The 106,982-nt window shown below is 65.4% G+C and carries 100 protein-coding genes and 2 pseudogenes; 43 read left to right on the top strand and 59 right to left on the bottom strand.

Going from position 1 to position 106,982, the window contains the following annotated elements; genetic code table 11:
- The 6 genes and pseudogenes from JNL31_RS15010 to iolG form a co-directional block, all read left to right on the top strand.
- Nucleotides 1-226 (top strand): annotated as a pseudogene (locus JNL31_RS15010) (hypothetical protein); the annotation flags it as partial.
- 98 nt (nt 227-324) lie between these two features.
- Complete coding sequence (locus JNL31_RS15005; protein ID WP_294974833.1) at nt 325-633, top strand: MocE family 2Fe-2S type ferredoxin; 309 nt, start codon at nt 325-327, stop codon at nt 631-633.
- 1 nt (nt 634) lies between these two features.
- A complete protein-coding gene (locus JNL31_RS15000) occupies nt 635-1,408 on the top strand; it encodes a TIM barrel protein (RefSeq protein ID WP_294974831.1) in 774 nt (257 codons plus the stop codon).
- Nucleotides 1,409-1,418: 10 nt separating this feature from the next.
- On the top strand, nt 1,419-2,243 hold the full coding sequence (locus JNL31_RS14995) for a 3-methyl-2-oxobutanoate hydroxymethyltransferase (RefSeq protein WP_294974828.1): 825 nt from the start codon (nt 1,419-1,421) through the stop codon (nt 2,241-2,243).
- A 3-nt stretch (nt 2,244-2,246) separates the two neighbouring features.
- On the top strand, nt 2,247-3,275 hold the full coding sequence (locus tag JNL31_RS14990; protein ID WP_294974825.1) for a Gfo/Idh/MocA family oxidoreductase: 1,029 nt from the start codon (nt 2,247-2,249) through the stop codon (nt 3,273-3,275).
- A 15-nt stretch (nt 3,276-3,290) separates the two neighbouring features.
- Nucleotides 3,291-4,292 (top strand): inositol 2-dehydrogenase, encoded by a 1,002-nt coding sequence (gene iolG, locus JNL31_RS14985; protein ID WP_294974823.1) that lies wholly within the window; start codon nt 3,291-3,293, stop codon nt 4,290-4,292.
- A gap of 16 nt (nt 4,293-4,308) precedes the next feature.
- Here iolG and JNL31_RS14980 read toward each other — a convergent pair whose 3' ends face one another.
- Entirely contained in the window at nt 4,309-5,205 is an 897-nt protein-coding gene (locus JNL31_RS14980) for a LysR family transcriptional regulator (protein ID WP_294974820.1), read from the bottom strand.
- A gap of 132 nt (nt 5,206-5,337) precedes the next feature.
- On the opposite strand from JNL31_RS14980, the gene JNL31_RS14975 reads away from it, so the two are divergent.
- From JNL31_RS14975 to JNL31_RS14965, 3 genes are all read left to right on the top strand, one after another.
- Nucleotides 5,338-5,745 (top strand): DoxX family protein, encoded by a 408-nt coding sequence (locus JNL31_RS14975; RefSeq protein WP_294974817.1) that lies wholly within the window; start codon nt 5,338-5,340, stop codon nt 5,743-5,745.
- Nucleotides 5,746-5,807: 62 nt separating this feature from the next.
- Nucleotides 5,808-6,635: a 4,5-DOPA dioxygenase extradiol gene (gene ygiD, locus JNL31_RS14970; RefSeq protein WP_294974814.1), complete on the top strand. Its 828-nt coding sequence runs from the start codon at nt 5,808-5,810 to the stop codon at nt 6,633-6,635.
- Between the two features lies 1 nt (nt 6,636).
- Complete coding sequence (locus JNL31_RS14965; protein ID WP_294974811.1) at nt 6,637-7,599, top strand: glutathione S-transferase family protein; 963 nt, start codon at nt 6,637-6,639, stop codon at nt 7,597-7,599.
- On the opposite strand, the gene JNL31_RS14960 is transcribed toward JNL31_RS14965, so the two are convergent.
- From JNL31_RS14960 to JNL31_RS14950, 3 genes are all read right to left on the bottom strand, one after another.
- Nucleotides 7,596-9,152, bottom strand: a complete 1,557-nt coding sequence (locus JNL31_RS14960; RefSeq protein WP_294974836.1) for a cisplatin damage response ATP-dependent DNA ligase — start codon at nt 9,150-9,152, stop codon at nt 7,596-7,598. The genes JNL31_RS14965 and JNL31_RS14960 overlap by 4 nt on opposite strands.
- A 2-nt stretch (nt 9,153-9,154) precedes the next feature.
- Nucleotides 9,155-10,153 carry a ligase-associated DNA damage response exonuclease gene (locus JNL31_RS14955; RefSeq protein WP_294974808.1) on the bottom strand — a complete coding sequence of 333 codons (999 nt, stop codon included), beginning with the start codon at nt 10,151-10,153 and terminating at the stop codon, nt 9,155-9,157.
- 86 nt (nt 10,154-10,239) lie between these two features.
- Nucleotides 10,240-11,352: a LacI family DNA-binding transcriptional regulator gene (locus tag JNL31_RS14950; RefSeq protein ID WP_294974805.1), complete on the bottom strand. Its 1,113-nt coding sequence runs from the start codon at nt 11,350-11,352 to the stop codon at nt 10,240-10,242.
- A 262-nt stretch (nt 11,353-11,614) separates the two neighbouring features.
- On the opposite strand from JNL31_RS14950, the gene JNL31_RS14945 reads away from it, so the two are divergent.
- From JNL31_RS14945 to JNL31_RS14905, 10 genes and pseudogenes are all read left to right on the top strand, one after another.
- Entirely contained in the window at nt 11,615-12,544 is a 930-nt protein-coding gene (locus tag JNL31_RS14945; RefSeq protein WP_294974803.1) for a substrate-binding domain-containing protein, read from the top strand.
- A 90-nt stretch (nt 12,545-12,634) separates the two neighbouring features.
- Nucleotides 12,635-13,654: an ABC transporter permease gene (locus JNL31_RS14940; RefSeq protein WP_294974801.1), complete on the top strand. Its 1,020-nt coding sequence runs from the start codon at nt 12,635-12,637 to the stop codon at nt 13,652-13,654.
- A gap of 3 nt (nt 13,655-13,657) precedes the next feature.
- Nucleotides 13,658-14,422, top strand: coding sequence for an ATP-binding cassette domain-containing protein (locus JNL31_RS14935; RefSeq protein ID WP_294974798.1), 765 nt, complete (start codon nt 13,658-13,660; stop codon nt 14,420-14,422).
- Nucleotides 14,423-14,472: 50 nt separating this feature from the next.
- A complete protein-coding gene (locus JNL31_RS14930) occupies nt 14,473-15,501 on the top strand; it encodes a hydroxyacid dehydrogenase (protein ID WP_294974795.1) in 1,029 nt (342 codons plus the stop codon).
- A gap of 10 nt (nt 15,502-15,511) precedes the next feature.
- Nucleotides 15,512-16,696, top strand: a complete 1,185-nt coding sequence (locus JNL31_RS14925; protein ID WP_294974793.1) for an aldose 1-epimerase family protein — start codon at nt 15,512-15,514, stop codon at nt 16,694-16,696.
- A 13-nt stretch (nt 16,697-16,709) separates the two neighbouring features.
- Nucleotides 16,710-17,816, top strand: a complete 1,107-nt coding sequence (locus JNL31_RS14920) for a fatty acid desaturase family protein (RefSeq protein ID WP_294974790.1) — start codon at nt 16,710-16,712, stop codon at nt 17,814-17,816.
- 5 nt (nt 17,817-17,821) lie between these two features.
- Nucleotides 17,822-18,136 carry a MocE family 2Fe-2S type ferredoxin gene (locus tag JNL31_RS14915; protein WP_294974788.1) on the top strand — a complete coding sequence of 105 codons (315 nt, stop codon included), beginning with the start codon at nt 17,822-17,824 and terminating at the stop codon, nt 18,134-18,136.
- A gap of 109 nt (nt 18,137-18,245) precedes the next feature.
- Complete coding sequence (locus JNL31_RS19175) at nt 18,246-18,404, top strand: hypothetical protein (protein WP_366928948.1); 159 nt, start codon at nt 18,246-18,248, stop codon at nt 18,402-18,404.
- A gap of 66 nt (nt 18,405-18,470) precedes the next feature.
- Nucleotides 18,471-18,776: a hypothetical protein gene (locus JNL31_RS19170; RefSeq protein WP_366928949.1), complete on the top strand. Its 306-nt coding sequence runs from the start codon at nt 18,471-18,473 to the stop codon at nt 18,774-18,776.
- Nucleotides 18,700-18,891: pseudogene (locus JNL31_RS14905) on the top strand (SelB C-terminal domain-containing protein); the annotation flags it as partial. The gene JNL31_RS19170 and the pseudogene JNL31_RS14905, both read left to right, overlap by 77 nt.
- Before the next feature lie 151 nt (nt 18,892-19,042).
- On the opposite strand, the gene selD reads toward JNL31_RS14905, so the two are convergent.
- The 6 genes from selD to JNL31_RS14875 all read right to left on the bottom strand — a co-directional run bounded on the left by selD (nt 19,043) and on the right by JNL31_RS14875 (nt 25,947).
- Nucleotides 19,043-20,086 (bottom strand): selenide, water dikinase SelD, encoded by a 1,044-nt coding sequence (selD, locus tag JNL31_RS14900; protein ID WP_294974785.1) that lies wholly within the window; start codon nt 20,084-20,086, stop codon nt 19,043-19,045.
- Nucleotides 20,083-20,685 carry a family 1 encapsulin nanocompartment shell protein gene (locus JNL31_RS14895; protein WP_294974783.1) on the bottom strand — a complete coding sequence of 201 codons (603 nt, stop codon included), beginning with the start codon at nt 20,683-20,685 and terminating at the stop codon, nt 20,083-20,085. The genes selD and JNL31_RS14895 overlap by 4 nt, the downstream gene beginning before the upstream one ends.
- A 313-nt stretch (nt 20,686-20,998) precedes the next feature.
- Nucleotides 20,999-22,102 (bottom strand): ABC transporter permease, encoded by a 1,104-nt coding sequence (locus JNL31_RS14890; RefSeq protein WP_294974782.1) that lies wholly within the window; start codon nt 22,100-22,102, stop codon nt 20,999-21,001.
- 4 nt (nt 22,103-22,106) lie between these two features.
- A complete protein-coding gene (locus JNL31_RS14885) occupies nt 22,107-23,225 on the bottom strand; it encodes an ABC transporter permease (RefSeq protein ID WP_294974780.1) in 1,119 nt (372 codons plus the stop codon).
- Entirely contained in the window at nt 23,222-24,958 is a 1,737-nt protein-coding gene (locus tag JNL31_RS14880) for an ATP-binding cassette domain-containing protein (protein ID WP_294974778.1), read from the bottom strand. Before JNL31_RS14880 ends, JNL31_RS14885 begins: the two co-directional genes overlap by 4 nt.
- Nucleotides 24,955-25,947 (bottom strand): HlyD family efflux transporter periplasmic adaptor subunit, encoded by a 993-nt coding sequence (locus JNL31_RS14875; protein WP_294974776.1) that lies wholly within the window; start codon nt 25,945-25,947, stop codon nt 24,955-24,957. Before JNL31_RS14875 ends, JNL31_RS14880 begins: the two co-directional genes overlap by 4 nt.
- Before the next feature lie 150 nt (nt 25,948-26,097).
- Here JNL31_RS14875 and JNL31_RS14870 point away from each other — a divergent pair, with 150 nt between their 5' ends.
- On the top strand, nt 26,098-26,715 hold the full coding sequence (locus tag JNL31_RS14870; protein ID WP_294974774.1) for a TetR/AcrR family transcriptional regulator: 618 nt from the start codon (nt 26,098-26,100) through the stop codon (nt 26,713-26,715).
- A 40-nt stretch (nt 26,716-26,755) separates the two neighbouring features.
- Here the strand turns inward: JNL31_RS14870 and JNL31_RS14865 are convergent, their stop codons facing one another.
- The 3 genes from JNL31_RS14865 to JNL31_RS14855 form a co-directional block, all read right to left on the bottom strand.
- The gene (locus JNL31_RS14865; protein ID WP_294974771.1) at nt 26,756-29,209 is read right to left on the bottom strand and encodes a caspase family protein; all 2,454 of its coding nucleotides are present in this window, start codon (nt 29,207-29,209) and stop codon (nt 26,756-26,758) included.
- Nucleotides 29,209-29,430: a hypothetical protein gene (locus JNL31_RS14860; RefSeq protein ID WP_294974769.1), complete on the bottom strand. Its 222-nt coding sequence runs from the start codon at nt 29,428-29,430 to the stop codon at nt 29,209-29,211. The genes JNL31_RS14865 and JNL31_RS14860 overlap by 1 nt, the downstream gene beginning before the upstream one ends.
- Before the next feature lie 140 nt (nt 29,431-29,570).
- Entirely contained in the window at nt 29,571-30,263 is a 693-nt protein-coding gene (locus JNL31_RS14855; protein ID WP_294974767.1) for an OmpA family protein, read from the bottom strand.
- Between the two features lie 153 nt (nt 30,264-30,416).
- On the opposite strand from JNL31_RS14855, the gene JNL31_RS14850 reads away from it, so the two are divergent.
- The 4 genes from JNL31_RS14850 (at nt 30,417) to tssI (ending at nt 36,948) form a co-directional block, all read left to right on the top strand.
- Nucleotides 30,417-31,178 carry a protein phosphatase 2C domain-containing protein gene (locus JNL31_RS14850; protein WP_294974766.1) on the top strand — a complete coding sequence of 254 codons (762 nt, stop codon included), beginning with the start codon at nt 30,417-30,419 and terminating at the stop codon, nt 31,176-31,178.
- 3 nt (nt 31,179-31,181) lie between these two features.
- Complete coding sequence (locus tag JNL31_RS14845; protein WP_294974763.1) at nt 31,182-32,072, top strand: M15 family metallopeptidase; 891 nt, start codon at nt 31,182-31,184, stop codon at nt 32,070-32,072.
- Entirely contained in the window at nt 32,069-34,546 is a 2,478-nt protein-coding gene (locus tag JNL31_RS14840; protein ID WP_294974759.1) for an ImcF-related family protein, read from the top strand. The genes JNL31_RS14845 and JNL31_RS14840 overlap by 4 nt, the downstream gene beginning before the upstream one ends.
- Before the next feature lie 98 nt (nt 34,547-34,644).
- A complete protein-coding gene (gene tssI, locus JNL31_RS14835) occupies nt 34,645-36,948 on the top strand; it encodes a type VI secretion system Vgr family protein (RefSeq protein WP_294974757.1) in 2,304 nt (767 codons plus the stop codon).
- A gap of 12 nt (nt 36,949-36,960) precedes the next feature.
- Here the strand turns inward: tssI and tagF are convergent, their stop codons facing one another.
- The 14 genes from tagF to JNL31_RS14765 all read right to left on the bottom strand — a co-directional run bounded on the left by tagF (nt 36,961) and on the right by JNL31_RS14765 (nt 55,340).
- The gene (tagF, locus tag JNL31_RS14830) at nt 36,961-37,485 is read right to left on the bottom strand and encodes a type VI secretion system-associated protein TagF (protein WP_294974755.1); all 525 of its coding nucleotides are present in this window, start codon (nt 37,483-37,485) and stop codon (nt 36,961-36,963) included.
- On the bottom strand, nt 37,467-41,003 hold the full coding sequence (gene tssM, locus JNL31_RS14825; protein ID WP_294974752.1) for a type VI secretion system membrane subunit TssM: 3,537 nt from the start codon (nt 41,001-41,003) through the stop codon (nt 37,467-37,469). Before tssM ends, tagF begins: the two co-directional genes overlap by 19 nt.
- Before the next feature lies 1 nt (nt 41,004).
- Nucleotides 41,005-42,465 (bottom strand): type IVB secretion system protein IcmH/DotU, encoded by a 1,461-nt coding sequence (icmH, locus tag JNL31_RS14820; RefSeq protein WP_294974750.1) that lies wholly within the window; start codon nt 42,463-42,465, stop codon nt 41,005-41,007.
- A gap of 7 nt (nt 42,466-42,472) precedes the next feature.
- Nucleotides 42,473-43,804: a type VI secretion system baseplate subunit TssK gene (gene tssK / locus JNL31_RS14815; RefSeq protein ID WP_294974748.1), complete on the bottom strand. Its 1,332-nt coding sequence runs from the start codon at nt 43,802-43,804 to the stop codon at nt 42,473-42,475.
- A 36-nt stretch (nt 43,805-43,840) separates the two neighbouring features.
- Nucleotides 43,841-44,305: a type VI secretion system lipoprotein TssJ gene (gene tssJ, locus JNL31_RS14810; RefSeq protein ID WP_294974746.1), complete on the bottom strand. Its 465-nt coding sequence runs from the start codon at nt 44,303-44,305 to the stop codon at nt 43,841-43,843.
- Entirely contained in the window at nt 44,295-45,803 is a 1,509-nt protein-coding gene (gene tagH, locus JNL31_RS14805; RefSeq protein WP_294974744.1) for a type VI secretion system-associated FHA domain protein TagH, read from the bottom strand. The genes tssJ and tagH overlap by 11 nt, the downstream gene beginning before the upstream one ends.
- Nucleotides 45,800-46,840: a type VI secretion system baseplate subunit TssG gene (tssG, locus tag JNL31_RS14800; protein ID WP_294974743.1), complete on the bottom strand. Its 1,041-nt coding sequence runs from the start codon at nt 46,838-46,840 to the stop codon at nt 45,800-45,802. The genes tagH and tssG overlap by 4 nt, the downstream gene beginning before the upstream one ends.
- Nucleotides 46,804-48,669 carry a type VI secretion system baseplate subunit TssF gene (tssF, locus tag JNL31_RS14795; protein WP_294974741.1) on the bottom strand — a complete coding sequence of 622 codons (1,866 nt, stop codon included), beginning with the start codon at nt 48,667-48,669 and terminating at the stop codon, nt 46,804-46,806. Before tssF ends, tssG begins: the two co-directional genes overlap by 37 nt.
- Nucleotides 48,669-49,379, bottom strand: a complete 711-nt coding sequence (gene tssE, locus JNL31_RS14790; protein WP_294974740.1) for a type VI secretion system baseplate subunit TssE — start codon at nt 49,377-49,379, stop codon at nt 48,669-48,671. The genes tssF and tssE overlap by 1 nt, the downstream gene beginning before the upstream one ends.
- A gap of 38 nt (nt 49,380-49,417) precedes the next feature.
- Nucleotides 49,418-49,900: a type VI secretion system tube protein Hcp gene (locus JNL31_RS14785; RefSeq protein ID WP_294974738.1), complete on the bottom strand. Its 483-nt coding sequence runs from the start codon at nt 49,898-49,900 to the stop codon at nt 49,418-49,420.
- Nucleotides 49,901-49,943: 43 nt separating this feature from the next.
- The gene (gene tssC, locus JNL31_RS14780) at nt 49,944-51,452 is read right to left on the bottom strand and encodes a type VI secretion system contractile sheath large subunit (protein ID WP_294974737.1); all 1,509 of its coding nucleotides are present in this window, start codon (nt 51,450-51,452) and stop codon (nt 49,944-49,946) included.
- Nucleotides 51,453-51,455: 3 nt separating this feature from the next.
- Nucleotides 51,456-51,980 (bottom strand): type VI secretion system contractile sheath small subunit, encoded by a 525-nt coding sequence (gene tssB / locus JNL31_RS14775; protein ID WP_294974735.1) that lies wholly within the window; start codon nt 51,978-51,980, stop codon nt 51,456-51,458.
- Between the two features lie 30 nt (nt 51,981-52,010).
- Nucleotides 52,011-53,156, bottom strand: coding sequence for a type VI secretion system ImpA family N-terminal domain-containing protein (locus JNL31_RS14770; protein ID WP_294974733.1), 1,146 nt, complete (start codon nt 53,154-53,156; stop codon nt 52,011-52,013).
- A 72-nt stretch (nt 53,157-53,228) separates the two neighbouring features.
- Nucleotides 53,229-55,340, bottom strand: coding sequence for a serine/threonine-protein kinase (locus JNL31_RS14765; protein ID WP_294974731.1), 2,112 nt, complete (start codon nt 55,338-55,340; stop codon nt 53,229-53,231).
- A 154-nt stretch (nt 55,341-55,494) separates the two neighbouring features.
- Between JNL31_RS14765 and tssH the strand changes: the two genes are divergently transcribed.
- From tssH to JNL31_RS14730, 7 genes are read left to right on the top strand one after another with little or no spacing between them, the layout of a single operon-like run.
- Nucleotides 55,495-58,203: a type VI secretion system ATPase TssH gene (gene tssH / locus JNL31_RS14760; RefSeq protein ID WP_294974729.1), complete on the top strand. Its 2,709-nt coding sequence runs from the start codon at nt 55,495-55,497 to the stop codon at nt 58,201-58,203.
- A gap of 11 nt (nt 58,204-58,214) precedes the next feature.
- Complete coding sequence (locus JNL31_RS14755) at nt 58,215-58,622, top strand: hypothetical protein (protein WP_294974726.1); 408 nt, start codon at nt 58,215-58,217, stop codon at nt 58,620-58,622.
- An 18-nt stretch (nt 58,623-58,640) separates the two neighbouring features.
- A complete protein-coding gene (locus tag JNL31_RS14750; RefSeq protein ID WP_294974723.1) occupies nt 58,641-59,690 on the top strand; it encodes a DUF2169 domain-containing protein in 1,050 nt (349 codons plus the stop codon).
- Between the two features lie 9 nt (nt 59,691-59,699).
- Nucleotides 59,700-60,731, top strand: a complete 1,032-nt coding sequence (locus JNL31_RS14745; RefSeq protein ID WP_294974720.1) for a beta-ketoacyl synthase N-terminal-like domain-containing protein — start codon at nt 59,700-59,702, stop codon at nt 60,729-60,731.
- A 9-nt stretch (nt 60,732-60,740) separates the two neighbouring features.
- Complete coding sequence (locus JNL31_RS14740; protein ID WP_294974717.1) at nt 60,741-61,700, top strand: DUF4150 domain-containing protein; 960 nt, start codon at nt 60,741-60,743, stop codon at nt 61,698-61,700.
- The gene (locus JNL31_RS14735) at nt 61,700-62,248 is read left to right on the top strand and encodes an SMI1/KNR4 family protein (RefSeq protein WP_294974714.1); all 549 of its coding nucleotides are present in this window, start codon (nt 61,700-61,702) and stop codon (nt 62,246-62,248) included. Before JNL31_RS14740 ends, JNL31_RS14735 begins: the two co-directional genes overlap by 1 nt.
- Nucleotides 62,238-63,242, top strand: a complete 1,005-nt coding sequence (locus JNL31_RS14730; protein WP_294974711.1) for a type VI immunity family protein — start codon at nt 62,238-62,240, stop codon at nt 63,240-63,242. The genes JNL31_RS14735 and JNL31_RS14730 overlap by 11 nt, the downstream gene beginning before the upstream one ends.
- Here the strand turns inward: JNL31_RS14730 and JNL31_RS14725 are convergent.
- The 17 genes from JNL31_RS14725 to JNL31_RS14645 form a co-directional block, all read right to left on the bottom strand.
- Entirely contained in the window at nt 63,235-64,293 is a 1,059-nt protein-coding gene (locus JNL31_RS14725; protein ID WP_294974708.1) for a HEAT repeat domain-containing protein, read from the bottom strand. The genes JNL31_RS14730 and JNL31_RS14725 overlap by 8 nt on opposite strands.
- 116 nt (nt 64,294-64,409) lie before the next feature.
- Nucleotides 64,410-65,246, bottom strand: a complete 837-nt coding sequence (locus tag JNL31_RS14720; RefSeq protein WP_294974706.1) for an amidohydrolase — start codon at nt 65,244-65,246, stop codon at nt 64,410-64,412.
- 10 nt (nt 65,247-65,256) lie between these two features.
- Nucleotides 65,257-66,102, bottom strand: a complete 846-nt coding sequence (locus JNL31_RS14715; RefSeq protein WP_294974704.1) for a fumarylacetoacetate hydrolase family protein — start codon at nt 66,100-66,102, stop codon at nt 65,257-65,259.
- Nucleotides 66,103-66,113: 11 nt separating this feature from the next.
- The gene (locus JNL31_RS14710; RefSeq protein ID WP_294974700.1) at nt 66,114-66,857 is read right to left on the bottom strand and encodes an SDR family oxidoreductase; all 744 of its coding nucleotides are present in this window, start codon (nt 66,855-66,857) and stop codon (nt 66,114-66,116) included.
- A gap of 26 nt (nt 66,858-66,883) precedes the next feature.
- Nucleotides 66,884-68,077 (bottom strand): UxaA family hydrolase, encoded by a 1,194-nt coding sequence (locus JNL31_RS14705; protein ID WP_294974697.1) that lies wholly within the window; start codon nt 68,075-68,077, stop codon nt 66,884-66,886.
- Nucleotides 68,074-68,409 carry a UxaA family hydrolase gene (locus JNL31_RS14700; RefSeq protein WP_294974695.1) on the bottom strand — a complete coding sequence of 112 codons (336 nt, stop codon included), beginning with the start codon at nt 68,407-68,409 and terminating at the stop codon, nt 68,074-68,076. The genes JNL31_RS14705 and JNL31_RS14700 overlap by 4 nt, the downstream gene beginning before the upstream one ends.
- Nucleotides 68,406-69,518, bottom strand: coding sequence for an enolase C-terminal domain-like protein (locus tag JNL31_RS14695; protein ID WP_294974692.1), 1,113 nt, complete (start codon nt 69,516-69,518; stop codon nt 68,406-68,408). Before JNL31_RS14695 ends, JNL31_RS14700 begins: the two co-directional genes overlap by 4 nt.
- A gap of 3 nt (nt 69,519-69,521) precedes the next feature.
- On the bottom strand, nt 69,522-70,172 hold the full coding sequence (locus JNL31_RS14690) for an RraA family protein (RefSeq protein WP_294974691.1): 651 nt from the start codon (nt 70,170-70,172) through the stop codon (nt 69,522-69,524).
- Entirely contained in the window at nt 70,165-70,494 is a 330-nt protein-coding gene (locus JNL31_RS14685; RefSeq protein WP_294974688.1) for an L-rhamnose mutarotase, read from the bottom strand. Before JNL31_RS14685 ends, JNL31_RS14690 begins: the two co-directional genes overlap by 8 nt.
- A gap of 9 nt (nt 70,495-70,503) precedes the next feature.
- On the bottom strand, nt 70,504-71,616 hold the full coding sequence (locus JNL31_RS14680) for a mandelate racemase/muconate lactonizing enzyme family protein (protein ID WP_294974686.1): 1,113 nt from the start codon (nt 71,614-71,616) through the stop codon (nt 70,504-70,506).
- Entirely contained in the window at nt 71,616-72,710 is a 1,095-nt protein-coding gene (ugpC, locus tag JNL31_RS14675; protein WP_294974683.1) for a sn-glycerol-3-phosphate ABC transporter ATP-binding protein UgpC, read from the bottom strand. Before ugpC ends, JNL31_RS14680 begins: the two co-directional genes overlap by 1 nt.
- A 3-nt stretch (nt 72,711-72,713) precedes the next feature.
- Entirely contained in the window at nt 72,714-73,583 is an 870-nt protein-coding gene (locus JNL31_RS14670) for a carbohydrate ABC transporter permease (protein ID WP_294974680.1), read from the bottom strand.
- Complete coding sequence (locus tag JNL31_RS14665) at nt 73,580-74,482, bottom strand: carbohydrate ABC transporter permease (protein WP_294974678.1); 903 nt, start codon at nt 74,480-74,482, stop codon at nt 73,580-73,582. Before JNL31_RS14665 ends, JNL31_RS14670 begins: the two co-directional genes overlap by 4 nt.
- A gap of 69 nt (nt 74,483-74,551) precedes the next feature.
- Nucleotides 74,552-75,874 carry a sugar ABC transporter substrate-binding protein gene (locus JNL31_RS14660; RefSeq protein ID WP_294974676.1) on the bottom strand — a complete coding sequence of 441 codons (1,323 nt, stop codon included), beginning with the start codon at nt 75,872-75,874 and terminating at the stop codon, nt 74,552-74,554.
- A gap of 38 nt (nt 75,875-75,912) precedes the next feature.
- Nucleotides 75,913-77,106, bottom strand: coding sequence for a CaiB/BaiF CoA-transferase family protein (locus tag JNL31_RS14655; protein WP_294974674.1), 1,194 nt, complete (start codon nt 77,104-77,106; stop codon nt 75,913-75,915).
- Complete coding sequence (locus JNL31_RS14650; RefSeq protein ID WP_294974671.1) at nt 77,103-78,236, bottom strand: extracellular solute-binding protein; 1,134 nt, start codon at nt 78,234-78,236, stop codon at nt 77,103-77,105. Before JNL31_RS14650 ends, JNL31_RS14655 begins: the two co-directional genes overlap by 4 nt.
- The gene (locus JNL31_RS14645; protein ID WP_294974669.1) at nt 78,229-78,798 is read right to left on the bottom strand and encodes a MaoC family dehydratase; all 570 of its coding nucleotides are present in this window, start codon (nt 78,796-78,798) and stop codon (nt 78,229-78,231) included. The genes JNL31_RS14650 and JNL31_RS14645 overlap by 8 nt, the downstream gene beginning before the upstream one ends.
- Before the next feature lie 84 nt (nt 78,799-78,882).
- On the opposite strand from JNL31_RS14645, the gene JNL31_RS14640 reads away from it, so the two are divergent.
- A complete protein-coding gene (locus tag JNL31_RS14640; protein WP_294974666.1) occupies nt 78,883-79,365 on the top strand; it encodes a MaoC family dehydratase in 483 nt (160 codons plus the stop codon).
- Nucleotides 79,362-80,426 carry a Gfo/Idh/MocA family oxidoreductase gene (locus JNL31_RS14635; protein WP_294974663.1) on the top strand — a complete coding sequence of 355 codons (1,065 nt, stop codon included), beginning with the start codon at nt 79,362-79,364 and terminating at the stop codon, nt 80,424-80,426. The genes JNL31_RS14640 and JNL31_RS14635 overlap by 4 nt, the downstream gene beginning before the upstream one ends.
- Here the strand turns inward: JNL31_RS14635 and JNL31_RS14630 are convergent.
- The 12 genes from JNL31_RS14630 to JNL31_RS14575 all read right to left on the bottom strand — a co-directional run bounded on the left by JNL31_RS14630 (nt 80,351) and on the right by JNL31_RS14575 (nt 93,495).
- The gene (locus JNL31_RS14630) at nt 80,351-81,199 is read right to left on the bottom strand and encodes an IclR family transcriptional regulator (protein ID WP_294974660.1); all 849 of its coding nucleotides are present in this window, start codon (nt 81,197-81,199) and stop codon (nt 80,351-80,353) included. The two genes, JNL31_RS14635 and JNL31_RS14630, sit on opposite strands and share 76 nt — an antisense overlap.
- Before the next feature lie 176 nt (nt 81,200-81,375).
- Complete coding sequence (locus JNL31_RS14625) at nt 81,376-82,272, bottom strand: FAD:protein FMN transferase (RefSeq protein ID WP_294974659.1); 897 nt, start codon at nt 82,270-82,272, stop codon at nt 81,376-81,378.
- Nucleotides 82,273-82,274: 2 nt separating this feature from the next.
- Entirely contained in the window at nt 82,275-82,829 is a 555-nt protein-coding gene (locus JNL31_RS14620; protein ID WP_294974657.1) for a nitrous oxide reductase accessory protein NosL, read from the bottom strand.
- Complete coding sequence (locus JNL31_RS14615; RefSeq protein ID WP_294974655.1) at nt 82,826-83,647, bottom strand: ABC transporter permease subunit; 822 nt, start codon at nt 83,645-83,647, stop codon at nt 82,826-82,828. The genes JNL31_RS14620 and JNL31_RS14615 overlap by 4 nt, the downstream gene beginning before the upstream one ends.
- Nucleotides 83,644-84,540 (bottom strand): ABC transporter ATP-binding protein, encoded by an 897-nt coding sequence (locus JNL31_RS14610; protein ID WP_294974652.1) that lies wholly within the window; start codon nt 84,538-84,540, stop codon nt 83,644-83,646. The genes JNL31_RS14615 and JNL31_RS14610 overlap by 4 nt, the downstream gene beginning before the upstream one ends.
- Complete coding sequence (locus JNL31_RS14605; protein ID WP_294974650.1) at nt 84,506-85,834, bottom strand: nitrous oxide reductase family maturation protein NosD; 1,329 nt, start codon at nt 85,832-85,834, stop codon at nt 84,506-84,508. The genes JNL31_RS14610 and JNL31_RS14605 overlap by 35 nt, the downstream gene beginning before the upstream one ends.
- 1 nt (nt 85,835) lies before the next feature.
- Nucleotides 85,836-87,788, bottom strand: coding sequence for a TAT-dependent nitrous-oxide reductase (nosZ, locus tag JNL31_RS14600; protein WP_294974648.1), 1,953 nt, complete (start codon nt 87,786-87,788; stop codon nt 85,836-85,838).
- Between the two features lie 12 nt (nt 87,789-87,800).
- A complete protein-coding gene (locus JNL31_RS14595) occupies nt 87,801-89,984 on the bottom strand; it encodes a NosR/NirI family protein (protein ID WP_294974645.1) in 2,184 nt (727 codons plus the stop codon).
- Nucleotides 89,985-90,479: 495 nt separating this feature from the next.
- Nucleotides 90,480-90,758, bottom strand: coding sequence for a hypothetical protein (locus tag JNL31_RS14590; protein ID WP_294974642.1), 279 nt, complete (start codon nt 90,756-90,758; stop codon nt 90,480-90,482).
- Nucleotides 90,748-91,104: a hypothetical protein gene (locus tag JNL31_RS14585; protein WP_294974639.1), complete on the bottom strand. Its 357-nt coding sequence runs from the start codon at nt 91,102-91,104 to the stop codon at nt 90,748-90,750. The genes JNL31_RS14590 and JNL31_RS14585 overlap by 11 nt, the downstream gene beginning before the upstream one ends.
- A gap of 298 nt (nt 91,105-91,402) precedes the next feature.
- Entirely contained in the window at nt 91,403-91,891 is a 489-nt protein-coding gene (locus JNL31_RS14580; protein ID WP_294974637.1) for a MarR family transcriptional regulator, read from the bottom strand.
- Nucleotides 91,888-93,495: an NAD(P)/FAD-dependent oxidoreductase gene (locus JNL31_RS14575; protein ID WP_294974634.1), complete on the bottom strand. Its 1,608-nt coding sequence runs from the start codon at nt 93,493-93,495 to the stop codon at nt 91,888-91,890. Before JNL31_RS14575 ends, JNL31_RS14580 begins: the two co-directional genes overlap by 4 nt.
- Before the next feature lie 107 nt (nt 93,496-93,602).
- Here JNL31_RS14575 and JNL31_RS14570 point away from each other — a divergent pair, with 107 nt between their 5' ends.
- The 6 genes from JNL31_RS14570 to JNL31_RS14545 all read left to right on the top strand — a co-directional run bounded on the left by JNL31_RS14570 (nt 93,603) and on the right by JNL31_RS14545 (nt 100,361).
- Nucleotides 93,603-95,171, top strand: a complete 1,569-nt coding sequence (locus JNL31_RS14570; RefSeq protein ID WP_294974631.1) for an NAD(P)/FAD-dependent oxidoreductase — start codon at nt 93,603-93,605, stop codon at nt 95,169-95,171.
- Nucleotides 95,172-95,208: 37 nt separating this feature from the next.
- A complete protein-coding gene (locus JNL31_RS14565) occupies nt 95,209-96,732 on the top strand; it encodes an ABC transporter substrate-binding protein (RefSeq protein WP_294974628.1) in 1,524 nt (507 codons plus the stop codon).
- A 100-nt stretch (nt 96,733-96,832) separates the two neighbouring features.
- A complete protein-coding gene (locus JNL31_RS14560; protein WP_294974625.1) occupies nt 96,833-97,843 on the top strand; it encodes an ABC transporter permease in 1,011 nt (336 codons plus the stop codon).
- On the top strand, nt 97,836-98,702 hold the full coding sequence (locus JNL31_RS14555) for an ABC transporter permease (protein ID WP_294974622.1): 867 nt from the start codon (nt 97,836-97,838) through the stop codon (nt 98,700-98,702). The genes JNL31_RS14560 and JNL31_RS14555 overlap by 8 nt, the downstream gene beginning before the upstream one ends.
- A complete protein-coding gene (locus JNL31_RS14550) occupies nt 98,699-99,568 on the top strand; it encodes an ABC transporter ATP-binding protein (RefSeq protein ID WP_294974620.1) in 870 nt (289 codons plus the stop codon). Before JNL31_RS14555 ends, JNL31_RS14550 begins: the two co-directional genes overlap by 4 nt.
- Nucleotides 99,561-100,361, top strand: a complete 801-nt coding sequence (locus JNL31_RS14545) for an ATP-binding cassette domain-containing protein (protein ID WP_294974617.1) — start codon at nt 99,561-99,563, stop codon at nt 100,359-100,361. Before JNL31_RS14550 ends, JNL31_RS14545 begins: the two co-directional genes overlap by 8 nt.
- Nucleotides 100,362-100,523: 162 nt before the next feature.
- Here JNL31_RS14545 and JNL31_RS14540 read toward each other — a convergent pair whose 3' ends face one another.
- The 3 genes from JNL31_RS14540 to JNL31_RS14530 all read right to left on the bottom strand — a co-directional run bounded on the left by JNL31_RS14540 (nt 100,524) and on the right by JNL31_RS14530 (nt 103,358).
- Nucleotides 100,524-101,210 (bottom strand): creatininase family protein, encoded by a 687-nt coding sequence (locus JNL31_RS14540; RefSeq protein WP_294974614.1) that lies wholly within the window; start codon nt 101,208-101,210, stop codon nt 100,524-100,526.
- Entirely contained in the window at nt 101,207-102,181 is a 975-nt protein-coding gene (locus tag JNL31_RS14535) for an aldo/keto reductase (protein WP_294974611.1), read from the bottom strand. Before JNL31_RS14535 ends, JNL31_RS14540 begins: the two co-directional genes overlap by 4 nt.
- Before the next feature lie 73 nt (nt 102,182-102,254).
- The gene (locus tag JNL31_RS14530) at nt 102,255-103,358 is read right to left on the bottom strand and encodes a LacI family DNA-binding transcriptional regulator (RefSeq protein WP_294974608.1); all 1,104 of its coding nucleotides are present in this window, start codon (nt 103,356-103,358) and stop codon (nt 102,255-102,257) included.
- 211 nt (nt 103,359-103,569) lie between these two features.
- Between JNL31_RS14530 and JNL31_RS14525 the strand changes: the two genes are divergently transcribed.
- The 4 genes from JNL31_RS14525 to JNL31_RS14510 form a co-directional block, all read left to right on the top strand.
- Nucleotides 103,570-104,589, top strand: a complete 1,020-nt coding sequence (locus tag JNL31_RS14525) for a sterol desaturase family protein (protein ID WP_294974605.1) — start codon at nt 103,570-103,572, stop codon at nt 104,587-104,589.
- Nucleotides 104,590-104,692: 103 nt separating this feature from the next.
- Nucleotides 104,693-105,658: a substrate-binding domain-containing protein gene (locus JNL31_RS14520; protein WP_294974602.1), complete on the top strand. Its 966-nt coding sequence runs from the start codon at nt 104,693-104,695 to the stop codon at nt 105,656-105,658.
- Nucleotides 105,659-105,728: 70 nt separating this feature from the next.
- On the top strand, nt 105,729-106,739 hold the full coding sequence (locus JNL31_RS14515) for an ABC transporter permease (RefSeq protein ID WP_294974599.1): 1,011 nt from the start codon (nt 105,729-105,731) through the stop codon (nt 106,737-106,739).
- A partial coding sequence (locus JNL31_RS14510; protein ID WP_294974596.1) for an ATP-binding cassette domain-containing protein occupies nt 106,736-106,982 on the top strand: 247 nt, incomplete at its 3' end. The genes JNL31_RS14515 and JNL31_RS14510, both read left to right, overlap by 4 nt.

The raw sequence follows: 106,982 nt of genomic DNA, 5'->3' as shown, positions 1-106,982 counted from the left end.
GGCGGTGGTGTTCATCACCCATCAGGTGATGCATGCGATGGCGGTGGGCGACCATTTCGCCGTGCTGATCCGGGGCGCCGTCGCCGCGGACTTCAAGAAGGGCGAGAAGACCCGCGAAGAGATCACCGACCTGATGGCCGGGGGCGCCTCGATGGCAAGCCTCGAAGCCGAGATCGAGGGCTACATGGCTACCCATGACGGCCACCCGCCACCGCCCGCCGAATAGTCTCCCTGTCGGGCCACCCGGGTTCCTCCCCGGTCCCGACATCCCGCCCCGGTCCGGGATTGTCCCCGGGCCGGGGCGCCCTAGCAATGGAAGCCAAGATGCCCTGGATCAACGCCTGCGCCACCTCCGACATCGACGCCGAGGATGTGATCAGATTCGATCACAATTCCCGGACCTTCATCATTGTCCGCGACCATCAGGACGGCTACTTCTGCGCCGACGGCCTGTGCACGCATGAGGACATCCACCTTTGCGACGGGCTTGTGGTGGAAGGCACGATCGAATGCCCCAAGCACTCCTCGATCTTCAACGTGACGACGGGCGAGGTCGAGACCCCGCCCGCCTGCAACAACCTGCGCACCTACCCGACCAGGGTCGAGGACGGGCGCGTCTTCGTGGACCTTTGACATGAGCTTCCAACTTGCCGCCTGCGCCGAGATGCTGTGGCGCGACCGCCCCATCGCCTGGCGCGCCTCGCGTCTGAAGGAGATGGGCTTCGGCGTCGGCCTCTGGAACTGGCCGAACTGGGAGCTGGCGGCGCTGGAAAAGACCGGCGCGACCTTCACCATCATGAACGGCTACCTGCAAGGCCGCCTGACCGACCCGGACGGCTGCGCGATGCTGCTGGCTTCCGCAAAGGAAACCGCGAAGGTCGGCAAGCGCCTGGGCGTCCATCGCCTGAACCTGCACGGCACCGGACTTGGCGACATGGGGATACCGATACCCCAGATCGGGGCCTTCGCGCCAGGCATGGAACAGCGTGCCCGCGACACCCTTCACCGCATCTGCGATCTGGCGGAAGCCGAGGGCCAGGTCTTCACGCTGGAGAACCTGAACCCCATCGACCACCCCGGCTGCCCCTTCGGAAGCACGGCAGCCGTGCTGGGCCTGGTCAGCGCGGTCAACCGCCCGCAGCTTCGCATCAACCTCGACCTCTACCACACCCAGATCGGCGAGGGCGACCTGATCCGCTGGTGTCAGGCCTGCCTGCCCTGGATCGGCGAGGTCCAGGTCGCCGACAACCCCGGCCGCTGCGAGCCGGGGACGGGCGAGATCAATTATCATGGCGTTGCCAAGGCCTTGAAGGACATGGGCTATTCCGGCCCCGTCGGCATGGAGGCCAATGCCAAGGGCGATGAGGAGGCTGCCCTCGAAGCCTTCCGATCAGCCTTTACCCTGTAAGGACCAATCCATGGGAATGTATCACAACCGCCCCCTCGTCCAGGATCTTCGCACCATGAAGGCGCGGGGCGAGAAGATTTCGATGCTCTATGTCCAGACGAAGGAGGAAGCCGCCGCCGCCGCTGCTGCGGGCATCCATATGCTGTCGATCGAGGGACGATTCTTCGACGCCGAGATGCGCGAGGCCGCGGGAGATTGCTTCGTGCAGGTTGGCCTACCCTACGGCGGCTGGGGCGCCCTGAACGGGGTCTTCCTGACCACGGCGGAGGATTACCTGCGCACCGCCTTCCGGTTCTCGTCCATCGGCGGGGATGCGTTCTACTGTTCGGCCTCCTACGACATCCAGAAGGCGCTGGCCGACAACCACCTTGCTGTCGTGGGGCACATCGGGCTGATCCCCAGTTACATCACCTGGACCGGCTGGCGGGCCGTCGGCAAGACCGCGACCGAGGCCGAGGCGCTGTGGAAACACACGCAGATGCTGGAAAGGATCGGCGTCTTCGCGGCGGAGCTTGAGGTGGTGCCGGACCGGGTGGCGAAGTTCCTGACGGAAAACTCCAGCCTCGTCATGCTGGGCATGGGGGCGGGCAAACATGCCGATGCGCAGTACCTGTTCACCGAGGATGTCTGCGGCTACGGCGTCAATCACAAGCCCCGGCACGGCAAGATCTATGTCGAGCTTGGGCCGAAGCTGAAAGCGATCCAGGAGGACCGCATTGCCGCTTTCAGGGCCTTCCGGGCCGATGTCGATGCAGGTGGCTACCCGGCGACGGAGCATACGGTTGCGATCAAGGACGAGGAGTTCGACGCGTTCCTGAAATCGGTGAAAGGCTAGACCATGCTTCGGATCGGGGTTGTCGGCTATGGCATGGGCGGGCGGTGCTTCCACACGCCCTTCATCGCGGCGGCGCAGGGCTGCACCCTGACCGGCATCGTTGCCCGCGCCCCGGGAACGGTGGCCGCCGCGCGCGAGGACTGGCCCGATGTTCCGGTCTTCGCCAGCCTTTCCGAGATGATCGCGGCTGGCACCTGCGATGCCGTCACCATCACCACCCCGCCGCAGACCCGCCGCGACCTGGTGCTGGAGGCCATCGCCGCGGGCCTGCATGTCATCGCCGACAAGCCCTTCGCCCCCGATGCTGCCAGCGCCCGGTCCCTGGGCGCAGCGGCTGAGGCGAAGGGCGTCACCCTCGGCGTCTACCTGAACCGGCGCTACGACAGCGACATGCAGACGCTGGCGAAGCTTGTCCGAGACGGGCGCCTCGGGAAAATCTGGCGCGTCCATTCCCGCATGGACCAGGACGGGGCGCATACGCTGGAGGCTGGGCCCACCGGCGGGCTCCTGCGCGACCTTGGCAGCCATGTCGTCGACCAGATGATCTGGCTTCTGGGGCCGGTCGCCAGCGTCGATGCCCAGATGGATTTCGTCGAATTGGCCCAAGGCCGCACCGATGCGGGTTTCACCATCCGCCTGACCCACGAGAGCGGCGCCACGAGCCATGTCGAGGCGTCGAAGCTGAACCACGTCGACTCGCGTGAGTTTCGGGCCTACGGCGATCTTGGCTTCTACGGCTCGTCGACGACCGATGTTCAGGCGCAGGCGATCTTCGCGGGGAAACGCCCGACCGACGACCTCGCCGCCTGGGGCTACGAGCCAAAGGCCAACTGGGGCACCCTGCACACCGCAAGGGGCGCCGAGGTTATCCCCGCCGAACAGGGCCGTTACCACGATTACTACGAGGCCTTCGCCAAGGCCGTCCGCGACGGCACCCTGCCCCCCGTTACCGCCGAACAAGGCGCACGCACGCTTGCCGTGCTGGACGCCGCCCGCCAAAGCGCCCTTGAGGGCCGCTCCATCACTCTCTGACCACGAGGAATACCCATGCTGAACGTAGGACTTCTGGGCGCCGGCCGCATTGCGGGCGTCCATGCCACCGCCATCACCACCCATCCCGGCTCGCGCCTTGTCGCGGTGTCGGACATCAACGCCGAGGCCGCTGCCAAGCTCGCGAAGCAATACGGTGCCGAGGCGCGGACCACCGACGCGATCCTGAACGATCCCGCGATCAACGCGGTCCTCATAGCCACCTCGACCGACACCCATTCCGACCTGATCGAACGCGCCACCGCCGCCGGAAAGGCCGTCCTTTGCGAAAAGCCGGTGGACCTGTCGCTGGCGCGCGCGCTCGCCTGCCAGAAGACCGTCGCCCCAAGCGGGAAGCCCGTCATGATCGGCTTCAACCGCCGCTTCGATCCGAACTTCGCCGCGCTGAAGGCCGCGCTCGACAAGGGCGAGATCGGCAAGGCGGAGCTTCTGTCGATCACCTCCTTCGACCCTGCCCCGCCGCCGGTGGCCTATATCAAGGTCTCGGGCGGGCTGTTCCGCGACATGATGATCCATGACTTCGACATGGCGAACTTCATCATGGGCGCGGCCCCCGTCACGGTCAGCGCGGTTGGCACCTCGATCGTCGATCCTGCCATCGGCGAGGCTGGCGACGTGGATACCGCCGTCGTCACCCTCACCTACGCTGACGGCCGCATCGCAGTGATCAAGAACTCGCGCCGGGCGGTCTATGGCTATGACCAGCGGGTCGAGCTTCTGGGCTCGGAAGGCCTGTTGCAGGCGCAGAACATGCTGGAAAACACCCTGGTCAAGTCGACGACCGCGGGAGTGACCGGAGCAAAGCCGACCTATTTCTTCCTTGAACGCTACATGCCCGCCTACAAGGCGGAGTGGGCGGCCTTTGTCGAGGCGGTGGCAAACGGTGCCGCATTGCCCGTCACCCTCGCCGACGGCATCAACGCCCTGGCGATGGCGGAGGCCGCGACGCAATCGGCCAAGACCGGACAGCCGGTCACGCTGGCCAGTGTGACCGGTTGAGGCGGGCCGTGCCGTGTCAAAGGATGTCGGCGGTGCGGATGTCCTCGGCGGCGAAGTCGATCAGGGCGCGGACCTTGCGGGGCAGGACGCGGCCCTCCAGGTAGACCGCGTTGAGGAGCCCCATCTCTGCGGCATGGTCGGGAAGGACCGGGACGACAAGGCCCTGCGCGAGCGCTTCGCGCAGGGTGAAGCGGGGGGCATAGGCGAGGCCGTGGCCCTTGCCCGCAAGTTCCACGGCTGCGCGGGCGGAGTTCACCTGGAACCGGCCCTGCACGGCAACGGTGGTTTCGCTGGCGCCGGTGCCGAAGCTCCAGCGGCGGGGACTGCGACGGTTGGTATCGATGATGCAGTCGTGCCGGACAAGATCGGCGGGGGCCTGCGGGGTGCCCTTGCGGGCCAGATATGCGGGACTGGCGACGAGGAGCGAGGCGAAGCCGCCGAGCTTCAAGGCCTTCAGCGACTGGGTGTCGGTTCGGCCCATGCGGAAGGCCACGTCGATGCCTTCGCTGGCGAGGTCGACGTGCCGGTCGGAGAGGCGCAGGTCGAAGGACAGCGCCGGATTCTTCAGGCCGAAGCGATCCAGCATCCCGGTGACATAGGTTTCGCCGAAGGTGACGGAAGCAGAGATGCGGATCACCCCGGAAAACCCGCGCGAGCCTTCTGACACCTCGCCGATCAGGTCGTCGAGATCGTCGAGGAGCGCGGGCGCGCGGGCAAGGAGGTCCTCGCCCGCCGGGGTGAGGCCGACCTTGCGGGTGGTGCGTTGCAGAAGCCGGACGCCAAGCCGGGACTCAAGCTCGGCCACGTATTTCGAGGTCAGCCGGTTAGACACGCCAAGCTGTTCGGCGGCGGCGGTAAAGGAGCCGGTCTGCGCGGTCGCGACAAAGGCCTTGAGTTCGTCGATCAGGTCCATCGAAGCCCAATTTGGAACGGAACATGGATAGTCATTCCGGAAGCTTGCCATTTCATGCCGAGTGGTCAAGCGCTATCTAGGCGGCATCGGATCACTCGCCGCAGCTGCGGCTTTCAGAAAAGGATGCATTCCATGTCCACCAACTCCGACTACGCCGCCCTTGCCCTTCGCGTCTCGAGCGGGGCGCTGTTCATTGCCCACGGCCTGATGAAGGTCTTTGTCTTCACGATTCCCGGCACCGTCGGCTATTTCGAAAGCCTTGGCCTGCCGGGCTTCTTCGCCTACCTGACCATCTTTGCCGAAGTTGCGGGTGGCCTGGCGCTGATCCTTGGTGTGGCGACCCGCGCGGTGGCGCTTGCGCTGGTCCCGGTGCTTCTGGGTGCGACCTGGGTGCATTCGGGCAATGGCTGGGTCTTCTCCAGCGAAGGCGGTGGCTGGGAATTCCCGTTGTTCTGGGCGGTGATCCAGGGCGCCATCGCGCTCTTGGGCAGCGGGGCCTATGCGCTGAAACCTTCGTCTCCGGTGGCCGTCGCGGCCTGATCGCACTCTGAAACAGATGGACCGTCCCGCCGGGGCGGCCCTTTTCCCGATAGGACAGCGAAATGAGCGCGATCACCGACCTGCACGCCCTGCGCGACCGGCTGAAGCCTTCGGCCCGGATGCCGGTGGTGTTCCTGGGCCACGGCAGCCCGATGAACGCGCTTGAGGATACCGAGTACAGCCGCGCCTGGACGGAACTCGGGAAAAGCCTGCCGGAACCGGCGGCGATCCTGGTCGTCTCGGCGCACTGGATGACGCGGGGGACCACGCTGGTCGATGTCTCATCCCTGCCGAAGACGATCCACGATTTCTACGGCTTCCCGGATGCACTTTATGCGATGGACTATCCGGCCCCGGGCAACCCGGTGCTGGCGCGGGAAGTGGTGAGCCTCTTGGCCAGCCACCATGCCGCCGAGGATGACACCTGGGGTCTGGATCACGGCGCCTGGACGGTGCTGAAGTTCCTGTATCCGCAGGCGCAGGTGCCGGTCTTCCAGGTCTCCATCGACATGGGCCGGGGGCTTGAGCATCAGCTTGAGGTCGGCCGCACCCTGGCGCAGCTTCGCGACCGGGGAGTGCTGATCCTGGGGTCGGGCAACGTGGTGCATAACCTGCGGGCGATGCGCTTCGGGGGCCAGCCACAGGACTTTGCGCTGGAGTTCGACCGGCTCTTCGCCAACCGGCTGGAGGCACGCGACCTGAAGCCGCTGGCCGATGCGGCGGGGCTGGGGACGCTGTTGCGCATGGCGCATCCGACGGTGGACCACTACATGCCCGCACTGACCATCGCCGGGGCCTCGGACGGGCGGGACCAGCTGACCTTCATGACCGATGCGATCGACCTGGGATCGGTGTCGATGCGGTCCTTCGTGTTCCATCAGGTGGCCTGAGATGCTGGTCGACGGCAAATGGGTGGCGAACTGGCAGCCGGTGCAGAAGGCCGACGAGAAGGGTCGTTTTGTCCGGCAGGTGTCGAGCTTCCGCAACTGGATCACGGCCGATGGCAGTGCCGGCCCGACGGGCGAGGGTGGCTTCAAGGCCGAGGCCGGGCGCTATCGGCTGTATGTCGCGTTGATCTGCCCCTGGGCCTCGCGCACGCTCATCGGGCGGGCGTTGAAGGGGCTGGAGGCGTTGGTCCCGGTGACGGTTGTCAACCCGGTGCTGACGGATCAGGGCTGGGCTTTCGGCGGTTATCCGGGGGCGGATGCCGATCCCTTGTTCGGGGCCAGCTATATGCACGAGATCTATACCCGCGCCGATCCGCATTTCACCGGGCGGGCGACGGTGCCGGTTCTGTGGGACATGGAGCGCGGGGTGATGGTGTCGAACGAAAGCGCCGACATCCTGCGCATGTTCGACTCGGCCTTCGAGGCGCTGGCGCCGTCCGACCTGCGGCTTTATCCCGCCGACCTGGCGGATGAGATCGACGCGCTGAACCCGCGCATCTATGATGGGTTGAACAACGGGGTCTACAAGGCGGGCTTCGCGGGGACGCAGGCGGCCTATGACGAGGCGGTGGAGGGCGTCTTCGCCACGCTGGCCGAACTGGAGGCGCGGCTGACGGGCGGTTACCTGTTCGGCGAGCGGCTGACGGAGACCGATATCCGCACGTTTGTCACCCTGATCCGCTTCGATGCGGCATATCACGGCATCTTCAAGGTGAACCGCCGCCAGATCGCCGACTACCCGCGCCTCTCGGCCTACATGGAACGGATCCTGCGGCTGCCGGGCGTGGCGGGGACGGTGAACCTGGACCATATCAAGGCCGGATACTATTCGATCAAGGCGCTGAACCCCTCGGGCATCGTGCCTGCCGGGCCGGATCATGTGGCGCGGCTTCTCGCCTCGGTCTAGTTGGTCAGCATCGCCTGCAGGGTCGACAGGTGGTCGGCCTCGACGGCGGGCTTGTCGTCGCGGATGCGGTTGATCCGGGGGAAGCGCATGGCGACGCCGGACTTGTGGCGGGAGGATCGGTTGAGGCCTTCGAACGCGACCTCGACGACCTTGGTCCGGGCGACGGAGCGGACCACGCCGAAGCGTTCGATGGTGTTCGTGCGGACGAAGCGGTCCAGATCCTTCAGTTCGGCATCGGTGAAGCCGAAATAGGCCTTGCCGACCGGGACGAGGTCGTCACCGTTCCAGACGCCGAAGGTGAAGTCGGAATAGTAGCCCGAGCGCTTGCCGTGGCCACGCTGGGCATACATCAGGACGGCGTCGATCAGGTGCGGGTCGCGCTTCCACTTGAACCAGGGGCCTTTCATGCGGCCTGCAAGATAGGGGCTGTCGCGGCGCTTGATCATCACACCTTCGATGACAGCGGCGGGCGGGTTCAGCCGCAGGGCGGCCAGGTCGTCCCATGTGGCGAACGGTAGGTCCGGCGACAGGTCGATGCGGGGGTTGAGGGTGGCGACGGCTTGGGCCAGCACGGCGCGGCGGGCGTCGTAGGGCTCGTCGCGAAGGTCCTGGCCGTTCCAGATCAGAACGTCATACAGGCGCAATCCGGCAGGGTGGGAGCGCAGCATCGCAGGCGTCACGGTCTTGCGGTTCAGCCGCTGTTGCAGGTCGGCGAAGCTGGCGATTTCATCGTCGCGCCGGACGAGAAGTTCGCCGTCCAGCGTGCCATCGAAGGCCATCAGATCAACGACATCGGGAAAGGCGGTGCTGATGTCCTCTCCCGTTCGGGAGTAGAGGCGACGGGTGCCGCCATCGCTGACTGCCTGGATGCGGATGCCATCCCATTTCCACTCGGCGGCGAAGTCTGCCGGGTCGAGGGCGGAAAGCTGGTCAAGATCGGTCGGGGTGGAGAGCATCACCGGGCGGAATGGGGCACGGGCGGCGGCTTCGGGGCGGGGGCTGCCGGAGGCCCAGGCGAAGAGGTCGAGGTAGGGCGGCTGAAGGGCGTGCCAGATTTCCTCGACCTGCGGGAGGGGCAGGTTCGCCCAGGCGGCGAAGGCCGTGCGGGCGAGGCGGGCAGAGACGCCGACTCGAAGGGCGCCGGTGGCAAGTTTCAGGTAGGCGTAACGTTCGGAGGGCCCGAGGCTGTCGAGCCTTGCGGTGATGAGGGCCGGAAGGCGGGTCTTTGGTGCGGTGGCGAGTTCGTGGACGACCTCGGACAAGGGCGGATCCGTGCGGGTGCCCTCGGGCCAGATGAGGGCGATGGTTTCGGCGAGATCGCCAACGAAATCATAGCTATAGGAAAAAAGCTGAGCATCTGCTCGCATTTCCGTCAGGCCCCGCAGCAGGCTGGGCGTGACTTGCCGCAGCTTCAGGTCGCCGGTCAGGGCGGCGAGCATCAGCCCGCGTTCGGGGTCCGGCATCCGGGTGAAGGCGTCGGCCAGGAGCCGTTCCTTGCCCAGCCGCTGCGGCGTGAAGGCGAGCCGTTCGAGGAGCGTGGCGAAGGCGGTCAGGCTCATTCGGCGTCGTCCTCGTAGCCGACCAGATGCAGGGGGCGGGCCGCGCGCTGGGTCATCTCGCACCAGCGCATCAGGGCGTCTTCGCGGCCATGGGTGATCCAGACCTCGGCCGGGTCCAGTTCGGTGATCGTGGCGGTCAGCGCGGGCCAGTCGACATGATCGGAGAGGATGAGGGGCAGCTCGACGCCCCGTTGCCGGGCGCGGGCGCGGACCTGCATCCAGCCAGAGGCGAAGCCGATGACCGGGTCGGGGAAGCGCTGCGCCCAGGCGGTGGCGAAGGCCGAGGGCGGCGCGATGACGATGGTACCGGCGAAGTCGGCCTTCTTGCCTTCGGTGGCGGGACGGAGGTCGCCGAGATTGATGCCTTGGGCGACGTGATAGTCACAGAGCTGGTGCAACGCGCCGTGGATGTAGATCGGCGCATCCCAGCCCGCCTGCCGCAGGGCTGCGATCAGGCGTTGGGCCTTGCCAAGCGCATAGGCGCCGATCAGGTGCGACCGGTCCGGGAAGGCGGCGACGCTGGCGAGAAGGCGGGCGATCTCGGTCTCTGGTGGAGGGTGGCGGAAGACGGGCAGGGCAAAGGTCGCCTCGGTCACGAAGATGTCGCAGGGGACTGGCTCGAACCGGGCGCAGGTCGGGGTGGGAACGCGGGCATAGTCGCCGGAGACCACGATGCGGCACCCCCCGCCCGTCACGGCGATCTGGGCCGACCCGAGGATATGCCCCGCCGGGTGGAATGAAACGGTGACGCCGCCGATTGTGATGGCCCCATCGGCGATATGGCGGCTGCGGGTGAAATCCTCGCCGTAACGGATCGCCATGATGTCGAGCGTTTCCCGCGTTGCCATGACCGCGCCATGGCCGGGGCGGGCATGGTCGGAATGGCCATGGGTAATGAGCGCGCGGGCGACGGGGCGCGCAGGGTCGATGAAGAAATCGCCGCCCGGGCAGTACAGTCCCTCCGGGCGTGGGATCAGGAGCGGGGGCCGGGCCATGTGCCAAACCTAGCATTCGGGGAGCGTCCGACAAGGCGGGAGCGCGGGGACCGATCGAATGTGGTCTGGTGCGCGGCGCCTGACCGTCACCGGCGCGGAATGTTCTCGCGCAGGATGATCCGCGGCTCGATGTCTGTCAGCTGGAGCTGCGGGGCGGAGGTGGCAATGGCACCCAGGAGACGGATGACCGCCTGCTCGCCGACAAGCTGCACGTTCTGGTCGATGATCACGTCGATGAGGCCATCTGCCAACCAGGCATGGGTCCGGTCGGTGAGGTCATGCATGAAGACCAGCGGGCGGCGGGATGGATGGAACTCTTCCAGAGCCGCGACGATGCCGGTGCGGCCGGCGCCAACGCAGTAGACGCCGGCCAGGTGCGGGTTCCCGCGCAGAAGCTGCGTCATCGCGGCGCGTGTCCTGTCGCTGCTTTCGCCGGTCTCGATCGGTGGAAGCAACGACAATGACGGAAAATCCCGGTGCAGGACGGCGCGAAATCCGGCTTCGCGGCCCTGGTGGCCATCATAGGTGCGTGATCCCATGAACAGGCCGATGGAGCCACTGCCGCCGCCTGCCATGCGCCCCATCAGAAGGCCCGCGGTGCGTCCGGCGACCATGTTGTCGACGCCGACATAGGCGGATCGACCCGAGTCTGGAACGTCGGACGCGATGGTGATCACACGCAGTCCGGCTTCGCAGACGCGCCGGATTGCCTCGCGCGACCTTGGGTGATCGGCAGCAACAAGACCGATTCCGCTGGTGCGGAGCGAGATCGTTTCAAGGGCGGGTAGCAGCGTCTCGGGTCCGAAACCGTCAAGCGCGCGTATGTTGCAGGAGGCGACGAGCGGCACTGTTGCCGCAAAGCGGCGGATGCTGGCGACCAGCTCGCCCATGAAGCCGTTCTGAACCATCGGAATGAAGAATTCGAGATGGACAGGTCGGGATGGGAGCGCGACGACGCCTTCGATCGGCAGATAACCCAGCTCTTTCGCTGCGTGGAGAACGCGGTGACGGTTGGCGGCGGAAACTCCGGCGCGACCGTTGAGCACACGGTCGACCGTGGCGGTCGAGACACCGGCCTTCCGGGCAACATCGACGATCGTGGTCTTTCCCATGGTTCGACGACCTTGTCCGGGCATCGAGCCGCTATCGATGCGCTGATGTAATCTGATGTGAAAGCAAGTTGTGGCATTCTGTCGCATCCCGCAAGCTGGTCCTGTCCGGAGCTGCCCAAGCGACGATGTGCGACGGGGAGAAACGGCTGCGTAAGGAGGGATGCAGCCCGACTGCCGGACAGGAATGAAGAACTTCACATCATGCAGACACCCGTATCGGCCTTCGCCGCACCGGGTCTGGTTCGGGTGACTTGCTGAAAGCGGCCCGGGAGAGCGTCTGCATGGAACGGTCGGCCAAGACCGCAAACCGGATCGCAGGATCAAAGGGTTATCAAGGAGGAAACTCGCTATGTTGAAGACGTTGCTTGGTGCAACCGCTGCGCTTGCCCTGACCGCCGGCTTTGCTGCCGCCGAAGGCAAGACGTTCTACTGGGTCTCGCACGGCGGCCCGGCCGATCCGGTCTGGACCTATTTCCTGCAGGGAGCAGAGGCCTTTGCCAAAACGACCGGCAATACCGTCAACACCTCGTTCCACTCGGGCGACGTGCCGAGCCAGCAGGAAGCGGTGCGTGCGGCCATCGCGGCGGGCGCGGATGGCATCTGTTCGACCAGCCCGGACCCGGGATCGATGGTCGATGTGGTGGCCGAGGCGCGGGCTGCGGGGATTCCGATCATCAACTTCAACACTTCAGACAGCGCGCCCAACTGGAATGCCTACGTCGGCGGCGATCTGCACGCGGTCGGCAAGGCGTGGGCGCAGTATCTGGTGGACCATGAGCTGGTGAAAGCCGGGGATTTCGTCTGGATGCCGGTCGAAGTTCCCGGCGCCTCCTACGGTGTCGAGGAAGAGGCCGGGATCAAGGAAGTGTTCGAGCCGCTGGGCATCACCTGGGAAGTCACTGACGCGACGCTGGACCAGGCCGAAGTCATCACGCGGATGACCGACTATGTCACCGCCAACCGCGACAAGATCAAGGCGATGATCGGTCTGGGCGACATGGTCACAGGCTCGGTGAAGCGGGTCTGGGATCAGGCCGGAGTGCAGCCCGGCGAGATTCCGGTTGTCGGTTGGGGCAACTCTCTCGACACCACGCAGGAAGTTCTGGACGGCTATGTCAACGCCGGGATGTGGCAGGACCCGCAGGCCACGTCCTACCTGTGCCTGTCTTCGCTGCTGATGGAGGGCGACGGTATCCCGCTTGGCTTCAACATCATCACCGGCGCCTTGTACGAGAAGGACACTGCCCCGGTGTATCACAAGATCATGGGCGGCAACTGAGGCGCCTGCGCGCTTTTGGTCCGTGACCAGGACAATGCCGCCCGCAGGTGTTGCGGGCGGCGGGTCTTTCCCTATTCCACAGGAAGCAGAATGTCCGATCCGTCGAGTCTTTCCGCAGCGCACCCCCCCGAGCAGGGGGTGCTGAGGCGCCTTGTCGCCAAGCCGGAGTTCGGACCGCTGGTGCTGCTGGTGGCGATGATCCTCGTCTTTACGGTGATCAACCCGACCTTCCTGTCGCTGAACAACATCGGCAACGCCCTGACCTTCACGGTCGAGCTGGGCCTGATTGCGCTGGCGATGACGCTTCTGATGACGGCTGGAGAGTTCGACCTGTCCGTGGGTTCGGTCTTCGGATTTGCGCCTGTGGTGATGTGGGCCTTCTTCAACGCCGGGCTCATGCCACTTCCGGCGGCCTTCGTCGTGGCCATGCTGATCGCGCTGGCCATCGGGCTTTTCTCAGGCCTGTTCGTTACGCGGCTGGGCATTCCGTCCTTCCTCGTCACGCTGGGAATGCTGCTGGTGGTGCGCGGCACGGCATTGTGGCTGACCTCGGGCTTTCCGCAGCGCACCTGGGACGCGGGCGAGCAGTGGCTCGCCGAGCTTCTGGTGGGGGATTTCTACGTCGGCGGCCTGCGCGTCTACATGAGCCTGATCTGGTTCGTCATTCTGGCGGTGATCTTCCACCAGTTTCTGACCCGGACGCGATTCGGGAACTGGATACAGGCCACGGGGGGCAATCCGGGTGCGGCGCGCAACCGCGGGGTACCCATTCAGCGCGTCAAGGTGATCCTGTTCATGCTGTCCGCAGCGATGGCCGCCTTGGCCGGGATCATCTCGTCGATCCGGGTGTCGGCAGCGAACCCGAACTCCGGCACCGGTTACGAGCTGGAGGTCATCGCCATGGTGGTGATCGGCGGCACCGTCCTGACCGGCGGGCGCGGCACGATCATCGGCACGGTGATCGGCGTCCTGATCCTGCGGCTGATGCGCAATGGCATCGTGCTGATCGGGGTGCCGGGGCTGGCCTACAACATCTTCATCGGCGCGATCATCCTGGGAATGATGGCGCTTCATGCGGCGCTTGAGCGTCGGCACAACGCGGGGACCTGAGCCATGAGCGACCATTCCCCCGTGGAGACGCTTGTCGAGATGCGGCATATCGAGAAGTCCTATGGCCGCGTCCATGCCCTGCGCGACGTGAACCTGACCATCCGGAAAGGCGAGATCGTCGGCCTTCTGGGCGACAATGGCGCCGGCAAGTCCACGCTGATCAAGGTGCTGTCGGGGGCGGTGCCCTACAGCTCGGGCGAGATCCGCATCAAGGGCAGGCCGGTTGCGATGACCTCGACCAACGATGCCATCGCCGCCGGGATCGAGACGATCTATCAGGACTCGGCGCTGGTGCCACAATTGTCCATTGCACGGAACTTGTTCCTTGGCCGAGAACTGACGACCGGCAGGCTGGGACGACTGGACCTCGACCGGATGAACGAGGTCGCGGCAGAGTTGCTGAAGCGGGTGGGCATTTCCAAGAACATCCCGCCCACTACGCCCATCGGGTCGCTTTCGGGCGGGGAGCGGCAGGCGGTGGCCATCGCGCGGGCGATGTATTTCGACAGCGACCTGATCATCCTGGACGAGCCGACCAACAACCTGGGCGTGGCCGAAACCCAGGGTGTGCTGCGTTTCGTCCGCGAGGCGAGGGATACCGGGCATTCCTGCATCTTCATCGCGCATAACATCCACCATGTCTTCCAGGTGGTGGACCGGATGGTGGTGATGCGCCGGGGCACGGTGGTGGCGGACGACCTCAGCCCGAAGACATCCTCGATCCAGGACGTGGAGGACGTCATCACCGGCGACCATATCCATGTCTGACGCGGGTCAGGGCGGCTTTGGGGCAGGACCGCATTTCGATAGGTGAGACCATGCGCGTGCTTTACGACCCGGACCCGCGGGCAACGGAGGAAATCTTCTCACTGGAGAAGCTTGCGGAGCTTCGGTCCCGCTATGAGTTGACCGAATGGCAGGGTCAGGACCGTGCCGGTTTCTATGCAGAGCATCTGCCCCGAACGGACATCCTGATCTCGCAGCAGCCGATGGGGGCGGACCGGCTGGCGATGGCCCCGAAGCTGCGGGCGATCTTCAACGTCGAGACGAACTTCCTGCCGAACGTGGACTATGCCGAATGCTTCCGGCGCGGCATCCATGTCCTTGCCCCCGGCGGGGTCTTTGCCGCCCCGGTGGCCGAGATGGCGCTTGGCATGGCGCTGTCGCTGGCGCGGAACATCCACGGCGAGCATGCGGCCTTCCTGAGGGGACAGGAAAAGTGGCTCTTCGAGGGAAACCGTCAGTCCGAACTTCTCGCCGGGTCGACGGTCGGGATCATCGGGTTCGGCGATCTCGGGCGGTCGCTTCACCGTCTGCTTGCTCCGTTCGGCTGCCGGGTGCAGGTCTTCGACCCCTGGCTGCCGCCGGGCCATCTGAAGCGGCTGGGGGTGGAGCCGGTGGATTTCGACCAGCTCATGTCTGGCAATCGCTTCGTCTTCGTCATGGCGTCGATCACCACCGAAAACGCCGGGATGATCGACGCCCGCGCTCTCGGCCTGATGCAGCCCGGCGCGATGCTTCTGCTCATGTCGCGCGCGGCGGCGGCCGATTTCGCGGCGCTGACGAAAGCTGCGGGTTCGGGGCGCATCCGGGTGGCGACGGATGTCTTTCCAGTGGAGCCGCTGCCCAGGGACGACCCCATCCGAGCCATGCCGAACATGCTCTTCTCACCCCACCGCGCCGGGGCATTGACCTTTGCCCTGCGCGAGATCGGCACGCGGGTGCTGGAGGACATGGACCTGATCGCGCGCCGCCTGCCGCCGGTGGCCTGCCGCCGGGCCGAGCCCGAGACAGTGGCGCAGATGCGGTCGATGCCGGTGGCCGCCACTCCGGACGGGAAGGGCTGAGGGGCCTGGCATGGCGGAGCTTTTCGGCGAGAGCCTGACACGGGAGGAGCTTCGGAGGCGGTCGGGCCAGCTTGCAGCCTATGGCGGCGTGCGGCTGATGGAACTGGCCGACGGCACCGAGCGCGGCATCCGGATGCTTGAGTTCCGCACCGGATCGGGCCTGCGCTTCACCGTGGTGGTCGACCGGGCGATGGACGTCGCCGAGGTGGAGTGGAAGGGCGCTTCTCTGGGCTGGCATGGGCCGTCCGGCCTGCGCGCACCCGCCCTGCACGAACCGGAAGGTGAAAATGGCTTTGGCTGGGCGCGCAGCTTCACTGGCTTTCTGGTTACATGCGGGCTGGACCATATCCTTGGCCCGGAAGAGGTCGACGCCAGCCATTACAGCTATCCCGGAATCAGGACCAAACGGCACGGGCTACATGGCCGCGTCGCCAACATTCCGGCCCGCCTGACAGGCTACGGCGAGCATTGGGATGGCGACCGTTGCATTCTATGGGCCGAGGGCGTCGTGCGGCAGGCGACGACTTTCGGCGAACATCTAGTTATGACACGGCGGATCGAGGCGGATCTGGGCGGCATCGAGATCCGCCTTTCGGACCGGGTGGTGAACGAGGGCTTCGCGCCCACGCCGCACATGTTCTTCTACCACGTCAACCTCGGCGCGCCGCTGCTGGACGTGGGCGCCCGTTACGTTGCGCCGATTGCCGATGTGGTCTGGGCGGCCCATGCCGCACGCTACCGCGATCAGGGAACCGGCTATGCCCTGGTGCCCGCGCCGCAGGATGGCTTTTCCGAACAGGTCTGGCAGCACGAAACCGCCGCGGATGCCGAGGGCGAGGTCCCGGTGGCACTGCTGAATGACCGGCTGGGGCTCGGCCTCCAGGTGACAACACGCAAGGATCAACTGCCCTGTCTTTTTGAATGGCAGCATTTCCAGGCCGGAGCCTATGCGCTTGGCATCGAGCCTTCGACCCATCATGTCCTTGGCGACACCGCAGCCCGCGAGCGGGGCGAGATGATCTGGCTGAGTTCGGGCGAAGAGCGCCACTACGATGCCCGCTTCACCGTGCTGGAGGGGGCGGCCGCGCTGGAGGAAGCCGAAGCCCGCGTCCGCGCCGTCGCCATGCAACCCGACGATCCCTATCCGGTGCCGTCCGGCAACTTCCGCCCGCTGATCGGGCGCGCGCAGATCTGACCCGGAGAGTCCGATGGCCTACGATGCTCCCCTTGTCGAGAAACGCGACTATTCGCTGACCGGGCCAAGCTCCGCCCTTGCAATCGAGCGCGGGCTTGCCTCGGCCGAATGGTATCATTCCGAAGTGCCGCGCAAGGTGATGAAAGATCTGATGCAGCGCCGTGATGGCCCGGCTATCCGGGACACGGTGATCTGGCTTGGCCTGCTGGGCCTGTCGGCCTGGGGCGGCATTCACTTCTGGGGCAGCTGGTGGTGCGTGCCGTTCTGGGCCGTCTATGGCGTCCTCTACGGCTCGGCCTGCGACAGCCGCTGGCACGAATGCGGCCATGGCACGGCCTTCCGGACGGCCTGGATGAACGACGTGGTCTATCAGATCGCCAGCTTCATGGTGATGCGCAACCCGGTGTCCTGGCGCTGGAGCCACGCGCGGCACCATACCGACACGATCATCGTCGGCCGCGATGCCGAGATCGCCTTCATGCACCCGGCCTCGATCGTGTTGAATATCCTGCATTTCATCGGCGTCGTGGACATCTGGCAGTGGATGAAGGTGCTGGTCCGCAATGCCGCGGGCAGCCTGTCGCCGGATGAGCGGAACTATATCCCCGAGGCCGAGGCCGGGAAGGCGGTCTTCTGGGCCCGGGTCCATCTGGCGATCTATGCCGTGACGCTGGCGGCGGCACTCTGGTGGCAGAGCATCCTGCCCTTCATGCTGATCGGCGGCCCGCGCATCTATGGCGCCTGGCACATGTTCATGACCGGGATGATCCAGCACGGGGGCCTCGCCGAGGACGTGCTGGACCACCGGTTGAACAGCCGGACCTGCCTGATGAACCCGGTCAGCCGGTGGGTCTACTGGAACATGAACTACCACGTCGAGCATCACATGTTCCCGATGGTGCCCTACCATGCGCTGCCGCGCCTGCATGCACTGATCCGGGATGATCTGCCTGCGCCATGTCGCTCGATCCCGGCCGCCTTCGCCGAGATGGTGCCTGCGATCCTGCGGCAGCGGCGTGAGGCGGGGTATTTCCTTAGGAAGACGTTGCCGCCGACCGCGCGCCCCTACCGCGAGGAGCTGCACCGGGTGGTTCCGGACCGGGATGGAATGAAGGAGTGACCGTGATGCCCTGGATTCTTGCCTGTGCGCTGGAAGACATCGACCCCGAAGATCTTGTCCGCTTCGATCACGGCGGCAGGACCTTTGCCATCTACCGCGATCCGGATAGTGCCGTCTTCGCCACGGACGGGCTTTGCACGCATGAACAGGTGCATCTGTGCGGCGGGCTGGTGATGGGTGATGAAATTGAATGCCCGAAGCACAACGGCCGCTTCAACTACAAGACGGGCGAGGCCGAGCGGCTGCCCTGCGTGATGGCCCTGAAGACCTATGCAACCCGCGTCGTTGGCGACCGGATCGAGATTGAGCTGGATGACTGACGGCGGTTCACGAGCACCCCGTCGTGCAGGCCCGGAAAACCTGACCTTGGGGTGGGATGGACAACAATCGGCCGCCCCACTTCGCAAGACAGGCAAAACGGAGCGTCCGGTGACCATCGACCTTCCGCGCCACAGTTTCCTGCGCGTGGCAGGCGCCGGGGTGGCCGCCACGTCGCTCGGGGCCATGGGCTTCGGGGCAGCGGAGGCGGCGCATGTGCGTGCCTTCAAGCTGACCAGCACCACGGAAGCCTGCGACATATGCACCTGATGCTCGGTCGCCCGCGGAATAGTGATGTACTCCAAAGGTGATCTGGAAGCTGGTGAACAGGCCTAAATGATCCAGATCGAAGACGATGCACACCACCCGACCAACCGCGGCAGACCGAGGGAGCGCTGCCTGAATATCTGCGAGACGATCGGCGAATACTCGACACCCGACAGGGCGATGACCTCGCGTTCCGCGCTTGGCTGGACGCAGCATTCCAAGGGACGAAAGCGCAAGGGTGAACTCGGGCCGCTGGCTGCAATGGCGCAGGGCCGATGCATCGCCGCAGGGGCAGACGATGCACGACACCGCCATCCGGGCCAATTTGCTCCGGCGCCACGAGGACCTGGCGAAAGAGATGAACGTCGCCGCTGAAACATCCGATGGCTGGTTTGCCGCCCCCGCCTTCCGCGACGGGATGGACAATGGCCGCAAGGTGGCAATCCAGATCCTCGGCTTCTCCGACCGGCATGGTGTGACCTTGCGCAGGGGCGATCTGCGTCCGATCGAGCCGCATCGCGCCGACCTTTTCAGCGCGTCCGGGGAAGGGAAGCGTTCCCGGTGGGGAGGCCGGCCTTCAAGACCGGATCGGGCAGCGCGCTTGTCCCGGGCGGGTGCGGCTGGCGTTCCCCTTTGCCGGTTCAACGGACGTCCAGCGTTCCGGGTCCTTCGGCCACCGTGCCTACAATGGCAGCCTCGGCATGGCCGTGGCGATGGAAACAGTCGATCACCGTCTCCGCTGCCTCGGGTGCGCAGGCGATCAGAAGGCCTCCGCTGGTCTGCGGATCGGTCAGCAGGACCCGATCATCCGGCCGGTCAATGGCAAGTGAAACCTTGTCGCCATAACTTGCCCAGTTCCGCGCCGATGCGCCCGTGACATGGCCTGTGCCGATCAACCGACGCGCATCCGGAAGCAGCGGAACCGACCCAAGCTCGATACGGATTGTGCAGCCGCTGCCCCGCGCCATTTCCAGCGCATGTCCGGCAAGGCCAAAGCCTGTCACGTCGGTCATCGCACGAACGCCGGGCAGGCGGGCCAGTTCGGCACCGGGGGTATTGAGCCGGGTCGTCGTGGCGATCATGTCGGCATAGCCCTTGGCCGAAAGCGCGCCCTTCTTCAGCGCCGCCGAATAGACCCCGACGCCAATGGGCTTGCCCAGGATCAACCGGTCGCCGGGTTGCGCGCCGGAGTTGCGCTTGAGGTCGGCGGGATCGACCAGTCCGATCGCGACAAGACCATAGATGGCTTCGACCGAATCGATGGTGTGCCCGCCCGCGACAGGAATACCGGCTGCCTTGCAGGCCTGCGCACCACCATCAAGGATCTGCCCGATGGTGGCGGTGGAAATCCGGTTGATCGGCATCCCGACGAGGGCGAGTGCGAACAGCGGCGTTCCCCCCATCGCATAGACATCGCTGATGGCGTTGGTTGCAGCGATCCGGCCGAAATCGCCGGGGTCATCGACGATCGGCATGAAGAAATCGGTGGTTGCCACCACCGCCTGACGGTCGTTCAACCGATAGACCGCAGCGTCATCCGCGGTCTCGGTTCCCACCAGCAGGGCCGCCGGAACTGGCATGGCGGGCATGCTGCGCAGGATGCCTTCCAGTACGCCGGGCGCGATCTTGCAGCCGCAGCCGCCGCCATGCGAAAGCGACGTCAACCGGGGTTCGGGTTCGATCATTGCCGTTTCCTCGCCTGATTTGCCCCTGGCTCAAGAGACACCGCTGCCTCGGCCGACAGGAGGCGGAACGTGAAGCTTTCCTGAATGTAGAGCGTTGCGGCGCTGTCGGTATGGCTTTCATAGCAGATCGAGAAGTCCTGCCCGATCTCCCGTTCGAAATCCCCCTCTCCCGTGGACAGGACCAGCCCGCCGACGATACCGGGTGTCCCGATGATCCTGCCATCAACAAGTCGTTCCAGATGTTCGTAGACGGGATAGCCTTCCTCGTTGCCGCTGCTGGCCGCAGTATAGGCATCCTGGCCCAGGACCAGGGCGTTGGTACCCTCGACCCCGGCTGGCCGCAGTCGGCTGACCGCGCGGGCCACGGCCTCGGGGCAATCCGTCACGGGCATCGGCAGTTTGACTGCAGCATTGTCGACCGCTTCGCGGATCCCCGCGCTAGCGCCCGCGGCATACCCGTCAAAGCTTGCCCCATCCGCGGCAAAGGCGATGTGGCGGGCGGCCTCTTGCTCGATCTCGGCCTTGGCCGCGTCTGAGGCCGTGGCCAGGTTCCATGCGTCAGAGCCGATGCGGACGATGCAGGGGAATTTGCCAGTCACGCTGCGGAACCCGGTCGCCCCGTCCGCAGTGGACAAGGTGACGACAGGGAAGATGGCTGACGAGGTCAGCCCGCTTGCGACAGATTGTGGCTGCAAGATCCGGATAGCCTCCCACCTGGATGCTTAGCTTCGCACCCATTGTATGTGAATGAAGGTGCCTGGCCACACTGAAATGAACCTTGCGCATGCACTCCGGGAACACTCCTGGGGCAGGATGGCCCAAGACTCAACAACAGAATGAGCTGTCCCATGGTCGCATCGCGACGGAGGACCAATGATCTTGCCGGGGCAGCCAGAGCCTCAGGCGGCTCCGTCAGCTGAGCCGATTGCGAAAGAGCCAGGCGGCCAGTGGCAGGGTGACGGCCGCCACAGCCAGAAGCGGCAGGAAGTTCGGCGCGACATCGGCCAGCGTCGCTCCCTCCAGGTACACGCGTCGCACCGTATCGATGCCGAAGCGCAGCGGATTGGCCCAGGTCGCCATCTGCAGGATCCAGGGCATGTTGCGCACCGGTGTCAGGAGACCTGACAGCAGCATCAGCGGCATGATCAGCATGAAGGTGTAGAGCATCGCCTGCTGCATGGTCAGCGACACTGCCGAGATCGACAGGCCAATGCCAACCGATGCCGTGGTGAAGACCAGAAGGCCCAGGTAGAGGAGCCAGACCGACCCCGCCATCGGGATCCGGAACCAAAGGAGAATGATCAGGAAGATGATCGTCGACTGCACCAGCCCGACGATGATGGCCGGCAGCGCCTTGCCGATCAGGATCTGCGTTGGTGTCAGCGGCGTCACCAGCAACTGGTCGAAGGTGCCCTGTTCGCGCTCGCGCGCCACCGACAGGGCCGCCAGCATCAGCGTCTGCAACATCGACAGCGAGGCGATCATTGCCGGCATCAGGTTCCAGCGCGATTCGTAGTTCGGATTGAACCAGGCGCGGCGCACCACCGTCACCGGCGGCGCGGCGCCGAGGTGCTGGTCATAGGCGGCGATGATGGCCGAGACCTGCGCTGCCGCCGCCCCTGCGGTGGCCGAGTTGCGGCCGTCGAGGATTACCTGCACCGAAGCCGCGCGTCCGGCCGCCAGTTCATCGGCAAGATCGGCAGGAAAGCTGATCACCAGCAGCGCCGCGCCGCTATCGATCTGGTCGGCGATCTGGCTGCTGCTGTCCAGCGTGGCGATGCGGCGGAAGACGCCCGTTCCTTCGAGTCTGGCAAGAATCTCGCGCGATTCTGCGCTGCGGCTCTGGTCCAGCACGGCGAAGGGGGCGTTGGTCAGGTCATAGGTTGCGCCATAACCAAAAAGCAGTGCCTGCATCAGCGCGGGGGCGAAAAGCAGTGTCCGGCTGGAGGGGTCCTTAAGAAGCGCCAGCATTTCCTTGCGGATCAGGGCCAGCGTGCGGGTGATCCAGGTCCACATCGCCCTAATCCAGGCTCTTGGCCAGCATCCGGCGCGCCAGCCAGATCAGGAGCACCGCATAACCTGTGAGGATCGCGTTCGCCCGCAGGACCTGGGGCCAATAATCGCCCGCCATGAACAGCGTCTTCAGCAGGCCCATGAAGTGCGTGGCCGGAAGGAGGTCGCCGATGACCTGAACCACGACCGGCACATTGCGCAGGTCGAAGACGAAGCCGGACAACATCAGCGCCGGCATGAAGCTTGCCAGAAGGGCCACCTGGCTGGCGGCGAACTGGTTGCGCGTTGCGCACGAGATGACGAGGCCGAGCGACAAGGAGACCACGAGGTAGAGGAGCGACGACAGCACCACCAGCGCCAGCGAGCCGCGCATCGGCACATCGAACAGAAACTTCGCCGCCAGAAGACACAGGACGAGGTCGAGCGCACCCACCGCCACATAGGGCGCAAGCTTGGCCAGAACCAGTTCAAGCGGTCGGACGGGGGTGACGAACAGCGATTCAAGCGTTCCCCGCTCCCATTCCCGCGCAATCAGGAGCGAGGTGAGGAAGGCGCCGATCAGGGTCATGACCAATACGATCAACCCGGGCACGAGAAACCAGGTGCTGGTGTTCGCTTCGTTGAACCAGATGCGCTGCACCACGGTCACACCGGTGCCTTCAGGGTTGCCCTGGCGGTCGGCGATATGCGCCAGTGCCATCTGGATCGCGCCACTGGCATAGCCCTCGATCGCCTGGGCCGAGTTGGGATCGACGCCGTTCAGGATCAACTGCAGTTCGGCCCGGCCCGACACGACGTCGCGGGTGAATCCGGCGGGCACGCGCAGGATCGCATCCGCTTCGCCTGCGCGGATCAGCGCCTCGGCCTCGACCATCGACGTGGTCCAGATCGGGCGCAGGTAGTCGGACCCGGCAAGACCCGAGACCGCGCTGGCGGTAGCGGCGGAGTTGTCCTCCATCACCACGGCGATGCGGGCATCGGTCACGTCGAACGACAGGCCGTAGCCGAAGAGCAGAACCATAACCACCGGAAGCAGGAGACCCACGGTCAAGTTGCTGCGGTCACGCAACATCTGCCGGGTTTCCTTGCGGACCAGCGCCGCGAGTCGGCTGGCGGACAGGATCATGCCGCAGCGCTCCGGTCCCGGCGCGCCGCCTCGACGATGGCGATGAAGGCACTGTCCATATCGCGCGCGCCGACACGGTCACGCACCTCGCGCGGACTGCCGATGGCCAGCATTTCGCCCGCGTCCTGGATGGCGATCCGGTCACAATATTCCGCTTCCTCCATGAAATGCGTGGTGACAACGATGGTCACGCCCGCCTCGGCGAGCGCGGTGATGGTTCGCCAGAAGCCGCGTCGGGCCAACGGGTCGATGCCGCTGGTAGGTTCGTCCAGGAACAGGATCTCGGGCTGGTGAAGAAGGCCGGTCGCCATTGCCAGGCGCTGCTTGTAACCTGCGGGCAAAAGACCGCTTTTTGCCGCCGGGTCGAGGTCGAACTGTTTGACAATCTGAGCGATGCGATTGCGCAAGGTCCGCCCCGCCAGGCCATAGGCTCCGCCGAAGAAGGTCAGGTTCTCGCGCACTGTCAGATTGCCATAGAGTGCGAATTTCTGTGCGACATAGCCGATCCGCGCCCGCGCCTGTGCCCGGGCATGGCGCAGATTCAGCCCAGCCACTTCGAGATGGCCGCTGGTCGCGGGCAAGAGGCCGCAGAGCATGCGGAAGGAGGTGGTCTTGCCTGCGCCGTTCGGGCCGAGGAGGCCGAAGATTTCGCCCCGCGCCACCTCGAAGGAGGTGCTGGCGACGGCGGTGAAATCGCCGAACCGCCGCACCAGATCGCGCACCAGGATGACCGGACCGGCGTCGGCGTCCCAGACGGTCTCGGTCGGCGTTGAAACGACAGGCGCCGGGATCGCCGAATCCTGCTGCCGCAGAAGGATCATGAAGGCATCTTCCAGGTCTTCCGGTCGCGCTGCGAAAGGCGCACCGTCCAGCAGCGCGTGCAATCCGGTCTCGGTGGCACCCGGCTGGCGGATGAAACGGACGTCGCCCCCCTGCGGCACCGCATCGACGATCAGCCCGGGCGCGTCGATCAGCCTGGCCTGGAGGCGGCGGGCTGGAGCATCAGGCGGCGGGGTCACGGAGTAGGTCAACCCGTGCGCCCGCGCCCGCAACGTCGCGGGCGCCCCCTCGGCCAGCACCCTGCCGCCCTGCATGACGAAGACCTGCGAGCTGCGCTCTGCCTCGTCCATGTAGGCGGTCGAGACGATCACGCTCAGCCCTTCGTCCTCGACCAGTTGCCGCACGATCTGCCACAGGTCGCGGCGCGACAGCGGGTCCACCCCGACACTCGGCTCGTCCAGGAGCAACAGGTCAGGCGCGCGCACCAGCGTGCAGGCGAGCCCCAGCTTCTGCTTCATGCCCCCCGACAACTGCCCCGCCGGACGCCCGGTGAAGCGCGACAGATCCGTCATCTCCAGCATCCGGGGGAAGCGCTTCAGCCGCACCGCTGCGGGCACGCCGTGAAGATCGGCGTATAGATCGAGGTTCTCCTGTACGCTCAGATCCTCGTAGAGCCCGAAGCGCTGCGGCATGTAGCTGATGCGATCCTGCACAGATTGGGGATCGACCGCCACGTCAAGGCCAAGGACGCTCAGCGCTCCGGCATCGGGACGCAAGAGGCCAGCAATCATCCGCATCAGTGTGGTCTTGCCCGCGCCATCCGGCCCGACCAGCGCCGTCAGTTCCCCGGTGCGGACCTCAAGCGAAAGCCTGTCCACCGCCGTGACCGCGCCATGGTCACGGTCGCGGAACCGCTTTGTCACCCCCTCGGCCCGGACGGTGACGTCGGTCATGGCGTCGTTGCCGAGAGGCGCACCGTCACCGGCTGTCCGAGCCGCAGCAGGTCTGTAGGGTCCTCGATCATCACATGGACCTCGTAGACAAGACTAGTGCGCAACTCTTCGGTCTGGACGGCCTTCGGGGTGAATTCCGCGATCGAGGAGATATAGCCGATCTTGCCCGCAAGCGGCTTGTCAGGTTGGCTGTCGCTGACCACACTCGCCGCCATGCCGGGGCGGATGCGGCCCAGATCGGCCTCGCGGACATAGACGCGCACCCATTTCGGCAGGGTCAGCGCCAAGGCATAGACCGGCGAGGCGGGTGTCACCATGTCTCCCGGCTCGCGCAGGCGCGAGCGGACCACCGCATCCGCGGGCACCCGCAGCGCGCCCTGATCGATCTGGTAGCGAAGGAGGTCGAGCTGCGCCTCGGCCGCCAGAAGCTGCGCCTCGGCAGCGGCGATGGTCTCGGCGCGCGTTCCAGCCAGGAGGAGGTCAAGCGCAGCGCTCGCCTGATCGACCTGTGCCTTGGCCTTGCCGGCATCTGCTGTCGCCTGCTCCAGGCTTTGCTGGCTGGCCGCTCCGCTGCCCGAGGTGGCAAGGCGCGCAACCCGGTCGTATTCGGCCTCTGCAGCCACCGCCGAAGCCTCGGCCGAAGCCAGCACAGCGCGAGCCTGGGAAATCTCCTCGGGCCGCGGGCCGCCGCGCAACTGCAGAAGCGTCTGCCGCTGCGCCTCGACCAGCGCCGCCTGTGCCTTCGCCTGCAACTCCAGCGACCGCAGATCCAGCCGGGCAATTACATCGCCCGCATGCACCGCATCACCTTCAACTGCGCTCAGTTCGGTGATGCGTCCGCTGCCGTTGAATGCCAGCGCGACCTGTCGGACATCAATATTGCCGTAAAGCTGCAGATCGCCTGGGGCTGCCAGCTCGCGCTGATGCCACCAGAACCAACCGCCGGCCGCGAGAAGCGCGATGACAAGGATGGGCAACAGTCTCTTCATCATGATCCCCGGTGTGGACGGGCAGCGGCCGGAATTCGACTTTAGTTTAAATCAATTTTAATCTAAACTTCGTCGGTGTCGAGTCCGTTTCTGTTGCGAGAAGAGCAAGATCCAATGCCTCCAAGCACCCGAGCGCCGCGTTCAGACGGGGTGGCCACCCGCAAGGCCATCCTGGAAGCTGCCGGCTTTCTGATTGCGGATGCGGGCCTCGCGCTGGCCGCGAGCAAGCAGATCGCGGCACGGGCCGGCGTGGACGTTGCCTCGATCAACCATCATTTCGGCAATCGCGAGGGGCTCTATCAGGCCGTCCTGGTCGAGGCGCACCGCCGCCTGATCGACGGCAAGCATCTGGAACAGTTGGCCGCTTCGACCGAACCTCCTGAAACAAAGCTGAAGGCGCTGATCCGGCTTCTGGTGCAGGGGGGGGCACTGGAGCCGAACTGGCCGCTGATCGTCCTTGCGCGCGAGATCATGGCGCCCTCGGCCCATCTCATGGCGCTGCAGCAGGAGGAGGTGCTTCCCAAGCTGCAACGGGTGCTGCCGATCCTGAGCGAGTTGACGGCGCTTCCGCCCGATGATCCGCGGCTCTGGCGCTGCCTGCCGAGCATAGCCGCGCCATGCGCGCTTTTTGCGCTGGCGGGGAAGCTCGATTCGCCGTTGACCAACCGCTTTTCCGCTGTCCCGGCCGAAGTGGTGGTCGAGCATCTCTTTGCCTTCGCAATGGGCGGACTGGCAGCGATCAGCCGGGCCCCCGAGACCGGCCAGTAGGCGAGTCCTGCCATGGGGCGGCTTTCCGAGGCCGGAACTGTCAGTACAGGTCGACCCGGAAGGGCGTGGTCGACCAGTGGATGCGGGCGATGTCGATCAGGCGCTCGACCGGGTCGGTTTCCAACGCTGCGTCGCCATGCTGCCCGGCGATGGTCGCGTAGGCCGTCTTGCTGCCCTCGCCGAAGGCACCGTCCGGCGTGATATCGGCTCCAAGCGCCTGCAACAGGCGTTGGGAGGCCTCATCGACGGCCTCGGTCGGCAGGGCATCCAGAACCTTTCGGGCGCGTTCCACCGATTTCTTGTCACGCAGGGCGGCGGCGCGACCGGCGCGCCATGCAGCATCCGCGGGTGACAGGCCCCCGGCACCCTCGGTCAGAATCAGGTAGGCGGCATAGGCCCCGGCATTGGCATCGCCGCGCTCCAGCCCCTTGTCGAACCATTCCACCGCCTTGCCGAGATCGGCCTTCTTGCCAAGCGCCCCGGTTGCGATCAGCGTGCCGATGTTGCCCGGCGCGTTCGGATGCCCGCCGTCCGCGGCCTTGGTGAACCAGTCGAGCGCCAGCTTCGCATCTTTCTTCTGGCCGCCGAGGCCGTTCATGTAGACAAGGCCAAGGTTGTTGTAGCCATAGATGTCGCCCCGGTCGGCGCTTTCGTTCAGGTAGCGCAGGCCGCGCGCCGGGTCGTAATACTCGCTCTTCTCATCCAGGTAGAAGTAGCCGAGCTCGTTCATCGCATAGGTATGGCCGACCTCCAGCGCGCGCATCAGGAGGTCATAGCCGCGCAGGCGGTCCTGCCCGGTCTTGCCGAAGCGCACCATCTGGCGGCCAAGCGCGTAGAAGGCATAGGGATCGCCCAGCTCCACTCCCTCGCGGTAGTAGGTCAGCGCTTCTTCGGGTGCCGCCTCGACCGCAGAGCCGCCGGTTTCACGCGACTCGTTCACGATGGCGTTGCCGATGGCGTAAGAAGCGCGGGAATGGCCCATCTGACGCGCGATGTCCCATTCGGCGCGGGCCTCGTCATAGCGGCGCAGCGCGGAGTAGGCCCGGCCCAGCTGGTAGTGGAAGCGGGCATTCTGAGGCTCGCGTGCGACAGCGGCCTGACAGGCCAGCACCGCCGACTCGGGCTCGATCTCGTTGGCGAAGCGGGCGAAACCGACGCCTTCGGGATCAAGGTGATCGGCCGCCGCAAGGTCGCAGGGGTCTGGGGTCAGGTCGACCTGCACCAGTTTCGGGGTGCCGTTCAATTCGACCTTGAACTGCGCCTTCAGCACCGGATCCTGTCCGGGCATGACCACCGGACCGTTGACATAAGCGAAGGCCAGGCGGTTCAGGTCCGAGGCTGCCAGCGGGAACAGGGGTGCGGACTGGTTGCCCTGGTCGTCCAGAAGCACCAGTCGGCCGCCGCGCGGGGGTTCGGCCAGACCCAGGCTGTCGGACGGCGCAAGGGCCAGCTCTGTGGCGAGCGTCGCGCCGATGGGGACGGCGGGGGCAAGGGGCGCGGCGATACGGATGTCGGGGGTCGGAAGCGCGGCATCAAGTGGCAGGAATTCGGCTGAGCTGGCGGCAAAAAGCGTCAGGCCGCGCACGACCGATTCGCCCTGACCGCTGTCCGCGACCGTCACCTGGGCCTCGGTTCCGGTCGAGGCGATGGAGGCGTCCTCGACCATGGTCGAGCTGTCCCAGGGGACCTGAACACCCTTGGTTTCCACAAAGACCTTGCGACGGACGTCTTCGAACACGTCGGTCACAGGGATAGACCCGGCAGAGGCGGCTTGCAGGAAGGCGCTGGCGAAGGGGCTGTTCTGGCCCGCGCCGTCCAGTGCGACCTCTCCCGGCGAGGTAGAGAAGACCACATAGGAATTGACGGGGGCGGCCAGCGACGCGAAGCCCGTCTCGACCTCACGCACATCGCCGCCGAGCGAATCCTGCAGCTTGATCCCGGCGAAGGGGTTGTTGCGGCAACTGTCCAGTATCACGATCTGAAGCCGCGCGCGCGCCCCGACGATGGAGACGAGGCTGCCGACGGAGACCGTCTCGAACGGCAGGTCGTCGACCTCGTCCAGGGCCGCATCGGTCGGGATCAGGTAGTTCTCCGACCCGATCTGCACGCCATGGCCCGCGTAGTAGAACAGGACCTCGGTGTTGCGATCGACATCGAACAGGATGCGCTGCATCAGTCCTTCAAAATCGCGCTTCGAGGCGTCCTTCAGCAGAGTGACGTCATAGCCCTGCGTTGCCAGAAGGTCGGCCACATCCACCGCATCGTTCCAGGCGTTCGGTAGCTTGGGGGCGTGTGCGTAGCTCTGGTTGCCGATGACGATGGCGTATTTCTGACGCGGGCCGGTGCCGTCATCGGCGAGCTTGCGGGTGCTGGCCGGGACATGGCCTTCCGGAAACGGGCCAAGGACGGAGTCCTGTGCCGTGGCAGTCGAAACTGATGCGGCCAACAACAGGGCGGCAACGCTGCCATTCGCCAGGATGCGCAGGACGGCCATCAGCCTTGCCAGCCTCCACCTCCGCCGCCGTCATTTCCGAAGTCGATGTCGACTGCCGCGGGTTTCTTCTTCACCACGGGCGCAGGCTTGGCCGCGACGGGCTTCTTGATCGGCACGACGACGACGGGGGTTTCCTCCTGAGGGGGAACCACCTCCTCGCACGCGCTGACGAGGCTCAGGGCCGCGAGCAGGAGCAGGAAACGAGACCAGGTTGCAAGCATGAAATGACCCATTTGCTGAAGCGACGGTCAGGCGCACGAAAGACAAGAAATCACGCAACGAATTCATCAGACGATGCCACAGATCGACATCCCAGGCAACGGCGCGATCGAGGTGGATCGAAGCTGCGTCGCACCGCCGATCAGCTTAGCGCCTGGAACTCCACCCGGCGGTTCTGGTCGGAATCGGGGTCGGCGCCTTCCAGCAGGAAGCGTTCGCCAAGGCCCACGGCCTCCAGTCGTCCGGCGTCGATGCCGCAGTCATTGACGAAGAAGCGCTGCACCTCTTCGGCCCGAAGGCGCGAGAGTCGTTCGTTGTAGTCGTCGGATCCCGAGGCGTCGGTATGGCCGATGATGCGGAACAGCTGGATGTCGGAGGCCTTCATCACGTTGCACAGCTTGGCCAGCTTGGGTTTCTGCGCATCGTCCAGCGCGGCGCTGTCGAAGGCGAATTCGATCCGGATGTTGACGCCCAGGTCGGCGGGCATCTTCACAAGCGTTGCGGTCTCGTTCGAGGCGACGACGGTTTCTGTCGTGGAGCCGGTATCGGCCGTGGCGACCTCGGTCGTAGCGGCCTCGGTTGTTGTGCCTTCGGTAGTGGCCGTTTCGGTTGTGGCGGGATCGGTCTTCGCGACCTCGGTTGCGATCTCGACGTCGTCGGCCTTGACCAGCGTCAGGCCGCGGGTCAGCGCGGTATTGCCCTCGACCGCAGCCTTGTAGGCATCCCGCTGGGCCAGGAACAGCTCAAGCAGCTCTTGTTCGGAGAGGTCCTGGGACCAGGCGCCCACAGGTACCAGCGCGGCGCAGATCGCAAGGCCGGTCAGCAAGTTGCGCATATTCGAACCACCTTCCAAAAAAACGGATTTATGACTGGGTGAAGTCTAGGCTATGATGCACCTGCATTCAATTCACACCTTTGGGCGGACCCGCGCCATGCTGCACTTCCTGACCGGACCACTGGTTTGGCCTTCTGCCCGGGCGGGATGCCGATGAGCACGCCAATCACCGTCGTTCCCGGGCAGGACCGAACCGTGCCGGTGCCGGTGGCGGTGGGGGCGGGGATGACCAACCGCGGCATGGTGCGCGACCGCAACGAGGATTCAATCCTGACCGACCCGTCGGGCACGCTCTGGGCTGTGGCGGACGGGATGGGGGGCTATGGCAACGGCGATGTGGCCTCGGACATCGTCATCGACTGCCTGGCGAAGATTCCGGACGGGGTTGATCCGGGGCCTGCGCTGGTGGCGCGGCTGAAGGAGGCGAACGATCTGGTGCTGGAACGTCAGCGCGCGCCGGGCATGGGGCGGATGGGGTCCACCGTGGTGGCGGTGCTGATCAACCGGGCGGTGGCGCATGTCGCCTGGGCCGGGGACAGCCGGGCCTATCTTCTGCGGGGAGGGCATTTGCGGCCACTGACGCGGGATCATTCGGTGGTGCAGGAAATGGTCGACCGGGGCGAGTTGCCGCCGGAGGCGGCGGAAAGCCATCCGGAATCGCATATTGTGACGCGGGCGGTGGGTGGCGGGGCGGAGCTTGAGGTCGATCTGGTCAGCGTGCCGCTTCTGGTGGGGGACCGGCTTCTCTTGTGCAGCGATGGGCTGACACGCTGCGTCTACGAGCAGACAGTCGAGGCCTTGCTGCGCGACGCATCGGGTCCGGAGGACGCTTGCCAGAAGCTTCTGCGCGAGGCGCTGGACAGTGGAGCGCCCGACAATGTCTCGGCCATCGCCGTGCTGATCCGGGAACCATAGGCGATGCAGCAGAACAATCTGATCGCCCCGATCATCGTCGCCATCGGCGTCATCATCGCCGCCGTGGCCTTTGCAATGGTTACGACGCTTTTACAATCGGCCGACAGCGGGGCCGACCTTCGGCTGACCCGGCTGGAAGAGGCGTTCGACGCCGAAGCCGCGCAGCGGGCGCGGCTGGAGGCGGAGATCGCCGCGCTGAAGGCCGATCTGGCGCGGCTGCGCGACGACATGAGCCTTCTGGCAAACCGGGCTCCGGTGGCGCCTTCGACCGATATCACTTCGCCCACGAGCAGTGCCGAGGGGCTTGGGGCACCGGAAGACGAGCAGCATATGGAAGAGACCGAAGCCCTGACCGAGCAGATGAAGGCGAACCGAAGCAAGTTCAACCAGGGCATAACCCAGCCCCGTAACAAGACCATGCTGGGGCTTCTGGGCCGCCCGCGCGAGGATTTGGGGACCGACTGTCGCGGGATCACCAACCCGCGGCTGAAGGGCCTGGTCGAGACAAGGCAGATCGGCCCGATCAAGGCCACCATGCTGAAGCCCGCTCTAGACAGCCTGGAGCGTATCGTCGCCAAGCTGAAAGAGGACGAGCCGGACATCTATGCCAAGCTGGGAACGGCCGGAGCCCTTTGTGTGCGGCTGATCCGGGGGTCGACGTCGTCGGTCTCGAACCATTCCTTCGGCACGGCGATCGACATCACGCTGGAAGGCCAGCTTGACCCCTTCGCCGATGGCGAGATGCAGATCGGCCTCGTCATCTTGGCGGAGCATTTCAACGATGAAGGCTGGTACTGGGGCGGCGGCTACAACCGCGAGGACGGGATGCATTTCGAGGTCGGCGAAGAGACCTTGCAGAAATGGGTCGACGAAGGGTTGATCCCGCCGCCATGAGTGCCGGACCCGACAGTCCGCGCACCGTGCTGCCGCCGAAGCGTGGGGGGCGGCGGTTCGAGCCCGAGGTCTATGAGCAGGCGGCGGCGCCGGTGCTGCGCATGGCCGAGCAACTGGCGACGATCCGGGGGGTGGGTGCGCAGAACCTGGTGCAGCGCGCCGCCGAGGCACTGGACCGCTTCAACGCCGAATTGCAGCGGGCAGGCGTGCCGCCATCGACGGTGCAGCCCGCACGCTATGCGCTGGGGTTGCTGCTGGACCAGAAGGCGCGGTCGAACCGAGCGGTGGATGTGTCGCTCTGGGGGGCCGGAGCGCATCGGCTGATCTTCGACGGTCGCGACATTGCCCAGTCCAGCTTGCGCGACTTCATTCGCCGGGCGGCCGATGCCGGGCCGGCGTTCGACGGCGTGCGGGTGTTCATGGAACACCGGCTGGCCACGCTGGAAGGGAGCCGCACGAAGTTCGACCGCAATCTGGGCGCAGGCTGGACCGGGATCACGCTGGTGCTGATCCTGGCCTTCGTGGCGCTGGTCGCAGGCTGGGCGGGTTTTGTCGAATGGCGCTTCCAGCGCGACCTGAGCCGACTGTTCGACGCCGAGGCGCTGTCGATCGGGCTGGACCGCGATGCCGAGATCCCCGACCTGGCACAGCGACTGACCCGGCTGGGTGCGGCTGCGGAGGGGGTGGCGCACTCGGCCGAGAAGGCGCCGATCCGGCTGTTTGCCGGACCGCTGGGCTTTGACGCGGCGGTGAAGGCCGATGCCGTCTACGACGCGGCGGTGCAGAAGCATCTCCCGGTGGCGCTGGCCCGGGCGGTGGATGCGGCGCTGGCCACCGAGGGTGAAAGCCTGCCGCTTTATGACACGCTTCGGGCCTGGTCGATCCTGTCGGGGCAGGCGGACTGGGCGCCGGACTATCTGGCGGGGTGGCTGGCGGATCGGGCCGGGTCGATGCCGGACCTGCAACCGCTGGTGCCCCACATCGCGCGGCTGCGCCCCCCGTCCCAGCCGCTGCCGCAGCCTGATGCGGAGCTTCTGGCACAGGCCCGCACCTATGCCGCCGAAGCCACGGAACCGGCACGGGCCTATCTGGAACTGCAACGTTCCTCTGGCGCGGCGGGGCTGGCGCCCTGGGTGCCGGACGCTGCCGTGCCGGGCTTGTCGGTGGTGTTGCAGCGTCGCTCCGGCGTCGCGATGGACACGCCGATTGCCGGTCTTTTCACCCAGGCGGGCTGGGACTTTGCCCGCAAGGTGGGCGCGGGCCTTGCCGTCCAGGTGGCCCGGGCCGAATCGGCAAGGCTGTTCGACATCCCGCCCGCCACCCGGAACGACGCCCCGGACCAGGTCCTGGATGTCCTGCAACGCGAAACCTTGGCCCGGTGGAAGGCCTTCCTGGCCGATGTCCAGGTGCGGCCCTTTGCCGATCCGGAACAGGCGGTGCTGGTCTCGGGCCTGCTGGCCGGGCCGGACTCACCCCTGACCAAGCTGTTGCCGGAAGTCTGGGCGCAGGTTGGCGGGCTTGATCGCGCCCGTCCCCATGCCCTGCAGCTGCGCATCGCGTCAGAGTTCTCGGCGATGATCCGGTATTCCGAGGACGGCCGGATGAACGAGATCGCGGGCTTGTTCGCCGGGCTGAACGTGGCGCTTGGCGCGATGGACCGGGATGAGCCGCGCGGTATCCAGCGGCTGATGTCGGCGCAGGGGCGGGGTGCGACGCTGACCGCGCTGCGCAGCGCTCCGACGATGATCGTGCAGATCGTGGAGGACGTGCTGGTCCAGACCAGCGCAGCGCAGGCGGACCCGCTGTCGAACCCGCTGACCAAGGCCTGGCAGGGTGAGGTGCTGGCGGCCTGCAAGAAGACGACCGAGGCGCGTTTCCCATTCGCCGAGGGGCCGGATGCATCACTGTCCGATGTCGCGGCGCTGCTTGGGCCGGGCGGCACCATCGACCGTTTCTACCGCAGTCGGGCCGAGCAGTTCATCGACACGACCAGCACCCCCTGGCGCTGGAAGCCGGATGCGCGCTTCGCGGGCCTCGACCCGAAAAGCGCTGAGTTCCTGCAACGCACGCAGGCCATCGCCGCCGGGTTTCCGGCCACCGGGACCGAGCTGACACTGGCCGCCCTGGCCGAACGTGGCAAGACCTTCGTGGCCATCGGCGGGGCAGGGGGGCCGGTCGAGACCAGCACGGAAGCCCTGACCCTGGCCTGGCCCGGCAGCAATCCGGCAGCCGGGGCGGAAGTGCGTTTCACCACCTCGGAAGGCAGCGCGACGATTTCGCAGCCCGGCGAATGGGGCCTTTTCCGCATCCTGGACGGTGTCCGCCTGCGGGAACGCGATGGCGGCAAGCGCTTCCTGGTCGACCTGCGGTCGGGCGGGGCGCGGCTCTTCATGGAAGTGCAGCTTCAGGCCGAGGCCAATCCGCTGTCGCGCTGGCGGCTTCTGAAAGGTCTGGCTTGCCCCACCGCGCTCTGACCACGAATTCGGCCCCAAGCCCGCGATTTTCGGCTAGACTGGCGGGGCATTTGCTGAAGGACCCGATTTGACCGCGCTTTCGGACAGGAGTGATCAGCATGGCTGACGACCGCAACATCACAGTCAGCACAGCATTGGGCGACAAGCTGCTCTTTGCGCAGATGGAAGGCTTCGACGAGATCAGCCAATGCTTCCGCTATGAGACCGGGCTGATCAGCAAGGACATCAACGTCAAGGCGGAAGACATCCTGGGCACGGCGGTAACGATCGCTGTCAAGACCGACAGCGCCAAGCGGTTCTTCCACGGCTACGTCGCCGAGTTCGCCTTCCTGGAATACCGCGAGGACTATGCCCACTATCGCGCTTTGCTGCGGCCCTGGCTGTGGTTTCTGACCAACCGCACCGACAACCGCATTTTCCAGAAGAAAAGCGTGGTCGAGATCATCGAGGAGGTTTGGAAACCCTATGCCAACGTCAAGGTCGAGAAGCGGCTGAAGAAATCCTACCCGCCGCGCGAATACTGCGTGCAGTATCGGGAGAGCGACCTCGACTTCGTGCAGCGGCTGATGGAGCACGAGGGGATCTTCTACCACTTCGACCATGCCGATGGCGAGCACACGCTGGTCCTGTCGGACGCGAACGCATCGGTGAAGGACGCCGAGGATTATGCGACGATCAAGTTCCGGGGCGAGGCTGGCAACGTCATCGGGCAGGACGACGTGATCACCGGGTTTTACCCGCGCGTCTCGGTCCGGTCCGGGGTCTATGCGCACACCGACTATGACTTCAAGAAACCCGCGACCGACCTGATGACGAAGTCGGATGCGCCGAAGTCGCACGAGGCGGCGAAAGGCGAGCTGTACCACTATCCCGGGGCCTACATCGAGGTGGGCGACGGCGAGCCGCTGGCTGCCGTCCGGCTGGAAGAGGCGCAGGCGCCGCATGTCCGGGTGGACGCGACCGGCAACGTGCGGGGGCTCTGGTCCGGCGTGAGCTTCACGCTGGAGGAATTCGAGCGCGAGGCCGAGAACGTCAAGTATATCGTGCTGCGGTCGGACTACGAGATGTGGGACGACCAGTATCGCGCGGGCATGCAGCGGCAGGGCGAGGGCTTCGGGGTGCGGCTGAAGCTGCAACCGCATTCCCTGGCTTTCCGCCCCGACCGCATCACCCCGCGTCCCCTTATGTCGGGACCCCAGACGGCGGTTGTCGTGGGGCCATCGGGCGAGGAGATATTCACCGACGAGTTCAGCCGGGTTAAGGTGCAGTTCCACTGGGACCGGCTGGGTGGCAAGGATGAGAACTCCAGCTGCTTCGTCCGGGTCAGCTCGGTATGGGCGGGCTCGGGCTGGGGCTTCATCCAGATCCCGCGCATCGGGCAGGAGGTGATCGTCGACTTTCTGGAGGGCAATCCGGACGCGCCGATCATCACCGGCCGTGTCTACAATGCCGCGCAGATGCCGCCCTATGGCCTGCCCGCGAATGCCACGCAGTCGGGCTGGAAGTCGAACTCCTCGCCCGGCGGCGGCGGCTGGAACGAGATGCGCTTCGAGGACAAGAAGGGCTCGGAAGAGGTCTACTTCCAGGCCGAGAAGGACCATAACGAGTTGGTCAAGAACAACGAAACCCGCACCATCGGCAACGACTTCGCCGAGGACGTGGGCCACGACGCCAAGCAGGACATCGGCCATGACCGGACCGAGACGGTGGGCAACGACAAGTCGGTGACGGTCGGGCATGACCAGACCACCAGCATCGGCAACAACGACACCGAAAGCGTGGGCGTCGACAGGTCGCTGACGGTGGGGTCGAACGAAACGATTTCCATCGGCTCGAATTCCACCGAAACCATCGGGATGAACCACACCCAGACCGTCGCAGTCGCCCAGGCGATCACCGTGGGCGCCGCGCGGGTCGATACGGTGGGCGCCTCCGAGGCGCGGACGGTTGGCGCCTCACAGACAATGACCATCGGCGCATCGCGCGATGTTACCGTGGGTGCCGCCGAGACGCATTCTGTCGGGGCGGATGACAGCTGGACCGTGGGCGGCAACCGCACGGTCTCGGTCGGCGGCAACGAATCCATGTCCATTGCCGGCAACCAGGCCGAATCCGTCGCAGGCGACGTGTCGATCAGCGTCGGCAAGGGCCGGTCTTCGAGCATCACCGACAACGAGGGGCTGGGGGTCGGCAAGGATATGAAGGTCTCGGTCGGCAAGAAGTACCTGCTTGAGGTTGGCGACGAGATCACCCTGAAATGCGGTGACGCGGAGGTGCAGATGAAGAAGGACGGCACCATCACCATCAAGGGCAAGGACATCAACCTGAAGGCATCGGGCAAGATCAGTGCAAAGGCGGACAGCGACGTCGTGATCAAAGGGTCGAAGATCAGCCAGAACTGAGCACGGGCTGGATCAGGCTGAAAGCATGTGGCGCAATGCGGCCCCCGGATCCTCTGCATCGACCGCGACGGGGGAATGAATCCGTGTCCACAATTGCAACGCGCCGCGGGCGGGGCCGTCGGGGTTTGGCGTCGGCAGGGCATCCAACGCAAGCCACAGGGCTTCAGGCGCGATCGCATCGGGTTGCAGGGCGAGGGCGGCGTCGCACCAGTCGTCGATGTCGCTGCGGGTCAGGTCTCCTTCGGCAATGATCAGAAGCGACAGAGGGTAAAGCCGCCCGGCGCTATCTTCGCTTGCCAGGATTACACCCGCGGCAAGGCGGCCGCCCGAGGGCAGGCAGAAGCGCAGGCCGCCGGTCGGAAAAACCCTTCCCTCGCGCTGCAAGGGGGCGACATGGCGGGTCAGCCAGGCATCCCAATGCTTGCGGAAGGCGTCCGGCAACCCGCGCCAGACGAAATCGCCGGTGGCTGGCAGCTTGCCGAAGAACCCCGTGACGGGGCGGCGGTCGTCGTCCGGTGTCAGAACTTCGTCGGGCATTTGAAGTTGCCGAACATCTTCAGGTCGAAGGGATTGTCGACGGAGCCGGCCCGCAGCTCGAAACTGGCCGAGAAGCCCGATAGTCCCAGGCGCAGGTTGAAGAGGTCGGACTGCGTGGTCGCAGAGAGTTGGCCCTTGCGGACCAGCCGCAGCCAGGCCCAGGCCCCGGTTTCCGAGGTCAGCGCTTCACCGCTTCCATCAGTGGGCTGGAACGAGAGCGTGACCTGGTTGGTTCCTTCCGGACCGGGCCAGGTCATCGGCATCGGGGCAGGGGCCGCGTTCATATAGTTCAGAATCTGGGTATCGACATTCAAGGTCACGCTTGCCGCATTCGGCGCAAGGTCCGTGGGCGTGAGCGTGAAGGCGAACACCGGACCGTTGCCACCGGAAAACATCCCGTCGCGGATCGACCGTGCGCTTTGGAACGGCGCGAGGAAAGACCCGTCAAGGCCGAAGTCCGCCCGCCAGGTCCAGGGCTTGGCCGTGGTGTCGACATAGGACAGCAGGTTGTCGGTCACGAACTTGTCGATCCGCCCGCCGGGTCCGAACAGTTCGCGGAAGTCGGCGATGTTGACGTCGATGGCAGAGGTTGCGTCAAAGGGATAGCGGCCCTCGGTCGCCTTGACACAGAAGTCGTAGACATCGGCGCGCCAGCGGTCGTTCAGGCGATCAATCACCTCGTCGCGGCCCAGGGCACTGGTCTGGCCCGCAATCCCGGCCACCCAGTCGTCCAGCGGGTCGGGAAGGATCTTGGCGGCGTTTGCCACGGCCCCCGTCTGTTCGGCGAGGGCGCCGCGGTCGGCAAGCGTCTGGCCCGCATTGGGCGAGTTCACAGCAATGCCAACTTCGTTCGCCAGCCCGGTGATGCTGAGGCCCACCTCATCCAGAAGCGGCGGCACCCCGTCCACCTCCTCGACCGCCGCCTTCAGGGGTGCGAAATGCAGGGCCACGTCGCTGCCAGGGGGCGGGCCATCCTCAACCCCGCCGGTCGAGGTGGCAAGCTTGCTCCCCGCCTTCAGAAGCTTGCCGACCTTGCCCAGTTTGGACACGGCCTTCTTGGCCAGCCCGTCGGTCGCGGCCCCACCCTCTTCCTCGGGGATGACGCGGGTCAGGTCGACTTCGTCCACGACGGCGCGGACCAGGCGGCGCAGCGTGCTGTCCGGGCTGGCAAGGTCCTTCAGGTTGACTGCGGCAGTCTGGAGATCGTTGAACTCTGCCAGACGGATGTCGCGCAACAAGCCGTCCCATTGGGCGATGAAATCGTCCTGGTAAAGCTTCAGGATGTCGGCTTCCAGGGTCGCGACCGAGGCGTCGGAGCTTTCGGCGCAGCCGCCCGCAAAGACCGCCTGGTCCAGCGCGGCGGTGGCTGCGACCTCGGGGATCAGCGGCAGCACCACGTTGTGGAAACCGTCATAGGTGAAGGCGCCGGGGAGACCGACACGCAGGGTCTTCTCGGAAACCCGGGTCAGGATGCGGGTCGCGTTCGGCCCGGCCTTTTCCGCGGGAATCCACTCGGGCAGCGCGGTCACGGTCGGATCGGCGAGCAGTGCGGAATAGGCCCGGGCCGCCAGCGGAATGGTACAGATCGACTGAAGCGATGCCTGCACCAGGGCGTTGTCCGGTGCGATCTTCTGTTCTTCCGATCCCATCCGGTCGATGGCCGCCAGCTGATGCTCCAGCGCGGCCTCGGTCGGGAACGGATCAAGCTTCGGGTCGAGCGGCAGCTGTTCCTGCCACCACTGCGCCGCGAAGTCGCGGTTGTAGGGGGCAAGCCCGGTCATCATGTAGTAGACCTTCAGCGCGCCCAGAAGGTATTCCGGATCGCGTACCTGCCGCCACATCGTCGCTTCCAGCATGGCGACCATGCGCGGTTCCAGGATGTTGCGCAGGCCCCGGTCATAGGCGATGCGCTGCGCCTCGGCCAGTTCGGGCCGCGCGGTGGGACCGACGAAGGTCAGGGGCGAGGTCGGGACTTCGGTGACGGCGGCCTTGATCTCGGTCACGCCGTCCAGCGCCAGTTCAAGGTCCAGGGGGTCGGTGGGGGCCTGCCGCGCGGCGACATTGGCCAGACGGCCGGAGAGGTCGGCCAGCAGCCGTTCCTGGTCGTCGATGGCGCCGGAATAGCGCAGGAAGGAAAACAGGAAGACAAGCCCCGCCACGATGGTCAGCAAGGACGCCCCGGCCAGCGAGCCGCGCCAGAGCCACTTGCGGCGTTCTTCGGCAGCCGCATCGAAGGTCCCAAGCCCGGCCTCGGGAAAGATGAGATCGGTCAGCATGTTGCGAAGGAAATACGACCGCTTTTCGCCAAAGGTCCGCTGGGCCGGCGCGTCGGCGTTTAACCCGAAGGATCCTGCCAGTTCCCCGACCAGCCGGTCGATAGGCGACCCTTCCTGCGTGGCGGACGTGAAGTAGAACCCGCGCAGCCAGGGGCTTTCCTCATAGCGGCTTTCGCCGAAGACCGCGTCGATCAACAGTTTCAGCGGCGCTTCCAGCCGTTCGACCTGCGAGGGGAAGCGAAAGACCTCGGCCCGGCGATCCAGCGCAACGTCCTCGGCCATCCGGCTGACGAGGCGGGTTTCCAGATTGGTGAGGAGGGCCTTTGTCTCGCGTTCGATCATCGTGCGGTCGATGCGGGCGTCGGTCGGCAGGGTGGCACCCCAGACCTGTTCCCGTTCCTTGGTGGAGAGCGGGCCGAAGAAGGCCTCGAAGCCCGGCACCAGGTCGACCTTGGTGATCATCAGGTAGACCGGCAGCTGGATTTGCAGCCGCTCGCGCAGTTCGGCCAGCCGCTTGCGGATTTCGCGGCCGTGTTCGCGGACTGCGGTTTCGCCCGCGAGGAGCTCCTTCAGGCTGAGCGTCAGGATCACCCCGTTCAGCGCCCGCTTGCCCCGGTGCTTCTTCAGCATGTCGAGAAAGCCCAGCCATTCGGCTGAGTCGATTTCCGGGTCGCTTTGCTGCTGGACATAGCGACCGGCGGTGTCGACGAGCACCGCGTCCTCGGTGAAGAACCAGTCGCAGTTGCGGGTGCCGCCGACTCCCTTCAGGTCATCCGACAGATCGATCGGGAAATGCAGGCCGGACTGCCGCAACGCGGTGGTCTTGCCCGACCCCGGCGGCCCGATGATCACATACCACGGCATGTCGCGCAGGAACTTCTTGCCGCCAAGCTTGGACCGCTTCATCTCGGTCAGGACGGAAGCGAACTTGGTGTTGATCTCGGCCACGTTGGCCTCGCCCGGAAGCGAGACCTTGGGCTTCTCAGGCGTGGCAAGCTCGGCCACGAAAAGCTGGTTCTTCTTTGCGGCCCTGAGCTGCGCAAGGAGCAGCGAGAAGAGCCAGAGGACGAGGATCACCGCGATCACGATCATCCGCACCAGATCGTCGGCCAGCGGCACCATGTCCCCGACCGAGACGAGGGGCCCGAACAGCCAGATCAGCGCGCAAAGAAGGACGATGCCGATGAACGTCCAGAGACGGCGCGAAAACAGGAAGCGGAAGATGGCCTTGATCACTTTCATCTCACAGCTTCTTCTCGATCTTGATCTCGACCCGGCGGTTCTCGGCCTTGCCGGTCTTCGTCTTGTTGTCGCCCACGGGCTCGCTGTCGCCCCGGCCTTCGGCGACGATCAACTCGGCAGGCACCCCGGCATCGGTAAGCAGGTCGGCGATGGTCTTGGCCCGCGCCTCGGACAGGCCCTGGTTCGAGGCGAAGGGGTTCGAGGCCTGGACGGGAACCGAGTCGGTATGGCCGATCACCGTTACCTTGCCGATCACCTCGATGTTGTCCTTGATGCACTCGGCCAGTGCCGTGACGAGGGGGCCGTAGACATCATTGATGTCGGCCTTGGCGGACCGGAACACTTCGGGGTTCGAGCCGCGCAGGGTGAAGAAGGCAAGGCCCACGTCATCCTTGCCAGTCAGGGCGCTGGCGGTATCGGCGGGGGCCATGGCAATGCAGGCGGGGACAAGCTCCAGTACCACGGGCTCGATCTTGATTTCCGGCGCGGGCGGTTCGGCGTTCGAGCGCACGGGACGGAAGATCTCGGCGCGTTCCGGGGGCGGGATCAGGCGGGCGAGCGCGTAAAGCTGGGTCGCCTTGTTCGAAAGCTGGATGCCAAGTCCCACATAGATCGCGGTGATCACCGCGACGGCGGCCAGCCCGATGGTCCAGATCGGCACCGCAAAGCGCGGCTTTTCATCCGGCGCATTGACACCCTGCCAGTGCGGCGAAAGCTCGGCCGCCTCTGCCTCGGGGTTGCGGATGGCACGGGCGATCGAGGAGCGGAGGGCCAGAAGCGCCTGATCCCCGGTGCGGCCCTGTACCCGGTGCTTGCCACGGAAACCGAGGTTCAGGCACTGGAAGCCCAGTTCCAGCATCTCCGGGTCGCGGTTCGGATAGCGGAGCAGTTCCTCCAGCCGGTCGAAGAACTTGGTGCCGGCATCGACCTCGCCCGACAGTCCCGTGACAAGGGGCTGCCGGGGCCAACTGGAATGCCCGCCCCAGGGGGTGTTGAGTGCGATATCGTCGATCAGCGCGGCGACGAACCATGCCGCCTGGTTGGCGCGGGTCATCGGCACGCCCATGCCGATGGCGCTGTCGCGGGCGTCGATCAGGTTCTCCTGCAAGCGCAGGCGCAGCGCCTCGGCGTTGGCCGGGGGCGTGGCGCGTTCCAGTTCTGGGGCGAGTTCCAGAAGCGTGGCGAAGGCGACGATCAGCGGATTGGCATGGGCGCGGGTCAGGCGGGCCTTCGGACCCCGGCCGCCCTGCGGCGGATAGTCCGGCGGCGGGCTGCCATAGCCGCCTTGCCCGCCATACCCCTGACCTCCGTATCCCTGTCCCCCGTATCCTTGCGTCGGTGGCTGTTCGCCGCCGAAGGTCGGGCGCTGCGGGGTGGTGGCGGGCGTGCCGGATTTCACCGGCCGGATGCGGGTGCGCCCGGCGTCGTTCGATAGACCGAAGGGATCGTCCTGGTCGCTCATGCGCCCGTCACCTGTTCACGGCATAGCAGTCGATTTCCGGCTCCCGTTCCAGCGCGCCCGAAACGCCGATCACGAACCCAGGCGCGTCGGTCAGCTGGGCGAAATGCTCGGACTTCTGGTCAAGCTCCAGGCACAGCCGTTCCCCATCATAGGGGATCTCGCGCGGCTGCGAGTGGAGCGGTTTCAGCGGAATCCCCGGCAGGCGGGATTTCCACAGTTTTTCAAAGGCATCCGCGGCTCCGACCGTGGCCTGGCTGACGAAGATCCGCCGCAGCATCTCGTCCGACATGTCTGACCCGACGCGAAGCACGATCCGGCTGGATTTCAGGATGTCCGGGTTGTCGATCCGCACCTTCCAGATGTTCTGCGCGTGGCGGGCCACCTGCAGGGCGCGCGACTTCGGCTCGACATGGCGCAGGGACAGCATCAGTGAGCGCAGCGTGTCGGCCAGGGCGGCAAAGGCGGGCTGCGGGTCGAGGTGGTCATAGGCCGGAAGGTCCGACAACCGCCGCGACGAGGAGCCATAGGTCGCCATGCGTCCGGCCAGTCCCGCCAGCTCCATGAAGAATTCCGACGGATGGTGCAGGTTCTGCGCCAGCATGTGCGCAATGCGCGGGCGGGCGGTGTTGGCCAGTTCGAGGAGCAGCAGGTTCTCGATCCCGCGGCCCGCGCCGCCATGCACCATCTTGCCATGCGCTTCGCCGATGCGGTCCAGCCCGGTGACGACCTCTTGCGCAAGGCCCGCATACCACGGGACAGCGGCAAGGCAGAGCGCCGGGGCAAGATAGCCGTCCGACAGGGCGACGGAACCCTCGGCCCGCAGGCCCTCGACCCGGGCGACGGGCAGGGCGACGTAACCTGCGGAGTCCTCGCCCGGAAGGATCAGGCGGGCGGCGAGGCGGGCGACTTCCAGCTCTTCGGGCTCGGCGCCGTTGCGTATGGTGTCGCGGACGGTCTGGATCACCCCGCGATAGCGCGACCCGGCGGGTTCGGCATGGGCGGGGTCGATGGTAGCCGAGCCCGGGCGTTCGACGGGAATGGCCAGGGCGACAAGACCCGACATGTCGGCCTTGATCGCCACGGGGGCGGGGGCGGACATGGTGTCGGGGATGGCAAAGGGCGTGCCGTCCGGGAAGATGCCTGTGGCCGAGGCGACGGCGACCCGGCCCGCGTCCAGTGCGGGCTTGTCCAGCACCAGCGACCGGAAGCCGAAGGCCTGCATCGGCGCGGCCTGGAGCGCACCGCGCACCAGGCCTTCGGTATAGCGGTCCTGCTGTTGCAGGTGCTGGGTGCGCAGGAACAGCCCTTCGGACCAGACGACCTTGTTCTTGTCACTCATTCTTCTGTCCTGCCTGTTCCTGCATGCGGCGCGGGGTCACATCGGGGTCAGCTTGATCCCGCTGGCGGTCACGTCAAGCGCGAACGTCACCGCATCCGTCGGCGAGACCGAGGACTTGGCCCGGAACTGCTTGCCCGCCGGATCGCGGAAGCCCGCGACCAAGGCAACAAGCGTGGTGGTCGGGTCCAGCGTGATGGTCTTCGTCGCCTTGCCACCCGGGGCCAGCGCGATGGCATCGGCGCTGACCAGGTCGGCGCCAAGCGCCTTGGCCGGGGATTGCAGCGCGAAGAAATCGGCGCCGTCGAACGCGCCGGCCCCGCGCAACTGCAGGATTTGCAGCGTCAGCGGACGGTCGGCGCCATCGGGGCCGGGGTTCACCCCCGCTGCCGCCTGCGCGACGAATGTTACCGATCCGGGGCCCGAAGGGGCGCAGGCTACGAGAACAAGGGCGCCGCCTCCGATCAGAAAGGCCCGGCGTGGAAATCCAGCTTCATTGGTCATCGGTCTTCTCCCTGTTGCCTTCATATGCATCCCTGAAATCCGCCCCCACCTCGCCCAGGAAACGGTCCTCGGCGGCGCGGGCGATGTCCTTGTAGCGCTCGGTATAGGCCTTCCACAGCTTTGCGCTGCGACCACCGGAAAACAGCGCCTCAATCATCCCGGTCTCGACCAGGTCCTTCTCGACCGCGGCCGGATCGAAGCGGTCGATCATCCGCCGCAGCGCCGACTGGATCGCCACCCAGGACCGCAGCTGATGGTCGGCCAGATCGCGGAAAGCGCCGTTGATCGCGTCGTCCGGGGCCAGGTAGCCGGGCCCGCGCGGGGCAACCATCGCCGCCAGCGCCTCATTGGTGGAGGCCAGGAATTTCAGAGGGTTGACATCGGTGTTGCTGATCACGGTCTGCGCCACGCGGGCGTTCTGTTTTTCCTTGGCCCGGGTCCGCAGCATCAGCATCAGCCCCTCGACCAGAAGCCGGAAACGCTGGCCCAGGGCCTCCATCTCGGCAGCCGGGTCGGCTGGTGCCGCAGCGGGTTCCAGCCCGAGGCCCCGAAAGAAGGCCTCGCGCAGTGCGGCGTCCGCGACGGGAGAGACTTGCGTCGAAGCGACGGAAGGGGCAGCGCGTGGAGCTGCGGAAGCTTCGGCAATCGGCGGCGGGATGGGGGCCACACGCTGGCGGCTGCGGTCTTCCTCGTCCGGGATCGGGGCGGCGGCGGGCGCTTTGGGGACAAGTCGCAGGGGTTCGGCAGTGGGGGCAGGCGGTTCGGTCGAGGTCGCGGCGGGCGGCATGCCCCACCAGTCATCGCTTGCGGGAGCCGCTGGCGGAGGTGCGGCAGCAGGGGCGGGTGGCGGGGTGGGCGGGCTTGCCTTGGCGGGTTCCTCGAAGAACATTCCAAAGCCGAAGTCATCGGGCCGGGTAGCAATCGGTTGCGGAACGCCGCCTGCCGGACGTGCCTGAACCGACGTGTCAAGCGTGAAGGGATCGTCGAACAGGGGCGGCGGCGGGGCGCGTTCGGGTGCGTCCGGCAGGCGGCGGGCGTCGATGGTACCTGTGTCGAACGGCTGCGGCAGCCCCTCCGGGCGGCGAACTGGAGGGGGCGGCGCAATCGACGCCGAGAAGAAATCATCATGGTCCAGCCGCCTCTGAGCCGGTCCTTGCGTGCGAGGCGTTGGTTCCGAGGCCGTCGTCTCGATCTCGACGCGGATTACCGTATCGCCAAGCCGCAGGCGCATCCCAGATTCCAGCCTGGCGGCATTCCCCGGGCCCAGCGGCTGGTCCTTGCCGTCGATGTAAAGCCCGCCCCGGCTGGCGTCGGTGACGATGAACTGCCCCGCCTCGCCGGTGATCACGCAATGCTTGCGCGAGACATACATGTCGGGGTCGTTGATCTGCCAGGAACATTCCGCCCCCCGGCCAATCGAGAACTCGCCCCCGGGGTGGCGCATCTCGTGCCGGTCCTGGGGATGGGGGCTGTGCTCGATGGTCAGGCGGAGGGTCATGCGGCCTCCACCTGTGCGACCTGATACAGGCGCAGGTCATCGGCATCCGCCTGACGCTTCGGGGACAGCCATGTGGTGCGGCCCAACTGGCACTGGCCCAAGCGCGCATCGGGCACCTCGTCGCGGGCCAGGACAAGGCGCAGGTTGAACTCCATCTCGCGGCCCATCGCATGCCGGAGGGCGTGGCGCAGCCGCCCGGTCAGCGCCGGGTCGGCAAGGAACGCGGTAAACCGGACCAGCGTCAGCGGCCCGACGCGCAACTCGACCAGTGTCTGGCGCTGGAAGCTGCGCGCGCCGACGACAGCGGATCGGCCAAGCTGGGAATGGGCACGGCCAAGCCGCGATTGCAGGCGCGGCGGGATTTCCGTCCAGCTGCCAAGGAACTCGACCAGATTGACCGGAGCCTCAAGCACGTCGCCCAGATAGGCGGTCAGCCGCTCGACGCTGTAGACCTGACGACCGAGCGAGGTGGCGTGCCGCAGCTTCAGCCGGGTCCCGGCATCGGCCGCCCCCTTCGGCCGGGTCCCCGGCAGCGCGACCCCAGCCAGCGCCTCGACCATCGCCTGCACGCGGCCCGCCGCGCCATGTTCGATCTGCACCTCGGGCCGCGCATCGGCCCAGGCCCGCCAGTACAGCGCCATCATCCGGTGCTGGAGGAGGTTGCAGAAATCAAGGAAAGTGGTGTCCGACGCCGCATCGCTGCCATCGGTGAACCAGCGGTCAGACATCCGGCCCATGATCCAGCGCGTCAGGTGCAGTGGCATCGCGCCTTCCGGCCCCAGAAGCCCCAGCACCTCCACATCCACCTTCGCCGGGGTCGTCTGGTTTCCCGGGACGAAGCCCGCCACGTCGCGGGTGCCAAAGGACAGGCGGGCGCGCTGGCCCAGCCGTGCCGGTTCCCGCGTCGGCCCGCCCGACCGGCCGAACCGCGCGCCGTCGCGTTCCAGCCGCCGCAGAAGCTCGAAGAAGTCCATGCTTTCGGGCGCTGGCAGATCGCCCGTCAGATCAGGGCGCGGTTGCCCGGCGACATCGGCCACGACACGTCCTCCTGTCTTTGCATGAGATGGGTCTTCGTGCGCACGAAGGAATTGATTGCGGCATGGCGGGCGAAAAGCTGGTTCAGAAGCGCCGAGAGAAGCAGCGTCGAGGCCCCGGTCATGGTCGTCTCGTCCACGTCCAGCGTCACCTCGATGCCGTGGCCAAAGCAGATCGGGCCGGGGATGCCGAGCCGTTCCACCACCTGCCGCGACCGGACCCGTGTGATCGACCGCGCATGCCGCGACAGCGCCGGATCGCCCCGACCGGCGTAAAGGTCCAGCATGGCGCGCAGAGGCTCTGCCTCCAGTCCAGGTTCGGCCAGCGACAGGTGGTTCAGGGACAGTTGCGCCACCAGCCGCCAGGCCAGGTCGTCCAGTTGGCTTTCACCGCCCGAGACGATGTTCGGCAGGGCCGAGGCGACCGATCCCCGCGGGCGGCGGAAGGGGGACAACAGTTCCACCCGCCCCACCGGATCGCCGGTTTCCAGGCTGAGTTTCGGGCTGTCGTCGAGGATCGGCAGGTCGCGATTGGTGCAAAGCGCGCGAATGTCCAGACGGCGCAGCGCCTTGGTCACGGTGACGTCGGCAGGCCGGGCGACCGACAGGAACAGATCGTCGCCGGTATAGTTGGTGCGGGTCTGGCCGCGGCGGATCTCGTCCTCGCCCGGGCGGCGCGGGCGGCGTTCGGTGGTGTAGACGAGGCCCGATCCCCGGTGCTGCCCGACGGAATACAGGGGTTCCACCAGCGCCTCGGGCCCGTCGCTGTCGGCATCTTCGACGTTGGTCAGGCGGTAGATCTCGAAATCACGCGGGCGGGTGCGGTCGGCGTGGACGACATGGGCGGCAGAGCGACCGTCGATGTCGATGACGTTGCATTCTTTTTCGAACAGGTTGACCAGCGGCGTGACGAACAGGCGGAAGTCCTTTGCCGCGATGTCGGAAATCTCGGGCCGGGCCGCATCTAGGTAGATCACCACCTCGCAGCTGCCTTGCGTGCAGGCCCGCAGCGCCGGGTTCAGCCCGTCCAGCCGCAGGAAGTGGAAGCGGTCCGGCATCAGGAAATATTCCCGCATCAGCCGGTAGCCTTCAAAGGACGGGCGGACGCGGGGCAACAGCCCCTCGCGGTCGGTCACGCCGACCAGCGACGGCCCGGTCAGCGGATGCGCGCTGCCCTTGGCCGACCGCGCGATGGCGGCCGAGCCATGGCCGAAGACCGCATCGAAAATCACGCCCCCGCGCGAGCCGCCGACGAACCACAGGTCCAGCCGGTCAAGGCTGAGTTCCGCCAGCGACCCCGGCCCGACCCGCGACAGGGTCAGCCGGATCGCGGCCTCGGCCTCGGGGCGATCCAAGCCCGCGGCGTTCATTGCGCCCCGGTCCTGAAGGTATTCCGCCTTGTCCAGCGCGATGGGCCACAGCGCCACCTCCTGCGTCGAGGTATAGGTCGCGCGGGTGGAAATCCCCTCGCGGTAGGCGGCAACAAAGCGGGTGCCGCGCTGCACGCGATGCCCGTCGAGCATGGTCTGCACCTGCGGCCCGGGATGCAGCACCGCCATGGTCATTGCAGGGGCGGGGCAGACAAGGTCGGGATAGAGTTCATCCAGAAGGTTGCGGACATAGCGGCTGCTTTCGGCATCGACCTTCAGCCGGGTCCGCGCCGCAAGGTAAGCCACGCCCTCCAGCAGGCGTTCGACGTAAGGGTCGGGGCAGGGCACCGCGTCCAGTGAAAGATTGCGCGCGACGGTCGGGTGGACTGCTGCAAACTCGGTGGCAAGCTCGCGGATATGGGCAAGCTCGTCTTCGTAATATGCCATGAAGTTCCGGTCCATCACGCGTCCTCGACCGCTGTCGTGGCGCGCCCGTTGTCCAGGTCGATCTTCGTGGACAGCCGCAGCCGTTCGGGCACCGGCGACAGCATCAGCATCGCCTCGACCTGGATCAGCATCCCCGTCCGGTCGCCCTGCGAGACCTTGACGCGGATCGTGTCACGCTTCAGCCGTGGCTCAAAGACCGCGATCACCTCGCGCAATTCCTTGGCCAGCGCCGTCATGTCGAAATCGGACGCCGAGCGGCCCGAGAACGAGGGCACCCCGTAGTTGATCACCGACCGGCGGACATGCGGGAAGGCGGCGATCACCTCTTGCGGGGTCTCGAAACCCTTCTGTTCAAGGTCGCTCAACTGCACGCCGGATTCGTAGCGCTCGACATTGAAGAGCGCCTCGATGTCGCGCCGGACCGCCTCGCGCAGGACCGAGGCATTCACCACGATGCCGCGTTGCTCCAGAAAGGCGCGGCGGGCCATCTGGGTCAGGAACTGGTGCAGGTCGCGCTTGGTGTCGGGGTCGAAATCGTCATCCACCTCGATGCTGCGCACGCCTGCGGCCAGCACCTCCTCGACCTTGGCAGCGCCGACCCGCGAGACCAGATCGGCGCGCTGGCGGTCGGTTTCCGACACGATGCCGGGCAAGTCGTCGACGAGGCGGTCCCAAAGGCTGGGCTGGACCGCCTCGGTGCGGGATTGAAGGATCGGATCAGCCACCTGTCGAACCTTCTCTGGAGTGCCGCGGCGCCTTGGGTTCAGGCCCCCGCGACAAGGTCATATTCGGCATCGTGTTCGCCACCGGCCGAGTGGTCGCTGGCCTGCTCGATGTAAAGGATCGTGATCTTGTTGAACACGATCGACACGCTTTCCATCGGCGGGGTTTCGATGTCGCTGGCCCCGGACATGTTGTAGCTCTCGATCATGGCGTCGCTGAGCGTCAGCGTCAGATAGTCAAGATGAGTGTCGCCAGAATCCTTGCGCAGGGTGATTACGATCTCGGGCAGGGCGGTGGCGAACAGCACGGCCTTGGCCAGCTGGGGCGAGGATTTGTCGTAATATTTGGTGATGTTCACAGAGGTGACATTCGGCATGCCGGTGCTGCGCCCGACGCCGGGCGTGTTCACTACCGGGCGCGTCACCCCCCACTGCACGCTGGAGATGGTGATTTCGCCAACGTGGTCGGCCCGGCCGCATTCGCCCGGGATCTCTTCGATCTTCATGTAACCGGAGACAGCCATTTCCTTATCCTTTCATCTGACAATTTGTAGAAACTTCGATGTGCTACTTGCTCTTGACTGACGGAAGTTCAGAGACCAGCCGGAGACTCGCGTTAATGCCCTCCAGCTGGTAGTGCGGGCGCAGATAAAAGCGCGCATTGTAATAACCGGGGCGCCCTTCGACAGAGTCGACCTGCACCTCGGCCTTGGCCAGCGGGCGTTTCGCCTTGGCCTTCTCATCCGCCATGGCCGTGTTCTGCAGCACATAGCGATTGATCCATTCGGACAGCCAGACCTGCATGTCCGCGCGTTCCTTGTAGGTCCCGACCTTGTCGCGCGCGATGGCCTTCAGGTAATGCGCAAAGCGGCTGACCGGGAACAGATAGGGCAGGTTTGCCGACAGCCGCTCGTTCGCCTGGGCGTCGGGGTCGACCAGACGGCCGGCGCGGGTTTCGTCGTCTTGCAAGGAATGCGCTCCGATGAAGGCGGCGATGTCGGTGTTCTTGCGGTGCAGGATCGGCATGAAGCCGAGCTTGGCCAGTTCCGCCTCGCGCCGGTCGTCGATGGCGATTTCCGTCGGGCATTTCATCGCGATGGAGCCATCGTCGGTCGGGAAGCTGTGGACCGGCAGGTTAATCACCGCGCCGCCCGATTCCACGCCCCGGATCTGGGTGCCCCATCCGTAAAGTTTGTGGCTGCGGTTGATGTTCACGCCCATTGCGAAGGCCGCGTTCATCCAGACATAGTGGTCGTGCTTGCCGTCGATCTCTTCCTCGAAGGCGAAGCCCTTCACCGGGATCGTCGCGGCGCCATAGGGCAGGCGGGCCAGCACGCGCGGCATGGCCAGGCCGATGTAGCGCGCATCCTCGGATTCCCGCAAGCTTTGCCAGCTGGCATAGTCCGGTGACGAGACGATCTGTTGCAGGTCCTGCGGGTTCGGCAGTTCCTGCCAGCTCTGCATCCGGAAGAGCTGTGGCGCCGCCGCCGCGATGAAGGGCGCATGCGCGCTGGCGCAGATGCCCGACATGCTGCGCAACAGGCCGACATCACGCGGATGGTGGCTGAATTCATAGGCCCCGATGATCGCGCCATAGGGCTCGCCGCCGAACATCGAGTATTCGTCGGTGTAGAGCCGCTTGAACATGGGGGACTGGTCCCACATCTGGCCCTCGAAATCCTCGAGCTGGTCGGCAAGCTGATCCTTGGTGATGTTCATCACCCGGATCTTCAGCTTCTGGTCGGTCTCGGTGTTGTTGACCAGGTAGTGCAAGCCCCGCCAGGTGCCTTCCATCTCGCGCACTTCGGGGGCGTGCATGATCTCGTTCATCTGGGTGGTGAGCAGGCTGTCGATCCCGGCGATCAGATTCTTGATCGACTTGACCGCATTGCCGGAAATCGTGGCTGAGCCGGAGCGTTCAGTCGCCGCAAGCGCCAGGTTCTGCACCAGCTTTTGCAGCTTTGCGCTTTCGTCTTCCTTGACCCGGAAGTCCTTTTCCAGAAGGTCGCTGAATTCACCCAGGTCGATGGTCTGGGCCTCGGCGGCGGCAGTGCCCTGTTTTTCCTGTTCGGCCATGGCTCAGCCCTCCTTCTTGGTGGCTTCGTCGGCGACCTGCATCAGCAGGGGCTCGTTCTGCAGAAGCTGGGCGATGCGCTTCTCGGCGTTCACCTTGCCGTCCATGTAGCCGAGAAGTTCTTCAAGCTGACGACGCATCTTCAGAAGCTCGGCCAGCGCCGGAACCTGTTCGGCCACCTTGTCGGGGGTGAAGTCGGACATGTGCTTGAACGACAGGTCGACGAACATCTCCTCATCCGCCGCACCGTCCTTCGAGGGCAGGCGGTTTGGCACCCGCGCTTTCACGCGCGGCGACAGCGCTTCCATGAACTTGCCGAAACGGCCCGCGTCGACATCGACGAAGGCGCGTTCGTTCACCGGCTTCATCGCTTCCCGAGTCTCGGACTTGCCCGCCAGGTCGGCCATGACGCCCATCACGAAGGGCAATTCGATAGTGGTCGGGCTGCCATAGTGTTCGACATCGTAGGCGATCTGCACACGCGGGGCGCGGTTGCGTTCGATCACCTTTGCCTTGCTTTCACTTGCCATGTCTCAGACCTCTCCTGACGTTGTCGCGGCTCACTGCGGGGCCGGTTTTACCTTGTCGTCCACTCCGGCGACGTTCTTGAATTCCTTCATCCCGCTGGGGGCGATCTCTTCCATCAGTTGCAGGAAGTTCATCGGCACCATCTTCCGCATCCGCCGCGCCAGATGCGGGATCGGGCTGGACGGTTCGGTGCGTTCGTAGAAGTCGATGATCATGTCGAGGCAGCGCTCGACATCGCGGCGCGAGTTCACTGCGCCGGGGATGCCGCCCGACGCCGGGGGTGGATGCGCGCCGTTCATCGCGGGCGCCGTGGGGGCGGGATCAGCCATGTCGGTCCCTTCCGTGGCTGGGGTGCCGGGGATCGCCCCGGCCTGGGCGGCCTGAAGCGGGACAAGGGTGCGGGTAAGGACCTTGTCCAGCACCTTGAAGCTGACGCCGACACCGTTCTCCTGCACCCGGGCGCTCAGCGCGGCTTCCAGCCGGGCCAGCGCCGCACGCGCCGCCTCGACCGACTGGACCAGCGCCAACATCTCCTCGGGTCGTTCGATGGCCTGGGCCCGGCAGGCCGCAGCGACGCGGTTCACCCGGGTATCGTGTCGGCTCAGAAGCTCGGCCATCTCCTTGTCGCCGAGGCCCTGGGGCATTTCGGCCTGCGCTTGGCTGCGCGAAAGTGCCCCGGCACACAGGTCGCCGACCGTGACTGCCCCGATGCCCCGCGGGCTGAGTACGGTGGTGAATTCCAGGTCGCAGAGAAGCCCGTTGTCCGTGTTCTCCAGCTGGAACAGCGAATTGATCCGCCGCGTCGCGGCTTCACGCGGCGAGGGGCTTTCGCGCAAGACCGGATGTACGCTGTCCCAGTACTGATCGATCGAGGCGGTCAGAAGGTCCAAGCCCTGCTCCAGCCCGGCGAAACCGTCCGCATTGGCCAATGCCCGCACGACGATCACCAGAAGTCGGATGTCGCGGCCCGAAGCTGCCAGATCGGCCGATTGCGTGATGACGTCCGACCAGTCCAGTGCCACTGCGCCGGTGCCGCCGGATTTGACATTTTCCAGCCGAAAGGTGCGCGCGGCTGGTTCCATCAACCGCTCGATGGCGTGAAAGCGCGGGTCGTTTCTCAGTTCCGATCCCGAGGCATTGTCGCTGCCCACCGGAACCAGGAACGGTTCAAGGTCCATCTCGGTGCAAAGCCTTCTGCAAAACGCGCAAACACAATCTACGGGCCAAGTCTTGCACCGCCTGACGTAAAGTCAAGGTCTTGCATCAATGACCCTCGACGCGATTGACACGATGTTTCCAGGGTCCTTCGTGATCTCGTCTTTCAGCTCGTCCGCCAGCCCGCCGACCGACAGCGTCTCGGGCAACCGCCCCTCGAACAGCGAGTGCTTCGAAAGGATGGCCAGTATTTCGGACTTGCCGAAACTGTCGGTGTTGACCGTGATCGAGTACAAGCCCCGGCCCGCGTCGATGTCTGCCATGCTGTGCAGGACGCGCACCCGCCGGATACCGTCGACGACCGTGCCGAGTGACTGGATGTCATGTCCGGCCTGCTTCTCGTTGGGCAGCAGGCTGAAGACCTGGTTGGTGTTGTCGACGACCAGCACCCAGAGCGACAGCCCGGTCATCCCTGCGGGAACCAGCACCTCGACCACCGGGTTGTCGCCCGCGTGGTAGATGCCGGAGAGGTTGACCACACCTGTCGCCCCGTCGCCGAACCAGATCATCGTGTCCCCCGCGCCGACCGGCGGCAGGATCTTGCGGACGGTGCAAAGATCAGCGTTCAGGATCGTGACGTCGATACGCACCGTGCGGTCGCCGACCATAGTGTCCAGGGCCGCTTGCACGGCGTCGCGAGCCTCGACCGAGTCGAGCGCCCCGGTGACGATGACAGTGTCGCCGATGTCATAGACTTGCAGCGGGCCACGGTCCGGCGCCAGCGGACCGCAGGTCGCGAAGGGAGAGAGCGCATCCAGCACCGCCTGCCCCTGAAGCTTGAGCGGGCCAAAGATGAAACGGATGTCGATCTTCATCCCGCTCCGATTGGACCATCCCCGGATCGCTTCCTGCTTCTGGTCCAACTGTTCCCGGGTGTTCGCGTGTCCGGTGAACTCGACTGCGTTGTCCGTCACCGTCATGGACCAGTCCGGCAAGCCCTGCATCAGGCCGAAAAGCTCGGCGATGTTGTCGACCCAGCGGTCATCCGGCACCCCCTGTGCCACGGGCAGGGCATCCTCTGGAGGTGTTACACCTGTGGCCGCGGTGAAGGCCAGGCCCAGGCGCTGTGCGGCCTCGACGTCCGGGGCGTTGCCGGACAAAACGGCGCCATCGGGGCCGAGACTGGCGGTCAGCCTGTAGGGTGAAACCACGGGCACCGGGTTCAGCCAGGGGTCCAGAATCCCCGCATACCACCCCCCGCCGCCAGCTAGCCCCAGCAGCAGGACGACCAGCAGCGCGAAGGTGCCGCCCCGGCCCTTCCGGGTCGAGCCCGCGTCGACTGTAGGCAGCACCTGCCGCTTGCCCCGACCCGACACCGGTTGCAAGGCCTGGTTCAGCCGGGCCACCACCGCCTCGGCGCTGGCGGGACGGTCGGCAATCGCGGGTGCGGCCAGCCAGTCGACCAGCCCCTTCAGCGGTTCCGGAACGCCTTCGGTATCCAGTTTCGATTGCTTGCGACGGACGATCTCCCCCGGCGTGGACCCGCTGAACGGAACCTGCCCGCGATAGGCCGCCAGCAGGGTCGCCCCCAGCGCATAAAGGTCCGACCGTTTTTCCGCCCGTCCCTCAAGCTGTTCCGGTGCGGCATACTCGTACTTCCCGGCGAACTCGTTGCCGACAATCGTCCGCGCGCCCGTAGACATGTCCTTGGCAATGCCGAAGTCGATGATCGTCGCCTTCTCGGGTGCGCCATCCCGCAGGACAACGTTGTCCGGAGACAGGTCCCGATGCACGATCCCCCGCGCATGCGCCGCGACCAACCCTTCCGCCACCCGATGCGCGATGATCATCAATTCGCGCACATCCATCCGCCGCCGCATCATAAGGTCGTTCATCGACGGCCCGTCGATGAAATCCATGACCAGGAAGACATGTCCCTGCTCGGTGCGCGAGCATTCGGTATAGCGCACCACCGCGTCGTTCAGCACGTCGCGCATCTGCTCTTCGCGCCGCATCAGGCCGATGTAGTCGTCGTTCCCGGAAAACTGCGCGTTCAGCGCCTTGATCGCCACCACCCGCCCGGAAATCTGGTTGCGCGCCCGATAGACCTCGCCCGTGCCGCCGCGGCCCAGCACTCCCTCGATCTCGTAGGTGTGGTTCAGCACCTGACCCTGACGGAAGATGTCGCCCGGCAGACGGTCGATCATGGTCTAACCCGCCGTCACGGGTCCGGGATTCACGACCGGCGCCGCCAAAACATTCGCCATGGGAAAAATTCCGGACTAGACTGACCTTGCGGAAAGCCTGCGTCTTTCCGGACGGATGAGCAAGCATATTCAAGATACTTGAAGGGGAAGGATTATGGCCCCACGCGGCGGTACCGAAACGATCAAGCGGAAAGAGCTGGTCGGGAAGCTGAACCCCGTCTGCCTAAAGGCGTTCTCCGCCGCCGCGCAGGCCGCGAAGACGCGCGGCAATCCCTATGTCGAGCTGGTCCATTTCATCGAGGCGCTGTCGCAGTCGGCCCGGTCGGATTTCGAGATCCTCTGCGCCTCGGCTGGAGTTGATGCCTCGCGACTTGCAGCTGACATCACCCGCGCAGTGGACGCCCTGCCGCATGGTGCGGGCTCGGTCGAGGAGTTTTCCGACCACATCTTCCGCGCCATCCAGGAGGGCTGGACCTTCGGCAGCCTGGAATTCGGCGACGATACGGTGCGGTCGACCTATATTCTGCTGGGCGCGCTGAAGGTGCCGGTGCTGGAGGGGCTTCTCTTCAAGATTAGCCTCGAATTCGACAAGATCGACCCGGTCTCGATGGGCGCGCAACTGGGCGACCTGCTGGCAGAATCGGTGGAGGGCGCGAAGCCCGAGGGTGAGGCGCCAAAGGCGAAACAAGCCCCTGGCGGCAAGTCGGCGCTGGACCAGTATGCGACGAACCTGACCGAACGAGCGCGGGCGGGCAAGATCGACCCGGTGATCGGTCGAGACCCGGAAATCCGCCAGATCATCGACATCCTCATGCGCCGCCGCCAGAACAACCCGATCCTCACCGGCGAGGCCGGGGTGGGCAAGACCGCCGTGGTCGAGGGCTTCGCCCTGCGCCTCGCGCGCGGCGACGTGCCGCCGCAGTTGAAGGCGGTCGACCTGCACATGCTGGACGTCGGTCTGATGCAGGCGGGTGCCTCGGTGAAGGGCGAGTTCGAGAAGCGCCTGAAACAGGTGATCGACGAGGTGCAGTCGTCCGAGAAGCCGATCATTCTCTTCATCGACGAAGCCCACACCCTGATTGGCGCCGGGGGCGCGGCGGGCACCGGCGATGCGGCGAACCTCCTCAAACCCGCCCTTGCGCGGGGCGAACTCCGCACCGTCGCGGCGACCACATGGTCGGAATACAAGGAGCATATCGAGAAGGATCCCGCCCTGACCCGCCGCTTCCAGGTGGTCAAGGTCGAGGAACCCGCCGAAGACGCCGCCGTCCGCATGCTGCGCGGCGTGGCCGGAGTGCTGGAAAAGCACCACAAGGTCGAAATTCTGGATGAGGCGATCGAGGCCGCCGTCACCCTTTCGCACCGCTACATCCCCTCGCGCCAGCTTCCCGACAAGGCGATCAGCCTCCTCGACACCGCCTGCGCCCGTGTCGCCGTCTCGCAGCACGCCACGCCCGCCGAGGTCGAGGACATCGAGCGTCGACTGTCCTCGCTGGAGGTGGAACAGGGCATCATCTCCCGCGAAGAAGCCATCGGCATCGAGGTGGGCGAGCGGAAGGCCGAAGTTGAGGCCTCGATTGCGAAGGCCACCACCGAACTCGACGCCGCCAAGGCAAGGTGGGAGGCCGAAAAGGCCCTGGTCGACGAGGTCCTTTCCCTCCGCGCCACCCTGCGCGGGGCAGGCCAGCCGGTCGACGACACCGGCGCTACCGGGGAAACTCCGCCCGAAGCGACCGAGGACACCGCCGAACCTGCGGCCCTGACCCCCGAGGAGCGGGCCGAGATGCTCACCACCCTGCGCACCAAGATGGCCGCGCTGGCCGAGGCGCAGGGCGAACGCCCGCTGATCCTGCCCGCCGTCGACCGGCTTGCCGTCGGCGCCATCGTGCAGGACTGGACCGGCATCCCGATGGGCCGGATGCTCGCCAGCCAGACCGAACGCGCGCTGCAACTGGCCGGGACGCTCTCGGAACGCGTCGTGGGACAGGATCACGCGATGGGGATGATCGCGAACCGCATCCAGACCTCCTACGCCGGACTTGGTGCCCCCGAGAAGCCCATCGGTGTCTTCATGCTCTGCGGCCCCTCCGGCGTCGGCAAGACCGAGACCGCGCTGGCGCTGGCCGAGACCCTCTATGGCGGCGAGCAGAACCTTATCTCGATCAACATGTCCGAGTTTCAGGAGGCGCACACCGTCTCCACCCTGAAGGGCGCCCCTCCCGGCTATGTCGGCTATGGCAAGGGCGGCATCCTGACCGAGGCTGTCCGGCGGCGGCCTTACTCGGTGATCCTGCTGGACGAGGTCGAGAAGGCCCACCCCGACGTGCACGAGATATTCTTCCAGGTCTTCGACAAGGGGATGATGGACGACAGCGAAGGCCGCCGGATCGACTTCAAGAACACGCTGATTCTTCTCACCTCCAACGTCGGGTCCGAGGAAATCATGGCGATGACCGAGGAGGGCAAGGCGGGCGCTGATCTGGAGGAGCTGACGGCCTCTCTCCGCGCACCGCTTCTGAAGGTCTTCCCCGCCGCCCTTCTGGGCCGCGTCGTTACCATCCCCTACTACCCCCTTTCCGACCAGATGATCGAGGCCATCGCCGGCCACAAGCTCCGCGGCATCGCCCGCAGGCTGGAGGCGGGGCATGGGGCGGAGCTGGTGATCGGCGAGGGGGTGATGGACACGATCAAGGCCCGCTGCACGGAAATCGAAAGCGGCGGGCGGATGATCGACGCGATCCTGACCAACACGCTCCTTCCCGAACTTTCCCGCCAGGTCCTGAACCGCAAGCTGGAACGGGCCGAGCTGACGCGCGTGACCGTCACCGGCTCGGATGCGGGCTTCGCTTATGCCTTCGAATAGGAGGACGGATGATGCATGACGGACCCTTCCTTGGCCTGCAGGGAGTCCACCGCGCCGAGATCATCGGGATCGGCCCAGATGGATGCGCGAGCATCATCGCCCCGGACCTCTGGGGCGAGACCCAGGTCGTTGCGCAATCTCTGGTCTCGGTCGACCGTGGTTCGGTCGGGCGCCAGGCGGCGGTAGTGCTGATGAACGACCAGCCGCTGATCCTTGGTCTGATCCAGCCTCCTGCCCCCGAAATCCAGACCGACGGCGAAAGGCTGGTGCTTGAGGCGCGGCGCGAGGTCACGCTGAAATGCGGCAAGGCCAGCATCCATCTGACCGCCGATGGTCGGGTCACGATTCGGGGGACGCAGCTTCTCAGCCGGTCGGAGGGGCCGAACCGGATTCAGGGGGCGACCGTGCAGTTAAACTGATCAATGGCGGCTGACCCCATGTGGCTCCTGACCAACGAAACCCCCTTTGCCGCCGCAAGCACCTGGGCCCGCGACGAGCGCGGGGCGGAGTTCTGGCTGGTGGCCATCCGCGCCTGCTTTGACATTGGTCCCGACGGTCGCCAGAAGCCTTCGGTCCCGCAGACCCAGATCGCCCGCGCTCCTGTCTTCGCCGATGATCCGGCCACCACGGAGATGATCGAGGATTGCGACCTCTATCTCATCAAGGCCCGCACGGATGTCCTTGTCAGCGGTCATGCCTACACTCCGGACACCCGGCCCGCCGAACGAACCGAGATTCGCCTGAAAGTCGCCGACATAGACAAAACCGTCAGCGTCATCGGGGACCGCTTCATTGCGAACGGACCGGTATCACTGATGCTCAGCCAGCCCGCGCTGTTCCAGCGGATGCCCCTGACCTGGGAGCGCGCCTTCGGGGGAACCGAGGCTGCAACCCCGGCTTGGGAACCGGCCAATCCGGTTGGCCGTGGCTTTGCCACGCGTCATTCCGAACTTGAAGGCAAGCTCGCACCGAATTTCGAGTATCCGGACAGCCCGTACCGCGCGCTCGGCACCGGCCGTCCTGCCGGGTTCGGCCCGGTCGCGCATCACTGGCAGCCCCGGATCCGCTATGGCGGCACCTACGGCAAGGCCTGGCTTGACCACCGCGATCCCCTGCTTCCCGTCGACTTCGATCGGATGTACTACCAGTCGGCCCCCGTTGACCAGCAGACTGGCGCCCCGCTTGTCGGGTATGAAAGGGTCCAGCTCGGCTGCTTCACCGTGGACGGCTACCTCGACTTCCTGATTCCCCGCCTGAACTTCGACCTGCGTACCCGTTTCACCCGTCGGCGTGAACAGCGACACGGTACTGCGATCCATACGCTGCGGCTCTTTCCCGACCTACGCCGCTTCGAACTCACCCATCTCTCGGCGCTGGAAGTGCCGCCCGGCCATGAAGAGCATATGGAGGAAACTGTCGTAAGGCTGCGTACTCGCATCGGCACGCCAGACTCGGTCTTGCAGACCGGGGTCTGGGTTGCGGACTAGGGGGCGGCGATGCAGTCAGGCCGGATCGCGATCATCGGCTGCGGCGGGCGCACAGCGCTCGGCTTCGATCGGGTCTCCACGGCTGCGGCGGTAAGGGCCGGAATCCCCGCGCTGGCCGAACATCCCTACATGATCGACCGTTTTGGCAATCCCATGCGCGTCGCCCGGGACCTTGGCCTCGACCCGCTGCTCGCAGGCGCTCGGCGGCTGGTCGACCTTGCTCTGCCCGCCGCGCACGAGGCGCTCCGCCCGATCCAGGGACAGCAGGGCCTGTCTCCGGTCCGGCTTCTGGTTTGCACCGGAGAACCCCGCCCCGGCCAGTCAGAGAGTTTCGCGGCGGTATTGGTCGAGGCCCTGCGCGAGGCGCTTGGCCCCCGGATTGGCACGGTCGCACACCTTGCCCGCGGCCACGCCGGTGGCCTGCTCGCCCTGGCGCTTGGCGCCCAGGCGATCCGGGAGGGACGCACCCAACTGGCCCTGGTCGGAGGCGTTGACAGCTATCTGCACCCCGAAACGCTGGAATGGCTCGATGACCTGGAGCAGCTTCATTCCGAACAGAACCTTTACGGCTTCTGTCCCGGCGAAGCCGCAGGTTTCGTCCTGCTGGCGTCCAGCGACCTAGCCCGGTCGGCGGGCATCCGCCCGCTTCTGGATCTGGCGGGAGTCGGCTACGGCCGCGAGACCAACCTGATCAAGACCGAGGGTATCTGCCTTGGCGAAGGCCTGAGTGACGCGTTCCGCATGGCTGCCCCGCCCGAGTCGCCCAAGGTTGACCGGATCCTTTGCGACATGAACGGCGAGCGCTATCGTGGAAACGAGTATGGCTTCGCCGCGATCAGAAACCCGACCCTTTTTCGCAATGCTGCCGATTTCGAAACCCCGGCCGATTGCTGGGGCGACATCGGAGCCGCGTCAGGCCCGCTCTTCGTCTGCCTTGCCGCCGAGGCGGAAGCGCGGAACTATTCCAAGGGACTGCAGACGCTGGTTTGGGCCAGTTCGGAACAGGGCCTGCGCGCCGCAGCCCTCTTGCGCAGGATGTGAGGGAACCGGATGCCATCGCATATCTCCGTCAATTCGCTGGGACTGACCTACAAGGGCACCGTCGGCATCTCGACGGCCACAATCCCCGATGTCTGCAAGACGCCCAGCCCCGGGGGTCCGATCCCTCTTCCCTATCCCAACATTGCACAGCAGTCCTCGCTGAAGGGCGGGACGACGACCGTCTTCGCCAAAGGCAAGATGATTGCGATCAAGGGCTCGCAATACGGCTCCAGCAACGGCGACGAACCCGGCACAGCGGGCGGGGTGAAGTCGAGCGTCAACATGAAGGCGACTGACTGGATCACCTATTCCTTTGACGTCAAAATGGACGGCCAGAACGCCTGTCGCCACACCGACAAGAAGTTCCACAACAATCAGAACACGGTGGACCTGGGCGGAAACATTGACCCGCGGACAAGCACCGATGCCGAGGGCAATCTGGTGGTACACTGCAAGGGCGCCCCGAAAGGCGTCAGCAAGCGGACCGGAAAGAAGCGCAAGGCGTATTCCAACTGCGAGCTGGAAGAAATCTGCGCGAAGATTGCCTACTACAACCGCAAGATCAAGGAAGCGAACCGCAGCGGCAAGCCGATCCAGCGCACCACCAGCTACGAGGCACGGCGCGATCGCGGCAACAAGGCCTGTCGCCGGATCAAGCGCTATGCCGGCCAGGGGAAGGGCGCGAGCGGGACCGGCAAGCCCGAGGACATGAAGTTCCACAACATCACGCCATCCTGTGAGAAAGTCCTGAAAGACAAGGCCAAGAAGAGCGGATTCAAGGGCTTCAGCCCCGATCACTACCGCGAAATCCAGCACAACGGCGACCCCGAGGCGACATCGAACCTGCGCTGGATGTCCTCGAAGCCGAACAAATGGATCGGAGGAGCAATGAGCGATCTGAAGACAAGCGGGACGAACAAGCATACCGGCGTGAAAGGCGATTGCTGCCCGCCGCCGCCGACACCGTGATGCTTTCCGACGCCGCCCGCCGGAAACTGGTCGCCGACCTGACTGCCGCAGGCCGAGAGCTCGACATGCTGATGTTCGACGAGATCGTTACCGGCTTGCCGAACGCTCCCGCAACCGAAGCGCAGGTTGCCGCCTACGAACGTGACTGCGGCTTTCCCCTGCCGCCCTCATTCCGCGCCTTCCTTCTGCTGCACGACGGCTGGCCGGACTTTCTGGGCGATGCTGCGATCCTTGGAACCGGTTGGCGAAAGCTCGACTGGACCGACGAGGCGCTGGAAGCACTTGAAGCCCCCTTTGAGGAGTTTGGCCAGGAAGACCCGCTTGCCAACCGTGCCGTGCCGGTGCTTCTGGGAGTCGATGCCTTCGTGTCGCTGTTTCTCTGGCCGCCCGATCTGTCGCGGCAGCCTTTCCATGAATATCAGTACTCTGAACTGCTGGCCGAACACGCCGACTTCGATGCCTTTCTACAGGGCTCTCTCGACTCGCTGCGAAACCAGATCGAGGAAGAGCGGAAAGGGCCCCACGAGGACGAGGCCGATGACCAGTAACCCGCAAGACCACGGCTTGCACCTGCCGGCCGCGCTGACGACATTCGCTGCGGGCGGCTTCGGCCCGATCAACCGCCTTCTCCTGCAAGTCGTTTTCTACCCGAAGTCCCTGACCGTGCAGGAATTTGACTGGCTTCTTGGCCTCTACCAGACCGTCTGCCCTCCTGACCGCATCACCCGCTTCAAGATCGACGAGCTTTTGGACTGGTCCGACCTGCATCATCCGGTGCTCACCCGCTCCGCCCGCGATGCCGCCGCCGCTGGTCGCCGCTGGCCGCAGTTCGAGGCCGCCCGCAACCGCATCCGTGACGGTCGCGCATTGGACGCGCAGCTCTGGGACGGGCGGACGATGGCCGAAGGCGGGACTTTCAACCTGCATGTCTGCGCCCTGAAGTACCGCGACACCGGCCTGCACTGGTTCGTCCGCTTCCTGTTCCCACTCGATTTCCCGGCCAACGGACTGGTCCATGTGCTGCAAACGCTCGCCGATAACATCGTGCATCATTCGGGTCACGCCGGGCTGATGATCTCGTTCCTGCCAGACGAGAAGGATGCAGCGTTTACGGAAATCTACGCCAAAGTGCGCCGCTTTTGGGGCGTCGACCTGGACATCCTCGATCTCAGCGCGACCCGCATGCACGCCGCACTTCAGCCGCCATGCTGGCTGAACGCCATCGGGCATGGCTTCGCGGCACAGTTCGGCCTGACCGCGTCTCTGAATCAGTTAGGGAAAGTCCCGGACATTGCAGTCCTTGACCGGCGCTATGGCACGATCTTCGCCCTTGGCAACCACCCCTCGCCTCTGGACAGGAACCGCCTGCCCATCGAGCTTTCGCAGTATCAGGCCATGGCGCAGGCGATGGACGGACTGATCCTGCACGACATTGGCACCCTGCCCGGCGACGGGTTCGAAGCCAATGAGACCGCGACCGAGGACTGGCTCGGTCGCTTCGCTTCCGGTGCGGCTTGGGCGCAGCTGCGCGGCCTCAGCTAGCAGCGCGCCGTGCCGCTGCCCAGGCCTCGACCCGGGCCGCCACCGGCAGAAGTGGCAGGTCGTCGCCAAACCGGGCAGCGAAGGTCGCTTCGAAATCCCGGGGGTCGGCCGAGAACAGCTCGTCCAGCGTTCCCGCCTCGGGAAACAGCTCCAGCAAGGATTGCCCCGCGGCAACCGCCAGCGCGGGGTCGTGCATCTGCCGCACCAGCCAGGCCAGGATCGACGTGTCGCCAAGCATCCCCGCTCCACGCACCGCCAGCGGCGCTGTTGCGTCCTGCGTGAACAATCTGCCAAGCCAGTCGCGTGTCTCGGCCATCGAAGCCGAGCCAATTGCCAGCCGCAGGGCTGCCAGACCTTCCGACCCGCCCGCAACCGCGGCACTGCGCAGTACTGGCGTTGCGCTCCGCTCCCCCAGCGCAGCACAGGCCATCGCCGCCTGCGCCCGCGCTACGGTGTCGGCTTCGGTCTCCAGCGCCTGCCGCAGCGCGCCAAGCGCATCCTTGCGCAACGTCACCCCCGCCAGCCGATACGCCTCCGCCCGCACGCCGGGGTCAGCATGGCGCATAAGCCCATCCAGCCGGTCCTTCGGATCGACGCGATGATCGGCAATCGCCGCTGTTGCAATCCGGCACAGAAACGGGTCGGTCGACTCGATCCAGATTCGCACCAGATAGCCTGTCTGCTTGGGTGCCAGCCAGGCCAGCGCCCCGCGCAGCCCGGCCTCCGCGTCCGGGCTCTCCTTCGAAAGGCGTAGAACGTGAGATATCCGAACTTCATCCCGCTGGAGTATAGCCATGACCCCTGCCACGAACAGCTCTCCGGGCCCGGTGTTCTCCTCGACTTGACCGAGGATCAATGGCCAGGCCGCCACCCCGGCGATCGAAACTCCGTCCAGGTTGGCAGTCAGCCGGTCGGTGACTCGCCCTAGCGCAAGAGGATCAGCCGGATCCGCCGCCAGAAGCTCTTGCCGCTGCATCCACAGGAACGCTGCCTGCTCGACATGAGCCCGCACGACCGGTTCGACGATAGGCTGTTTCGCTTCCGTCTTCATCGGTGGCCCCGGGTCCCTAGGGTCTTTGCGAAGCTTTGCATTTCCCAATCGGATCGGCAATCATCCCGTGGTCGCCGTGATCGTAGAAGCTCTGGCGCCTGTCTGCGATGTTCCGGTCAGACGCGGTAGATCCGGCGGGCATTGCCACTGCCGATGGCTGCTTGCTCATCGGTCGAAAGGCTCGCCAGCAAGCCACGGGTCATTTCGATCCACGGCAGAAGCCCGGCACCCAGGAGGACAACCGGCCAGTCCGATCCCCAGACCACTCGGCCCGGCCCGAAGCGGTTCAGTACATGATCAGCCCAGGGGCGCAACAGGTCGACGCCTGCCGTCCCTGGCGCGCAATAGGCGCTGATGCCGGACAGCTTGACACTGACAAGTGGCAGCGCGGCAAGACGGTCGATGCCCTTGGCCCAGTCGTCGAAAGCGCCCCCGGCGATGTCGGGGACGCCGCAATGGTCAAGGATCAGCGGCTGTCCGTCGCAGGCCCGCGCCAGGTCCGCGGCGATGGGCAATTGTCGGGCAAGGAAGCACATGTCGAACGGCAGGCCCTTCCGCCCGATCTTCTTCAGGTTGGCGCGGAAGGTGGCGCTTTGCGACATTTCGTCCGGCACGACATGCAGGATGCGGCGGAAGCCCTTCACCTGAAGCCCGTCGCATTCATCAAGCCAGGCATCAAAGCCTGCATTCGTTTCGGGCCTGCAGGAGGCGATCTGGCCAAGGATGCCGTCACCCCCGACGCGTGTCGCGACATAGCGCGCTTCGGCCTGATAGTCGGCGTCATCGACACCGCATTCCATGAAGATCGTGCCGGTGATCCCCTGCCCCTTCGTCTGGGCCTGATAGTCTTCGGGCGTGAAATCCCCCGTCGCCAGCGCAGGAATGCCCTCGGTCCAGCTGTAACCCAGCCGGTCCCGCCAGATCAGATGCTGATGCGTGTCGATCAGGTCCATTCTCTCCTCCCTAAAGGTCGGCGATCACGTCTTGTCGCTGGCTGCCCAACCCTTCGATCGCCAGTTCCACCACTTCGCCCGGCTTCAGGTAGCGCGGCGGCTTCATGCCAAGGCCGACGCCGGGCGGGGTGCCGGTGGAAATGACGTCGCCCGGATGCAGCGTCATGAACTGGCTGAGATAACTGACCAGATACTTCACCCCGTAAACCATGGTCTTGGTCGAGCCGTCTTGCATGGTCTTGCCATTGACCTTGAGCCACATCTTCAGGTTCTGCGGGTCCGCCACCTCGTCCCGCGTCACCAGCCAGGGGCCGATCTGGCCGAAGTTGTCGCAGCTCTTGCCCTTGGTCCACTGGCCCGAGCGTTCGGTTTGGAAGGCCCGTTCGCTCACGTCGTTCGTCACGGCATAGCCCGCGACATGGGCCATCGCCTCATCCTGCGAGACATACTTCGCCGCCTTGCCGATGATGATGGCCAGTTCCACCTCCCAGTCGGTCTTTTCGCTGCCGCGCGGGATGATGATCGGATCGTTCGGTCCGCAGATGGCGCTGGTCGCCTTCATGAAGATCACCGGCTCGGGCGGCACAGCCATGCCGCTTTCGGCGGCGTGGTCGGCATAGTTCAGCCCGATGCAGATGAACTTGCCGGTGCCCGCGACGCAGGGGCCAAGGCGGGTGGCCGGATCAACGACAGGCAGGATGCCAGCGTCGATCCCGCGCAGCATGGCAAGGCCGGTGTCCGAGATCACAGCCCCGCCGATGTCAGGAACAAGGCCGGTCAGATCGCGGATCGTGCCGTCTGTGTGCAGGAGGCCGGGACGTTCGGCCCCCACGGGCCCGTAGCGCAGAAGTTTCATGGCAATTCCTTTCAGACGTTCGACCAGCCGCCATCGATGACGTGCGCGATGCCGGTTGTATAGGAGGATTCATCCGAGGCGAGATAGACCACAAGGGCCGCGATCTCTTCCGCCCTGGCGATCCGGCCGATGGGCTGGCGGGCGATGAAGGCCTTCTTGGCCGCCTCGTAGTCGCCGGTGGCCTTCAGACGGTCCTCAAGCGAGGGGCTTTCGACCGTACCCGGGCAGATCGCGTTGGCGCGGATGCCCTTGCCGATGAAGTCGGCGGCGATGGATTTCGTCAGGCCGATCACTCCGGCCTTGGTGGCGCCGTAGACGAAGCGGTTCGGCGCCGCGATGACCGACGAGGCGACCGATGCCATGTTGATGATGCTGCCCCCACCACCTTCGATCATCGTTGGCAGGAAGGCGCGACACATCCGGTACATGGCCGTCATGTTGAGGTCGAGCGAGAACGCCCACTGATCCTCGTCGCAGTCAAGGATCGTGCCGTTGGCGACAAAGCCCGCGCAGTTGAAGAGGACGTCAAGCGCGCCGATTTCCTTGGCTGCGGCCTCGACAGCCGCCTTGTCACGCACGTTCAGAAGCCGCGTCTCGATTGCAGAATTATCTGCCGTCAGCGCGTCGAGGGCCGCCTGATTGATGTCGGTCGCGATGACTTTCGCCCCCTCGCGCGCCATCATCAGCGCCGAGGCCCGCCCGATCCCCTGACCGGCCGCCGTTACCAGACAGCGCTTTCCTTGCAAACGTCCCATGTCTTTTCCCTTTGTGCGATGCCAGGTCAGGCCGGAAGGCAGGCCGGACCGATCGGCTCGAATGACTTGTAGGTCAGGATGAATTCGGCATGGCCCATCGCCTCGGAACAGGTCTGACGACCCGCAGCAGCATCCAGGACAAGATCGTAGATTTCCTGCCCAATCTCGTCGACGCTTGCCGTCCCTTCGATGATGCGTCCCGCATTCACATCCATGTCGGCGCTCAGCCGCTGATACATCTCGGGGTTGGCGGCGATCTTGATCACCGGGGCCAGGGCCGAGCCGACGACCGATCCCCGCCCGGTGACGAACAGCGTCATATGCGCGCCCGAGGCCATCATCTCGACGATCTCGGCATTGTCCGAGATGTTGGGGAAGCCGAAGCGCACCTCGCCATCGGGCACCACGTCCATCAGGTAGAGCCCGCCCTTCGGCGGAATGTCCCCCGGCTTGATCAGGCCGGAAATGCGGGATTGCCCCGATTTCGCATAGGCGCCGAGAGATTTCTCCTCGATGGTCGTCAGCCCGCCATCGGCGTTGCCAGCGGCAAAGCTGCCGAACCCCAGCGTCGCGTAGTAGCGCGCGGCCTTGGCGACCGAGGCGCGCAGGATGTCGGCCAGTTCCGGGGTCACCGCGCGGTCGGCCATGATCTCCTCGCAGCCGATCAGCTCACCGGTTTCCTCGAAGATGCAGGCGGCACCGGCCTCGACCAGCCGGTCGAAGGCGCGGCCCGCCGCCGGATTGCCGGAGATGCCGCTCGTCCCGTCCGACCCGCCGCAGACCGTGCCGACGACCAGTTCGGACACATCCATCGGCACGCGCGTTTGGGTCGAAAGCTCCGCCAGCGCAGCCTCGACCCAAGCCTGCCCTTTGGCGATGGTCGCCGCCGTGCCGCCCGACCGCTGGATCACCAGCGTCTCGACCGGGCGACCGCTCTCGCGGATCACGCTTTCCAGCTGGAAGCGGTTGAAGCTTTCGCAGCCCAGCGAAACCAGCAGCACCGCGCCCACGTTCGGATGGGTGCAAAGCCGTTCCATCATGCCTTGCGCATAGGCATTGGGGAAGCAGCCGGGGAAGCCGATGACATGCGCGTCTCTCCGGTTGGGCCAGGCGATCTCGCGCGCAACATGGTGGGCGCATTCGACCAGATAGGCGACTGCGACGCGGTTGCGGATGCCCTTGCGCCCGTCGCTGCGCAGATAGCCGGTCAGTTCGGTCATGTCTTGCCTACCTCGCGCGCGGCCTCATAGGCGGTGCGCGCTTCTTCCAGAGTGTGTGTCGCAGTATAGTTGCTGCGGACGTTGTGAGTATGGACATGCGCGCCCTGCGGAACATCTGCGGTGGCCGTGCCGATGATCGCGCCATACTTGACGATGGGGTCGCCTGCACGGATCGGCTGGCGCGCCAGCTTGTGCCCAAGGCTGAATGCGGCTGCTGCCAACAGGTCCAGACCTTCGACGCGGATCGGTTCGTCCGCCGCAATCGGCGCGCGCGCGACCAGCACATTGTCGGCCGGCGACAGGAGCAAGAGGCGGGTGTCAGTCTGGCTCATAGCAGCTCCAGCGTGTCATTCTCGATCAGGTCACGGTCGAGGGCGATCCCCAATCCGGGACCTTCGGGCATCTTCGCGATCCCGTTCTTGATCGGCAAGGGCCCGGCCAGGCCAAAGGCGAAGGTTTCCATCGGCCAGAGGACCTCGAAATAGCGCGAATTGCCAATGGCTCCGTTCAGGTGCAGGTTGACCAGTTCCAGCGGGTGAAAGATCGTGGTGTGCAACTCGCAGGGCGCATGGAATGCCTCGGCCAGCCGGGCGGTCTTGAGCGTTCCGGTGACGCCGCCCGACCAGGACGGATCGGCGCGGACGCCATCGACGACGCGGGTCGCAAGGCATTCGGCCACCGAATAGGGATGTTTCGGCAGAACCTCTGTCCCGATCACCGGAATGTCGAGGACGCGGGTCAACTCGCGCAGCGCGCCGAAGGATTCATCGGGCAGCGGTTCCTCCAGCCAGAGGTAGTTCAGCCGCTCAAGCTCCCGTCCCAGACGCACGGCTTCGTCCAGCGTGTAGGGCGCGACTGGGTCAGACATGAGGGGGAAGTCATCGCCCACCGCGTCACGCACGGCGCGGTGGATATCGATGTCCTTGGCCAGCGATTTGCCCGGCGGGTGGATCTTGTAGGCCTTCAGCCCCGCCGCCTGCACCGCCCGCGCCTCGGCGGCGTAGGCATCGGCGTCCGGGAGCACAAGGGACGAGGCATAGACCGGCACTTCGGCCCGCGCGCCGCCGATATAGCGCCACAAGGGCTGCCCAGCCGCCTCGGCGCCCAGGATCCACAGGCAGCAATCGACGGGGCCATAGCTGTAGATCGGCAGGTGGTGCCACCAGCGATCCGCGGTGCGCCAGTCGTTCCAGGCGGCCTCTCGGTCCAGCAGGTTGCGACCTGCGAAGAAGGGCCGCAGCGAGGCGGCCGCCAGATGCCCCGCTCCGATGGCCGAGCGCCCGGCAAAGCCGAACATCGACGCTTCGCGCCCGCAATCGGTCTTCACGCTATAGACCAGATACTCCAGCCCTTCCCGCCCCTGCCCGTCGCGCAAGGCGCTGCCGCCTAGGGCGGCGCCCCGGTGGCGGCAGGCGCGGACTTCAAGGCTGGCGATCCGCATGGCCTAGAACTTCCCGTATTTCAGATAGGCCTCTTGCGGGTCCATCCCGTCCAGGATCGCGCTTCGCACCTTGCTTTCGGTCGCCATCGCAATGACGCCCTTCTCGATCACCTCGTCCAGATGCGCGGCCGGTATCACCACCATCCCATCGCGGTCGCCATGCACCCAGTCGCCGGGGTTCACGGTTACATCCTCGATGCGGATCGTCTCGCCGATGGCGGTGGGCAGCCACAGCCCCACCACGTCGCGCGGGGTGTAATGGGTGCCCCAGCACGGCAGGCCAAGCTTCAGGATGAAGCTGGTGTCGCGTAGCGCCCCGTCCGTGACGACGCCGAGAACGCCCTTCCTGTGCAGGGTCTCGGCGGACAGTTCGCCCATCTGTGCGACGATCTGGCTGTTGGGTTGCGCCACCCAGACATGACCCGCCGGGCATTTCGACAGCAGGCCCGTCCATTCCAGCAGCGTCTGATGCGCATCGGCACCCTCGACGATCCGCCCCTCGATGGTGAAGGCGGGGCCGGTCAGCACGCCTTCGGGGTTCAGGGGGCGGATGCGCGGCGGCAGCGTGAAGTTGCGCAGCCCCATCGCCCGCATCACGTCATGCAGGACCGAAGTATAGCAGCTTTGCAGCCGGTCGAGGCGGAGGTCAGTCATGATGGAACACCTCTTCCATCATCGCCCACCACTCGCCCTCTTTCCGCGTCGCCAGCGGCTCCTGCATCGGCATGCAGACCGACCACCACTCCTGCGTCTTCGGGTCCGTCGCCATCTTCGCCGCATCGGCGGCGAAATCGCTGCCGGTGTATTCCCAATAGCCGAACAAGAGGTTCTCCGGCTGTTTCAGGTAGATCGAATAGTTGGTGATGTGGCAGTCGCTGATCTTGGCCAGAATCTCGGGCCAGACCGAGGCGTGAAGCCGCTTGTAAGCCTCGATCTTGTCGGGCTTCAGGCCCAGAACCATTCCCATCCGCTGCATCTTGCCCCCCTAGATCCGATGTTCCGACCGGCTGCCCGGCACCACCTGCCGCGCAATCGCATCCTCGTCCCAGCCGATCCCCAAGCCCGGCACCTCCGGCGGGTGCGCGTGACCCCCGCGGATGTCGAGCCGGGTTTCCGTGATCGGGTCGAGCTGCGGGATATATTCCAGCATCCAGGAATTCGGGATGGCGCAGACCAGGCTGACATGCAGCTCCATCAGGAAATGGGGGCAGACGGCCAGGTTCATCGCCTCGGCCATATGTGCGACCTTGAGCCAGGGGGTGATGCCGCCCACCCGCCCCACGTCGACCTGCACGATGGAACAGGCCCGCGCCTGCATGTAGTCGGCGAACTGGCCAGGTGAATAGAGGCTTTCGCCCACCGCAATCGGCACGCCCGACTGTTCGGCCAGCCGGGCATGGCCGGTCAGGTCGTCGGCGGGCATCGGTTCCTCGAACCAGGTGATCCCAACCTCGGTCAGCATCCGGGCGCGGAGGAGGGCCTCATGGAAATGGAAGGCCTGGTTGGCATCGACCATCAGACGGAAATCGTCGCCCACCGCGGCGCGCACGGCGGAAAGCCGCGCCCGGTCCTCGGCCAGATGCGGCTTGCCGACCTTGACCTTGGACCCCGCAAAGCCCTGCGCCTTGACCGCCTGCGCATCCTCGACCAGCGCAGACGTCTCGATATGCAGCCAGCCGCCTTCGGTCGAATAGAGCGGAATCGCCGGTTTCGCCCCGCCTGCCATGCGCCACAGCGGCAGCTTGGCCCGGCGGCAGCGCAGGTCCCACAGCGCGGTGTCGATGGCCGCCAGCGCGATGGAGGTGATCGCCCCCACCGCCGTCGCATGGGTGGCGAACAGAAGGTCGCGCCAGATCGCCTCGATCTCCTCCGCCTCGCGGCCAAGGAGGCGCGGCACCAGCGTCTCGCGCAGAAGGCTGATGACTGCCGGACCGCCGGTGCCGATGGTGTAGCTGTAGCCGGTGCCGGTCGCACCGTCCGAGTCGGTGATGCGCACCATCGGGGTTTCCTGCGCCACGAAGGACTGGATCGCGTCGGTCCGCTTCACCAGCGGCACCAGCGTCACCATCAGGATCTCGACATGGGCGATGCGGGCCATCAGTCAGCCCTCACAGAAAGGCCGGTTTCGGCATCGAAGAGATGCGCCCGGTCGAGCGCCATGCGGAAAATCAGGGCCTCTCCGGGCTGGACGATGCGCGGACCGTAGAGCTTGGCCAGCACCTCCTGCCCGGCAAGGCGGGTGTAGATCAGGCTTTCCATGCCCAAGGGTTCGGCCAGTTCCGCCACCATCCCGACCTCGGCCCCTGGCCCGTCCTGCGACAGGCCATGGCCGACCGGGCTTATGTCATCGGGCCGGATGCCGAGCGTGACCTTCTGCCCGTCGCGGGTGAAGGCCCTCAGCCGCTCGGGCACCGGAACGACGGTGCCGTCGGCAAGCCGGACCGCGCCGCCGTCGATGGTTGCGGGCAACAGGTTCATCGGCGGGCTGCCGATGAAGGTCGCCACAAATGTCGAGCGGGGATGGTTGAACACCTCCATCGGCGTGCCGACCTGCTCGATCCGCCCGTCCTTCATGACGACGATCCGGTCGGCCAGCGTCATTGCCTCGACCTGGTCATGGGTGACATAGACGACCGTGGTCCGCACCTTCTGGTGCAGCTTCTTGATCTCGGCCCGCATCTGGCCGCGCAGCTTGGCATCAAGGTTAGACAGCGGCTCGTCGAACAGGAACACCTCGGGTCGCCGAACGATGGCGCGGCCCATGGCGACGCGCTGGCGCTGGCCGCCGGAAAGTTCCGCCGGGGTGCGGTCCAGCAGTGGCGTCAGGCCCAGGATATCTGCCGCCTCGTCGACGCGCTTGGTGATGCTATCGGGCGCCTCACCTGCAATCTTCAGGCCGAAGCCCAGGTTCTCGCGAACGTTCATATGCGGGTAAAGTGCGTAATTCTGGAACACCATCGAGATGTTGCGCTTGCGCGGTGGCAGGTCGTTCACCACCCGCTCGCCGATCCTGACGATGCCGCCGGAGATATCCTCCAGTCCGGCGATCATCCGCAGCGTGGTGGACTTGCCGCAGCCCGACGGCCCGACCAGCACCACGAATTCCTCATGCGCGATGGTCAGGTCGATGCCGTGGACGACATTTACCGCCCCGTATTTCTTGACGACCTTTTCTAGCGTGATCTCAGCCATGTCTTATCCTTTCACGCCGCCGAAGGTCAGACCGGCAATCAAATGTTTCTGCACAAGGAAGGTCAGGATCAGCGCCGGGACTATGATGATCACCGCCATCGCGCACATGCCCGCCCAGTCGATGGTGAACTGCGCCGTGAAGTCGAGAAGGCCCACAGGCAGGGTTTTCGAAGTGGTGGAGCGGGTCAGCTGGCTTGCCAGCGCAAACTCGTTCCACGAGGTCAGGAAGGCGAACACCCCCGCCGCCGCGATCCCGGAGCGGGCCAACGGAAACTCGATCTTCCAGAAGGCCTGCCAGCGGGTGCAGCCATCGACCTGCGCCGCCTCGGACAAGGACAGGGGGATCTGCCGGAAGAAGCCGTCGATCAGCCAGATGGTGAAGGGCACGTTCAGACTGACATAGACGATGATCAGGCCCAGCTTGGTGTCGATGATGCCCAGCTTGCTCCAGATGATGAAGACCGGCAGCGACAGCGCGATCCCCGGCACGGCGCGGAACAGCATTAGGCCAAGGAAGATGCCGCCCTTGCCGCGGAAGCGATAGCGGGCGAAGGCGTAACCCCCGGCCATGCCGATGGCCAAAGCGATGAGGGTCGAGGTCAGCGCGATGATCAGCGAGTTCATGAAGTAGCTGCCGACCGGGATCGCCACCTGATCGGTGCCAAGCCCGAATATCTTGCGGAAATTGTCGAAGGTCGGATTTTCCGGCACCCACACGGGCGGCTTGGCCAGAATCTCCCCATTCGGACGGAAGGCCGACAGCACCACCCAGAGGCCGGGCACGCACATGACCACCATCAGAAGGAAGGCCAGCGCCGTCAGGCCCGCGCGCTTCACCTGCTTCGAGGTCTGGCTTTCGACAACTGCACTCATTGCGCACCCCCCATGTAGCGGCGGGCCGCAACCAGCTTGCGGTAGAAATACCAGGTGAAGAGGATCGACAGGATGGTCGAGACATAGGCCATGGCGTTGGCCATCCCCATCCGCGAATTGTCGTAGCCGACCCGCCCGATCAGTGTCCACAGGATCTCGGTCCGCCCCGCCGGTCCACCGTCGGTCATCACCGTCACGATGTCATAGGCGCGGGCCACATCCAGCGAGCGGATCGCCATCGCGATATAGGCGAAGGGCATCAGGAAGGGCAGCGTGATGTGCCGGAAGGTCTGCCAGGCATTGCAGCCGTCGACCTTGGCGGCCTCCAGCGGGTCGCGCGGCATGGCGAAAAGTCCGGCCAGGAGCAGGATCGCGAAGACCGAGGTTGACATCCAGACTTCCGCGATGGCGATGGAAAAGAACGCGAGCTTGCCATCCACCAGCCAGGGGATCGCCCCGTCCGACAGGCCAAGCGATTGCAGTGCGTTGTTCACGATGCCGATGTTGTCGTTGAACAGGAACTTGAACATGAACCCGACCAGGATGGGCGAGAACATCATCGGGAACATCATGATGGTGCGCAGCGTCCGCTGGCCCCAGGTGATCCGGTTGATCAGCAGCGCGATGCCAAGGCCCAGCAGGAATTCGACGTTCAGCACGACGGTCAGGAACAGGACGGTGCGCCCGAACGGGATCCAGAACTCCGGGTCCGACAGGATGCGCGCGTAGTTCCTGAACCCGACCCAGTCGTAAAGACTGGCAGGCTTGGTCAGGCGAAAGCCGGTGAAGCTGGTATACATCGAGAACACCAGCGGGAACACCACCACAAAGGCCATGGTCAGCATCGCCGGCGTCAGCAACAGGAATGGCGTGGCGCTTTCGCGTCTCCAGAACGGCATCGCTCCCCCTCGGTGGGCGTGGTGCAGGGATCGGTGGGGGCGGTCGCAACCGCCCCCCGGGTCATCGGATCACTTGATGTAACCCGCATCCTCCATGATGACCTTCGCCTTCGCGGCAGCGTCATCCAGCGCGGCCTGCGGCTCCATCTCGCCCAGGATACCCTTCTGCAGGTTCGGCCAGATCACGTTCGACACCTCGATCCACGGCTCGATCAGCGGTGGGGTGAAAGCATCTTCCGCCATCGACTGGCTGTAGGTGTTGAACACCTCGACCATGAAGGGATTGCCCGCGGCTTCGAATTCTGCCGTGATGTCCTTCCAGACCTGGGTGCGGGTTGGCAGCAGGCCCTGACGCGCTTCGATCATCTGGTTGTCGTGATCGGTCAGGAAGGTGACGAAGGACACCGCCGCCGGCTGGTTGTCGCAGGTTGTGGTGATTGAGAAACTGTGGCTGCCCGACCAGCCCGACCGCTTGCCGCCATCGCCCTTCGGCGCCCGGACCAGACCCACGTCGCCCGCGATCTTGGAATTGGCCGGATCGTTGAAGAATGCGGCCCAGCCCGCCCAGTCAAGGTCCATCGCTACCGTGCCCGAGGCGAAGCCCATCCCGGTGTCGTCCCAGAGATAGTTGAGCGACCCGGCTGGAACCGCCTTGGCGTCGTAAAGCTCCTTGAACCACATCAGCGCCTTCAGACCGGCGGGAGAGTTGAAGGTCGGGTTCCAGTTTTCGTCGAACAGCGCCCCGCCGTTGGCCACCAACATCTCGTAGAAGCGACCGGTGATCGCCTCGTCCTTGCCGACGAACTGGGTGCCGAAGAAATCCGGCGCCTTGGCGAAGAAGATCGCCTGATCCTTGAACTGGTCGAAGGTTTCGGGCGGCGCAAGGTCATAGCCATACTTGGCCTTGAACGCGTCCTTGTTGGCCTGATCCTCGTAGAGCGATTTCTTGTAGAACAGGTTCGAGATGTCGGAATGCCGCGGCAACTGCACCAGCGAACCGTTCACCGTCGCGTTCTTCAGCGCCAGCGCGTCGAATTCGGCCAGAACCTCGGGCTTCATCACGCCGTTCAGGTCGATGTAGATGTCGCCGTACTGCGGCGCAAAGGAGGTGTGGTTCGAGGCGACGCAATAGTCGATCGTCCCCGCCGCGACGTCCTGCTTGATCTCCTTGTCCAGCTCGAAGTGGTTCTTGCGGCTGACGATCTCCACCTTGGCGCCGGTCGCCGCTTCCCATTTCGGGATCTCGGCATATAGCTTTTCGTACTGCGCGCCGCCGATCAGCTTCACACGCAGCGTGTAACCGGCATAATCGCCCCAGGTCTCGTCGGCCGAAGCCATGCCTGCAACGGCGACCAGCGCCGTTCCAACCATCAGTGCAGTGATCTTCCTCATCTCATCCTCCCAGATATGGCGCCGTTGCGCCGATTCATTCACACCGCCATTGCCGGAGGTGCGCCGTCGCCTCGGGACCCGGCCCCAAGACCGAACTCCCGGATAATCCTGTCGCGTCCCTCGCCAAGCGCGGGGGCCGCGCGGTCGTGGTAAAGCGCCGCCCCGTCCAGCCGGATCGGCCCCCGCAGCGTGTCGAGCGTGGCATCCGGCCCCGTGATGCGCTGGACCATGCCAAGGCGGCGAAAGGCTTCGGACTGAAACAGCGCCGGCCAGTCCAGCACTTCGGCGCACCAGATGTCGGCGGGTTGCAGGATCGCCAGCCAATCCTCCGTTGTCTTCAGCTCCACAGCTTCGGCAATGCGTGCCTTGATCGTGTCGCGCTCGGTCATCGCCGCTGACGCATCACCATAAAACCGCTCCAGCCCGCCGATCCCCATCAGCCCCGCCAGCCGTTCCAGCGAAGGCGTCATGGCCAGCGCCAGCCAACCGTCGCCGGTCCGGTAGACGCCATAGGGCGCGCCCAGATAGGCATGGGCGCCATTGACTGCCGCGCGCACCGGCATGCGGTTGCCGTCGTTCAGATAGGTGGTCAGCACCTCGAACTGGAAATCCAAGAGCGCCTCGATCAGGGAGGTTTCGACCTTGGCCCCCCGTCCCGTCCGCGCCTTGCGGACCAGCGCGGCAAGGATGCCCTGTGCAAGCGCATTCCCCGCCATCATGTCGGCCACCGCCAGACCCATCGGCATCGGCGGATCGTCGCGGCTTCCCGTCAGCCATAGAAGACCCGAGCGCGACTGCGCCAGAAGATCCTGTCCCGGCAGGTCGACCCAGGGACCCTTCTCGCCGTAGCCAGAGATCGACCCGAAGACGACGCCGGGATTGAACGCCTTCACGTCCTCATAGCCGAAGCCCTGCCGGTCAATCACGCCGGGGCGGAAGTTCTGCATCACCACGTCGGCCCGGGCCAGAAGTTCTGTCACCATGGCCCGGTCGCCCGCATCGCGGAGGTCGGCGGTGAAGCTTTCCTTGTTGCGGTTGATCGCGTGGAACAGGCTGTTCGCGCCGCCGATGTCGGTATCCGACAGATAAAGCGTGCGGCACAGGTCGCCGACGCCGGGCCGCTCGATCTTGATCACCCGCGCCCCCAGATCGGCCAGCCGCAGCGCGCAGAGCGGCCCCGACAGGAACTGGCTGAAATCGACAACGAGGATGCCCTCCAGCGGCAGCGTCATGCGCGGCTCTCCCGGTAGGCCGCATCGAGGGCGCGGATGGTTTCGGGAACTGTGGCCTCACCCGTCAGGCATCGGTGAACGATGCTTCCAGCACGGTCCTGCAACCCCATGTAGCCGTCATAGCGCGGCCGCAGCCAGGCGGTGTTCAGCGTCCTGCGGGTGTTGCGGAAGAAGTCGCGCGTTATGGCGTTGCAGGCACCGTCCTCCCAGGCTGCTGCGTGCGCAGGCTGGCCACCGCTTTCGGTGAACAGGCCTTTCTGGCAATCGCCCGCGGCGATCCAGAAGGCATAGTCGACGGCAACCTGGGGATGCTTGGTGAAAGCCGAAACCGCGATGCCGGTGCCGCCAAGGACGGTGCCTGTCGGGTCCGGCTGCTTGACGCCCGGCGCATCGTGGAAGGTCAGCGGGAAGGGGCAGAAACCGGCGCGCGAATAGTTGGTATAGCCATAGCCAAAGGGCGAATAGTGCGGCCCGTCTTCGTTTCGCCCCATCCATTCATAGATGCCGATCGGGTCAAGCATCAGCACACGCTTGTCCATCAGCGCAACGATTTCCCGCAGCAGGTCAAGGACATGGCCGGCCTCGTTGGGGGCCATCAGCCGGTCTGGCGCTTCTGCGATGTCGTAGCCAAGGTTCCGTGCGAGGCCGAAGAACGTCATCAGCGCGTTGATCGGGATCAGTGCGAAACCCGCCCTGCCCTGCCGGGCAAGCGCCAGAACCTCGCTCCAAAGCGTCGGCGCGGCTTCCAGCCTGTCGGGGCGCATGGCAGCCACGGGCGTTGCCGTGTCGATGGCCAGCGCCCATTGGCGTCCAGCAAAATTGTAGGACGGATGCGACAGCCCGACCGAGCCCGCCGCCAGGGCTGCCATCTCGGCATCGCGCAACCCGTCCAGCGGCAAGAGATTGCCCTGCTTGGCCACCTCGCCCACATGCGGATGGTCGATCACCATCAGGTCATAGGTTTCCGCCATTTCCGAAATCGGCCGGTCAGCGAAAGCCTGAAGCGAACGGCGTTCCCAGTCGATCGTCACGCCGGGATGTGCCCGGGCATAGGCGGCGGAGGTCGCAACCATCGGATCGAAGCCACGGGCGTGGTCCCAGGTCATGCCGCGAAGGGTGATCTCAGCCACGGGCCTTCTCCTTCGCGGCCATTTTCGCCTGCGCTTCTTCGGCGAAGCGCGCGGGATCGCGGTACAGCGCGGTCAGCAGATGTTCGGCGTAAAGCACCAGCTCGCCCGGCGCCTTGTAGACGGAGTAGCTGACCCGCAGCTTGCCCATCCGGTCGTTGTGAACTTCCTTCGAGAGGTTCTCGCGGATGGTGTAGATCGTGTCGCCGATGAAGACCGGCTTGATGAAGCGCAGCCGGTCATAGCCGTAGCTGAACGAGTTCAGGCAGTTTGTCGCGGCAAGCCCTAACCCCAGCGAAAACACGAAAGCCCCGGCGACAAGGCGGCGACCGAAGACGCCCTCCTGTTCGGCGAAAAGTGCGTCGCTGACATAGGGATGGTGATCCATCACCAGGCTGTTGAACTGCATCGATTCGCCTTCGGCGATGGTCCGGCGGATCGAACGGATACGGTCGCCGACGATGAAATCCTCGAAATACCAGTCTTCTGCATTCCAGACCGGAACAGCGGCATGGTCCTCAGGCAGGCCCGGCAAGCCCCGTGCGTGAACCCCGATTTCGGCCATTCATCCCCCCTGCCGCTTTCCGCAGCCTCGGTCGCAAGGTTGATCATTTATTTTCATTTGTCAAAATCTTTTTTATGAAAGAAAATGCATGCAGACAGGGATCGGGAGGAAAAGGTGGAGCAAGAGCAGTTCTTCGAGGACTACATGGTCGGTGCCGCACGGCAGACACTGGGCCGCACGATCACCGAGGCCGACATCGTCTTTCACGCCGGGCATTCGGGCGATTTCTTCCCGCATCACATGGATGCCGAGTTCTGCAAGGGCCAGCCGTTCAAGCGCCGCATCGCCCATGGCACCATGACCTTCGCCATCGGCATCGGCCTGACCGCGACCGTCATCAACCCGCGCGCCATGACCTATGGCTACGAACGGCTGCGCTTTCCCACGCCGGTCTTTGCGGGCGACACGATCCGCACCACCGTCACCATCGGGCGCAAGGCGGATGATCCGAAGCGGCCGAACCACGGCCAGGTGGTCGAAATCTGCGAGACGAAGAACCAGGATGGCAAGACGGTCATGTATTGTGAACACATCCTGCTGGTCGAAAAGCGCGAGGGGACGAAATGATCGAGGATTTTGCCCAGGACTGGCCCGCTCCGACCAGCCCGTTGCCGATTGTGCTGATCGGCGCCGGCGGCATCGTGCGGGATGCGCATCTTCCGGCCTATGCCAAGGCCGGGCTGACGGTGGCAGCGGTGGCGGAGATCGACTCGGGTCGTCGCACAGCCCTCGCCCGCGATTTCGCCATTCCCCAGACGCATGCAACCGTTACCGAAGCCGTGGCTGCGCATGGCAACTCCGTGGTCTATGACATGGCTGTCCCCCCTGTCGCCATCGTGCCGATCCTCCGCGACCTGCCCGATGGCGCCGCAGTCCTGATCCAGAAGCCGATGGGCAGCGATCTGGCCAATGCCCGGGAAATCCGCGCCATCTGCCGGGAAAAGCGCCTGAAGGCCGCCGTCAACTTCCAGCTCCGCTTCTCGCCGATGATGATGGCGGCGCGGCAGGCGGTCGAGGCCGGGCTGATCGGCGACAAGCTGGAGATCGAGGTCCATCTCAACATCTTCACGCCCTGGACGCTGTTCCCCTTCCTTTTGCCGATGAAGCGGGTCGAAATCCTTGTCCACTCGATCCACTACCTCGATTCAATCCGCGCGATCTTCGGCACCCCCAAGGCGGCCTTCGCCCGCTCGATGGGCGATCCCCGCGCCCCCGGCTTCGCCCAGACCCGCACCACGGCGATCCTCGATTGGGGCGACCTGCGGCGCGGGGTGATGAGCATCAACCACAACCATCAGGGCGGCAGGAAATTCCAGTCGGCCTGGTTCCGCATCGAGGGGACGAAGGGCGCGATGATGGTCAAGCTCGGCGTCGACTTCGACTATCCGCACGGCGAGGCGGACGAACTGTGGTTCTGCGAGAACGGCGGCGACTGGCGGCAGGTGCCCCTGACCGGCAGCTGGTTCATCGAAGCCTTCATGGGCCCGATGCGCAACCTGCAACGCTTCGCGACCGGCGAGGACAGCGAGCTGTTTTCCGGCGTCGAGGATGCCTACGAGACGATGGCCCTGGTTGAGGCCTGCTTCACCGCGCTGGAGACGCCCGCCGTTTCGCTTGATCTGTCGTAGCCACGGTCCACGGCACCGCCACCCAGGCGGCGGGTCAGCTTGTCGGCAATGCCGATCGCTTGAACGCAGCAATCCGCCAGGCTGACCGACTCGCCGAAGCGTTCGATATGGGGGACGGTCAGTGCCGCAACGGCATGGCCCGAGTGGTCGATGATCGGCACGGAAATGTTCACCACGCCCTTGACGACGAAACTGTCCACCACCTCGTGTCCGCGTTTCCTGATGTCAGCCAGATCGGCCCGCAGCCGGGTTTCGTCCGCGCCCGCGGGCAACGGGGTCCGCCGCAGCATTTCGGCCAGCCGGTCCTCATCCTGATAGGCCATCATCACCCGCCCCGACGATGCCCGCCACAAATCGACCCGCGTGCCGAGCCGTACCGACATGACATGCCGCGCGGGCGGGTCGACCTGCCCCACGATCAGCACCGCATCGTCGGACAGGATCGCCAGGTGCACCGACTGGTTGATCCGGTGCGCAAGGTCGCGCATCAGGGGTTCTGCCGCCGTTGTCAGCCGCTGGATCAGCGGCGTCCGGTGCGCAACCTCGAACAGGCGCATCGTCAGCCCGTATTTTTCGGACGCCGGATCCTGGGCGATATAGCCGCGCTCCTGCAATACCACGAGCATGCGAAAGATCTCCGACACCGACCGGCCAAGATCCCGCGCGATTTCGCTCAGCGACAGTCCGACCACCGACGAGGACAGCAGTTCAAGGATATCCAGCCCTTTCTCTAGCGCGGGCGCCGTATATCGTTGCGCTTTGTCTTCGGCCATGGCGGGAAGGATCCGATTGCAGCATGGTTCAGCTTGTAAAGACAATAGTGGCAGTCTCGCCATGGTTCAACGTTCGACCAACAAGTCCGTGGGCCTGCCCAAGGAACCAAGGGCCGGGTGACGGCCCGCTCGCCGCCTTGTGTCATTCCCGGCATCGTTCTGCGTGCCGGACGGGATCAGCCTATCGCTGTCCCTTCGATGACCGCAGCTGGGAACCGACCCACAATCCGGTCCATCGTCTCGCGATCCTCAGCCAGACATGCCGCGGTCGAGAGGGCGTCCGCCAGCGCGGCCGAACGCGCCGAAATGCTTATGCTGTGCCAGGTCGGGCCAACGGGGCGCGCGGTCCGCGGGTCAAGAATGTGGCTCGTGATGCCATCAGCGCCAAAGGTCATTCCCAGCGGCGCCGAGGTTGCGAGCGCCCGATCCCGCAAGTCCAGTCTGCCGCCCGGTTCCAGCTCGACCGGCCAGCCGCCGTCGGGCAGCGCCACCATCTCACCAGTGTCAATCAGGGCACGGGTCAGACCATGTGCGGCCAACAGCGCGGCGACGCGGTCCGCGACATAGCCCTGGGCGATGCCGTTCAGCGTAAGTGCCATGCCGGGACGGAGCGTGATGGCCTCCGGCTCCAGCCTGACGGACGCCCAGTCGATCAGCGCCCCGGCAGCCGCCCGCTCGATGTCCGACAGTGGCCGCCCCGCCTCGCGCGCCAGCGCCTCCGCCCGCCACAGCGGCTGGACTGTCGGATCGAATCGTCCCTCGCTTGCGGCATGGACCGCACCCGCCAGCGCAAGGCATTCCAGAAGCTCGAAGGCCGGATCGCGAAGCTGACCCTCTCGGTTCAGCCGGACGAGCGCAGAGTCGGGCAGGTAAAGGGAGAACACCCGCTCCAGCCGCCGGATCTCGGCCATGGCCAGCGCGGCAAGCTGCGGCGCTTCGGGATGTTGCAGCCGCAGAGTGACATTCGCGCCAAGGGCGATGCCGGTTTCAACATGCAGTTCGGATTTCTGCGCAAACGCCATTGAGGGGGCCAGGGCGGCCGAAATGGCGATGAAGCGGCGACGGGTCAACATGGTCAGCCCCCAGTTCCGGACAGTGATTTCAGGCGGCGGGCATAGTCGTCGTCGCCCCCGGTGAGATCGGGGGTCAGGGGCGTGAGCGCGCTGTCGGGGATCGCCTCCAGCCCCATGATCGAACCTCCGTGCAGCGCCGCGAAGGCGCGGGCCTTGGCGGGGTCGGCAAAGGGCGCAAGCTCCGGCGCCCCCATGCCGCCGGTCACATCGGCTCCTACGACATAGGTGGCCTTCGTGGCATCCGTCCAGTTCTCCGCGCCGGGCTGGTCCCAGGTTGCCCCCGCAGCCCCCATGTCGCTGACATAGATCGCAAGCACGGTGTTGCTCTGCTCAGGCAGGCGGAGGTAGGTCACAAGGTCGCTCACCTGGCTGAAGAACAGGGGGGCACCGGGCAGGCCGTCGAGATGGACCTGCCCCTTAGGACCCTCGTGCTCCAGGAGGTTCATCTGGCAGAAGTACCCCAGCGTTTCCGGTGTAAGCGGCAGCGGGTCGGTGTTCTGGGCGATATCTTCCTGGCAGGCGGATAGAGCGAGAGCGAAGAGAAGGACGCGCTTCATGGCGTTACCTTTCGGAAGGCGGCGATGGCGAGGGCCAGCGCGGCAAGCGGCCAGAGCAGGACCGAGGCAAGCGATTGCCACAGCGGAATGGCGTCCGCGGCCCCGCCCACCCCGGCGGCGGCGGCAGTGGCACCCGAGGCGGTGAGGTTGAACAGACGGAACGCATCGGCCGGGTTGGCCAGGAGCGCGACCGGGAAGGCGTCAGTGGTGAACCAGCCGCCGTTGTCGGCGACGATGGCCGAAAGAAGCGCGAGGTCGTAAAGGACGACAAGGCCAAGCCAGAGCCCGATGGCGAGGCCTGCCGCTCCGGAGGGACGGCGGCTTAGAGCCGAAAGAGCATACCCCGCGCCCAGGAAGGTCGCGCCCAGCAGGACCGAAGACCAGGACAGCCGCCACAGCGCCGACAGCCCGTTCACCGCCGTCGGATCAGACCAGAAGGTGACGGCGGCAGCTAGACCGTGCCCCAGCAGGACCGCCAGCGCCAGGATGGCAAGATGGGCAAAGAGCTTGCCCGTCAGTATCTCCCACCGCGCGATTGGATAGGCGAGAAGGAGGGGCAGCGTACCCCGTTCCGTCTCTCCGGCTATGGCATCGAAGCTCATCAGCAGCGCGAGAAGCGGGATCAGGTAAACCGACAGCGAGGTCAGCGAGGCGACCGTGACAGACAGCCGGTCCACCCCCAGCCCGCCGGTCGGAGCGGAGCCAGCCAGCGCGAGGACCAGCGAAAAGACCGCCATCAGCACCATCGCGATGGCGACCCAGCGGTTGCGGAGCGCGATGCGGAACTCGGTTCGGGCGGTTGACAGGATGCGGATCATTGCGCGGTCCCCTGGCTGAAATGGGCGTAGAGATCCTCAAGGCTTGGCGGAAGCACTTCGAGGTCGGCCACCTTGTCGCCAAGCCCCGCAATACGGCCCAGCGTTTCCAGCTTCTTTGACTGCGGGCAGGTCAGGTGCAACGCCCCGTCGACCAGGATTGCGTTGGGTAGTGCCCGGGCGATGTCGGGCGCATAGCCATTGCGCGCAGTGACATGAAGCGCGACCGGCAGGTCAGCCCGGCGGCGCAACTCGGGCAGCGAGCCCTCGGCGACCATCTGCCCCTTGGACAGGATCACGATGCGGTCGGTTCGCGCCTCCACTTCGGTCAACGCGTGAGAGGATAGGAGGATCGACGCGCCTTTTGCTGCAAGATCGTCGAGAAGCGTATAGAACTCGCGCCGCGAAACCGGATCGAGGCCCGAGGTCGGCTCGTCCAGCACCAGAAGGCGGGGATGACCGATCAGCGCCTGCGCCAGCCCGACGCGCTGTCGCATGCCCTTGGAATAAGTGCCGATCCGGCGGCGGGCGGCTTGGGCGAGACCGACCTTCTCCAGAAGCGGCATCGCCAGCGACGGACTTTCGCCGCGCAGAGTCAGGTAGTGTCGGATCATCTCCAGTCCGGTCAGCGCCGGATGGAAGGCGGCATTTTCGGGCAGGTAAGCCGCAGCGCGACGGGCGGCGGCCGAACCGGGGGCGGCGTCGCAGATCGTGACCTGACCGCTGGTCATCGGGATCAGGCCAAGGATGATCTTCATCAGCGTCGACTTGCCCGCGCCGTTGTGACCAAGCAGCGCCACCCGTTCGCCGGGAGCAACGGTCAGGCTGACCCCGGTCAGCGCGGCCACCTCACCGAAGCGCTTAGTGAGTGCCGAGATCGTCAATGTCGAGATCATCGTAATTGCCTTTGCTCCAGCGTCCCGCGACGGCCGCTTCCATGGCGGCAACGTCAGCTCGGACGGGAATGGTGATGGGCTGCATCAGGGGATGGCTGTCGGTCACGCCGCCCGGCAGGATCGCCGGAAACGAGGACTGCGACCAGCGCACCAGCTGCACGGCGGGAGAGCCGGTCAAGAGTTTGGCTGCGGGTTGCGACCACAGGATATGGTCCATCAGGTCGTTCGGGCGATAGACCCCGTCGGCAATGCCATCGCCGTTCAGGTCGAAGGCCGGATGGTCCGACCAGTAGTTGCCGCGCCCTTCGAAGCTCCACTCCATGAACCTTGTGCCGACGTATTTCACCTGCTCCTGGTTGGCGATGAAGGCGTTGCCGGTCAGCATGTTGCGTTCCGATCCTGCGGTGAAGTGGATGCCGATGCCGCAGCCTTCGAAGCGGTTGTTCGCGATCAGGTTCTTGTGGGCGTTGTAGATGAACAGGCATTTCTTGGTGCCACCTCGCACGAGATTGCCCGCCACATCGGCGTTGTTGGCGAAGTTCAGCATCAGCCCGTGTTCGCGGTCGCCCAGCGAGAGGTTGTCCTTCACCACCACGCGGTCGCTGAACATAATGGCAAAGCCCAAGTGGTTGCCGATGCTGATGTTGCCGCTGATCTCGCTGTCGTGGGTGTACATGTAGTGGACGGCGAAACGAAGGTCGCGGAACAGGTTGTTCTTGTAGGTGCCCTTTTTCGACGCGTTCGAGAAGATGCCGTCGCGGCCCCAGCGAACGTCGTTGCCCTCAATCACGGTGCCGGGACTGTTCCAGACGTAGATGCCGTTGCCGCGTTCGTTCATGCGGGGGTTCTTGCGGCCTTCGATCACGTTGTCCACGACCCGGGTATCCAGCCCACCATGCACATCCACGCCATGCATGTTGTCGGTCAAGAGGTTGCCCTCGACCCGCGTGCGGTCGGCGCCCTTTACGATCTTGACCGCAGAGTCGATGTCGGCGTTGACGCCGCCCGAGCCGGTCATGTGCAGGCCGGTCAGCACCACGTCGTCGCCGGTGACGGTGATGACGGTGCCTTGACCCTGGCCGTCGATGGTGGCGGTGCCGTCACCTTGCAGGGTCAGGGTCCGGTCGATGGTGACGGGGCCAAGATAGGCCCCGCCCGAGAGGATCAGCACATCGCCGGGGGCCGCCCCGGCGATGGCTGCGGCCAGCGTGCCCTTGCCCGGCTGGACATGCACATCCGCCGCCGAAATCGGCGTGGACAGCAGGACCAGCAGGGTGATCAGGCGCGCGAACATGTCAGGCCCCGGTCGGTTCCACGAACATCCGGCCGCGCATCTCCATGTGCAGGGCGTGACAGAACCACTGGCAATAGTACCAGTAAACCCCGGCATTCGCCGCCGTGAAGGTGACGGAACTGGTCGCCTGCGGCCCGATTTCCATCGCCACGCCGTGGTTGCCCATGGTGAAGCCATGCGTCAGGTCGTCGATGTCGTCCAGGTTGGTGACCGTCACCGTGACCTCGTCGCCCTCCTTCACCGTGAAGCTTTCCAGGGCGAAGTTCGGCGCCTGGCTGGAGATGTAGACGCGAACTTTCTTCGGATCGTCCTTGTCGCGGATCACCATGTCCTGCCAGTCGTCCAGGTTCACCCCGTCCGCCTCGGCCTGCTTGCGGGTCTCGGCCCACATCTTGTCGTCGCGCTTCCAGACCGACAGCGGGTTCAGCTTCGAGGCCGCCACGGCAATGGCGTCGTGCGGTTCGGCGAAGTTCGGTCCGTCGTGCACCACCACCATCTTGTCGCCCGAGATGTCGATCAACTGATCGTTCTCCGGCTTCAGCGGGCCCACGTTCAGGAAGCGGTCCTTCGAGAACTTGCAGAGGCAGACAAGCCACTGGCTTTCCGCTTCCAGCGTCTCGCCCATCACGGTCTTCAGGTGGCCGGGCTGGTACTGCACGTCCACCTTGTCCTTGATCGGGTCGACCTTTTCGCCGGCATAGGCCTTGATCGCGTCGGCGATGTTCCACTTCACCACCTGGCTGTCCAGGAACAGCGAGGTATAGGCGTTGCCGTTGCCGTCAAAGGCGGTGTGCAGCGGGCCAAGGCCCAGCTCCGGCTGCGCGACGATGGCGGTCTGCGGATCGGCGTTGTCGTTGAACAGCGCGTCGAACTTGGTGACGTCCAGCACCGTAACGGTGGGCGACAGCTTGCCGCCGATGCAGAGGTGCGTCTTGTCCGGTGCCATGTTGCAGCCGTGCGGGTTGTTCGGGATCGGGATGTAGCGGGTGAACTGCGACTTCGCGTCCTTCCGCCCGTCGAGCACCCGGACGCCGTTCAGCTCTTCGCCTTCACCGGCTGCGATGGCGGCCTCGATGGCAGCGATGTTGAAGACGACGACGTGGTCAGCCTCGCTCGCGGTCATGTCGGCCAGCGTCATGCCCATTTCGCTGTTGTAGCTGGTCGAGAAGGCCCACTTGCCCTCATAGTCCGCATCGCAGTTGTCCAGGTTGCCCGAGACCATGACCTGCCAGGCAGGCAGCATGGCTTCGGCATCGACCGCGGTGAAGATGTTCACATAGGTCGACACGTCCTGCATGGTCGAGCCGTCGTTGACCAGCGGCGCCTCATCCTCGCCGTTGCAGAAGATGTACTTGGTGCCGGGGAACTTCTGCGGCCGCATCCCGTGGATCGCCTTGGCGTTCGGAATCTCCAGGATCGCGTCGCACTTCATCACGTCGGCGCGGACACGGGCGACGCGGGTGTTCGCCTTGTCGTTCATGAACAGATACTTGCCGTCGTACTTGCCGTCGGTGAACGACATGTGGACGTGGTGCAGGTCGCCGTTGTCGTGAACCTTCTTGCCGTTGGCGGCCAGCTGCTTCTTGGTCTTCTCGCTCATCGTGCGCTGGTGGATGCGGACCGATTCATTGGTCTCGCCCCAGCCCGTGGCCGAGCAGCGGTTGAACACCGGAACCCGCATCAGCTCGCGCATGGACGGGATGCCCAGGATGCGCATCTCGCCGGTCTGGCCCGAAGACCAGAAGCCGTAGTGGGTGTCGAGCTGGCCGGGTGCGACTTCAAAGCCTTCCGCCGCCTGTGCGACGGCGGCCGAGGTGCCAAGCGCCAGCGCGCCGACACCCGCGCCGGTGCCAAGCGCAAGGCGGCCGCCCAATGCGCCCGCAAGCGCCGCGCCGCCCGCCGTGGCTCCCAGAAGGCCGCGGCGTGAGATCCCCGAGGTGGGTCGTTCAGACATGATCTGTCCCTTTCATTCAGCAGGTTGGGGTTTGGGTGAGTTCGGATGGCCCGAGATGTTGCGGGCCGGGCTTGCCGAAGCGGTCTCGCGCCGCTTCAGCTTCTTGATCACGACCGGGCATTTGGTCGTCGACTGGTACAGAACCTGGCAGTGCAGGCAGTCGATGCATTCGTTCGGATTGATCTCGCCCGTCGGATGGATCGACTGCACCGGGCATTCGTTGGCGCAGGTCTGGCAGGGGTTGCCGCACTCGCGGTAGCGCTTCAGCCAGTCGAACATGCGGATGCGCGCCGGGATCGCCAGCGCCGCACCCAGCGGGCAGAGATAGCGGCAGTAGAACCGCTCGACGAACAGCCCCGCCGCCAGAAGCGCGAGCACATAGGCCACGAAAGGCCAGGCGCGCACGAACTTCAGGATGATCGCGGTCTTGAACGGCTCGACCTCGGCCAGGTGCTCGGCCTGCTCGATGCTCATCAGGCTTACCCCGAAAAGGCCCAGGAAGATCATGTACTTGATCGGCCACAACCGCTCATGCAGACCCCAAGGCAACGTCCATTGCGGGATATGCAGCTTGCGGGCGATCTGGTTGGTCAGCTCTTGCAGCGCGCCGAACGGGCATAGCCAACCGCAATAGGCCCCCCGCCCCCAGAAGATCAGCGAGGCCGCCACGCTGAACCACAGGATGAAGGTAAGGGGGTCCAGAAGGAACGCCTGCCAGCTGAACCCGCTGACCAGCGCCCCGAACAGCGCCATCAGGTTCACCACCGACAATTGCGCGTTCGCGTACCAGCCCAGAAAGACCAGCGTCACGGTCAGGAAGCCCATGCGGAACCAGTAGAACCGGCGCGCATTCCGGGTGGCGAAGAACTGGAAGAAGAAGACCAGCGTCAGCACGCCCAACATCGCCGCCGTGATCGCGATCTCGATCCGCTTGTCGGCCCAGATCCGCTTCCACAGCGCCTGCTGCGCCGCCGTCTCGTCCTGCGCCGCCACCGCTTCGGCTGGGGCGGTATCTTCGGTCACGACTGGCGCCGCGACGGGACGCAGGTATTTCTCGGGCAGCTGGTAGCCAAGGTCGAAGGTGGTGAAGAGCTTCTCGATCGGCCCGACCTCGCGCTGCACCAGAAGCTGGATGCGGAACGGCTTTGTCGGGTCGAACCCGACGTCAGCGGGAATCTTGAACAGGTCGACTTCGGTGAATTCCGGCGCGTCCTTGGCTGCGACCGCGACCAGCCGCTTGTGCATCTTGTCGTGGAATCGGACCGAGACATCATCCTGAATCAGCACGATCCGGTCGAAGATACCGCCCCGCACATAGCCCGAGCCCTTGAAGCTGTAGAGCCCGCGACCGACGATGACGATCGCGCTTTCGCCCTGTGTCAACCAGCTCGACAGGTTCGCCGCCTCGCCCTCGCCCAGAATGGCCTTGGCAATAGCGGGGTGCGACACCAGCGCCGCCTGCATCTCGATGAAGGTGGTTTCGGGCGCCTCGGTCAGGGCGCGTTCGCTGGCGCGTGGGTCGCCAAGCGCGGCGAAGGCGGCATTGACCTGTCCCACGTCCAGCGACAACCGCCGCAGAGTGCCATCGCCTTCCAGCGCCATCCAGTCCGGGGCGGCGGTAGCGTCCGGGTTCAGTTCATAGGTCGGACCGGTGGGGGCCGCATCGGGCACCAGCCCGCCCAGGCCAAGCGTCCGTGCCACCTTCAGCCCTGCGCGCACGATGGAGTCGTCAATCACCATCACCGTCACGGTGGCGCCCGAGATAATGTCGACGTCATGCGAAGTGCCGCCCGACTTGGCCTCCGCCACCAGGTCGACGCCGACATAGCTTTGCGCCAGGGCATCGATCTTGGCCTGCGGAATTCCGATCAATACGATGGGCTCCGAGTGCTTCAGAAGCTTTACACCGATGATCCGCGCTTCCTTATCCACGGCGACAAGGGTGTGGATCGGCTTGCCGGAATAGCCGGTGGTCGACACGAAATCGCTGGTGACGAAGGCCCAGCCGATTGTCTCGCTCCCCTTCAGGACAGGGGCGGCGGGCGTATCGTCACGGATAGGCCCGAACCCGTCGGCGCCTTCGACCAGCTCCGCAGCGCCAACTTTCGGCAGAAGCTCTTCCAGGACCGATTCTGCCGCTGACGGCAAGGGCATCAGCAGCACCAGTCCGAGAAGGAATTGAATGAACGCTTTCATGGAGCCCCCAAGATCGGCCCTTGCTTAGTGCGGATCGACAGACCCGGCCTTGACCTAACTCAAGCGCCCGGAAAGGCCAAAGCCTCGGCTCACTATAACACCTGGCCAAGAAGGTTGGAGCCACTTCCAGACCCGCCTGTCGGTCTTATTGTTCGGCTTCTTCTTCATCGCGCAACCCGCAACGCACACTGCCCGGCGGACTGATCACCTGGTTCAGGGGCGGCGCTGTGTAAAGCTGCGCGAAATCGCGACGGCCAGATTGTGTTCGCGCCCGGCCTTGTCCATCTCGGTCGCAGTGGCGAGCGAAAGGGTGCTGGCCACGCAAGAGATCGGCCCGCCCGTGTTGAATCGTCGACTGCGCCGGCACCAGGGACAATCCTCCAGCGTATGTTCCGCCTTGACCGGATCGGCTGGCAGCGTGTCGGGACACGGCTCGGCATATCGCCCTCCATCGCCTCGCCCGCCAGGGACATCCGGTGGGTCAGAGGCTTCAGCTCAGCAAAGCCCCGGTAAGGGATGTTCGCGACGATCCGTTCCCTCGGCCGTTCGGCCAGAAGATCCCGGTGTCGTAGTTCCAGCCGTTGCCCGACCCGCCGGAGCCATCACGTCGAACTTCACCGGGTGGATGTGCTGGGCGATGGTGTCGGTCGGAGAGAACATCTGGAAGACGTCGAGGTTCAGGGTCGACGGGATCGGGTTCGTCGCCTCGAACACGATGCACTCGCCGAAGTTGGCGCGAAAGAAGAACGGCTTGGCAGCGCGGTCATGCGCCATGATTGCCTTGGCATCGGCGGCAGCGGCCCCCCGGGCAAAGGCACCACTGCCGGGTTCGGTGTGCCAAGGTATTCTCGTCCTCGTCTTCACCGCCGACAACCACGTCGCGGCGCAGCGCACGGAGCATCACGCCCGGATTGAACGCGCCGAAGCGGTTGTAGACGTAAACCTGCTTCAGCGCGACGACCTGCGCGACGACGGTGTTGTCGGGGTTGCAGACAGGGTTCGACGCGCCACAGGGCGCGGTCTCGGCATTCAGGTAGGTCGAAGGAAGGCTCGCGACCGCGGCGAACAGGGCCGCAAGAAAATGCCTGGAAAAGCGGACACAAACCATCTCGCGCATCATGTACCGACAACACGGAACCCGACAAATATTGGTCTGAATCAGTTCAACTGCTCGAGAACTCTACCTCTGGCTGCCGATTCCATCGCTCTTGTTGCTCTAGCCGGAACAGTCCTGGCCATTCGGCGATCTTGTCCGCAAGTGTCACCGCCTCGATCCGGTTCTGGATCGCTTGGATCACTGTAGTGCAAGGTCGCTTCTTGACACACGCGTCAGGATTCGGATCGGGTGATCCGCAAGACGCGGAGTCCTTGCACCAAATTCCGGCTCGAATGCGAAGACAGCACCTGTCTGCCAGCCCTCAAATCTCGTGCTTGCGGATGTTGGAGAGCATCTTCTGCAACGTTCCGACGAAGACCCTTCGCTCTTCGGTAGATATTCCGCGAAACATGCGGGCGTGGGCCTCGGCCATCTTTGGCCAGAGGATTTCGAAGGCCGCACGGCCGGCGGCAGTGATGAAGATCCGCGTGGCGCGGCTGTCGCTTGCGTCGGCCTCGCGCCGGATCAACCCCTCTGCGGCAAGCTGATCGAGGGCGCGGGACAGCGTCGACTGCTCCACGACAGAATAGACCGCCAGCTCGCGGATCAGGGGTCCCTCGATCACGGACAGGACCGCAAGGGTTCGCATCTTCGGCGTGGTGAGGCCCAGTGCCGCCATTTCCTCGCGCAGGCTGGCGTTGTAGCGACCCATGATCCGGTTCATCAGGTAGGGCACATAGTTGCTTAGCCCAATCTCTCCCAGACGGGGCAAGCTTTGCGGCGGCGTCGCTGGGGCGGACTGATCCGTCATGCGCCAAGCCGCTTTGCTGCGAGGAACCCCGAACCGCCACCAAGACCTGGTCCGGGATGGGTGGAAGCGCCGATATGGATCAGCCCGCGCACGAGACCCCTGCCGTTCGTCGAATGCGGATAAGGTCGGAAGAGGAAGAACTGGTCGATCGTGCAAAGCCCGCCATAGGGGTCGCCGCCGACAAGGTTGGCATTCATCGCTTCAAGATCGGCGGGCGAATAGGCGCGGCGGGCAAGCTTGATAGCGTCGAAGTCGCGGATGTGCTGCTTCAGGATGCCCTCGATCCGGTCGGCGAAGGCATCGCGCGTGGCTTCGGACCAGCTACCGTCCGTGGTTATCTGGCCCGCGGCGTCGCCCTTCACCGCGCGCGGTGCATCGGGAATCTGCAGCCAGAGGATCGCCTTGCCCTCAGGGCAGCGTGACGGATCGAGCCGGTGCGGCTGGCCCACGCAGATCGTGGGGGTGGCCGGTAGCATCCCCCGCTCGGCCTCGTTGGCGGATTTCGAGACGCTGTCGATGCCGTCCGCCAGATGGATCAGTGCCACGTCATCAAGGCCCGACGCCAGCCATTCTGGCGGGCGGTCAAGCGCATAGTGCAACTGGAAATTCCCGCGCCCGTGGCGGAAGGCTTTCGCGGCGGCCCTGTCCTCGGGCAGGTTCGCCTCGCGCAGAAGACGGTCCTGCAACTGGCCCGGAGCGACCGAGGCAAGTACCGACGCACAGGCAATCTCTTCCCCCGAGGCGAGCGCCACCCCGCGCACCTTGCCTTCGCGGACAAGAATGCGGTCGACCTCGGCCCCGCAGCGGATTTCGCCACCCTTCGCCTCGATCAGCGCGCGGAAGGCGGCGACCCCTGCGCCCGACCCGCCCTTCACAATTGGGGCTCCCGCCGCTTCCAGGGCGAAGGCGATGACCTTGCCCATCTGGCCGGAGTAGGTGCTTTCCGGCGTCAACCCGCAGTGTAGGACCCAGGGCGCATATAGCGCCTGGACCAGGGGCGAAGCATAGGTCGTCTCCAGCCAGCCCCGCGCCGGAACCAGCGCGCGGCCGAACCAGGCGGCAAGCCCGCGCAGACCCCGCTTGCGGACCTGGCCCCACATCAGTTTCACTGTGGGCCACGACCAGAGCGCCCCCCCGAGCAGCGCGAAGAGGAACGGCGCATCGGCCTCGACCCCGCCGACGTCGCGGGCATGGGCGGCACCGTCGCCCGCCGCCAGCGCGTCGAAGGCCGCGATGTTCTTCGCCCGGTCGGTCGTCAGCACCAGCGCCTGCCCGTCGGGGCGCAATACCGCCGTCGGGTGCGGCGTATGGCAATAGTCGAAGCCGTGCCGGGCGAGGTGCGGCCCGAGCGCCGCGCCGGCGGGCGAGGTCATGAACAGGACCCATGTCGCCGCCATCACGTCATGCCGGAAGCCGGGCAGCGTGATCTCTTCGGTGCGCAGGCAGCCGCCCGGAACCTCCTCGCGTTCAAGGAGCAGCACGCGGTCGCCTTTCAGCGACAGCATCGCCCCCGCAACTAGCGCATTGATCCCGCTGCCGATGATGACATGGTCGGGGCACATGCTCAGATCCCGGCGCGTGTTGAAATCATCGTTCTCTTCCACTTCGTGCTGTCTCGGGCTGCACCGGGCGTTTCCAGGCGCTCTGTGAATCATGCTAGACATATTAAAATGCATTTGCAAATATCTGCGGATCATCCAGGCGGGGAAGCATGGCTGAACGGTTCGACGCAGTCCTGATCGGGGCGGGCCACAATACGCTGGCGGCCGCGCTGCACCTGTCAGCGAAAGGCTGGCGGGTCGGCGTTTTCGAACAGGCTGCCATAGTCGGCGGCGCGGTGAAGACCGGCGAGTATACCCTTCCCGGCTTCCGGCACGACTGGGCGGCGATGAACCTGTCGCTGTTTGCTGGAAGTCCGTTTTTCAAGGCCTACGGGGCCGAGCTTGGCCGCCATGGCTGCGAGTTCGTGCCAGTCGATCGCCCTTTCGCCTCATCGTTTCCGGATGGAAGCTGGGCGGGCGTCTCGACTGTGGGCGACGAAACCCTGGCCGCCTTCCGCGCGCTTTCTCCGGTCGATGCCGAGGTCTGGCAGGGTCTGGCCAGCAACTTCGGGCATGAGGCTCCGCATCTTTTCGGGCTTCTCGGCTCGGAAATGCGAATTCGTGCGCTTGCATATTTCGGGTTTAAAACACTGCGTGCCAAGGGTGTCGCCGGGTCGCTGGATTTCGGGCGGTTCCTCCTGTCTTCGCCGCGCGCCTGGCTGGAGGAAACTTTCCGCCATCCCCACATCCGCGCGCTTCTGGGTGCATGGGGGATGCACCTCGACTTCGCCCCGGATGTCGCGGGCGGTGCGATGTTCCCCTATCTGGAGGGGATGGCGGGGCAGGCCTTCGGCATGGCAATCGGCAAGGGCGGCGCCGATACCGTCGTCAGGGCGATGACCGCCGCCATCACCGCGCGCGGCGGCAGCGTTGAAACCGGTGCCCCGGCCGCCCGCATCCTGCGCGAGGGCAATCGCGCGACTGGCATCGAACTTTCCGACGGCCGCCAGATCCTCGCCTCCCGTGCGGTGATTGCGGGCACCTCGCCGAAGGGCCTGCGCAGGCTGACCGGCGACACGGCACCCGCCTTCGACCGTGCGATGGACAACTACCGCCACGCGCCGGGCACCATGATGATTCACCTGGCGATGGACGCCCTGCCCGACTGGCGCGCGGGTGACCAGTTGAAGCGGTTCGCCTATGTCCACCTCGCCCCCAGCCTCGACCAGATGGCGCGGACCTACCAGCAGGCCGAGGCCGGCCTTCTGCCGGATGAGCCGATCCTCGTCGTGGGCCAGCCCGCTGCCTTCGACCCCTCCCGCGCGCCAGAGGGCAAACATGTCCTCTGGGTGCAGGTGCGCATGGCCCCCGGCAGCATCGCAGGCGACGCGAAGGGCGAGATCGCCGCGATCGACTGGACAGACGCCGCCGAGCCCTTCGCGGAGCGGGCGCTGTCGATTCTTGAAGCCCACGCCCCCGGCACCCGTGCCAAGATCCTCGCCCGCCGCATCGTCACGCCGGTAGAATTGGAGGCGGACAACCCCAACCTCGTCGGTGGCGACCAGGTTTGCGGCAGCCACCACCTGTCGCAGCACTTCCTCTACCGACCCGCGCGCGGCCATGCCGACGGCTCGACTCCGCTAGCCAACCTTTACCTGACCGGAGCCGCCGTCTGGCCTGGCGCGGGAACGGGGGCGGGACCGGGATTCCTTTTGGCGCGGAAACTCGCCGGAAACTGACGACGACTGACAAGAACCATCAACAGGGAAAACGACCATGAACCTCAACCGCCGCAGCCTTCTGATGCTGTCAGCCGCCACGGTGGCCGCAGGCAGCTTCGGCCTGCCCAGTTTTGCCCAGGCCATCGACGAGCTGGTCATCGCCTACAACGTCAACCTTCCTTCGTGGGACCCGACCGTCGGCCCCAGCGCGGTGAACCCGACGATCCAGGGCATCTACCAGTCGGTCTTCGACCAGTACATCCTGCAACAGCCCGACCTGTCGCCCGCCCCCGGCCTTCTCACCGAATGGGGCTGGAGCGACGACAAGAAACAGGTCTGGATGACAGTGCGCGAAGGCGTGACCTGGCATGACGGGTCGCCCTTTACCGCCGAGGACGTGGCCTGGAGCCTTGCCCGCGTGGCCAAGCCCGAAACCGGCAGCCCGATCCAGTTCGTCTGGGGAACGCTGGCGAACCACCGGGTCGAGGGCAACAAGGTCATTGCCGATGTGGCCCAATTCGACCCGACGATCTTCAAGTGGATGTACTTCCTCACGGGCTACGTCCTGCCCAAGGCCTACTACGAGAAGGTCGGCGCCGAAGGCTTCGAGGCCGCGCCCATCGGCACCGGCCCCTACATGGTCGAGAAGTTCGAGAGGAACGCCTTCGTCCGACTGAAGGCCAACGCGAACTACTGGGGCGGCAAGCCCGACTTCGACACGGTGACGATCAAGTTCGTGCCCGACTCCGCCGCCCGGGTGGCCGAGGTGGAATCCGGGAACAGCCATGTCACGCTCGAAATGCCCTACGAGGAATACGACCGGCTGAAGGGCGGGCCGCTGGCCGGGATCGCGACGCCGATCAGCGACATCGGCATGATCTTCCTGAACGACATCGACGTCATGCTGGACCCCAACGTCCGCAAGGCCGCCGCCCATGCGATCGACAAGCAGGCGATCATCGACCGGCTTCTGTCCGGCTACGGTGTCAAGATCGACACGCTGCAAACGCCGGAATACGAGGCCTACGATCCCTCGATCACCGTCCCCTATGACGAAGCGAAGGCGGTGGAGCTGCTGGCTGCCTCGGGCTTCAGCGCCGACAATCCGGTGAAGTTCAAGATTCAGACCACCAAGGGATTCAAGCCCAAGGACTATGAAATGGTGCAGGCCATCGTCGGGTTGTGGCGCAAGGTCGGGATCGAGGCCGAGATCGAGGTCTACGAGATCGCCAAGCACTACGAGTTGCGCGCCGCCGACCAGCTGGCCCCGGCCGCCTTCTACAACTGGGGCAATTCGGTGGGCGACCCGACCACTTCGACCGGCTTCGCGATGTTCGGCCCCAGCCCGCATTCGGTGTGGGACGGGCAGGACCTGATCGACATGATCGGGCCGCTCTGGGGCGAGGCGGACGAGGCCAAGCGCATCGCGGGCTGGAAGGCGGTGGACAAGTACATCGCCGACAACGCGCTGGTGATCCCGCTTCTGCAATACGTCCAGCCGATCCTGCACGCCCCGGGCGTGGTGGTAACGCCGCATGCCTCGGGCGCGTTGTTGCCGCACCTCATGAAGCGTGCCTAAGGTCGCGCTTGCGGAACCCCGGGGGGGCTTGCGCCCCCCGGACCCCCCGCAGGATATTTGAAGACAGAAAATGAAGGGGCGGTCGTCCCCGTCGGTGCCCATGCCGTTCCTGCGCATTCTGGTCCTGCGACTTCTGACCACCGGCATCACGCTTGCGGGGGTGGCGGTGATCGTGTTCTTCGTCATCCGCGTGGTGCCGGGGAACCCGATTGCGATGATGCTGCCCCCAGGAGCGACCGAGGCCGACATCGCCCGGCTGTCGGCCCTTTACGGTCTGGACAAGCCGCTGGTCGCGCAGTTCGGAATCTGGGTCGCGGGCGTGGTGCAGGGTGACTTCGGCACCTCGATCACCACGCGGCAGCCGGTGCTGGCGCTGGTGCTGGGGCGCCTGCCCGCAACGCTGGAGCTGTCGATCATGGCGCTGGTCATCGCCTGCCTGCTAGGCGGGGCGGCGGCGCTGACCGGCACCCGCTTTCGCGGAGGGCGGACCGAAGGCGCCATCGACGTGGCCAACGGCATGGCGCTGTCGGTGCCCGATTTCCTGTGGGGCCTCATCCTGATCCTGCTCTTCGGAGTGCTGGTGCCAATCTTCCACATCTCGGGCCGCGTGACGCCCTCGCTGGATCTGCCCTTCACCACCAGTTTCTATCTGTTCGAAAGCCTGATCCGGCTGCGCTTCGACCTCTGGGCCGACATCGTCGCACATATGTTCATGCCCGCCCTTGCGCTGGCGATTCCGCTGGCTGCAATCACCGGGCAGCTCCTGAAACAGTCGCTGAAGGAGACGATGAACCTCGACTACGTCACGCTCGCCCGCACCAAGGGCTATGGCGAAAGCCGGGTGATCCTGCGCGAGGCCTTGCGCAACGCCGCCCTGCCGACGCTGACGCTGGTTGGTGTGCAGTTCACCTTCCTGATCGGCGGCACCGTGATCATCGAGCGGCTCTTCTCCTACGAAGGCCTTGGCAACATGGCCATCGACGCGGTGATCAACCGCGACCTGCCGCTGATCCAGGGCATCGTGCTCCTGTTCGCGGTGATCTTCACCGCCGTGAACCTGATCGTCGACCTCCTCTACACCGTGCTGAACCCGAGGCTGCGCCATGGTTGATGCAAAGGCCATCGACGGTCGTTCGATGATCCGCCGCCGGGCGGGGCTGCGGCTCTGGCTTTCCGCGGGGTGGCTGGCGGTGCTCTGTGCGGTGGCGCTCCTCGCCCCCTGGATTGCGCCGAAGGACCCCTTGGCACAGGACCTGTTCCTCGGCCGCCTGCCCCCCGCCTGGGTTCAGGGTGCCGAGCCGGGCTACTGGCTCGGCACTGACTCGCTGGGCCGCGATGTCCTGTCCCGCATTATCCACGGCGCACGGGTGGCGCTGACCGTTGCCCTCGTCGCGGGCACGATCACCTGCCTGGTCGGCGCCACGTTGGGCCTGATGGCCGGGTTCCTGCGCGGCTGGGTCGACATTGTGATCTCGCGCCTGATCGACATCTGGATGGCCTTCCCGCCGGTCCTGTTCTCGATCCTTCTCATCGCCGTCCTCGGCCCCGGCCTGATGTCGATCATCATCGCCATCGTCGTCATCGACTGGACCCGCTTCGCCCGCGTCGTCCGCGCCGAGGCGATGACGCAGGGTGCGATGGACTACGTCGCCTCGGCCCGCGTGGCCGGGCGCGGGCGGATCGGGACGATGGTCCGCGAAATCCTGCCCAACGTCCTGCCCACCATCGTCGTCCTCCTGACGCTGGAAATGGGCATCGCCGTCATCGTCGAGGCGATCCTGAGCTTCGTGAACCTGTCGATCTCGACCGACGACCCCACCTGGGGCGGCATGATCGCGGAGGGGCGGACCTCGGTCCACCAGGCCTGGTGGGTGCTGGTCTTCCCACTGATCACGCTGTTCCTCACCGTTCTCTCCTTCTCCCAGCTGGGCGAGGGTTTGAAGGACCGCTTCGATCCGGTGCTGCGATGAGCTTCCTGTCCATCCGCAACCTTTCGGTCCGCCTGAAGAAGGGCCCTCCTCTTCTCCGCCGCGTCTCGCTGGACGTGGCCGCGGGCGAGGTTCGCGGGCTGGTCGGCGAATCCGGCGCGGGCAAGTCGATGATCGGCAAGGCCGTCCTTGGCATCCTGCCGCCCTCGGTCGAGGTGACGGAGGGCGAAATCCTTCTGGACGGCATTGACCTCCTGACCCTGCCCCAGGCCCAGCGTCGCCGCAGGATCGGTGCCTTGGCCGCGCTGATCCCGCAGGACCCGCTGACCGCGCTGAACCCCAGCCACCGGATCGGCCCGCAGATCACCGATCGCCTGGTCGACATCCTGGGCTGGACCCGTGCCGATGCCGACGCCCGCGCGCGCAACCTGCTGGCCGAGGTGCAGATTGCCGATCCAGACCGGGTGCTGCGCTCCTATCCGCACGAGCTGTCGGGCGGGATGCGCCAGCGCATCCTGATCGCCAGCGCCTTTGCCGCCGAACCAAAGCTGATCGTGGCCGACGAACCCACCACGGCGCTAGACGTGACGGTGCAGAAGCAGATCCTGAAGCTGATCGCGGGGATGCAGGCCCGCCACGGCACGGCGCTTCTGTTCGTGACGCATGACCTGGGGGTCGTGTCCAAGGTCTGCCAGAAGCTTTCGGTGCTTTACGCCGGGATGGTCGTCGAGGACACCTCGGTCGCCGATTTCTACGCCGCGCCCCGCCATGCCTATTCCGCCGCCTTGTTGGCCGCGACGCCGAAATACACCGATCCCTCCGCCGGACTGACCCCGGTACCCGAGGTGGTGATCGCCACCGTCCAGGCCGAGGTGGCCGCTTTCGACAGGGGCCAGGCGCATGGCTGATCTCTACACGGTCCGGAACCTGCGCCTGTCGCTTTCCGACATGACCGCGAAGCCGCTCATGGGCGCCGCCCCGCAGATCGATATCCTGCGTGACCTGACCTTCACCATCCCGAAAGGCGCCGTGGTGGGCATCGTAGGCGGCTCCGGTTCCGGCAAATCCACCCTCGGCCGGGCGCTGGTGCGGCTACTGGAACCCTCGGGTGGGGCGATCCATTTCGACGGGGCGGACATCACCCATCTGCCGGAGCGTGATCTGCGCCCGTTCCGGCGGCGGTTCCAGATGATCTTCCAGGACCCGATGTCATCCTTGAACCCGCGCCACCGCGTCGGCACCATCATCGCCGAGCCGCTGCGCCTCCACGGTTTCGACGCGATCCCCGAGCGCGTGGCCCGCGCGCTGGACCAGGTCGGCCTGGCCCGCAGCTTCGTCGCCCGCTACCCGCACGAGCTGTCCGGTGGCCAGCGCCAACGCATCGGCATCGCCCGCGCCATCGCGCTGGAACCCGACTTCATTTTGGCGGACGAGATCGTTTCGGGGCTCGACGTCTCGTCCCAGGCGCAGGTGCTGAACCTGCTGGAGCAACTGGTCCGAGACCTGGGCCTGACGCTTGCCTTCATCAGCCACGACCTCAGCGTGATCCGGCGTCTCTGCCAGAGGACCATCGTCCTCTTCCGGGGCGAGATCGTCGAGGACCGACCCACCGCCGACCTCTTCACGGACCCTCAGGCTGCCTACACGCGCGAACTTCTGGACGCGATCCCTCTGCCCGATCCGACCCAGGTATGGTCATAGGGCCCCGCGGTCCTCACGAGGGGAACGGACGCATGGCCCGGTCGCAAGCTCTGCTTCCTGACCGGCACGGCCTGGAGGGCCGAGGGCGTGATTGACCACGCGACGCTCAATCCCCAAGGCGCATCGCGGCGCAGTTTCAACGCGTGCGACGCCCGCCGTCCGCTAGCCTCGCACGCCGACTTCACGTTCCACCCAGTCGGTGATCACCTGGACCAGCGATGCCGGTTCCATGACCGCCGCTTGCCGCGGGTCTGCGCCAACGATGCCCCATAGCGGTGAGCCAGGGTGGAAGCGGGGGGCAAGATCGGAATCCGTCGACAACCGGCCAAGGTCCGAGAGTCCAGGCTCCACGCCATCAACAAGGGTGGTTTCAAACGGTCCGGCGTGATCGGGCGGGAAGTCTGGGACGCTCGCTCCATTGACCGCCAGCGCCTTCGCGGACGGTTGCCGACCCATTGCATTCCAGTTCTCCGCGATCCGGTCGATCATCTCCAACTGGGTATCGGCAAAATGCCCGGAGAACAGGACAGCCTCTTTCACACCAAGATCGCAAAGGCGGCGCAGGGTGAATGTCAGCAGGGTCTCGATTTCGGCGGTGTCCGGCATCATCACGGTCCATGGGAAGTCCCCATGGTCGCCGCCGGTGCCGTAGTAAAGCGCCGGCCACACCAGCCCACCGGTTCGTTCGGCCGCGCGCAGACACAGACCGTGGGCCGTCAGGGCGTCAAGCCCGACCGGAAGGTGATGGCAGTGCCACTCGATCGTGCCGAGGGGCAGGTAGATCAGCGACCGTTCGGCCAGCACGGTCTCGATCTGGTGCGGGCGCAGGCGTTCGATCTGCCGGATCATCGGTAGAAGTTCCTTACCCAGGCGTGGTGCGGCACGCGGTCCATCAAGGCCTTCGGGAATGCTGCACCGTCGCTGTAGCGGATGTTCATGTCCACCTCCTCGGGCGTCTGCATGCCCGGGATCAGCAGGCTGACTGCGTCATGGGCAAGCACAAAGCGCATCGCGGCCTCGGCGAGCGAGGGGTAGAAGGGTGCCACGTCGGCCTTCAGCGCCTCGACCCGCCGCAGGGTCTGATCGAAACGGTCGCCCCTGAACATCTGGTGCGGCTGGCTGCCGGCTTCGAACGCGGTATAGCTGCCCTCGGTCCAGGTCCCGACCAGCGAGCCGGAATCGAGCGGCACGCGGGCGATGATCGCGGTGCCGCTCGCTTTCGCCGCCGGGAACAGTGCGTCGCGCGGGGGCTGTTCAAAGAGGTTGAAGATCACATGCTGGCTGGCCACCAGCCCCAACCGTGCGGCCGCCACACCTTCGCCCGGCTGGTTGTCACGCAAGCTGATGCCGATCTGGTCGATCTTGCCCTCGGTCCGTAGGTCGTTGAGGGTTTCCAGCCAATCGAGCTCGACATGGCCGCGCGGGCCCCAGGAATGCAGCTGATAGAGGTCGATCCGCTCCACCCCCAGCCTTCGCAGCGAGGCCTCGACATTCGCGCGGAGATGCCAGTCGGGGAACCGGCCCCGCACTGGCGGAGCAGGATCATCGGGGGCGGGCCAGACCGTCGGCTGCGCCTTGGTCGCGACGTAGACTTTGTCGCCGCGCCACTGCCGCAGGGCCTGGCCGATCACTGTCTCGGAATGGCCTGCGCCGTAAAGCTCGGCAGTGTCGACGAAGTTGATGCCCTTGTCGAACGCATGCAGCAGGGTGCGGATCGAGGCGGCGTCGTCCACCCTGCCCCATTGCCCGCCGATCTGCCAGGCGCCGAAGCCGATCTCGGACACCTTCCAGCCCGTCCGTCCAAAGTCCCGATACTGCATGGCGCGCTCCCTATGGCGCAGGGAATACGGTGCAGAGGGGATTGGACCAAAGCGCGGCGGTGATGGGTTTCGATCAGGCGGGCTGTTGGTCGGGCAGGTTTTGCGGCCCGTAGATCACGAACGGCACAGTCGAGACATAGGGCGGCTCGGCATGTCCGGCGCTTTCGAAGCCGAAGTGGCTCATCAGCACTTCCAGCGCGTGCTGCACCTGAAGTTCCGGGCTCTGGTCGATGGTCAGCGTCATCGAGCCGTCACGCAGGCTGGCCCAGGTGAAGGCGGTCAGTTCATGGCCGATAAAGATCGGCGGGCGCGGCAGGATGCCCGCGCGCATCGCCGCCACCACGCCCCGGTTGCCAGCGCCCGCATTGTAGATGCCGGTCGTTTCGGGGTGGCGGCGGAAGGCGTCCTTGAGCTTCATCTCGGACACATGCGGATCGTCGCCGCCCCGGACGATCTCGGCCAGCTCCAGATGCGGGGCCGCGGCCAGCAGCTGGTCGGTCAGGCCCCGGATGCGCTCGGCATGGGCCTGAAAGCCGATATGGTGGCACAGGACGACGACCTTGCCGGGTCGGCTTGCGGCGGGGGTCATACGTCCCATGAAGAAAGCAGCAGAGCGCCCGGCCTTGTGGTGGTCGATCCCGGCATAGGCGAGCCGTTCGGTTTCCGGCACGTCGGAGATGATGGTCACGACCGGACGGCCCTGCGCGGCAAGCTCGCGGATGGTGGCATGCACCAGCGGATGGTCAGGGGCATCCACGATGATGGCGTCGAACCCGCCGCGTCCCATCGCCTCGGAAATCGCCTCGGGGCTTTCGTACTTCAGAAGCGTGCGGTGGATCGAGATGGTGCGGTCCAGCCGCAGCGACTGGCGGCGGAATTCATTCGCCATCCGGGTGATCAGCGGGCGTTCGGGCCGCGCCAGGATCACGTTCACCCGGACGTGGCGGTGATGCGACGACGGCAGGATGCGGCGCAAGCCCAGCTCGCGCGCGGCGGCAAGCACGCGCTTGCGGACGTCATCGCTGACATTGCCGCGCTCGTTCAGCACACGGTCCACCGTGGCGCTGCCAACCCCGGCAAGTGCGGCCACGTCGGACATCGTGATCTTCGATGCGGGTTTCTTTTGCGGGTTTTTCATGGAGTTGCAGGTGCCCGGAGAGGCCGTGATGGATTTCAATCAACGCTGCATGCGACATTTTGTCAAGCGTTGCTATGACTCTGACCCAGGGTTCGGGAGACCCGGGAGGCCATCAGGAACACGTCGGACGCCACCCCTTCCGGGCAGCGAAGGCCGCAGTCGCAGAGCCATCAGGTTCTGCGGGACTGTCCTGTCATGCCCACCCCTGTCGACCGGCAGAAACAAGGGCGGCCCGCAAGGCCGAAGAACCATGGATGATCTGAAGTTCGGAACACGGAACAAGCGCGGGGATTTCAGCCCGAACGGCAGGCTGGAGGGCGCACCGCTGTTTGTCTGGCCACCGCGACCGCTGAAGCTGATCAGCTGGATCCCCAGCTACTTCCTGCCGTGGAACCTGCTGTTCCTCGCCTTCGGCGCGGTCCTGTGGTTCTACGCCACCCCGGCGAAAGAGACGCTGGCCGTCTATGACTGGCACTGGATCGCCTACCTTCTGATCCGCAACGCCGCCATTGTCTTCGTCCTCTACGGCGCGCTGGAGCTTCGGCTCTATGTCAAGCGGGCGCAGGGCAACCGTTTCAAGTTCAACGGCCTGTTCCCGGCGGACAGGAAGTCGGACGTGTTCTGGTTCGGCAGCCAGAACCTCGACAACATCCTACGCAGCTTCGGCACCGGCGTCCCGATCTGGACGGCCTATGAGGTGGTCATGCTGCACCTTTGGGCCATCGGCTGGGGTCCCTGGACCACCTTTGAGGCCCACCCCTGGGCGCTGGTCCTGCTTGGTCTTGCCGTCCCGATGATCCACGAGACGCATTTCTTCTGCATCCACTGGTTGATCCATCAGGGCCCGCTCTACAAATGGGTGCATTCGGTCCACCACAACTCGGTCAACCCCTCGCCCTGGTCGAGCCTGTCGATGCATCCGGTCGAGCATCTCCTGTACTGGTCCGACGTGCTGATCCATCTGGTCCTGCCCTCGCACCCCCTGCTGGTCCTGTACCATCTGCAAGTCACCGGGACGGGCGCGGTCGTCGGCCATATCGGCTTTGACAAGATAGAGACCGGCGAGGACAGCGGTTTCAAAACGCAGGCCTACGCCCACTACCTGCACCACAAGTATTTCGAGGTGAACTACTCGGACGGGCTGATGCCCTTCGACCGGCTCTTCGGCACCTGGCACGACGGGACCAAGGACGGCGACGCGGCGATGCAGGCGCGGTTCGCGAAAAAGAAGGCCCGGCTGAACGCCAAGGCCGGGAACATCCCGAACTGACCGATTTCCGGCGCGGCCCGAAGCCGGTCGCGTCGGCCAATGGCACCTTGGTGCCACACACCATGGGACCCGCCAAAAGGCGGACAACAGGAGGAGTAACCCCATGAAACTGAAGACCCTTGGCCTGGCACTGGCCACCTCGGCACTGGTTGCGACCGGAGCCTCTGCCGCCGATCTTGCCGTCATCGCAGGTTCGGCGCAGGACGCCTTCTTCAACAAGATCAAGAAGGGTGTCGATGACGCGGCGCTGGTCGTCCAGGCGAACGGCGGCACCGTCACCTACCTGACCGTGCCGAACTATGACAACTTCGGCCCCGACCTCGTCGGCTTGATCAACACCGCGGTCAGCCAGGGCGTCGATGGCATTGCGATCCCGATCTGGGTGCCGGAAGCCCAGGTTCCTGCGCTGGAAGAGGCCGCCAAGGCCGGGATCAAGATCATGCTCTACAACACCATCGGCGGCGAGGGTGACAAGGACAAGATCGGCGCCTTCAACTACTTCGGCACCGACGAAAAGCTGGCGGGCGTCCGGGGCGGTGAATACCTGGCCAAGGCCGGATCGAAGAAGATGCTCTGCGTCATCCAGGTGCCGGGCGCGGTAAACCTGGAAACCCGCTGCAACGGGCTTGAGGAAGGCGCCAAGGCCAACGGCGCCGAGATCGTCCGCCTGCCCCTGCCCGCCAACCTTGACGGCAACGCCGCAGGTACTGCCGAGGCGATCAAGGCCGAGCTTCTGAAAGACCCGTCCATCGACGCCGTCTTCACCCTGGCCGCCGCTGTCACCGATTCCGCCGCGCTGGCCATCGAACAGGCGGGCGTGGGCGACAAGGTCAAGCTGGGTTCCACCGATCTCAGCGCCTCGATCCTGGACCGGATCAAGACCGGCAAGCAGCTCATGGCCATTGACCAGCAGCCCTATCTGCAATCGTTCCTGGCCGTGACCATGCTGGCCGCGACCATCGATTGGGGCACCGACATTGCCACCGATCCGGTGCTGACCGGTCCGGCCATCGTCGACGCCTCGAACATCGACGCCGCCCTTGCGGGCGTGGCGGCGGGCACGCGCTGATCCATCGGGCCAGCCTGCCACCCGGCGGGCCGGCCCATTCCTCTGACCCAAAGCACCGAAGGGGGCCGCCATGGGAAACCTGTCACTGCAAAGCCTGATGCGTCGCCCCGAGGCGGGCGCGTTTCTGGGCATGGTCTTCGTTGCCATCTTCTTCACCATCTTCGGCGGCATCCTGTTCCTGTCGCCGCAGGGCGTGGCCTCATGGCTGAACGTCGCGGCGAACCTTGGCATCATCGCGGTTCCGGTGGGCTTCCTGATGATCGCCGGAGAACTTGACATCTCGATCGGCGCGATGGTTCCGGCGGCCTCGATGACCGTCGCCATCGTCTCGGGCTACTACGGGCTGCCGATGATCGTCGGCATCGTGGTGACGCTGGGCTTCGGGCTGCTGGTCGGGCTGATCAACGGGATCATCGTGGTCAGGACCAACGTGCCCTCGCTGATCGTCACCATGGGCACGCTTTTCGCCATCGCCGGGCTGGTCCTGTTCCTGTCCATCATCCTGACCAATTCCACCTCGGTCTCGATGCCGAACATCGAGCCCTGGGCCAAGGCGCTGTTCGGGAGTTTCATCGGCGGCACCTATCAGGTGCTGGTGGTCTGGTGGCTGCTCTTCACCGCCGCCTTCTTCTATTTCCTGCACATCAGCCCCTGGGGGAACTGGGTCTACGCCCTTGGCGGCGACAAGAGCTCGGCGCGCAATGCCGGGATCCCGACCGACCGGCTGACCATTGGTCTCTTCGTTCTGTCGTCTGTCTCTGCGGCCTTCGTCGGCATGTGCCAGACGCTGCTGTTCAACTCGGCGCAGGTTTCGGCAGGACAGAGCTATATCTTCAACACCATCATTTCGGTCGTGGTCGGGGGCGTGCTGCTGACCGGAGGGTTCGGAAGCGTGGTCGGCATCTTCTTCGGCACGATCACCTTCGCCATCGTCAACCAGGGCATCTATTTCACCGACTTCGACCGCAACCTGTCGTCGCTGATCATCGGGGTGATGCTTCTGGTGGCTGTCCTGATGAACAACACGTTCCGCAAGATGGCCCTGTCGGCGACGACGAAGAAGAAGGGAGCAACGGCATGACCAGCCATCTGAACGGGTCCGGCGCGGCCCCGATCCTTGCCCTGCGGGGCGTGAACAAGAGCTTCGGCCCGATCGACGTGCTGCACGACATCACCCTCGAAGTCCGGGCGGGCGAGGTGCTCTGCCTGTTGGGCGACAACGGCGCGGGCAAGTCGACGCTGATCCTCATCCTCTCGGGCGTGCACCAGCCCACCACCGGCCGGATCGAGATGGACGGCGCGGCCACCAGCTTCCCCACCCCCC

Origin of the sequence: Tabrizicola sp. (assembly GCF_016792905.1) — a bacterium.
In the GTDB taxonomy this organism is placed as follows: Bacteria; Pseudomonadota; Alphaproteobacteria; order Rhodobacterales; family Rhodobacteraceae; genus Tabrizicola.
Note: the sequence above shows the minus strand (reverse complement) of the source record. Positions and strands in the feature narration are given on the sequence as shown.

What these genes read in the sequence shown, in the direction of transcription:
- JNL31_RS15005 (WP_294974833.1), top strand. Translation starts at nt 325, where the DNA reads ATGCCCTGGATCAACGCCTGCGCCACCTCCGACATCGACGCCGAGGAT.
- JNL31_RS15000 (WP_294974831.1), top strand. Translation starts at nt 635, where the DNA reads ATGAGCTTCCAACTTGCCGCCTGCGCCGAGATGCTGTGGCGCGACCGC.
- JNL31_RS14995 (WP_294974828.1), top strand. Translation starts at nt 1,419, where the DNA reads ATGGGAATGTATCACAACCGCCCCCTCGTCCAGGATCTTCGCACCATG.
- JNL31_RS14990 (WP_294974825.1), top strand. Translation starts at nt 2,247, where the DNA reads ATGCTTCGGATCGGGGTTGTCGGCTATGGCATGGGCGGGCGGTGCTTC.
- iolG (WP_294974823.1), top strand. Translation starts at nt 3,291, where the DNA reads ATGCTGAACGTAGGACTTCTGGGCGCCGGCCGCATTGCGGGCGTCCAT.
- JNL31_RS14980 (WP_294974820.1), bottom strand. Translation starts at nt 5,205, where the DNA reads ATGGACCTGATCGACGAACTCAAGGCCTTTGTCGCGACCGCGCAGACC.
- JNL31_RS14975 (WP_294974817.1), top strand. Translation starts at nt 5,338, where the DNA reads ATGTCCACCAACTCCGACTACGCCGCCCTTGCCCTTCGCGTCTCGAGC.
- ygiD (WP_294974814.1), top strand. Translation starts at nt 5,808, where the DNA reads ATGAGCGCGATCACCGACCTGCACGCCCTGCGCGACCGGCTGAAGCCT.
- JNL31_RS14965 (WP_294974811.1), top strand. Translation starts at nt 6,637, where the DNA reads ATGCTGGTCGACGGCAAATGGGTGGCGAACTGGCAGCCGGTGCAGAAG.
- JNL31_RS14955 (WP_294974808.1), bottom strand. Translation starts at nt 10,153, where the DNA reads ATGGCCCGGCCCCCGCTCCTGATCCCACGCCCGGAGGGACTGTACTGC.
- JNL31_RS14950 (WP_294974805.1), bottom strand. Translation starts at nt 11,352, where the DNA reads ATGCGACAGAATGCCACAACTTGCTTTCACATCAGATTACATCAGCGC.
- JNL31_RS14945 (WP_294974803.1), top strand. Translation starts at nt 11,615, where the DNA reads ATGTTGAAGACGTTGCTTGGTGCAACCGCTGCGCTTGCCCTGACCGCC.
- JNL31_RS14940 (WP_294974801.1), top strand. Translation starts at nt 12,635, where the DNA reads ATGTCCGATCCGTCGAGTCTTTCCGCAGCGCACCCCCCCGAGCAGGGG.
- JNL31_RS14935 (WP_294974798.1), top strand. Translation starts at nt 13,658, where the DNA reads ATGAGCGACCATTCCCCCGTGGAGACGCTTGTCGAGATGCGGCATATC.
- JNL31_RS14930 (WP_294974795.1), top strand. Translation starts at nt 14,473, where the DNA reads ATGCGCGTGCTTTACGACCCGGACCCGCGGGCAACGGAGGAAATCTTC.
- JNL31_RS14925 (WP_294974793.1), top strand. Translation starts at nt 15,512, where the DNA reads ATGGCGGAGCTTTTCGGCGAGAGCCTGACACGGGAGGAGCTTCGGAGG.
- JNL31_RS14920 (WP_294974790.1), top strand. Translation starts at nt 16,710, where the DNA reads ATGGCCTACGATGCTCCCCTTGTCGAGAAACGCGACTATTCGCTGACC.
- JNL31_RS14915 (WP_294974788.1), top strand. Translation starts at nt 17,822, where the DNA reads ATGCCCTGGATTCTTGCCTGTGCGCTGGAAGACATCGACCCCGAAGAT.
- JNL31_RS19170 (WP_366928949.1), top strand. Translation starts at nt 18,471, where the DNA reads ATGATCCAGATCGAAGACGATGCACACCACCCGACCAACCGCGGCAGA.
- selD (WP_294974785.1), bottom strand. Translation starts at nt 20,086, where the DNA reads ATGATCGAACCCGAACCCCGGTTGACGTCGCTTTCGCATGGCGGCGGC.
- JNL31_RS14890 (WP_294974782.1), bottom strand. Translation starts at nt 22,102, where the DNA reads ATGTGGACCTGGATCACCCGCACGCTGGCCCTGATCCGCAAGGAAATG.
- JNL31_RS14885 (WP_294974780.1), bottom strand. Translation starts at nt 23,225, where the DNA reads ATGATCCTGTCCGCCAGCCGACTCGCGGCGCTGGTCCGCAAGGAAACC.
- JNL31_RS14880 (WP_294974778.1), bottom strand. Translation starts at nt 24,958, where the DNA reads ATGACCGACGTCACCGTCCGGGCCGAGGGGGTGACAAAGCGGTTCCGC.
- JNL31_RS14875 (WP_294974776.1), bottom strand. Translation starts at nt 25,947, where the DNA reads ATGAAGAGACTGTTGCCCATCCTTGTCATCGCGCTTCTCGCGGCCGGC.
- JNL31_RS14865 (WP_294974771.1), bottom strand. Translation starts at nt 29,209, where the DNA reads ATGGCCGTCCTGCGCATCCTGGCGAATGGCAGCGTTGCCGCCCTGTTG.
- JNL31_RS14860 (WP_294974769.1), bottom strand. Translation starts at nt 29,430, where the DNA reads ATGCTTGCAACCTGGTCTCGTTTCCTGCTCCTGCTCGCGGCCCTGAGC.
- JNL31_RS14855 (WP_294974767.1), bottom strand. Translation starts at nt 30,263, where the DNA reads ATGCGCAACTTGCTGACCGGCCTTGCGATCTGCGCCGCGCTGGTACCT.
- JNL31_RS14850 (WP_294974766.1), top strand. Translation starts at nt 30,417, where the DNA reads ATGAGCACGCCAATCACCGTCGTTCCCGGGCAGGACCGAACCGTGCCG.
- JNL31_RS14845 (WP_294974763.1), top strand. Translation starts at nt 31,182, where the DNA reads ATGCAGCAGAACAATCTGATCGCCCCGATCATCGTCGCCATCGGCGTC.
- JNL31_RS14840 (WP_294974759.1), top strand. Translation starts at nt 32,069, where the DNA reads ATGAGTGCCGGACCCGACAGTCCGCGCACCGTGCTGCCGCCGAAGCGT.
- tssI (WP_294974757.1), top strand. Translation starts at nt 34,645, where the DNA reads ATGGCTGACGACCGCAACATCACAGTCAGCACAGCATTGGGCGACAAG.
- tagF (WP_294974755.1), bottom strand. Translation starts at nt 37,485, where the DNA reads ATGCCCGACGAAGTTCTGACACCGGACGACGACCGCCGCCCCGTCACG.
- tssM (WP_294974752.1), bottom strand. Translation starts at nt 41,003, where the DNA reads ATGAAAGTGATCAAGGCCATCTTCCGCTTCCTGTTTTCGCGCCGTCTC.
- icmH (WP_294974750.1), bottom strand. Translation starts at nt 42,465, where the DNA reads ATGAGCGACCAGGACGATCCCTTCGGTCTATCGAACGACGCCGGGCGC.
- tssK (WP_294974748.1), bottom strand. Translation starts at nt 43,804, where the DNA reads ATGAGTGACAAGAACAAGGTCGTCTGGTCCGAAGGGCTGTTCCTGCGC.
- tssJ (WP_294974746.1), bottom strand. Translation starts at nt 44,305, where the DNA reads ATGACCAATGAAGCTGGATTTCCACGCCGGGCCTTTCTGATCGGAGGC.
- tagH (WP_294974744.1), bottom strand. Translation starts at nt 45,803, where the DNA reads ATGACCCTCCGCCTGACCATCGAGCACAGCCCCCATCCCCAGGACCGG.
- tssF (WP_294974741.1), bottom strand. Translation starts at nt 48,669, where the DNA reads ATGGACCGGAACTTCATGGCATATTACGAAGACGAGCTTGCCCATATC.
- JNL31_RS14785 (WP_294974738.1), bottom strand. Translation starts at nt 49,900, where the DNA reads ATGGCTGTCTCCGGTTACATGAAGATCGAAGAGATCCCGGGCGAATGC.
- tssC (WP_294974737.1), bottom strand. Translation starts at nt 51,452, where the DNA reads ATGGCCGAACAGGAAAAACAGGGCACTGCCGCCGCCGAGGCCCAGACC.
- tssB (WP_294974735.1), bottom strand. Translation starts at nt 51,980, where the DNA reads ATGGCAAGTGAAAGCAAGGCAAAGGTGATCGAACGCAACCGCGCCCCG.
- JNL31_RS14770 (WP_294974733.1), bottom strand. Translation starts at nt 53,156, where the DNA reads ATGGACCTTGAACCGTTCCTGGTTCCGGTGGGCAGCGACAATGCCTCG.
- JNL31_RS14765 (WP_294974731.1), bottom strand. Translation starts at nt 55,340, where the DNA reads ATGATCGACCGTCTGCCGGGCGACATCTTCCGTCAGGGTCAGGTGCTG.
- tssH (WP_294974729.1), top strand. Translation starts at nt 55,495, where the DNA reads ATGGCCCCACGCGGCGGTACCGAAACGATCAAGCGGAAAGAGCTGGTC.
- JNL31_RS14755 (WP_294974726.1), top strand. Translation starts at nt 58,215, where the DNA reads ATGCATGACGGACCCTTCCTTGGCCTGCAGGGAGTCCACCGCGCCGAG.
- JNL31_RS14750 (WP_294974723.1), top strand. Translation starts at nt 58,641, where the DNA reads ATGTGGCTCCTGACCAACGAAACCCCCTTTGCCGCCGCAAGCACCTGG.
- JNL31_RS14745 (WP_294974720.1), top strand. Translation starts at nt 59,700, where the DNA reads ATGCAGTCAGGCCGGATCGCGATCATCGGCTGCGGCGGGCGCACAGCG.
- JNL31_RS14740 (WP_294974717.1), top strand. Translation starts at nt 60,741, where the DNA reads ATGCCATCGCATATCTCCGTCAATTCGCTGGGACTGACCTACAAGGGC.
- JNL31_RS14735 (WP_294974714.1), top strand. Translation starts at nt 61,700, where the DNA reads ATGCTTTCCGACGCCGCCCGCCGGAAACTGGTCGCCGACCTGACTGCC.
- JNL31_RS14730 (WP_294974711.1), top strand. Translation starts at nt 62,238, where the DNA reads ATGACCAGTAACCCGCAAGACCACGGCTTGCACCTGCCGGCCGCGCTG.
- JNL31_RS14725 (WP_294974708.1), bottom strand. Translation starts at nt 64,293, where the DNA reads ATGAAGACGGAAGCGAAACAGCCTATCGTCGAACCGGTCGTGCGGGCT.
- JNL31_RS14720 (WP_294974706.1), bottom strand. Translation starts at nt 65,246, where the DNA reads ATGGACCTGATCGACACGCATCAGCATCTGATCTGGCGGGACCGGCTG.
- JNL31_RS14715 (WP_294974704.1), bottom strand. Translation starts at nt 66,102, where the DNA reads ATGAAACTTCTGCGCTACGGGCCCGTGGGGGCCGAACGTCCCGGCCTC.
- JNL31_RS14710 (WP_294974700.1), bottom strand. Translation starts at nt 66,857, where the DNA reads ATGGGACGTTTGCAAGGAAAGCGCTGTCTGGTAACGGCGGCCGGTCAG.
- JNL31_RS14705 (WP_294974697.1), bottom strand. Translation starts at nt 68,077, where the DNA reads ATGACCGAACTGACCGGCTATCTGCGCAGCGACGGGCGCAAGGGCATC.
- JNL31_RS14700 (WP_294974695.1), bottom strand. Translation starts at nt 68,409, where the DNA reads ATGAGCCAGACTGACACCCGCCTCTTGCTCCTGTCGCCGGCCGACAAT.
- JNL31_RS14695 (WP_294974692.1), bottom strand. Translation starts at nt 69,518, where the DNA reads ATGCGGATCGCCAGCCTTGAAGTCCGCGCCTGCCGCCACCGGGGCGCC.
- JNL31_RS14690 (WP_294974691.1), bottom strand. Translation starts at nt 70,172, where the DNA reads ATGACTGACCTCCGCCTCGACCGGCTGCAAAGCTGCTATACTTCGGTC.
- JNL31_RS14685 (WP_294974688.1), bottom strand. Translation starts at nt 70,494, where the DNA reads ATGCAGCGGATGGGAATGGTTCTGGGCCTGAAGCCCGACAAGATCGAG.
- JNL31_RS14680 (WP_294974686.1), bottom strand. Translation starts at nt 71,616, where the DNA reads ATGGCCCGCATCGCCCATGTCGAGATCCTGATGGTGACGCTGGTGCCG.
- ugpC (WP_294974683.1), bottom strand. Translation starts at nt 72,710, where the DNA reads ATGGCTGAGATCACGCTAGAAAAGGTCGTCAAGAAATACGGGGCGGTA.
- JNL31_RS14670 (WP_294974680.1), bottom strand. Translation starts at nt 73,583, where the DNA reads ATGAGTGCAGTTGTCGAAAGCCAGACCTCGAAGCAGGTGAAGCGCGCG.
- JNL31_RS14665 (WP_294974678.1), bottom strand. Translation starts at nt 74,482, where the DNA reads ATGCCGTTCTGGAGACGCGAAAGCGCCACGCCATTCCTGTTGCTGACG.
- JNL31_RS14660 (WP_294974676.1), bottom strand. Translation starts at nt 75,874, where the DNA reads ATGAGGAAGATCACTGCACTGATGGTTGGAACGGCGCTGGTCGCCGTT.
- JNL31_RS14655 (WP_294974674.1), bottom strand. Translation starts at nt 77,106, where the DNA reads ATGACGCTGCCGCTGGAGGGCATCCTCGTTGTCGATTTCAGCCAGTTC.
- JNL31_RS14645 (WP_294974669.1), bottom strand. Translation starts at nt 78,798, where the DNA reads ATGGCCGAAATCGGGGTTCACGCACGGGGCTTGCCGGGCCTGCCTGAG.
- JNL31_RS14640 (WP_294974666.1), top strand. Translation starts at nt 78,883, where the DNA reads ATGCATGCAGACAGGGATCGGGAGGAAAAGGTGGAGCAAGAGCAGTTC.
- JNL31_RS14635 (WP_294974663.1), top strand. Translation starts at nt 79,362, where the DNA reads ATGATCGAGGATTTTGCCCAGGACTGGCCCGCTCCGACCAGCCCGTTG.
- JNL31_RS14630 (WP_294974660.1), bottom strand. Translation starts at nt 81,199, where the DNA reads ATGGCCGAAGACAAAGCGCAACGATATACGGCGCCCGCGCTAGAGAAA.
- JNL31_RS14625 (WP_294974659.1), bottom strand. Translation starts at nt 82,272, where the DNA reads ATGTTGACCCGTCGCCGCTTCATCGCCATTTCGGCCGCCCTGGCCCCC.
- JNL31_RS14620 (WP_294974657.1), bottom strand. Translation starts at nt 82,829, where the DNA reads ATGAAGCGCGTCCTTCTCTTCGCTCTCGCTCTATCCGCCTGCCAGGAA.
- JNL31_RS14615 (WP_294974655.1), bottom strand. Translation starts at nt 83,647, where the DNA reads ATGATCCGCATCCTGTCAACCGCCCGAACCGAGTTCCGCATCGCGCTC.
- JNL31_RS14610 (WP_294974652.1), bottom strand. Translation starts at nt 84,540, where the DNA reads ATGATCTCGACATTGACGATCTCGGCACTCACTAAGCGCTTCGGTGAG.
- JNL31_RS14605 (WP_294974650.1), bottom strand. Translation starts at nt 85,834, where the DNA reads ATGTTCGCGCGCCTGATCACCCTGCTGGTCCTGCTGTCCACGCCGATT.
- nosZ (WP_294974648.1), bottom strand. Translation starts at nt 87,788, where the DNA reads ATGTCTGAACGACCCACCTCGGGGATCTCACGCCGCGGCCTTCTGGGA.
- JNL31_RS14595 (WP_294974645.1), bottom strand. Translation starts at nt 89,984, where the DNA reads ATGAAAGCGTTCATTCAATTCCTTCTCGGACTGGTGCTGCTGATGCCC.
- JNL31_RS14590 (WP_294974642.1), bottom strand. Translation starts at nt 90,758, where the DNA reads ATGGCGCATGACCGCGCTGCCAAGCCGTTCTTCTTTCGCGCCAACTTC.
- JNL31_RS14585 (WP_294974639.1), bottom strand. Translation starts at nt 91,104, where the DNA reads ATGATGCGCGAGATGGTTTGTGTCCGCTTTTCCAGGCATTTTCTTGCG.
- JNL31_RS14580 (WP_294974637.1), bottom strand. Translation starts at nt 91,891, where the DNA reads ATGACGGATCAGTCCGCCCCAGCGACGCCGCCGCAAAGCTTGCCCCGT.
- JNL31_RS14570 (WP_294974631.1), top strand. Translation starts at nt 93,603, where the DNA reads ATGGCTGAACGGTTCGACGCAGTCCTGATCGGGGCGGGCCACAATACG.
- JNL31_RS14565 (WP_294974628.1), top strand. Translation starts at nt 95,209, where the DNA reads ATGAACCTCAACCGCCGCAGCCTTCTGATGCTGTCAGCCGCCACGGTG.
- JNL31_RS14560 (WP_294974625.1), top strand. Translation starts at nt 96,833, where the DNA reads ATGCCGTTCCTGCGCATTCTGGTCCTGCGACTTCTGACCACCGGCATC.
- JNL31_RS14555 (WP_294974622.1), top strand. Translation starts at nt 97,836, where the DNA reads ATGGTTGATGCAAAGGCCATCGACGGTCGTTCGATGATCCGCCGCCGG.
- JNL31_RS14550 (WP_294974620.1), top strand. Translation starts at nt 98,699, where the DNA reads ATGAGCTTCCTGTCCATCCGCAACCTTTCGGTCCGCCTGAAGAAGGGC.
- JNL31_RS14545 (WP_294974617.1), top strand. Translation starts at nt 99,561, where the DNA reads ATGGCTGATCTCTACACGGTCCGGAACCTGCGCCTGTCGCTTTCCGAC.
- JNL31_RS14540 (WP_294974614.1), bottom strand. Translation starts at nt 101,210, where the DNA reads ATGATCCGGCAGATCGAACGCCTGCGCCCGCACCAGATCGAGACCGTG.
- JNL31_RS14535 (WP_294974611.1), bottom strand. Translation starts at nt 102,181, where the DNA reads ATGCAGTATCGGGACTTTGGACGGACGGGCTGGAAGGTGTCCGAGATC.
- JNL31_RS14525 (WP_294974605.1), top strand. Translation starts at nt 103,570, where the DNA reads ATGGATGATCTGAAGTTCGGAACACGGAACAAGCGCGGGGATTTCAGC.
- JNL31_RS14520 (WP_294974602.1), top strand. Translation starts at nt 104,693, where the DNA reads ATGAAACTGAAGACCCTTGGCCTGGCACTGGCCACCTCGGCACTGGTT.
- JNL31_RS14515 (WP_294974599.1), top strand. Translation starts at nt 105,729, where the DNA reads ATGGGAAACCTGTCACTGCAAAGCCTGATGCGTCGCCCCGAGGCGGGC.